Here is a 111455-nt window from a genome sequence, read left to right as displayed (position 1 = left end):
CGGTGCGGTAGTCGTGGTCCTCCTCATCGGGCAACACCGATTGCCCGATCAGGTCGCGCAGCTCGTCCGAGGGCAGGCTGGCGTCGACGAGCAGGCTGCCATCGGCTCGCTGAACGACAGGATGACCGGAATCCGGAGCATCGTCGGCGCCGGGCAGCCGTCCGAGCACGGCGCCGAGCACGTCGTTCAGGGTGACCATGCCCTGGATGTCGCCGTACTCGTCGACCACCAGGGCCAGTGAGCAGCCTTCCTCGCGGAACAGGTCCATCAGGTTCAGCGCCCGGGTGCCCTCGGCGACGAACAGGGCCGGGCGCAGGTCGCGGAACAGGTCGAGGCGGCGCCCGGCGATGCGCCCGGCCAGGGACTTCACCTCGAGGATGCCGAGCACCTCCTGGTCGGAGCCGCGCATCACCGGGTAGCGCGAATACGGCGTCTCCCGCATCACCCGCAGGTTGACCTCCTCGCCGGCCGCGGCGTCCAGCCAGGCGATGCGCCGGCGCGGGGTCATCAGGCTGGCGGCGTCGCGATCGCCCAGGCGCAGCACCCGGTTCATCATGTTCCGCTCGTCGAGATCGATCACGCCCTGCTCGTGGCTTTCGGCCACCAGCAGGCGGATCTCCTCTTCGCTGACCTTCTGCGCCGACTCGATCTCGACGCGCAGAAGGCGCAGTACGCCGCGGGTGGCGATCGAGAGCAGGGATACCGCCGGCGCGGCCACGGCGGCCAGCGCGCGCATGGGGATCGCGACGGCCACCGCGATGCGTTCCGGCCGGGTCAGGGCAAAACGCTTGGGTACCAGTTCGCCGAGCACCAGGCTGAGTCCGGTGATCAGCGCCACGGCAAGGCCGAGGCCAATGGCCGGCGCCCAGGGCGCCAGCATGGGCAGGCCGGAGGCGACCCATGCGGCGAGCATGCCGCCGATGGCCTCGCCGCCGAACACGCCGGTCAGGATGCCGATCAGGGTGATGCCCACCTGCACCGTGGACAGGAAGCGCTCCGGATGCTCGGCCAGTTCGCTGGCCACGCGCGCACGGCGGCTGACCACCGCCAGCTCCTTCAGGCGGCTCTTGCGCGCAGTGACCACCGCCATTTCCGACATGGCGAAGAAGCCGTTGCACAGCACCAGGACGAGGACGACGATAAGTTCGGTCATGGGCGGGGAAACCGGGGCTGCCGAGTGTAGCAGTGGAGGGTCCGGGCGCCCCGGCCCCGACCCGGGTGGAGGTGGGGCTTCGTCGGGCCGCCCTTTACCCTGGGAACAGGGGCCTGGCGGCCGCCGTTGGCGAAATCCGCCCCACTGCAATGTCTCTGTAACATTGCCGTAATACTTTGGCGCAGCTGTTCCCCTACCCCGGGTCGACCGCGGCGAATCTCGCGCGGGCGGCCGGTCACATTCGAGGATGCCGATGAACGCTTTCCGCCCGCTGCTTGCCCTTTCGATCACCCTTGCCCTGGCCGCCTGTGGCCAGAAGCCCGCCGAGGGCGAGGCCGCCGCGCCGGCAGCCGCCAAGCCGGCCGAGGTGCCGATCATCGAGATCGACGGCTCCAGCACGGTGTACCCGATCACCGAGGCGGTCGCCGAGGAGTACCAGATCGCCGAGCAGGGCAAGGTCCGCGTGACCGTCGGCGTATCCGGCACAGGTGGCGGCTTCAAGAAGTTCTGCCGTGGCGAGACCACCATTTCCAATGCCTCGCGTCCGATCCTCGACGCCGAGATCGAGGCCTGTCGCACTGCCGGCGTGCAGTTCATCGAGCTTCCGGTCGCCTTTGACGCGGTGACCGTGGCGGTCAACCCGCAGAACACCTGGCTCGAGGCGGTCACCGTCGAGGAGCTGAAGAAGATGTGGGAGCCCGAGGCCCAGGGCGTGGTGCTGAAGTGGAACCAGGTCAACCCGGCCTGGCCGGATGCCGAAATGAAGCTGTTCGGCGCCGGCGCCGACTCCGGCACCTTCGACTACTTCACCGAAGCCGTGGTCGGCAAGGCCAAGGCCTCGCGCGGTGACTTCACCGCCAGCGAGGACGACAACGTTCTGGTCACCGGCGTGGCCAGCGACCCCAACGCGCTGGGCTTCTTCGGCTTTGCCTACTACCGCGAGAACCAGGACAAGCTGCGTGCCGTGCCGGTCAAGGCGACCGCCGATGGCGCTGGCGTGCTGCCCTCGATGGAGACCGTGCTCGACGGCACCTACACGCCGATGTCGCGCCCGATCTTCATCTACGTCAATGCCAAGGATGCCGCCGAGCGCCCGGAAGTGCGCGCCTTCGTAGAGTTCTACCTGAAGGAGTCGCAGGCGCTGATCACCGAGGTCGGCTACATCCCGCTGCCGGATCGCGCCTATGAGCTGGCTTCGGAGCGCGTGGCCAACAACGTCACCGGCACCGTATTCGAGGGCCACGCCGAGGTCGGTGTGAGCGTCGAATCGCTGCTGCAGCGCGAAACCCGCCAGTAATTCCGGAAGGGGAAGTCCCGTGACCGACGCTGCCCTGATGCCCGCCGCGGCACCGCGCCGCGACCTCAAGCGGCGTCGGTTCCGGCATTTTTCCGAATCGATGGTCGAGGGGGTGCTGCTGCTGGCCGCCCTGTCCGCGGTGGCGATCACGATCGCCATCGTGGTGATCCTGGTCTACGAGTCGAGCGCCTTCTTCGCCAAGGTGCCGATCCTGACCTTTCTCACCGACACGCAGTGGACGCCGCTGTTCGCCAACGCCCGCTACGGCATCCTGCCGCTGCTCGGTGGCACCCTGATGACCTCGCTGATCGCGCTGCTGTTCGCGGTGCCGCTCGGCACCATCACCGCGATCTATCTGTCCGAGTTCGCCTCGACCCGGGTCCGTGAGGTGGTCAAGCCGATCCTCGAGCTGATCGCCGGCGTGCCGACCGTGGTGTTCGGCTACTTCGCCCTGTTGTTCATCACGCCCCTGCTGCAGAAGATCATTCCCGGCCTGCCAGGCTTCAACATGCTGGGCCCGGGTATCGTCATCGGCATCATGATCGTTCCCTACATCAGCTCGCTGTCCGAGGACGCCATGCGCGCGGTGCCGATGCACTTCCGCGAGGCATCCTTCGCGATGGGCGCCAGCCGCTTCCAGACCGCAATCAAGGTTGTGATGCCGGCGGCGCTCTCGGGCGTGGTCGCTTCGTACATCCTCGGCGTGTCGCGCGCGGTGGGCGAGACCATGGTGGTGGCGATCGCAGCCGGCCAGCAGCCCAACCTGACCTTCGACCCGACCGAGGCTGCGGCGACCATCACCGCCTTCATCGTCCAGGTCTCCAAGGGCGACGTGCCGCACGAATCGATCGCCTACCAGAGCATCTTCGCGGCGGGCCTCACCCTGTTCGTGCTGACCCTGCTCTTCAACGTGCTCGGCTACTTCGTGCGCAAGCGCTTCCGCGAGGCCTACTGAGATGGCGCTCGAGACTTCCGAAATCCGCCGGCTGATCGCTGGCCACAAGCTGCGCGACATGCTGTTCGACGTGCTTGGCCTGATCATCATGCTGCTGCTGTTGTTCATCCTCGGCGCGCTGTTCATCAAGCTGGCCATCGACGGCTGGGACAAGCTGGGCCTCGACTTCTTCCAGAACTATCCCTCTCGTCGTGCGGCACGGGCGGGCATCCTGCCGGCCTGGGTCGGCTCGCTGCTGGTCATGCTGGTCACCGCGCTGGCCGCGGTGCCGGTGGGCGTGGCCGCCGGCGTCTGGCTCGAGGAGTACGCGCCGAAGAACTGGTTCACCGAGGTCGTCGAGATCAACGTGACCAATCTCGCCGGCGTGCCGTCGATCATCTACGGCCTGCTTGGCCTCGGTCTGCTGGTGCACGGACTGGGGCTCGGCCCATCGGTGGTGGCCGCGGGGCTGACCCTCGCCATGATGATCCTGCCGGTGGTGGTGGTGGCCACTCGCGAGGCGATCCGCTCGGTGCCCCAGACCATCCGCGAGGCCGCCTACGGACTGGGCTCGACGCGCTGGCAGGTGACCCGCGATCACGTCCTGCCGTACTCGGTGGCCGGCATCCTCACCGGCGTCATCATCGGCCTGTCGCGCGCCATCGGTGAGACCGCCCCGCTGATCACCATCGGTGCGGTGGCCTTCATCGCCTTCCTGCCGCCGGCGCCGATCGACGCCAGTTTCCCCTTCGTCAATTTCGACTGGCTGAGCACGCCGTTCACTGTTATGCCGATCCAGATGTTCAACTGGGTCTCGCGGCCGGACCCGGCCTTCCAGCAGACCGCGGCGGCTGCCGGCGTGGTGCTGGTCGCCCTGACCCTGCTGATGAATGGCACCGCCATCTATCTTCGTTACCGTGCGCGCAAGCGCATCAAGTGGTGAACCCGATGTCTTCGAATGGAAACTCCACGGCCAAGGCCGAGGTGCGCGACCTGAGCTTCTACTACGGCGACTTCGCTGCGCTGAAGAATGTCAGCCTGGCGGTTGCCGAACATGAGGTGACCGCACTGATCGGCCCCTCGGGCTGTGGCAAGTCGACCCTGCTGCGCTGCTTCAACCGGATGCATGACCTCTATCCGGGCAGCCGCTACGATGGCGAGATCCGCCTGTTCCCCGACGACGTCAATCTGCTGCACAAGGACATCGATCCGGTGGAGACGCGGATCCGCATCGGCATGGTGTTCCAGAAGCCGAACCCGTTTCCCAAGTCGATCTTCGACAATGTCGCCTACGGTCTGCGCATCCTCGGCGAGAAGCGCCGCGGCGTGATCGCCGACAAGGTCGAGAAGGCGCTGCGCGACGCCGCGCTCTGGGACGAGGTCAAGGATCGCCTCGACAGCCTGGCCACCAGCCTGTCGGGCGGTCAGCAGCAGCGCCTGTGCATCGCCCGCACCCTGGCCACCGAGCCGGAGATCGTGCTGTTCGACGAGCCGACCTCGGCGCTGGACCCGATCGCCACCGCCAGCATCGAAGAGCTGATCATCGAGCTGAAGAAACGCGTAACGATCCTTATCGTGACCCACAACATGCAGCAGGCCGGTCGAATCTCCAAGTACACTGCTTTCATGTACCTCGGAGAGCTGGTGGAGTTCGGCGAGACCGAACAGATCTTCACCCGCCCGAAGAAGGAACAGACCGAGAACTACATCACCGGCCGCTTCGGCTGACCGGGAGGGAGCACAGCATGAACGTGACCCACACCGGGCACACCATCAAGAAGTTCGACGAGGAGCTGGGCACCCTGCGCGACCTCGTTCTGCGCATGGGCGGCCTGGTCGAGGACCAGCTCCGCCGGGCCGTCGAGGCGCTGGAGAAGCGTGATGTCCAGCTGGCCCGCGAGGTGATCGTGGGCGACCGCGAGATCGACCGCATCGAGCTGAAGGCCGACGAGGAGATCGAGCACCTGCTCGCCCTGCGTACCCCGCTGGGCGTCGACCTGCGCACCGTGCTGACGCTGTCGAAGACGGTCAACGACCTTGAGCGCATCGGCGACGAGGCCAAGAAGGTGGCGCGCAGCGCGCGCGACCTGGAGGAGAAGCTCGATGCTTCCGGTCGCGGCGCGTTCATTCCCGCGGTATCGGGGCTGGCGCGCACTGCCATCGACATGCTGCACGGTGCGCTCGACGCGCTTGTGCGGCTCGATCTCGAACAGGCCGAGCTGATCCGCAAGGGAGACGACAAAGTCGATGCCGCCTTCGTCGGCTGCATCCGGCAGATGGTCGCCCACATGACCGAGCACCCCGACAGCGTCGAAACGGGAGTCCAGCTGCTGTTCGCGGCCAAGGGCCTCGAGCGCATCGGCGACCATGCGAAGAACATTGCCCTCTACGTGTTCTACCTGGTCGAAGGCCGCGACCGCCGCCACCCCAAGGTGCAGCGCGAGGGCTGAGCGCCCGATAGCCTCGCGCCGCTGCGCGCCGCGCACCCAGCGGCTGCTTCGGGCGCGAAGCAGACCTTCCGCAGAACCCGAATGTAGGAGCCAGCTTGCTGGCGATCGTCCCATCCGTGGCGCCTATCGCCAGCAAGCTGGCTCCTACAGCGTGACCGTGGCGAATGCGAACTTCGCGCCCAAAGCAGACCTTGCCGCAGTCAAATCGTGGGAGCGGCCTGGGGCGCGGCCGCAGCGCTAGGGATTCACCACAGACCGCGGCCTGAGCGAACCTCCGCAGTCGCGCCCATGGGCGCCCCCACAGTCGGGCTTCGTTGGGCGTCGGCGAAGCCCCATAGGGTGTGCCTCGGCGCACCGATACGGGCGTTCGGACGCTACGCCCGGTGCGGCCAGCCGCACCCTATAAACGTCCGGTTTGCGTCCCATTCCGCCATTGCCGTTCCTCTCGCGGCGGGCTAGGCGCCTTCGATGATGCGCAGGGAGAAATCGACTGCGCGGATGTGCTTGGTGATGCCGCCGACCGAGACGAAATCGACGCCGCTGCGGGCGATGTCGGCGAGGGACTCGAGGCTGACGCCGCCGGAGACCTCCAGCGCCTGGCGACCGCGGCAGCGGCGGACTGCTTCCTCGCGCTGGGCGGCGTCGAAGTCGTCGATCAGAACCCGGGTGCAGCCGCCGGCGGACAGCACCTGGTCGAGTTCGTCCAGGGTCTCGACCTCGACGATCAGCGGCAGGCCGGGATGACGGGCGCGGGCGGCCTGCATCGCCGCGCTGATCGAGCCGGCCGCCGCGATGTGGTTTTCCTTCAGCATCACCGCATCAAACAGACCGATCCGGTGATTGATCCCGCCGCCGCAGCGCACCGCGTACTTCTGGGCGTGGCGCAGGCCGGGCAGGGTCTTGCGGGTGTCCAGCAGGCGCGTGCCGGTGCCCGACAGCGCCGCCGCATAACGTGCCGTTTCGCTGGCCGTGGCGGAGAGCATCTGCAGGAAATTCAGCGCCGTGCGCTCGGCCGAGAGCAGGGCGCGGGAGCGGGCAGCGATCTCGCAGACCGTGGCGCCGGGGCCGACCCGGCCGCCGTCGCGGTAGTGCCAGCTGATCACCGCCGCCGGATCCAGGGCGCGGAAGGCCGCCTCGACCCAGGCGCCGCCACAGAGCACGGCGTCCTCGCGACAGACGATCCGGGCCTGCGCCGGGCGGTCGGCGACCAGGTCGGTCGAGACGTCGCCCTGGCCCAGGTCCTCGGCCAGGGCGCGGGCGACCTCCTCGGCCACGCGTTCGAGGTCGGGCGGGGCGAAGTCGTGCACGGGACTCAGCGCAGGCCGTCGAGGCCGCGCACGTCGATCGCCTGATCGACCAGCATCACCGGGATGCCGTCCTCGATGCGGTAGACACGCTGGGCATCAGCGGTGATCAGGGCGGCCTTCAGCGGTCCGCTGGCCGGACTGCCGTCGACCAGCTTCAACGAGCCGGCGGCCAGTCCCTGGTTGAGCGTGTCCAGCTGTCGCCCGGCCAGCAGGCTGACCGGTTGCTTGCTCTCCGGGCAGCAAAGGATGTCGAGCAGGCGCTTGTCCAGGCTCATGGCGGCTCCTTGGGCAGGACAGGATGTGTCCGCGGCGAATTCTGTCAGCCGCGGTTTGTCCCTACAATGCCGGTTTCAAAGCTGGGCGGAATGATGAGCGAACACACCGCGGCCAGAGTGGCCATCGTCATGGGCTCGCGCTCTGACTGGGAAACCATGCGCCATGCGGCCGAACGGCTGGAAGCGCTGGGCATCGCCCACCATGTTCAGGTGGTTTCGGCGCACCGCACGCCGGACCTGCTGTTCGACTTTGCCGCCGGCGCCCAGGCGCGCGGCTTCCGGGCGATCATCGCCGGCGCCGGTGGTGCCGCCCACCTGCCCGGGATGATCGCCAGCAAGACCCGCGTGCCGGTGCTCGGCGTGCCGGTGCAGTCGAAGGCGCTGAACGGGCTGGATTCACTGCTCTCGATCGTGCAGATGCCGGCCGGTATCCCGGTCGCGACCTTTGCCATCGGTGCCGCCGGGGCGGCCAATGCGGCGCTGTTCGCCGCTGCCCTGCTGGCCGCCGAGGACGCCGAGGCGGCCCGCGCGCTGGATGCCTTCCGCAGCAAGCAGACCGCCGACGTGCTGGCGGCCAGCGATCCCCGGGTGCCGGCGTGACCACGGTCGGCATTCTCGGTGGTGGCCAGCTGGCCCGCATGCTTGCCCTGGCCGGCGCTCCGCTTGGCCTGCGCTTCCTGGTGATGGACCAGGCCGCGGACGCCTGCGCCGCGCAGTTCGTCCCGATGCTCAAGGCCGACTACACCGACGAGGCGGCGCTGGCCGAGTTCGCCTCTCGGGTCGACGTGGTGACCTTCGACTTCGAGAACGTGCCGGCGCAGAGCGCCCAGTGGCTGGCCGGCAAGGTGCCGGTCTTCCCCAGTCCGCGCGCCCTCGCCGTGGCCCAGGACCGGCTGGCGGAGAAGAGCCTGTTCAATGATCTCGGCATCGCCACGCCGCGCTTCTCGGCGGTGGCCTCGCGCCCCGATCTGGACCGTGCGCTCAGCGAGATCGGCGCGCCCTGCATCCTCAAGACCCGCCGCCTCGGCTACGACGGCAAGGGCCAGTTCCGCCTGGCCAGCTCGGACGATGCAGACGCCGCCTGGGAGGCGCTGGGCGGACAGGCCGAGACCGTCGGCCTGATCCTGGAAGGATTCGTCGCTTTCCAGCGCGAGCTGTCGGTGGTGGCGGTGCGCGCCCGCGACGGCAGCTTCCGCGCCTGGCCGCTGACCCAGAACTGGCATGCCAAGGGCATCCTCTCGGCCAGTCTGGCTCCGGCCGATGCCAGTCCGGCGCTGATCGACCAGGCCCTGTCCCACGCCCGCGCCGTGGCCGACGAGCTCGACTATGTCGGGGTCTTCGCCCTGGAGCTGTTCGAGCGCGATGGCGAACTGCTGGCCAACGAGATGGCGCCGCGGGTTCACAATTCCGGCCACTGGACTATCGAAGGCGCCGAGTGCAGCCAGTTCGAGAACCATCTGCGCGCGGTGCTCGGCCTGCCGCTGGGCAGCTGTGATGCGCGCGGCCGGGCCTGCATGCTGAACTGGGTCGGCGAACTGCCCGACGCCCGCGCCGCGCTGGCGGTGGCGGGCGTCCACTGGCACGACTACGGCAAGTCGCCGCGCGAGGGTCGCAAGGTCGGCCATGCTACCGCGGTGGCCGAGAACGCCCGCGGCCTGGAGTCCCAGCTTATTGCGTTGGGCCAGGCGCTTGGCCGCGAGAAGCAGGTATCGGGGGTGGTTGCGGCGTTGGGCTGAGCGGGGCCGGGAGGCGGAGCTCGAAAAGGCGTCGCTTTCCGAATGCAGGAGCCAGCTTGCTGGCGATGGGCCTTTTCCGAGGGGGAATCGCCAGCAAGCTGGCTCCTACGTCCCTCGATGCAACGCTTCTACCAATCACGAGTCACGAATCACCAATCACGGCTCCAACGCCTCGAACCGGTTCGCCTCGACGTTCTTGCGCACCTTGCTCGGGTCCCAGATGCGACCGTTCATGGCGATGTAGACGCCGTGCGGCAGGCACTGCACGGCCCCGACCGCGGTGCCGATGTTGAACTCGGCGTCCGAGCCGCGGAAGCGCGCCGGGCTCAGGGCGCCGGTCAGGACGATGGTCTTGCCCTCGATGCTGGCCAGCACCCGTGCCGTGGCGATCATGCTGTCGGTGCCGTGGGTGACCAGGACATGGGCCGCCGACTGGGCGGCAATCGCGCTGCGGATCAGCTCGCGGTCGGCGTCGTCCAGATGCAGGCTGTCCTTGCGCAGGATGGGGATCACCGAGAAGCGGAAGGCCACGCCCAGCTCGGCCAGCATGCGACCGATCTGGGGTTCGCCGATCTGGTAGTCGGACTTGTCGTCGAAATAGATCTTGTCGATGGTGCCGCCGGTGGTGACGACGCACAGCTCGTTCATGGCCGGATCCTGGGGACGGAAAGCGGGCGCGATTATAGGCGGCGCTAGCTGCGCGGCGGCGGCGCGCCGGCGGCGGCACGTGCAGCGCGGCGGCGATGCAGGCCGTCGGCCCCGACCGCGCAGACCAGGGCGAAGGCGATGCTCGCTTCGAAGAGGCCCAGTCCGCGCGTCGCGGGCACGGTCCAGCCCTCCATCACCCCGTGGCAGAAATAGAGCAGGCTGACCACGCCGGCCCAGAACAGGGCGCTTGGCCGGCCGAGCGCGAGCAGGACCATCACCGGCGCCAGCGGAATCAGGGCGAGGCTCAGCGCGAGCCAGGCCGGCAGGCTGGCCGGCGGCGCCAGCCACAGGTACCAGACCGGCTGCAGCAGGCAGAGCAGGAAGAACAGGGCAATCGCCGCGCTGCGGGCCATATCACTGCTCTCCCAGCCGCTGGGCGATCTCGGCGACGCGACGCCCCTGGGCACGGGCCAGGACGGCCTCCTCGTCGCTCAGCGTCGGGTCGTCCTTGCCGCCGGCGTGGTGGCTGGCTCCGTAGGGAGTGCCGCCGGAGCGCGTGGTGTTGAGCGCCGACTCGCTGTAGGGCAGGCCGACGATCAGCATGCCGTGGTGGAGCAGGGGCAGCATCATCGACAGCAGGGTGCTTTCCTGGCCGCCATGCAGCGATGCGGTCGAGGTGAACACGCCGGCCGGCTTGCCGATCAGCGTGCCCGAGGCCCATTCGGCGCCGGTTGTGTCGAGGAAGTGCTTCATCGGCGCCGCCATGTTGCCGAAGCGCGTCGGGCTGCCCAGCAGCAGGCCGGCACATTCGGCGAGATCGCGCTTCTCGACGTAGGGCGCGCCGTGCTCGGGCACATCCGGCCCCTTGCCGTCGAGGTGGGTCGAGACCGGGGGCACGCAGCGGATCCGCGCCTGCATTCCCTCGACCGATTCGACGCCGCGCGCCACCTGCCGGGCCAGGTTGGCGAGGCTGCCGCCGCGGCTGTAGTAGAGAACCAGGACTTCGGGCATCGCGGGACCTATCGGGGTCGGAGCAGGTGCCACAGTCTAGACCGCTACGGCGTGCAGCCAGCGTCGCCGGGCGGGTTCGCGCTACGCTTGGTGCATGGCACTCCTGCAGCAGTTGCGCGAACGCATTCCCGACCTCTGGTACGAGCGCGCGCACGCGTTCGGTCGCTTCCTGTGGCAGCGCTTTCTCGAGGATCGCTGCTTCGAGACCGCCGCGGTGCTCAGCTACGGCACCCTGTTCGCCGCCGTGCCGCTGACCGCAGCCGTACTGGGGATCGTCTCCGCCTTCCCGCTCTTCGATCGTTGGAACGAGACGCTGACCAGCTTCCTGTTCACCAATTTCGTGCCCGAGGCGGCGCGGGCGGTGGAGGACTACCTGCGCCAGTTCGCCGAGAGCGCGACCAAGCTCACGGCCGTTGGCGTGCTGGTGCTGCTGTTCTCGGCGCTGCTGATCATGAAGAGCGTCGAGGACGTGTTCAACCGCATCTGGCGCGTGCAGACGCCACGGCCGGGCGGGGCGCGCTTCATGGTCTACTGGACCACGCTGACCCTAGGGCCGATCCTCGCGGTCTCCAGCATCGCCCTGTCCAGCCTGGTGCTGGAGTCCGAATGGGTGCTCGACTCCGGCCTGTACCTGATCATCGACTCGTTGGCCCGGCTGCTGCCGCTGGTCATCGAAGTCGCCGCCTTCACCCTGGCCTATGCGCTGGTCCCGAACCGCCCGGTGGCCTGGCGGCACGCCTTTGCCGGTGGCGTGCTGGCCAGCGTGCTGTTCGAGTTCGCCAAGGGCAGCATGGGCTGGTATCTCAAGCAGGTGCCCAGCTACGAACAGGTCTACGGCGCGGTCGCCCTGCTGCCGATCTTCCTGATCTGGATTTTCCTGTGCTGGGTGGTGGTCCTGCTCGGCGCCTCGATGACCGCCTCGCTCTCTGCCTTTCGCTTCCAGCCGGCCTCGCAGCGCCTGCCGGACCGCGCGCGCTGGCTGGCGGTGCTGCGCCTTCTGCTGCGCTTCGACGCCGCCCAGCGCGCAGGTGGCCGGTTCAGCCTGCAGCAGCTGCGCGAGCTGGAGCCGGCGATCGAGGACGACACCCTGATGGACCTGCTCGATCGGTTGACCGATGCCGGGCTGCTGCATCGTGACGAGGGCGGCGGCTGGCTGCTCGCGCGAAGCGCCGACCACATCCAGCTGGCCGAGGCCTATCGGGCGCTGGATTACCCGTTGCCGCTCGACAAGCTGCCATCCGTCGGGCTCGACGACGCCATCGGCCGCCGGGTGCGTGAGCAGGCCGAGGGAGATCGCGAGCTGCTCTCACCACGCCTGCAGGTCAGCCTCAGTACACTGCGACCGCCGCAACGTGACGACGATGATTCCTGAGGATGCCGATGCGCCTGCCTGCCCTGATCCTGTTCCTGCTGATTTCCCTGCCGCTGCGCGCCGAGCCGTCGCCGCCGCTGTCCGTCGATACCCTCGAGCACGGCCGTTTCGAGCTGTCCGCGCAGCGTGGCAAGTGGGTGCTGGTGAACTTCTGGGCGACCTGGTGCGCGCCCTGTCTTAAGGAGATGCCCGAGCTCGACGAGTTCGATCGCGAGCGTGAGGACGCGGTGGTTATCGGCCTCGCCTTCGAGGAAACCAGCGCCGAGGATCTGCGCGCCTTCCTCAAGGTGCGCCCGGTCAGCTACCCGATCGCCCTGGTCGACGTGTACGCGCCGCCAGAGGGCTGGGTGGTGCCGCGTGGCCTGCCGCTCAGCGTGCTGATTGCGCCCGACGGCAGCGAGGTCAAACGCTTCATGGGCCCGGTCACCGCCAAGGAGATCGAACAGGCGATGGTGCCGGCCGGTGGTTGAGGCGCGCCGCTTCCTGGTCTCGGGCCGCGTGCAGGGCGTCGGCTTTCGCGCCGCCACCCGCGACGAGGCGCAGGCCCTCGGGCTGCAGGGCGAAGCCGTGAACCTCGCCGACGGCCGGGTAGAAGTGCTGGCCGAGGGCGCCGCCGCGGCGCTCGATGCGCTGCAGGCGTGGCTTCATCGCGGGCCGGTTCCGGCCTCGGTGGAGCGGGTTGAGGTGGCGCCGGCGGCGGTGTCCGGGCGGCGCGGCTTCCGCATCGGATGATGCGGCGGGGCGAGGGTGCCGGGGGGCAGGCCGACAAGCCCTCGGCGCCCCTGCGATCAGCAGACCCGGCCACACGCTCAAGCGACACCGGGGCCGTGCCCCGACTGCGTAGCATTTCCCTCGACCCTCCGCGGCTTCCGGGCTGGATGAAGTTCGATATCGCCACCGCCGACACCAACCGCCTGTTCTGGCAGCTTCAGCTGCTCGGCTGGGGCGGCGTGGCCATCTTCAGCTACCTGTCTGCGCTGGTGAACGGGCGACCCTGGGATGCCTGGCAGGTGACCCTGCCGATCTACCTGGTCGGCTTCGTCGGCACCCTGGGCCTGCGCCACCTGATGCGGCTGTGGCGTGGCTTGGCGCCCCTGCCGCTGGCGGTCGCGATGCTGCTTCCATCGGCCGTGGTCGGCGCGGCGATGAGTGTCACCCTGGGCTTCACCTGGATGCTCAAAGAGCCCGAGATGGAGACCATCAAGATCAGCAGCTGGCTTGGCGCCATGGTCGGCTACACCTACCTGATTCTTGCCTGGACCTTCCTCTACATCACGCTGCGTTTCTACCGCGAGCTGCAGATCCAGGTCCGCCAGACCCTGCAGGCCACAGCCATGGCCCATCAGGCGCAGCTGAAGATGCTGCGCTACCAGCTCAACCCGCACTTCCTGTTCAACACGCTCAACGCGATCTCGACCCTGATCCTCGACCGCGACACCCCCACCGCGAACCGCATGGTGCAGGGCCTGTCGGCCTTCCTTCGCCATTCTCTGGACAACGATCCGATGCAGCGGGTCAGCCTGCGCCAGGAGTTGGAGGCCATCCAGCTCTATCTCGACATCGAGAAGCTCCGCTTCGACGACCGCCTGAAGCTGCGCGTCGACGTCGCCGAGGACTGCCGCGAGGCGCTGCTGCCCTCGCTGCTGCTGCAGCCGCTGATCGAGAACGCGGTGAAGTACGCCGTGGCCAAGCGCGAGGAAGGCGGGCATCTGGAGATCCACGCCCGCCGGCAGGGCAGCCAGCTGGAGCTGGCGGTGCTCGACGACGGACCCGGCTGCGGCGACAAGGGGCCCGAGCCGGCCGGCGAGGGCCACGGGGTGGGTCTTGCCAACACCCGCGACCGCCTGCAGGTGCTCTACGGCGAGCGCCAGCAGTTTTCCGCCGGCAACCGGCCGGGAGGTGGCTTCGAGGTGCGCATGCGGCTGCCCTTCGAGCTCTCGGGGCGCCGCGGCAGCTGAACCGCGTCCCGGCACCGTGACCTTGGGCACATGCCGGGGGGGGAGGCCCGGCGCAGCCTGTGCGGACCCCCTCTCTCCGTCTGAGACATGTCCGAGCCGATCCGTGCGCTGATCGTCGATGATGAACCGCTGGCCCGTCGCGGACTCGAGCTGCGTCTGCGCGAGCACTCGGACATCCAGGTCGCCGGTCACTGCGCGAACGGACGCGAGCTGCTGCAGAAGCTGGAGGAGACGCGGCCCGAGCTGATCTTCCTCGACGTGCAGATGCCCGGCATGGACGGCTTCCAGACCCTGGCCGCCATCCCCGAGTCGAAGCGGCCGCTGGTTGTCTTCGTCACCGCCTTCGACCAGCATGCGGTACAGGCCTTCGAGGCCTGCGCGCTGGACTACCTGCTCAAGCCGGTCGACGAGGCCCGGCTGGCCCAGTCGCTGGGCCGGGTGCGCGATGCCCTGGCCGAGCGCGGCGCCGAGAGCCAGCGCGAGCAGCTGCTCGATCTGCTGCGGCGGATGTCCGGGCGCCCGGATCTCGAGCTGGAGGAGGCACTCAGCGAGCCGCTCGATCCGTCCGCGGCGCGCGACCCGGACATGCTGGCGATCAAGGATGGCGGCAAGATCTCCCGCGTGCCGCTGGACAGCATCCGCTGGATCGAGGCGGCCGGCGACTACATGTGCGTCAACACCGATGGCGAAACCCATGTGCTGCGGGCGACCCTGCGCGAAATGGAGAACCAGCTCGACCCGCGGCGTTTCCAGCGCGTGCACCGCTCGACCATCGTCAATATCCGCCGGGTCACCACCCTGCGCCCGCACATCAACGGCGAGTACTTCCTATGCCTCGACTCGGGGCATGAGGTGAAGCTCAGCCGCAGCTACCGCGACAAGCTCGAGCTCTTGAAGTAGCCTTCGCTTCGATCTCCCGGCGGCGGGGGAACCGCCGGAGACGCCTGCGTGTCGGACAGCCCGATTTTCAGCGTGCTGCTGCCGCTCTCGCTCGGCATCGTGATGATAGGGCTCGGCCTGCATCTCACGCTCGAGGACTTCCGCCGCGTCCTGCGGGCGCCGCGCGCCGTGATTCTTGCCCTGGTGGTCCAGGGTCTGCTGCTGCCGCCGGTGGCCTTCGCGCTGGCCATCGGTCTGTCCCTGCCGCCCGAGCTCGGCCTCGGTCTGGTCCTGCTCGCCGCCTCACCGGGCGGGGTGACCGCCAACCTGTTCTCGCATCTGGCGCGCGGTGACGTCGCGCTCAACATCAGCCTGACCGCGATCAACTCGGCCCTGGCCCTGATCACCCTGCCGCTGTGGACCGCCGCCGGCCTTGCCGTGCTCCTCGGTTCTGAACAGGTCGTTCCGCCACCGCTGCGCAAGCTGGTCGAGGTCGGGCTGCTGGTGCTGCTGCCGGTCGCCATCGGCATGCTGCTGCGGGCGCGACGCCCGGCACTGGCCGCGCAGGTGGAGCGGCCGGTGAAGATCGCCTCGACCCTGATCCTTGCTGCCCTGATCGCGGTGGCCGTGGTGATGGAGTGGGACACCCTGGTGCGCTATGTCGCGGTGGTCGGCGCCGCCGTCGTCGGGTTCAACCTGATCAGCCTGCTCAGTGGCTACGGCGCCGCCCGGGCGCTGCGGCTTGGCGTGCCGCAGGCCACCGCGATCGCCTTCGAGATCGGGATCCACAACGGCACGTTGGCTATTTTCGTCGCCCTGCACGTGCTCTCGATGGCCGCGGCCTCGGTCGCGCCGGCGCTGTACTCGCTGTCGATGTACGTTACCGGCGCGCTGTTCGCCTGGTGGCTGCTGCGTCGGGCGAGGGACTGAGCGCGCCCGCTCCGCAGGATTCGCGGACGATCAGCTGCGGGGGAATCAGCACGCTGTCGCTGCGCCCTCCGCCGATCTGCGCCACCAGGGTGGCGACCAGGCGTTCGCCCGCCAGCATCGGGTCCTGTCTGACCGTTGTCAGGGACGGGGAGCTGAGTGCGCCCAGGGGCAGGTCGTCGAAACCCACCACCGCGACATCCTCGGGCACCCGGATCCCGGCCCGCTGCAGGCTGCCCATGGCCGAGATCGCGATCTGGTCGCTGGCGGCGACCACGGCGTCGAAAGGCACCGCCGTGGCCAGCAGCCTCGCGACCGCGCCGGCACCGGCATGCAGTTCATTGAGCCTGGCGTTGATGCAGAGCCGAGGATCGACACGCAAACCGGCCGCGCGAACGGCGTCGCCATAGCCGAGATAGCGATCACGAAACTCGGGGCTGCGGCTGGAGTGCTCGCCAAGGAAGGCGATGCGCCGCCTGCCGAGCGCCAGCAGGTGGGCAGTCGCCCGCCGGCAGCCCTCGCGGTTGTCGCAGCCCACCGAGAGACCCGGCTGGTCGGCCTGGACCACTCCCCAGCGTACGAAGCGGGTGTCGTGGCTGGCCAACTCACGCAGTGTCCGCTGCAGACGCTGGTAATCGCCGTAGCCGAGCAGGATCAGGCCATCCGATTTGCGGCTGCGCAGATAGTCGCCGTGCCAGTCATCCGAGAGCTGCTGCAGTGAGACGATCAGGTCGTAGCCGCGCTTGTTGGCGGCCTCGGTGATGCCGGCAATCATCGCCAGGAAGAAGGGATTCAGCCCGCCTCCGCCGAGCGCCGGGTCGGCGAACATCAGCAGGGTGAGAGCCCCGGTCTGCTGGGTCCGCAGGTGCCGGGCGCGCAGGTCGACGTGGTAGTCCAGTTCGCGGGCGATGGTCTCGATCCGCTGGCGCGTGGCGGTTCCCACCGAGCGGCTGCCATTCAGCGCGCGCGAGACGGTGGACTGCGAGACGCCCGCCAGCAGTGCGATGTCGAGCGAGGTGTAGTGGCCGCTTCCCGCGGCCCGCCGTGGCCGCGGCAGCTCGGCATCGCGGCCGACGCTCATGGCGCGGGGCCGGTCGAGCGCCGCACGATCAGGGTGTGCGGGACGCAGCGGATGCCGGTGCAGGTCTGGTCGCGCATGTAGCCGAGCAGGGCCAGGGTGGCCATGCGGCCCATTTCGTCGGTGGGCTGGTGGATGGTGGTAAGCGCCGGAAACAGCTGCCGCGACATCGGTGTGTCGTCGAAGCCGCAGACCGAGAGGTCCTGGGGAACCCTCAGTCCGCGCTCGTAGGCCACGTGGATCACGCCCGCTGCCATGTCGTCGTTCGCCGCAAATATGGCCGTGGGCCGATCCTCCCGGTCGAGCAGCACCTTGGCCGCGGCCACGCCGGACTCGAACGAGAATTCTCCGGGGACTTCCAGTGCCGGGTCCTGCGCGAGTCCCGCGCGGGCCATGCCGCGGCGGTAGCCTGCAAGGCGCCAGCCGCTGGCTCCGTGGGCGGGGTGGCCGAGGATATGCGCGATCCGCTTGTGGCCAAGCCCCGCCAGGTGCTCGACCATCTGCTCTGCGGCCAGCGGCTCGTCCATCGCCACGCCCACGTGCTGGTCGCGCAGCTTGGGAGAGATCATGGCGAACGGGACCTCCAGCTCGTCCAGCCGGTTCAGCAGGACCGGAGAGTCGGTCAGCGGCGGAGTCAGCAGCAGGCCGTCGGGGCGTGAGCGCGCCATCAGCTCATCGACACACTCCAGCACCTCGTCCTCCTGGAGCGGCGCAGGGCAGAGGATCATGTGGTAATGCTCGTGCGCGCAGGCGGACAGCACCCCGGAGATGACCCCCATCATGTAGTTGTCGGAGGGGTTGTTGTAGAGCAGGGCGATGTTGAAGGACCGGTTCCCGGCGAGGCTTCGCGCGGAAACGTGGGGCGTGTAGCGCAGCGCCTGGGCTGCCTGCATGACCCGCTCGCGGGTCTGCGGCCGCACGTTGGGTTCACGGTTGAGTACGCGGGACACGGTCTTGATCGACACGCCCGCTGCGGTCGCCACGTCTTCGATGCGCGCACGCGCTGCCATGGGGCCCTCGTGAGCTGGGTCGGATTTCCGCGAGCACTATAGACCAATGTGAACGCGCTGACAGCGTTGTCATACTCGCAGCCGGTGCAGCACAATGCGGCATCGCGCCCGATCCGGGCGGACCCTGGAGGAGGCGCAGCCATGAATCTCGGTCATCCGCAGGCGGCCGCAGCCGTCGTCCCGGCTCCGGCGCCGGCGCACGGGCGGGCGCTGGTCATCGTCACCATCCTGTTCTTCATGTGGGGGCTGCTGACCTCGCTGAACGATGTGCTGATTCCCCACCTGAAGTCGATCTACACCCTCACCTACGTGCAGGCGATGCTGGTGCAGTTCTGCTTCTTCGGAGCCTACTTCGTGGTCTCGATCCCGGCCGGCGGGCTGGTGCGCCGGATCGGCTACCAGAATGGCGCGGTGGCCGGCCTGATCATCGCGGCCACCGGCTGTGCACTGTTCTATCCGGCCGCCAGCAGCGGCTACGCGCTGTTCCTGTTCGCATTGTTCGTGCTGGCCTCGGGCATCACCATCCTGCAGGTCGCGGCCAATCCCTTCGTGACCCTGCTCGGTGACCCGAAGACCGCGTCCAGCCGGCTGACCCTGACCCAGGCCTTCAACTCGCTCGGCACCACCGTGGGCCCGCTGTTCGGCGGCCTGCTGATCCTCGGCGGCGCGGCGGTCATCGCCGAGTCCGAACTCGCGGCCATGGACGAGGCACAGCGCGCGGCGCACCGGGCAGCGGAGGCCGCGACGGTGCAGGGCCCCTACCTGCTGCTCGCAGGCCTGCTGCTGGTGCTGGCCGTGTTCTTCGCGCTCTCCCGGCTGCCCAAGGTCGAGCATGCTCAGGAGTCGAGCGAGGCGACGCCGGGCTTCGGCGTGCTGCGCCATCGCAACCTCCTGCTCGGCGCGATCGCAATCTTCCTGTACGTCGGTGCCGAGGTCAGCATCGGCAGCTTCCTGGTCAACTTCTTCTCCGAGCCGTATATCGCCGGCCTCGACCACGCCAGTGCGGCGACCTTCGTTGCCTACTACTGGGGCGGGGCGATGGTCGGCCGGTTCATCGGTTTCGCCGTGATGCGCCGGATCAGCCCCGGGCTGGTGCTTGGCTTCAATGCCGCCGCGGCCATTGCGCTGATCCTGGTCGCGGTACTCGGCGACGGGCGCCTTGCGATGTGGGCGATCCTGGCCGTCGGGCTGTTCAATTCGATCATGTTCCCGACCATCTTCAGCATTGCCCTGCACGGGCTGGGCGCCCGCACCGGCCAGGGCTCGGGCGTGCTTTGCATGGCGATCGTGGGCGGCGCCATCGTGCCCTTCATCCAGGGCTTTGTGGCCGACGGGGTCGGCATCCAGCCCTCCTTCCTGGTGCCGATGGTCTGCTACGCCTTCATCCTCTGGTTCGGTCTGCGCTATGCCCGGGTCTTCCACGGCGGCGATCTCTCCCGGTGATGCCCGCCGCCCGCCTTGCCGGGCTGCTCCTGCTGCTGGTCTCGACGTGCCTTCGCGCTGAAGGTGAGCCGCGGCCCGAGGCGGGCAGGGTCGCCGAGGTGAGGGTGGTGCCGCAGGGTGCGGATTGGCAGCTGCAGGTAGGTGGCCGGCCGCTGTTCCTGCGCGGTGCCGGTCTCGAGACCGGCGATGTCGAGGCGCTTGCGGCCGCCGGCGGCAATGTAATCCGGACCTGGCGCGTCGACAGGCCGGGGGAGTCCGGCCAGGCATTGCTCGACCGGGCCCTGGCCTCGGGCCTGTTCGTCGCACTCGGGCTCGACGTGGGGCGCGAGCGTCACGGTTTCGACTACGGCGACCCCGAGGCCGTCGCCCGACAGCTTGAGCGACTGCGCGACGAGGTGCGCAGGCACCGCGAGCATCCGGCCCTGCTTCTCTGGGTGGTGGGCAACGAGCTCAATCTCGAGTCGCGCGATCCGCGGGTCTGGGACGCCGTCGAGGACATCGTCAGGATGATCGGCAAAGAGGACCCAAGGCACCCGGCCCTGACCCCGATCGCCGGCTTCAGCGCCGAACTCATCGCCGAGATCCGCAGCCGGGCTCCCTCGCTGAAACTGTTGGGGGTTCAGCTCTATGGCGATATCGACCGCCTGCCGCAGCTCCACGAGGCGGGCTGGGACGGTCCCTACCTGGTGACCGAGTGGGGACCCACCGGGCACTGGGAAGTGCCGCGCACGCCCTGGGGGGCGCCGATCGAGGACAGCAGCGCGGTCAAGGCACGGCGTCTGCAGGAACGCTACCGGCAGTCGATCCTCGCCGACCCCGGCCGCTGTCTGGGCAGCTTCGTATTCCTCTGGGGCCAGAAGCAGGAGCGCACGCCGACCTGGTACGGCATGTTCCTGTCCAGCGGCGAGTCCACCGCCGCGGTGGATGCCATGCAGCTGCTGTGGACCGGGCGATCACCCGGGCACGCCGCGCCCGAGGTCGACGGGTTGACTCTCGAAGGCCTCAGCGCGGTCGAAGGCGTCACGGCGGCTCCGGGACAGGCGCTGCGGGCGAAGCTCGCCACGTACCCGATGCATGGGTCGGCGGTGTTCGACTGGACGCTGCGTGAGGAGAGCCGGGCGACCAGTGTCGGTGGTGATCCCGAAACGCTGCCCCCTTCCATCGAGGCGGGCATGCGCCCGGGCGAGCCCGGCCAAGTGTCCTTCACCGCGCCCGCTCGACCCGGCGCCTATCGGCTGTTCGTGACCGTCCGCGACGGCCGCGGCAAGGCCGGCCACGCCAACCTTCCGTTCCTCGTGGCGGACAGCCACGAATTTGCCGAAGTCCGGCAGCCGCACTGACCGGCCTCGCCGGAGACAGTGACCACCGCCGGCAGGCGGGTGTGCGGCAGAAACCGACCACGGGCGGACATTTGGTAAGGGGCGGTATGGGCGCGAAGTTCGCATTCGCCCCGGTCCCGCTGTAGGAGCCAGCTTGCTGGCGATAGGCGCCCCGGATGGGACGATCGCCAGCAAGCTGGCTCCTACATTCGGGTTCTGCGGAAGGTCTGCTTCGCGCCCGAGCCAGCCGCCTTATCCCGGCACTACTTTCAGCGGCAGCAGGGGACGGCGGCGGAACCAGCCTGCGATGCTCATCCGCGGGCGCTGGGTGGTCAGGACTTCGTGTTCGATACTGGCGCTGAGGAACAGGGCGCACGTGCCGAGCCGGGGCACGATGTCGACCTCGCCGCCCGGCAGGTAGAGCCGCAGCGCGCCGCCGTCATCCTCCGACCAGTCCGGGTTCAGATAGGCAGCAAAGCTCACCGTGCGCGCATCGTCGTCGCGGAAGCGATCGACGTGGCGGACGTAACCGGCGCCGGGCGGGTAGATCGCGTAGTGCGCCTCGAAATGGTCGAGGCCGAGCATCAGCTGTCGGTTCAGCTCGATGCGCAGCGCATCCAGCCGGGCAAGGAACTCGCCGCGCACCGGTACTTCGGGGTGCGGGTCGATCCAGCGGATGGCATCGCCGCGCAGTGAGGCGTCGCGGGTGCGCCCTTCGCCGCGCCCCACCGCCGCCGGGCGCAGCGCATCGTCGGCGTCCAGCGCCTGGCAGTCGGCGACCAGGGCCGTCAGCAGGTAATCGGGAAGCAGCCCCTCTACGACCACGAACCCGCGGGTCACGAGCAGGTCGAGATCGTCGGAAGAAAGCATCGGGACACGGGATGTTGATGCGCGGCCGCTATGATAGCGGCCCGCGCGCAGCCGGCGTGCGGCGTCGAGGATCGAAGGCGGACGTCACGGGCGTCCGGCCTGCAGCCAGTACCGACGACGCGGCGCGAACCGGCCGCCTTGCCGACCACGGAGAATGCATGTTCGACCAGCTACCGCCGATCACCAAGGCCCTGATGTGGAGCAACGTGCTGGTGTTCGGCGCCGACCTGCTCACCGGCGGCGGCCTGTTCATCCCCTTCATGCTCTGGCCCTGGGGCGAGTTCCCGGTCGGACAGATGCACGGCGAGCTGATCAGCGTGGGCTTTCTGCCCTGGCAGCTGGTCAGCTACGGCTTCCTGCACGCCAATTTCGCCCACCTGTTCTTCAACATGTTCGCCCTGCTGATGTTCGGCTCAGCCATCGAGCAGGTTTGGGGACAGCGCCGCTACGCCCTGTACTACTTCGTTTGCCTGGTCGGCGCCGGTCTGATCCAGCTGGTGGTGGCGACCATGGCGGTGGAGGCGGGACAGCGCCCCTATCCCACCGTCGGCGCCTCGGGCGCGGTGTTCGGCCTGCTGCTGGCGTTCGGCATGATGTTCCCCAACCGCCAGGTGATGCTGCTGATCCCCCCGATCCCGATGAAAGCGCGCACCCTGGTGATCGCCTACGGCGCGCTGGAACTGTTCCTTGGCGTGACCAGCACGCAGAGCGGCGTCGCCCACTTCGCCCACCTTGGCGGCATGGCCTTCGGCTTTGGCCTGATCCAGTACTGGCGCGGACGGTGGCCGTTCAACCGGCACTGATCAGCCGCCCTGCGCGGGCGGAAGCCGGTAGAGAAACCGCACCACCTCCGGGAACAGCGTCCGCCACTGCGCCTCGTTGTGCTCGGCGGCCTCGACGATCCGCAGCCTGACGCCGTCGGCATCGGGCCACCTGCGCAGCAGGCGTTCCATGGCCTCGACATGCGCGACCGCCTCATGCCCCTCGGCGCCGCCCATGGAAAGGAAGACGCGCGCCTGCGCCGGGCGCGGCCGGTTCTGCGGGTAGTGGAAGGCCGCCTCGTGGTACCAGTACGAGGGCGACAGCACCCCGGCGAGGCCAAACACCTCGGGGCGCGCATGCAGCGCATAGTGCGCCATCAGCCCACCCATCGAACTGCCGACGATGGCGGTGCTCTCCGGGCCGTTGAGGGTGCGGTAGTTGGCATCGACGAAGGGCTTGACGGTCTCGACAAGGTAATCGAGGTAGGCCGCGCCCAGCGGCTCGCCGAAGCGCGGGTTGTGCCAGGGCGAGAGCTCCTGCATGCGCCGCTCGCCGCCGTGGTCGATGCCCACCGCGATGGCCTCGAAGCCCTCTGCCGCCAGCGCGTCCAGGGCCTCGTCCACACCCCACTCGCCGACATAGCTGGTCGCATCGTTGAACAGGTTCTGGCCATCGGGCAGGTAGATCACCGGGTAATCCCGGTCGGAGGCGGCATAGCCCGGGGGCAGGTAGATGCGCAGGCTGCGGGCGAAGGGCAGCGCCGGATGCAGCAGCGGCGGGCTCAGCACTTCCACCCGGTCGGAGGCGGTCGAGGGGCGCGGAGCCTCGGCTGCGGCCAGTGCCGCGGCAAGGAGCAGGGTCAGTCCTGGCAGGCAGGGGCGGCGCATCGAGGGGGCCTGTGAGGGGCGATGGCGCAGTGTGCAGGCAATGCCGGGAACGCTCACAGCGCCGGAAGTCCTGCCCGGCTCAGCCCCACAGCGCGCGGTCCAGGTCGGCGCGGGGATCCTCGCCCGCGGGCCTCTCCGGCAGCCTGACCCGGCCGCCGGCATCGACTTGCAGCCCTTCGGCGCGCAGGCGCCGGCGCTGCTCGGCAAATCCACGCGATCCGGAAGGAAAGGCGATCCGCCGGTCGGCGCGCAGCACGCGGTGCCAGGGCAGGCCGGGATCTGCCACCTCGCCCAGCGCGCGGGCCACCAGGCGCGCGCCGCGCGGGTAGCCGGCGGCGCGGGCCACCTCGCCATAAGCCATCACCTGGCCGGCCGGAATGGCCCGGACCACGGCCAGGATCCGCTGGCTGCGTTCATCGGCGGCAGACAACTCGGACATCGGCCGCTAGCATAGCCGGTCGACTCTCCGTGAACCCGACCATGCAGAACTTCGAACAGATCCGCGCCCACGTCGCCAGCCACTACGCCCTGACCACCAACGAGCCCTACCTTGTCGGCATCGAGCTGAGCATCGCCCAGGGCAAGCGTCGCCAGGGCATCTTCCTGGCCGAGCTGGAGGGCGAGGACGAGCGCAAGTACCTGCGCGTCAGCACCGCCATCGCCCCGATGACCGGCATCGACGCCCGTCGCGCCCTGGTCTTCAACTGGGAGCAGCGGGTCGGCTACCTCGCCGTGTCCGAGCTGGACGGCGTGCCCTACCTGCAGCTGTGCGAGAACCGCCCCTACACCGGCCTGACCGCGGCCGAGATCGATCGTCTTGCGCTGGAAATCGGCGGCCTGGGCGACAACCTGGAACAGGCCTTCTCGGCCGGCGGCGATATTTTCTAGCGCTGCGGGCACAGCGCGGCGCCCTGGCGCCACCGGCCCAGCAGGGTCCGAGCCGGGTCGTCGTGCCCTGCCGCCGCGACTGGGGCTGCGCAGCAAGGAGTCCCCATGCACGAGTACCTGCAGTCCATCGACTGGGACCTGATCAAGACCCAGGCCCTTCTCTGGAGCGGCAAGCTCGCCCTCGCCCTGCTGGTGTTCTGGGTCGGCAAGTGGCTGGCCCGGCGTTTCGCCAATCTGCTCGAGCGGCTGGTCGGACGCTCCGGCGCCGATCCGCTGATTGCCGGCTTCGCCCGCAATCTCGGCTTCGGCATCGGCCTTGCCATCGTGCTCATCGCCACCCTCGAGCTTGTCGGCATCCCCAATGCCTCCCTGCTCACCGCGCTGGGCGCGGCAGGCCTTGCGATCGGCCTTGCCCTGCAGGGCTCGTTGTCGAACATCGCCTCGGGTGTGCTGCTGATCATCTTCCGCCCCTTCAGCGTCGGCAACTTCGTCGAAGTGGCGGGCCAGAGCGGCAATGTCGAATCGGTCACCTTGCTGTTCACCAAGCTGCGCATGCCCGACAACCGTCAGGTCACCATCCCGAATGCCGAGGTGATGGACAGCCCGATCGTCAACTTCAGCGCACAGACCACGCGGCGCATCGACCTGACCATCGGCGTCGGCTACCAGCACGACCCGAAGGACGCGCTGGCGGTGATCAGCAAGGTGCTGAACGAGGAGCCGCGCCTGCTCTCCGAGCCGGCGCCGCAGCTGTGGGTGATGAACCTCGGCGAGAGCAGCGTCGACCTTGCCGTGCGCCCATGGGTGCGCGCCGAGGAGTACTGGGCGGTGCGATCGGATCTGCTGCGCGACATCAAGATGGCGCTGGACGGCGCGGGCATCGAGATCCCCTTCCCGCAGAGGACCATGCACATGGCGCGTCCTGCGCCGGCCGACGGGCAGGGCTGAAGACCAGCCAAGGCCACGCGAACGAGGGGCCACGTCGGGCGCGAAGTTCGCATTCGCCCCGGTCCCGCTGTAGGAGCCAGCTTGCTGGCGATAGGCGCCCCGGATGGGACGATCGCCAGCAAGCTGGCTCCTACATTCGGGTGTTGTGGAATGTCTGCTTCGCGCCCCTTGCACACGTTGCCGAACTCACACTCCGGGTCGAAATCAGCCGGTCAGCGTTTCGCTGCCGGCGGGCAGTCGGCCTGCCGGCCGTGGTCATGCTTGCGGCCGAGGCCGGTCATTCAGCGCCGCGGCAACCGGTCAACCTTGCGGTCCGGCGCAACTCGTCGCGGCGATGCGACAGCGTCCTGCAGGGTGACTCAGGCTGCGGCGTTCTCGGCGGGGGTGGGCCGCTCAGGCTGGCCGGCCTCGAACGCCCGGGCCGCGGCGCCGAGCAGGCCGGGCTGCGGGTGGAGCACGGCATGCACCGGCACCCGGGCCACGGCACTGCTGAAGCGGCCCTTGTTCTGGAAGGCCTCGCGGAAGTCCCTGCCGCGCAACGAATCGATCAGCAGAGGCACGAGTCCGCCCGACAGGTATACGCCGTCCCAGCTGCCGAAGGTGAGGACGAGATCGCCAGCAAAGGCGCCCAGCACCTCGCAGAAGACCTCGATGGCCTCGGTGCACAGCGGGTCGCCGGCCACCGCGCCCTGGGTCACCTGCTCGGGGCGCAGATCCGCGTCGTTCGTTGCCCCGGCCATCCGGGACAGCGCCCAGTGCAGGTTGCTCAGCCCCGCGCCGCTCAGCAGCCGCTCATAGGAGACCCGGGTGTAACGGCTCGACAGGTGTTCTAGAAGGGCGCGCTGGCGGGCTGTCTTGGGAGCGAAGGCGGCATGTCCGCCTTCCGACTCGAGCGCGATGCGCTGACCCGCCCGGCACAGCAATCCGCTGACCCCGAGTCCCGTGCCCGGGCCGAGCACCGCATAGGTTGCGGAATCGCGTCGCGTCGTGACCGGGGGCGTGTTCAGGGCTAGGCGGTCCGCCGGCCTCAGATGCGGCACGGCAAGCGCCTGCGCAGTGAAATCGTTGATCAGCTTGGTATCGTGCAGTGCCAGCTGGGCACTGCATTCCCGGGCGTTGATCTGCCAGGGATGGTTGGTCAGCGCGGCCTCGTCGCCATCAACCTTGCCCGCCACCGCCAGCACCGCCCGGTCCGGACGCGGCAGCTCGGCCGGCAGCGCATCGAGGAAATGCCGGGCAGCCGCCACCAGACTGTCATGATCGGCGACCGCGACCTGCGCCAGGTGGCCAAGCACCGGGCTGTTGTCGCCGCGCCATTGGGCGACCGCAAAGCGCGCCCAGGTTCCACCGATATCGGCCACCAGTGCGAGGTTTTCGGAGCTCATCCCGGCCAGCTCCGACCAGCGCCCAGCCCTGCCGTGATCGGCAATTCCTCGAAAGCCTGCATGACGTTCCCTCCCAACATGGCCCCCTCCGGGCCCGCTCCTTCCCGCAGCGCTGCCGCTTTGCGGACAGCGGCCGATGCGGCCCGGCTGCAGCGACCACCCCGTCCCGACGTCAGTAGGCACGACAATTGACAACGCTGTCAATCGTGGTGCCATAATCCGGACTCGCGGGGCCGCCAAGCGCTGGACGGGCCCCACAGGGAGCGAAGGGAGGGAGCGATGCGCAGCGATTCCATGGACCCGAAGGGTCGGCCGGAGGGGTCCGTCCGGGCCGGGCGAGACCTTACCCTGGGCTTGGCCCTGCTGGCCTGCGTCGGTGGTTTCGCCACCCCCGTACCCGTCACGGCCATGCCCGGCGATGTCGCCGTTACCCCCGAGCTGTGGCCGCGCCTCGAGTCACCCATGGCCCGCGACCCCGTTATCGAGCAGCGGGTGGACAGCCTGCTGGCGAAGATGAGTCTTGAGGACAAGGTCGGCCAGGTGGTGCAGGGCGACCTCGACTCGCTGACGCCCGAGGACCTGCGCAAGTACCGGCTTGGTTCTGTGCTGGCCGGCGGCAACTCCGATCCGGGCAAGCGCTACAACGCCCCCGCGGCCGACTGGCTGAAGCTGGCCGATGCCCTGCACGAAGCCTCGGTCGATACCTCCGCCGGCGGCCCCGGCATCCCGGTACTGCTGGGAATCGACGCCGTGCATGGGCACAACAACGTGGTCGGCGCGACCCTGTTCCCGCACAACATCGGACTGGGCGCCGCCAACGACGCCGAACTGGTGCGGCGCATCGCCGAGGCGACTGCCGTCGAACTGCGCGCCACCGGCTTCGAGTGGACCTTCGCACCGACCGTGACCACGCCCCGCGATGACCGCTGGGGGCGTACCTACGAGGGCTATTCCGAAGACCCCGCCCTGGTCGCCCGCTACGCTACGGCGGTGGTCGAGGGGCTGCAGGGGCCGGTCGGCTCGAAGGGCTTTCTCGGTGCCGACAGGGTGGTCTCGACCGCCAAGCACTACATCGGCGACGGCGGCACATTCGAGGGACGCGACAAGGGCGACACCCGGGTCACCGAGGTCGAACTGCGCGACGTCCACGGCGCAGGGCACATCGCGGCGCTGAAGGCCGGCGTGCAGTCGATCATGGCCTCCTTCTCGAGCTGGAACGGACTGAAGATGCACGGCCACCATGGCCTGCTGACCGTCATCCTCAAGGAGCGGCTGGGTTTCGACGGCTTCGTGGTCGGCGACTGGAACGGGCACGGCGAAGTCGAGGGTTGCACTGACAAGAGCTGTCCGCAGGCCTTCAATGCCGGCGTCGACATGTATATGGCCCCCGACACCTGGCGCGAGGTCTACACCAATACGCTGGCCCAGGTGCGCGACGGCACGATTCCAATGGCGCGGCTGGATGACGCGGTGCGCCGGATCCTGCGGGTCAAGCTGCGTTTCGGCCTGTTCGAGGCACCGCTGCCATCGGCACGCAAGCACGGCGGCGATTTCGAGGTGCTCGGCAGCCCGGGCCACCGGGCGCTGGCCCGTGAGGCGGTGCGCCGTTCGCTGGTCCTGCTCAAGAACGAGGGGGTGCTGCCGCTCGACCCACGCAAGCGCCTGCTGGTCGCCGGTGATGGCGCCGATGACATCGCGAGGCAGAGCGGAGGCTGGACCCTGACCTGGCAGGGCACCGGGACCACGCGTGCCGACTTCCCTCGCGCGCAGACCATCTGGGAGGGGCTTCGGGAAGCTGTGGAAGCCTCGGGTGGACAGGCCGAGCTGGCCGCTGATGGTCGCTACGCCACCCGGCCGGACGCTGCCGTTGTGGTCTTCGGCGAGGCCCCCTACGCCGAGTTCATCGGCGACGTTCCGCATCTGGGCTATCAGGTCTCCCGGCCGACCGATCTTGCCCTGATCCGCCGGCTCAAGGCCGAGGGTATTCCGGTGGTCGGCGTCTTCCTCAGCGGCCGGCCGATGTGGGTGAACCGCGAGATCAATGCCGCCGACGCCTTTGTCGCAGCCTGGCTGCCGGGGTCGGAGGGGGGGGGCGTCGCCGATGTCCTGCTCGCCGATGCGAAGGGCGAGGTGCGCCATGATTTCGCAGGGCGGCTGCCGTTCTCCTGGCCCCGTCATGCCATGCAGACCCCGTTGAATGCCGGGCAGGTGGACTACCATCCGCAGTTCCCGCTCGGCTTCGGCCTGAGCTACGCGAGTCCTGCCGCGACCCCGCCACTGTCGGAGGAGGCCGGACTTGAACGCCTCGAGCAGGGCGCGGTCGACGTCTTCTTCGCCCGCGGCAATACCGCCGACGGCTGGCAATGGTGGGTTGGCGACGGTGAGCAGCGTGGCGCCGCCCCGGCCACGCTGCCCAGCCGGGATCTGGCAAAGGCGCTGGAACTCAGTGCGGTGGATCATCTCGCCCAGGAAGACGCCCGACGGATCCGCTGGAAGGGTGGGGCGCGCGGCAGGGCCTGGCTGGAATCTGAGCAGTCGGTCGACCTCGCCAGCCTGCCTGAGGAGCGCAATACCCTGGTCGCCACCCTGCGCCTCGCCGCGCCGCCCCAGGGGCCGGTGACACTCAGCGTGGGCGGCACACCGCTGCGGATCGATGCCCTGCTGGCGACGCTGCCGGCCAGGGAATGGGTCGAGGTGGGCTTCCCGCTGTCCTGCTTCGCCGAGGCCGGCGCGCCGCTCGGCGCCGTGCGCCAGCTGTTTGGAATCGACACCGAGGGCCAGATGGAACTGTCCGTTTCGAAGGTCGCGCTCGGAGCGCCGCCGGCCCGCGTCCTGGAGTGCATAACAGAGTGATTCGCCCGGCGGGACATGCTGCATTGCAGCATTCCGCCCTTTGTTGACAACGCTGTCATTTCGGCGTGCAATGCCCCCGCGCCGTACGAGAAACCCGGGGTAGAAGCCAGTCACCTATTCGTGTCCTGCACGAGTTCGAGGGGAGGGAAAACCATGAGTTCAATGAATCCTGTGCCGCAGCGGCGGCTGTTGTCGGTCGCACTGCTGCTGGCGCTGGCACAACCGGGCCTCGCCGGCGCCCAGGAGGCCGACGACGAGTCCGCGGAGAAGTCCGAGGACACTGAGTCCACCCTCGGCGAGGTCGTGGTCACCGGCATCCGCGGAAGCCTGGCCTCCTCGATGAACGTCAAGCGCGACGCCCAGGGCGTGGTCGACGGCATCATCGCCGAGGACATCGGCAAGTTCCCGGACACCAACCTCGCCGAGTCGCTGCAGCGAATCAGCGGCGTCTCGATCGATCGCGTCAACGGCGAGGGCTCTCGGGTCACCGTGCGCGGCGTAGGACCCGACTTCAATCTCGTCCTGCTCAATGGCCGGCAAATGCCCGGTTCGAGCATCGCCGAAACCGGCGCGTCGAACTCGCGCTCCTTCGACTTCGCCAACCTCGCCTCCGAGGCGGTGGCCGAAGTCGAGGTCTACAAGACCAGCCGCGCCTCGACCCCGACCGGCGGCATCGGCGCGACCATCAACATCAAGACCACGCGCCCGCTGGACGCGCCGGGCTTCAAGGCCAACCTGGGCCTGAAGGCGGTGCATGACACCTCGGTCGACAATCTGCCCGATTCGCTGCAGGGCGACTCGGTTACGCCGGAGGTGTCCGGCATCTACAGCAACACCTTCGCCGACGACACCTTCGGCATCGCGCTGAGCGGCAGCTACCAGGAGCGCGACTTCGGCTTCAGCCAGGTCTCCGTGCCCAATGGCTGGCGCACCTTCCGCGGCGACGAGAACAACTGGGGCACCATCCCGCAGCCCGGCACGCCCGGCTCGGAAAACATCATCAACCGCCCCGGTGCCAACGACATCTACTCGGTGCCGCAGAACATCCTGTACAGCGTCAATGGACTCAGCCGCGAGCGCACCAACGGTCAGCTGACCCTGCAGTACGCGCCGGCCGACAACATGACGGCGACGCTGGACTACACCTACTCCGAGAACAAGATCCAGCACCGCCGCAACGAGCTGTCGGCCTGGTTCAATTTCGGCCCCTCGTCCAGCGCCTGGACCGACGGTCCGGTGGCGGCGCCCCTGCTGTACTCGGAGTTCATTCCGGCGGCCAACAGCGATCTCGCCATGGGCGGCGCGATGTTCGGCACGGTCAACGAGAACAAGTCGCTGGGCTTCAACTTCGCCTGGCAGGTCAATGATTCGCTGAGCCTCGAGCTCGACTACCACGACTCGCAGGCCACCTCGGGCGCCGACAGCCCGTTCGGCTCCAACGCGGTCCTCGGCACCGCGGGCTTCTTCCGCGGCACCACCACGGTCGACTTCTCGCGTCCGTTCCCGGTGCTCAACGTGGCGCTGCCCAGCGGCCTGTCGCAGATCGATCCCAGCGGCATGCTGGTCACCGGCTCGAGCTTCCGCAACAGCTACATGAAGGCGGAAGTGGAGCAGCTTCAGACCCGTGGCCAGTTCGAGTTCGAGGACTACTCGAAGCTCGACTTCGGCGTCACCGCCACCGACGTCAACAACCGCTCGGCGTTCTCCAACGTGCAGCTGGACAACTGGGGCGGCGCCACCAGCCCGGATGATTATCCGGACGGCGTATGGACCCTGGACAACATGGGTCGCTATTTCGACCAGTTCGGTGGCCACAACGACCCGGCCTTCTCCAGCGCCTTCTTCACCTGGAATTTCGCCACCGTGCGTCAGCTCGCGGCGGATGCCTGGGCCCGCGCCGGCAACGATCCCAACCAGTACCTGGCCTCCAACGAGTTCACCACCGACCGTCGGGTGAACGAGGAATCCAAGAGCGCCTACCTGCAGTGGAGCAAGACCTGGGACCTGTCCATGCCGCTGACCGTGGCGGTGGGCGTGCGCTACGAGGAAACCGACGTGACCTCCTCGGCCCTGGTGCCGACGGCGACGGCGATCTCCTGGGGCTCGGCCAACGAGCTCAGCATCATCCGCGGCGAGCAGGGCTTCACCACCCTGACCGGCAGCTACGACTACTTCCTTCCCAACCTCGACATGGCCCTTGAGGTCACCGACGAGATCATCCTGCGCGGCAGCTACGGCGAGTCCATCGGCCGTCCTGGCTGGGGCGACATCCAGGGAGGTCAGACGCTGAGTGACCTGGTCCGCGTCGACGGCGGCACCGGCAGCCAGGGCAACCCGGGTCTGGAGCCGCTGCACTCGCAGAACTTCGACCTGTCGCTGGAGTGGTACTACAGCGAGGCCAGCTACGTCTCGGCCGGCTTCTTCCGCAAGAACATCGACAACTACATCGGCGTCACCCAGATCGTCGACACGCCGTTCAACCTGCACACCCCGATCGGTGGCGACTACTGGAACGCGGCGCTGGCCAACGGCTGCACCGTGGCCGACGTGGTCTGCATCCGCAATTACATCTTCGACAACTTCAACGGGCAGCCGGGCGTGACCCGAACCGGTGTGGACTCCACCGGCAACCGCACCGGCACCATTGTCGGCCAGCCCGGTGATCCCATCGCCAACTTCCGCATCACCGTGCCGGCCAACCAGCGCTCGGCCTCGTTGGACGGCTGGGAGTTCAACATCCAGCACATGTTCGGTGACAGCGGCTTCGGCGTATCGGCCAACTACACGATCGTCGACTCGGGTCTGACCTATGACAACTTCGTCATCGGCGAGCAGTTTGCCCTCGAGGGCCTGAGTGACTCGGCCAACGTGGTCGGCTTCTACGAGAAGGGTCCGTGGCAGGTGCGTCTGGCCTACAACTGGCGCGACAAGTTCCTTTCCGGCCGCTTCGACGGGGCCGGGCCGAACCCTGCCTATACCGAGGACTACGGCCAGTTCGACATGAACATCGGCTACCAGTTCAGCGAGAACCTGACCCTGGCGTTCGAGGCCATCAACCTCACCGACGAGACCCAGCGCATCCACGGTCGCAACGTGAATCAGCTGCTCTTCGGCACCCAGACCGGGGCGCGTTATATGCTGGGACTTCGCTACAAGTTCCAGTGAGGGCATGATCCCGGCGCTCCTTTCTCGTCATGAGGCTGCATCATCCCCAGGGACGGGGATGATGACGGTGGAGAAGAGGCCAGTCCTGGCCAACGCAATGGAAGCCCGGTCGTGAGGCCGGGCTTTCGTCGTGTGCTGGTGGTCGGCGGCGGCTCGGCCGGCTGGCTGACGGCAGGCGTCCTCGCCAGTCAGTTGGGCGGCGAGGGTGGGATCGAGGTCAGCCTGGTCGAGTCACCCGACCAGCCTGCGATCGGTGTGGGCGAGGGCACCTGGCCCAGCATGCGCGACACCCTGCGCCGGATCGGCGTCTCGGAAGCCGATCTCGTCCGCGAGTGTGATGCCGCATTCAAGCAGGGCTCGAAGTTCATCGGCTGGACCGAGGCTTCGGACACCCTCGGCTACTACCATCCATTCTCGCTGCCCCACGGCCACGGCGAAGTCGACCTCGTCAACGGCTGGCTGCGGCAGGAGGGCGCCGCGTTCGCCCACCTGGTGAGCGCCCAGCCGGCGGTCTGCGAGGCGGGCCTCGGCCCGAAGCAGCTGGCCACGCCCGAGTTCGCCGCCGTCGCCAACTACGGCTACCACCTGGACGCGGTCAAACTCGGCATCTTCCTGCGCCGCCACTGCGTGGAGCGCTTGGGCGTCAGGCACATCGTCGATCACGTACTGGCTGTCGATTCGGCCGAGGACGGCCGCATCGCCGCGCTGCAGACCCGCGCGAGCGGCGCGCTTGCGGCCGATCTGTTCGTCGACTGCACCGGGCTGCGCAGCCTGCTGATCGGCCAGCATTTCAACGTGCCCCGGATCGACTGCACGCCCTGGCTGTTCAATGACCGTGCGCTGGCCCTGCAGGTGCCCTATGCGCGGCCCGACAGCCCGGTCGCCTGCCAGACCACGGCAACCGCCCAGTCCGAAGGCTGGATCTGGGACATCGGGTTGCCGACCCGGCGCGGCCTCGGTCACGTCTACAGCAGCCAGGACTGTTCGGAGGATGCCGCAGCGGCGCGGCTGGTTGATTATGCCCGGCGCACTGGTGCGCCGGCGGATTCGCTGCAGTCGCCCCCGCGTCTGATCCGGCTGGAGCCGGGCTATCGTCGCGAGGCTTTCGTCCACAACTGCGTGGCGGTGGGGCTGGCGGGCGGCTTCGTAGAACCGCTGGAGGCTTCGTCCCTGGTCATGGTCGAGATGGCCGCCGCCATGCTGGCTGAGCAGTTCCCCTCGGACCGCGATGATCTGGCGCTGCTCGCGCGGCGATTCAACGAATCGTTCCGCTATCGCTGGCAGCGGGTCATCGATTTCCTCAAGCTGCACTACGCGATGTCCCGGCGGGAGGACAGCGACTACTGGCGCCGTCATCGGGACCGGCAGACGTGGACCGATGCCCTGCGTGAGCAGGTGCCGCACTGGCGCCGTCAGCCTCCTTCACGCTATGACTTCCCGCGCATCGATGAGATGTTCCCCTCGGCCAGCTACCAGTACGTGCTGTACGGAATGGGCCTGCGTCCCGATGCGCGGCCCGGACGCCCCGGGGTGGCGCAGGCCGAGCACTGCTTTACGGAAACCGCCGCCCTGCGCCGGCGATGGCTCGGCGGCCTGCCTGCCCATCGTGCCCTGCTCAACGACATTGCCGAGCGCGGCCTGCCCCGTCACTGAAGGACCCGAGATGGCCCAGCACCTGCCCCTGAACCCGACCGCCCACCGCGACCTGCGCGTGATCACTACCCGGGGCGCTGCCTACGGAGACGCGATGATGTCGGCGCTGACCTTCCCGGCCGAGTTCCGCAGCGTGCAGGCGCACTATCCGATCGTTTTCCAGAAGCTTCCGGATCAGGGCTTCCAGCCCATCGCCCTGTTCGGACTGAAGGATGGAGAGAACCTTTTCCTGCAGGGGACGCACTGGGATGCCCACTACGTGCCGATGGCCGTGGAGCGTCAGCCGTTCCTGATCGGACGCGGCGAGAGCGGGCCGGCGATGCATATAGACCTGGACAGCCCCCGCGTATCGCGCAGCGCCGGAGAGCCGCTTTTCAACGAGCACGGCGGCACCACGCCCTTCCTGGAACGCATGAATGAACTGCTTGGCCAACTGCACGAAGGCATGAGCTCCGTGGTGCCGTTCGTCGCTGCCCTGGACAGGCACGGCTTGCTTGAGTCCTTTGTCCTCGATGTGGCGCAGCCCGACGGTGGCCAGGCGCGCCTGGCCGGGTTCTACACGATTAACGAGGAGAAGCTGGCGGCGCTGGATGCCGAGGCCCTGCACGGCCTGCATCAGGCCGGCCATCTGGCGGCCATCTACATGGCCATCGCCTCGCTCTCCCAGTTCCGGGCGCTGGTGGAAAGGGCCCAGCGCACGATTCGCCATGACTGGTGAAGTGGCCGAGCTCGCGGGCCCGCCACCGGCCAGGCTGGGCGATGCCCTGGCCGATCTGGGCGAGCCGCGCGTGCTGCGCGGACTGGTGGCCGATTGGCCGATGGTCCAGCACGCCCAGGCTTCCGGCGACGCGGCGATGGACTACCTCGCCGGGTTCGATGCCGGCCTGCCGCTGCAGGCCTGGGTGGCGCCGCCGGAGCAAGGCGGCCGGTTCTTCTACAACCAGGATCTCAGCGGATTCAACTTCCGCCCGGAGCGCGTGGCCTTCGCCGCTGTGCTCGACACCCTGCGGCGCACGGCCGCGGCGCCGGCGGCGCCGGGCATCTATGTCGGATCGACCACGCTGCAGACCTACTTCCCTGGCCTGCTCGAGGACAATCCGCTGGACGGGTTGCCGCCCGATACGCTGGGCAGCATCTGGCTGGGCAACCGCAGCCGCATCGCCGCCCACCACGATGCGCCGGACAACCTCGCCTGCGTGGCCGCGGGACGGCGCCGCTTCACCCTGTTTCCGCCGGATCAGATCGGCAACCTGTATATCGGCCCGCTTGATTTCACGCCGGCAGGGCAGGCGATCAGCCTGGTTGATTTCGCGGCGCCCGACTTCGAGCGCTTTCCGCGCTTCGCCGACGCCCTCGAGGCTGCCCGGGTAGTCGAACTCGACCCGGGCGATGCGCTGTTCATACCCAGCCTCTGGTGGCATCACGTCGAAGGACTGGACACGTTCAACGTGCTGGTCAATTTCTGGTGGCGCGCCGAGCCGGCCTGGCGCGAGCCGCCGATGAACGCCCTGATGCACGCTCTGATCAGCCTTCGTGGCCTGCCAGCCCGGCAGCGCCAGGCCTGGGAAGCGCTTTTTCAGCACTACGTCTTCGCCGACGATGGGGCGGCCGCCGCGCATATTCCGGCGCATGCAAGGCGGCTGCTGGGCGAGCTCGATGCCGGCCGCGTCGGGGAGATCCGCGAGAAGCTCCGCCAGAGGCTGGGACGATGAGCGCCTGCTGCCGCGCACAGGAAAGGATGTACGCAGATGGATGAGAAGAAGGAGGCGCGGCCGATCCGCAGGGTGGTCATCGCTGGCGGCGGCACCGCCGGCTGGATGGCCGCCGCGGCCCTGTCGAAGACCCTTGGCCGGGTTCTCCAGATCACCCTGGTCGAGTCCGAGGAGATCGGAACGGTCGGGGTGGGGGAGGCCACGATCCCGACCCTGGTCACCTTTCACCGACTGCTCGAGATCAACGAGCAGGCCTTCATGGCCGCGACCCAGGCGACGATCAAGCTGGGCATCGCCTTCGAGAACTGGCGCGACCGGGACCAGCACTACATCCACTCCTTCGGCACCACCGGCAAGGACCACTGGACCGCCGGCTTCCAGCACTTCTGGTTGGAAGGACGCAGGCGCGGCCTGGCCCGCGACTATGGCGACTACTGCTTCGAGCTGCGCGCCGCCCAGGAGAACCGTTTTGCCCACCTGCCCAACGGCGGGATCAACTATGCCTTCCACCTCGACGCCGGCCGCTACGCCCGCTTCCTGCGGCAGATGAGCGAGCAGCATGGCGCGGTACGCATCGAGGGAAAGATCCGCCAGGTATGCACCCGCGAGGACGACGGGTTCATCGAGGCGCTGGAGCTCGAGGATGGCCGCCGCATCGAGGGGGACCTGTTCATCGACTGCACCGGCTTTCGCGCACTACTGATCGGACAGGCGCTCGGGGTCGGATTCGAGGACTGGTCGCACTGGCTGTTCTGCGACAGCGCGTTCGCCGTGCAGACCGCGTCGGTCAAGCCGCCCATCCCGTACACCCGGTCGATCGCCGGCGAGGCGGGCTGGCAGTGGCGTATTCCACTGCAGCGGCGGGCCGGGAACGGCATCGTCTTCTCCAGTCGTTTCATCGACAATGACAGTGCTCGCGCCACCCTGATGGGAAGCATCGAGGGCGAGCCGCTGATCGAGCCACGCCTGCTGCGCTTCCGGCCCGGACAGCGGCACAAGGTATGGGAGAAGAACTGTGTTGCGCTGGGCCTGGCAAGCGGCTTCCTCGAACCGCTAGAGTCGACGAACATCCACCTGATCCAGCGCGGCATCATCCGCCTGCTGCAGTGTTTTCCTGCGGTGCTCGAGCAGGCCGAGATCGACGAGTACAACCGGCAGGCGGAGGCCGAGATCACCCACATCCGCGACTTCATCATCCTCCACTACCACGTCACCCACCGCCGGGACACGGCGTTCTGGCGGGCGGCCGCGGAGATGTCCATCCCCGACTCGCTGCAGCACCGGATCGACCTGTTCAGGGAGACCGCCAAGGTGTTCCGGGTGCCGAATGAGCTGTTCGCCGAGAACTCCTGGATCCAGGTGATGCTGGGGCAGGGGCTGGAACCGAAGAGCTGGCATCCGGTGACCGGACTGATGCCCGACCCCGAGCTGCGCGGTTTCCTCGAATCGATCCGCGGAGGGGTCGAGCGCGGCCTGCGCCAGCTGCCCGTGCATCAGCGCTACCTCGAGACCTACTGCCCGGCGGCGGACTGAGCGCGCAACCGGTTCGGGCCGTACCTGGCGGCACACCCGGGCGCGGGATGCGCTCGGCCGGTCGCCGCCGCCGCTCGCTTGGCCGCCGGGCATGACTTGTTTCCCGGGTAGCGCGAGAGGGGCGGGCGCAGGCTGTGCTCGCCTTCATGCCCGGTGTCATGGCCATGCGCCTGATCGAAGCCTCGCTCAAGAATCCGGCCGCGGTCGCCGCGGTGGTTGCCCTGGTCACCCTGTTCGGATTTCTTGCCGCCGCGCGCATGCCGCTGCAGCTGTTCCCGGACATCGACCGGCCGCAGATGAACGTGCAGGCCAACTGGCGCAGCGCCTCGCCGGCCGAGATCGAATCGGAGCTGCTCGACCCCATGGAGGAGGTGTTGCAGGGCCTGCCGGGCCTGGCGCAGATGGACGGCAATGCCTTCCCCGGCAACGCCAACATCACCCTGACCTTCGGCGTCGGCACCGACATGCAGTCGATGATGGTCGAGGTGATCGGCCGCCTCAACCGGCTGCCGCCGCTGCCCGCGGACGCCGACCCGCCGATCGTGCAGCTGTCCTCGGACGAGGCCAATCAGGCGCTGTCCTGGTTCTTCGTCCAGAAGCTGCCGGGCACCGAGGGCGAGATGCTCGACTTCCGCCGCTTCGTCGAGCAGCGTGTGGTGCCGCGGATCGAGGCCGTGCCGGGCGTCGCCGGGGTGCAGGTCAACGCCGGGCCACCTGACGAGCTGGCCATCGATGTCGACCTCGAGCGCGCCGCGGCGCTGGGCATCACCCTGCCGCAGATCGCCCAGCAGGCCAACCGGGCGAACGACGTGTCGGGAGGCTTCATCGCAGCTGGTCGGCGCCAGTACACGCTGCGCTTCGAAGGGCGTTTCGACCCCGACGAAATGGCCCGGATGATCCTTGCCTGGCGCGATGGACAGCCGATCTACCTCGGGGACGTGGCGCGCATCGAGCGCCGTCATCCCGAGCGCTTCTTCTTCGCCTACCAAAATGGCAACCCGGCCATCGCCCTGCGCGTCGACCGCGAATCCGGCGCCAACGTGCTGGCGACGCTCAATGAGGTCAAACAGGTGGTGGCCGAGCTGCGCGAGGGCGAGCTGAAGCAGCATGGCCTCGGCATCGCGCAGAGCTTTGATTCCTCGCTGTTCATCAATCGTGCGATCGGCCTCTTGTCCGGCAACCTGCTTGCCGGCGTGCTGCTGGCAGTCGGCTGCCTGTGGTGGTTCCTGCGCGATCTGCGCGCCACCTTGCTGATCGCCACAGCCATCCCGATCTCCCTGCTGGCGACCTTCATCGTTCTAGAGCTGACCGGGCGCTCGCTCAATGTAATCTCGCTGGCCGGTCTCGCCTTTGCCGTCGGCATGGTGATGGACGCCGCTGTCGTGGTGGCCGAGAACATCGTCCGCCTGCGCGAGGAGGGCAAGCTGCCCGAGGAAGCGGCGGCCAGCGGCACGCGGCAGGTGTCCTCCGCGCTGTGGGCCTCGACCCTGACGACGGTGGCCGTGTTCCTCCCGGTGATCATGATGGGTGACATCGAGGGCCAGCTGTTCGGCGACCTCGCGCTGACCGTGTCGATCGCGGTGGCGGTGTCGCTGGTGGTGGCGCTGTCGGTGCTGCCGGCCGGCGCCCGGCGCTGGCTGCGGGCGCGCAGGCTGGCCGGGCGCGACAGCGGCGGCTATCCGCGCCTTACCGCCTGGCTGATGCGCAGCACCTCGACCCGCCCGCGCCAGATCGGCTGGCTGGCCGGCCTGGTGGTGCTGCCGATCGCGCTCTCGGTGTGGTGGATGCCGCCACTCGACTACCTGCCGCCGGTCAAGCGCGCCGCGATCGACGCCTTCTTCGACTTCCCGCCGGGAATGAGCCCGACCTCGGTCGACCGCGAGATTGTTCCGGCCCTGCTCGAGCGGATGAAGCCCTACATGGACGGCGAGAAGGCGCCGCAGCTGCTCAACTGGTACGTGCTGCTCTGGCCGGGCGGCGGCACCCTCGGCGCGCGGGTGGTGGACGAATCGCAGATCGGCGAGCTCGAACGGATCGTCCGCGACGAAGTGGTGCAGGGCTTCCCCGACACCCGGGCGTTCGCCTTCGAGGGCAACCTGTTCGGCGGCTTCGGCGGCTCGGCGCGGGCCATCCAGGTGCACCTCGGTCACGGTGATCCGGAGCTGCTCAAGAATGTCTCGCTGGCGGGCCGCGAGCTGCTCAACCAGCAGTTTCCCGGCGCCAACGTGCAGAGCTTTCCGAACCCGGATGCCCACTCGCCCGAGCTGCGCGTGCATCCGGACGACCGCCGCCTGGCCGAAAGCGGCTGGACCCGCAGCGAGCTGGGAACGGCGATCCGCGCACTGGGCGACGGCGTCTGGTTAGGCGAGCACTTCGACGGCGACGAGCGCCTGCCGATCATCCTCCGCGGGGTCGGCTTCGACAGCCCGGAGCGACTGGCCCAGGCTCCGCTGGTGACCCCGCAGGGCGGCGTGCTGCCGCTGTCCGAGCTGGCCAGCATCGACACCACGATGAGCCCTTCGACCCTGCGCCGGGTGGACCGCCGGCGCACCGTGACCCTGACCGTCGACCCGCCTGCCGAGCTGTCGCTGGAGGAGGCGCTGGCCCGGGTGAATGAACAGGTGGTTCCCGCGATTCGCGAGCAGCTGCCCGGCGGCACGGTTCGCGTATCGGGCAGCGCCGATCGTCTCAATGGCATCGTCGCCACCATGGGCGGCAACTTTGCCCTCGCCCTGCTCGTGCTGTTCCTGCTGATGGCGGCCATGTTCCGCTCGCTGCGCGACAGCGCGACGGTGATGATGGCGCTGCCGATGGCCCTGCTGGGCGGGGTAATCGGCATGCGTGTGCTTGGCGCCGTCGCATTCCAGCCGCTGGACCTGCTGTCGATGATCGGCTTCATCATGCTGCTCGGCATGGTGATCAACAACGCCATCCTGCTGGTCGCCCAGACCCGCGCCGGTCAGGACGAGGGGCTTGGGATCGATGCCGCGGTGGAGCAGGCGCTGAACCAGCGCATTCGTCCGATCCTGATCGCTGCCCTGACCGGCGTTTTCGGCGCCCTGCCGATGGCCATCAACCCCGGCCCCGGCGCGGTGATCTACCGCGGGCTGGCTGCCGTGGTGGTGGGCGGCGTGGCGCTGAGCCTGGTCTTCACCCTGGTCCTGATGCCGGCCCTGTTGCGTCTGCGCGCAACGCGCTCCGAATCCACCTCCTCCGAAGCCGGCACACCGCTGCCGCGAGCCGCCTGAACCCTGCGTTTCCCCGAGGAACCTGCCATGTACCGTCCACTGCTGTCCGGCCTTGCCCTGCTCGCCATCGCCAGCCTTCCCCTGCAGGCCCAGAGCCCGCCGCCGCCCGCGGTGGTCAGCGTGGCCAGTGCCGAGTTGCGGGCGGTCGCCCCCCTGCTCTGGACACCGGCCAGCGCAGTCAGTCGGCAGGATGCGCGGATTGCTGCCGAAGCCAGCGGCCGGCTGGTCTCGCTCGCCGAGATCGGTGATGCGGTAGAGGCCGGCGCGGTGCTGGCCCGCGTCGACGACACCGCGCTGAAGCTGGCGGTGGCCGAGGCGGTCGCCGCCCGCGACCGGCTGGTGGCGCGCCTCGAGTACGTGCGCAGCCAGCGCGAGCGGCTGAGCCAGCTGGCCGCACAGGGGACGGTCTCACGGGCCCAGGCCGAGGAGCAGGCGGCCGAGCAGCACATGCTCGAGCGCGAGCGCGAAGGCGCCGAGGTGGCGGTGCGCCAGGCCCGACATCGTCTGTCGCTGGCTACCGTGCGGGCGCCCTTCGCCGGCACCGTGGTCGAGCGCCTTGCGGCCGAGGGCGAGTTCCTCAGCCCCGGCCTGCCCCTACTGCGTCTGGTCGATACCGCCGGCGTCGAACTGCAGGCCCGCGCTCCGGTCTCGCTTTCCGCCCTGCTGGGCCAGGGTGATGCGGTCGACGTGAGGCAGGGCGAGACCCGCCTTCGCGGCACGGTGCGTGCCGTGGTGCCGGTGGGCGACGCCGCCTCGCGCCAGTTCGAGCTGCGCGTTGCCCTCGACGGGCCCGCGCCGCTGATCGGAAGTGCCATGGAGGTCGGCCTGCCGCGGGCGGCGGCGTCGGATCAGCTGGCGGTGCCCCAGGACGCGGTGGTCCTCCGTCCGGGGGAACGCTATGTGGTGCGGGTCAGTGCCGAGAACACCGCTGAACGCGTCCCGGTCGAGCTCGGCGCGACGGTTGACCAGTGGGTCTCGGTCAGCGGCGAACTGAAGGCCGGTGACCGCCTGGTCGTCAGAGGCGCCGAGCGTGTGCGCCCCGGACAGGCGCTGCAGATCCAGAACGAAGCAGCACTGGCCGGCCTCGGCGGCGACGGGGCGGTCGGTGGCAGCCGCTAACACCGGTATGGTGGCGCAAAATGGGCGCGAAGTAGACCTTCCGCAAAACCCGAATGTAGGAGCCAGCTTGCTGGCGATCCTCCCGTCCGGGGGCGCCTATCGCCAGCAAGCTGGCTCCTACATTCAACGGCGATGCAAGGTCCGGTCTGCGCCGCCAAGTAGACCTTGCCGCAGTCAAATTGTGGGAGCGCCCTCGGGCGCGACCGCTGCGCTACGGATTCACCACAGACCGAGGCCACAGCGAATTTCCGCAGTCGCGCCCAAGGGCGCTCCCATAGTCGGGCTTCGTTGGGCGTCAGCGAAGTTACTTGGCGCAAAGATACGGGCGTTCGGACGGTATGCCCGGTGCGGCAAGCCGCACCCTATGAATGTCTTCTTTGCGCCCATAGCCGCCCCCGGGATGCGTCCACCGAGCCGCGTTCACTCTGCGGTGTCGATCCGGATCTGCTGTTCGCTGCGGTTGCCGAGCATGTCGAGACTGACCAGCCGCGCGCCGGCCTGCAGGGCGGCGAGGTCGAGCACGGTGCCGGGCTGAATCGTTTGGCTGCGCCCCTCGTGGTGCAGCTCGATGCGCTGCAGGCCGCTCTGCTCGTCGTGGCCTTCGACCCGCAGCCTTGCGCCCGGGCCTAGCCGGGTGGCGCCATCCACGCCCTGCACGAAGCCCGACACCGGCACCAGGGCGAGCATGGGGCCGGCAAGGTCAGGTCGGCCGTCGGTGACCTCAAGCGCGGCCGTCGGGCTGGTGTAGCCATCGAGACCGCTTGCGCTGATCGCCAGAACGCGCCAGACATGGCTGCCGACAGGAAGCGGATCGACCTGATGCTGGCTAGCGCCGGTATCCACCCGGGCGGTCTGCAGCAAGGTGCGGCAGGCGGCATCGGCGCAGACCTCGAGGCGGTAGGCGGCGGCGCCCTCGACCGGCTGCCAGCGGAGCAGGCCATTGCTGTAGTTCCAGCGCAGGGCCGGCTCGCTGATCCCGGGCGCGGCGAGGAGCTTCTCGGGCCGTGCCGGTGGGCCGGATTCGGGCACCGCGGTACCCATGCCTTCGGCCACCGCCACCTCGGTCCCGGCGGCGCTCACCGCGCTCTGTCCCCGGTAGACCATGACCCTCGCGCCGCCGTCCTCGGCCGCGCCGGCCCGGATCTCGGCCTTCTTGCCAGCCTCCAGGCTGGGTCGCGCGCTGGCCGGGCCGGCGACCAGTTCGATCTCGGTACGCGGCCGCTTGAGCGGCTCGAAGACCAGATCCACCGCGCCGCGCTGAACGGTCACCTGCCCACGGTCCACGCCGCGCAGGCTGGTGCTCTTGCGGGCCAGGAACACCTGCGAATACTCGCCCAGCCTGAGGCTGCTCTCGGCGTTGAAACGCAGCTCGGCTGTCGAACTCTGGCGGGTACGCAGGCCATGGCCCGAACCGAGTTCGTCGCCAACCGCGGCACGCTCCCATTCGCTGGCACGGAGCAACTTCTCGGTCCGGTTGACCGCCTCGACCACCCGCGCCGACTCGGCGATGACCTTGCGTTCGGTGATGATCTGAAGCACCTGGCCGATGCGCAACTTGTCCGGATCGCGGACCTGCGGATTGAGCTTCCAGTTGTCTTCCCAGAAGGTCGAGTCGCCGAGCATGCGTTGGGTGATCTGGCTGATCGTGTCGCCGGGTTTCACCACATAAGGTTCCACCTTGTCGCGATAGGTCGGCTGGGCGGCCAATGGCGCGCAGGCCAGCAGCAGCGCCGCGACAAGCGGCCTCACGGCAGCACCTCGATGTAGTAGCGCTCGCGGGCACGGTGGCCAAGGCGATCCGTGGCGCGGAACACCACCCGATACCGGCCGGGGTCGATGCCGACCAGGGTGATCGGAAGCGGGCGGCAGTCGCGGTACCAGATCGACAGCTTGACGCAGGCGCGATCAACGCCGGCGAGCGCGTCCTCGGCAACCAGTTCGAGCCGCTCGGAGCGAGGCAGGCGTGCCTTGTTGGTGACCGCTTGGGCGTGACCATCGCTGACCAGGACCAGTCGTGGTCCTTCGCTGTCGAGGCGGAGCGGCAGGCTGCCGCGGGACTCGTTGCCGAGCCGGTCGCGAAGCCGATAGCGGTCGTCGGCGCCGGGCTCGAGGGTCAGGCTGGCCGTCGGTGCGCCCTCAAGCGCGAGCGTCGTGCCGCCAAGCTCCAGGCTGTCGAGGCCGACGCCCGTGTCCTCCAGTTGCAGGCGTACCCGCTCGCCCGGGGCGACGATGTCGGCGGCCACGCCTTCCACCGGCTCGGCGCGGGCCGCGGCCAACCGCGGCGAACTGCGGTCGAGCTGCAGATGGAGGGGCTCGGATTCGGCCAGGTTGCCCAGCGCATCGCTTCCGCGGGCCAGCAAGGTGATCTGGCGATCGCCATCCGGCCACGACGGCTGCGCGGGATCGGCGAGGGGCGCGCCGTCCAGAAGCAGGGCGAGGTCGCCGCCGAGCCCGCTGGGATCGGCGCCTTCGACGCGAAGGCGGGTGCCTCCTCCCGCATAGCGCCGCCCCTCACGCTCGACGTCTCCCTCGACATGAACCTCGAGCGTCGGGCCGGCGCTGTCGACCGAGAGCGCCAGAGTGGGCACCGCCTCCGGTTGGCCGATGACCTCGAAGCGCAGCCAGCGGGCGGGCAGCCCGTCCTCGCCGTAGACGACCAGATGATGCGGCCCGGGGGCGGAAGGCGCTGCGGGGATGCGGCCCGCGGGTCCCGGCGGCGCGCCGTCGAGTCCATAACGCAGGGCCGGGTCCGTGGAAAGTTCCAGTGTGCCCTCCAGCGACTCGCCCGGCGGGACCTGGGCTGCTGTGAACAGCAGCGACATCGAAAGCGCGGCAGCGGAAAGCGGGAGGCTCATCGCGAGGGCGGCGGTCGGGTCTGGTCGGGATCGTACACCGGAGGCGGCCGGGTCGCCTCCGGATCGGGCGGCGGGCGCGTGGTGCCGGCGCCGTCGCCGGGCGCGGGACGGGTGGTCCCGGCGCTAGTCTGGCGCGGACCGCGGGTGCTGGCCTCGGGATCGATGCCGCCGTAGTCGACCCGGTCCTGGATTTCAACCTCGCCCGCGAGGTCCAGGGGTTCTGCCAGCTCCTCGGCACGCTCGGCAAGGCGCTCGGGGCCGTCGCCGAGTTCAAGGGACTCCCAGGCCACAAGCGCGGCTTCGGCGCTGGCCGGTCGCTGCTCCGGCCGTTCGCTGCAGAGCAGACGGATCTGCTCACACAGTGCCGGCTGCTCGGTCAGCAGCCGCTCGGTGAACTCGACCGGCTTGCCTGCCTCGCGTCGCAGGTCGTTGGTATGCGCCCCCGGAAGGTGCTGCGGGATACCGGTCAGGCACTCCAGCAGCAGCCGGCCCAGCGCGTAGAGATCAGAACGCTCGCTCGGTGGCTGACCGGCGACATACTCCGGGGCGATGAAACCGGGCGTGCCTGAGAGGCCCCCGCGGTGGACCAGATCGGGAACCTCCGAGCGCCAGGCGGCGACGCCGAAGTCGGCCAGCTTCAGTTCGCCGCGCGGCGGCACCAGGACGTTGCCCGGTTTGATGTCGAGGTGCAGCAGTCCAGCCCGGTGCGCGGCATCCAGGGCGCGCAGCATCGACTGGCCGATGTGCACCACCTCGCCAGGCTCGAGCGCGCCATTGCGGCTGACCACCGCACGCAGGTTGCCGCCTTCGATGTACTCCATGACGACGAAGGCAAACTGGCCGGCGGCGATCAGGTCGTAGACGCCGACGATGTTCGGATGCTGCAGGTTGGCCACTGCCACCGCCTCATTCTCGAGGGTCCTGGCCAGCGCCTCCTGCAGCGCTGCATCGAGGGCGTCGAGGTGGATGGTCTTGATCGCGACATGGCGCTTGAGCCGGGGGTCCCAGGCGAGGAAGACCGAGCCCATTGCGCCCTGGCCGAGGGTGCTGAGTAGCTTGTAGCGGCCCAGGAAGACCTCGCTGATGGCCTCGCGGTTGCGCTGCATGCGCTGGATCTGCGCGAACGCGGTCTGCAGCTGGGCCAGGTCGCCGCCCTCGGCGCGTTCACCAGGCACCTGGCTGTGCTGCCATTCGAGCAGGGCCCGCACCGGTTTGACCACTCGACGCCAGGCGAGCAGGGCGAGTGCGGCGACCATCAGCAGGACGACGCCGGCTGCGAAGATCGCGCCGCGGCGCATCGAAGCTGCGGCCACCTCGGCTTCGTCGGCCGGTTGCCGCGAGACCACGGCCCACCGGCTTCCGGGGACGCGGGCAAAGGCGTTGATCTCCCGGCCGTTGGCGCCTTCCTGGGTGAAGGCGTCGGCGACCACCTCGGGTCGGGCCAGCGCCGCCTGCAGTCGGGGCGGCAGCTCGCCGCTGCCGGAGAGGGGATGCGGCCGGTCACCATCGACGAGGAGCAACTCGGCGGAGGTGCCCAGCTCCTGAGCGTCGAGGAGGGCCTCGAGCCCGGAGGCCGAGCTGAACATGGCCACCCGCAGACCGGGCCGCTCGGTCGCTTCGGCGCGGCCCAGCAGTCGCATGCCGGCCAGTTCGACGAAGAGTACCTCGCCGGTCAGCGCCTGCAGTTGGGCGGGCTCGATCGCCTCGGCCTCGGGCCGCCGGGCCAACTGCACCAGCACGTCCTCGCCGTCCTCGTTGCGATAGATGGTCGCCGCGGCAAGGATCTGGGTGTCCCCGACCAGCATGCCGCTGAGCACCTCTCCGGCCTCGGCCGACTGTGGGGATTCGAATAGAAACGGATTCTGCGCCGCGGCGCGCACCGCGCCAGAGAGTCGGCCTCGCACGGTGGCAAAGCGGTCGGCCGAGGCCCGGGCGGCGATCAGGTGGGTCAGCTGGGTCTGGTCGACCAGACTGTCCCGGGCAAGCAGGATCTGGTAGGTGGCCAGGGCAAAGGGCAGGGCGGCCACGGCCAGGAGGCCGGACACCAGCGCGGTGATCAGGCTGCTGCGCCTTGCCCGCGGCGGGCGCCGGCCGCGGCCTGCGACGGTGTTGCTCAGCGGAAGGGTGGGGTCGCTGTTCAATCGGCCTCGGCAGACGGCGGGCAGTTCGCCGGGAGGGGCTATGACGCGTGCCCCCAGTGTACGCTGCTGTTCATGCCTCTACAGCCCGCCGTCGGTCTCCAGCCGCGACCCGCTCCCGCATCGCCCACCTCCATCCATTCCCTCGGCCTTCTGGCCTGCTGCGCGCTGGGCCTCGCCCTGCATCTGCTCTTCTTCTGGCCGGGCTATGTCAGCTTCGATGTGCGCAGCCAGCTGGACCAGGGTCTGCACGGACCGATCACCGATGTCTCGCCGCCCGCCAATGCGCTCCTGCTGGCGGTTTCCCACGCCCTGGGCGGGCACGGCGGCGCATTGTTTGCCTTGAATGCGGTGGTCTTGTGGGCCTCGAGCGGTTGGATCCTCCTGCGGCTGCGGGCGCGCGCGCGGCACTGGTTGCTGCTGCCGCTGGCCCTGCCGCTGCTGCCCCTGCTGCCGCACCTGTGGACCGATCTGCACCTGCTCGCGGTGCTCGCGATGGCCAGCGCCCTGCTGCTGGGCGGCGCCACCGCGGAGCGGCCGAGGGCCCGCCTGCTCGCCTTCCTCGGCGCCCTGCTGCTGGTGCTCTGGTCGACCTGGATCCGCCAGAACGCCCTGCTCGCGGCCCTGCCGCTGGCGCTGCTCATCGTTATCTGGCTCAGTCGGGGTCGGTCGCTGCGCTGGCGGCTGCTGATGGTGGCCCTGCTGCTTGCCGCCATTGCCACCGCGCGCGCCGGCGCCGGATGGGTCGTGCAGCAGCCGGTGAGCGTCTGGGCGGTGACTCCGCTCTGGGACCTGCAGGCCCTGTCCCTGCGCGCCGACAGGGTGCTACTGCCCGAGGGCTTCCATGGCCCGGGCCTGGACGTCGAGGAGCTGCGAGCTGCCTACAGTCCGAATACCGCGGTGCCCCTGTTCGGCGACACCCCGAGCGGGGTGCGCAACCCGACCATGGAGCGCTTCGACGCGGCCTCGCGCCATGCCCTGCTGGAGGCCTGGGTCGGCGCCGTCGCCGGCGATCCGGCAGGCTGGCTCGCCCACCGCTGGACCGTCTTCCGTCGCCTGTTCGGCGCCCACCGGCAGGGCGACCTGCGCTACATGGTCGACTCGCCGGAGTTCTTCGAGGCCAGCGCTCCGCAGGGCTGGCGGGCATCGCTGCACCAGTCCGCCCGCGGCCTGATCGAACGCGGCAAGCAGCTTGGCGTGTTCGCCCCAGGTCCAGCCTGGCTGCTCGGCCTGCTGATGCTTGTGCTGGCGAAGCTGCGTGGACCCGGTCTATTGCCGGCCCTGCAGTGGGCCCTTCTGGTGTCGGCGCTGGCCTATGTGCTGGCCCTGTTCGCGTTGACGCCGTCGGCCGAACAGCGTTACCTCGCCTGGCCCCTTTGGGCCACCCTCTGCGCCGCCGCCCTGGCCCTGGTCAGGCGTTGATCGGACGCACCCCGCCGCGAAACTGCTCGCGTCCCGGCTTGCCCTTGAGCGGCGGCAGCTCGAACGCTGGTTCCGGAACGCTGACGTCGGGCAGACGTTCCAGCAGGTGGCGGATCATCGCCAGGCGGCCGCGCTTCTGGTCATTGAAGTCGACCACCGTCCACGGCGCGTAGTCGCTGTGTGTGGCCCGGAACATGGCATCGCGGGCTTCGCCGTACTCGCGGTACTTCTCGCGGGCTTTCAGGTCCACCGGCGAGAGCTTCCAGCGCTTCAGCGGGTCAGCCGCGCGTTCGGCAAATCGCTCCTCCTGCCTGTCCTGGTCCACCGACAGCCAGTACTTGAACAGCAGGATCCCGTCCTCGACCAGCAGGCGCTCGAAAACCGGCACCTGGCGCAGGAAGGCCTCGTACTCGGCCTCGCTGCAGTAGCCCATCACCTTCTCGACCCCAGCACGGTTGTACCAGCTGCGGTCGAACAGGGTGATCTCGCCGGCGGCCGGCAGGTGGGGCACGTAGCGCTGGAAGTACCACTGGCCGCGCTCGCGCTCGGTGGGCTTGGGCAGGGCCACCACGTGGCAGCTGCGCGGATTGAGGCAGTCGGAGATGGCGCTGATCACCCCGCCCTTGCCGGCGGTGTCGCGCCCCTCGACCAGCACCAGCAGGCGCTTGCCGGCGTGCTGCAGCCAGCGATGCAGGCGGTTGAGTTCGACCTGCATCGGCTCCAGCTGGGCCTCGTATTCCTTCTTCTTCAGCTTTCCGCCGGCCTTCGCGGCGCTCTTGCCGGCCTTGTCCTTGCGTTTGTCCCTGGCGGCCTTGGCCGGTTTGTCCTGTTTCCTCGCCATATCGGGTCCTCCTAGGATTCGCGCAGCCGCGGCGACAGCGCGGCGAGATTGCAAGGGCGGGTCCGGGCGTCGAGCTGATCCGCGATAAGCCGTGTCCAGGCCGTGCGGCAGGCCGAGGTGGAGCCGGGCAGGGCGAACACGAAGGTGGCATTGGCCAGGCCTGCGAACGCCCGGGATTGCAGGCTGGAGGTGCCGATCTCCTCGAAGCTCACCGCGCGGAACAGCTCACCGAAGCCCGGCATCTCCTTGTCGAGAAGGGGGGCGATCGCCTCCGGCGTGCTGTCGCGGCCGGTGAAACCGGTGCCGCCGGTGATCAATACGACGTCGATGCGCGGGTCGGCGATCCAGGCCGAGACAGTGGCGCGCAGGCGGTAGCGGTCATCCCGGCACAGCGTGCGCTCGACCAGCGTGTGTCCGGCCGCCTGCAGCCGCTCGGCAAGGTAGTCGCCGGAGCTGTCGTTCTCGCTGCTGCGGGTGTCCGAAACGGTCAGGACCGCCGCTCCCAGTGACACGGATTGGTCGAGTGCGCTCATCGATGGTTTTCCAGAGGGTAGTGGAAGCTGCAGAACTCCTCGTCCATCTCCCAGCCCTGCTCGACGTAGAGCGCCTGTGCAACGTTGTTGGTGCGCTGGGTTTCCAGCTGCAGGCCGACCGCTCCGGTCTGCTCCCCATGCGCCACGCAGGCCGAGAGCAGGGCGCGCCCCACGCCGCGCTGGCGGCAGTCGCCGGCCACGTAGAGGTCATTGAGGATCCACAGCAGGCCGGTGCGGACCGAGGAAAACGAGGGGAAGAGCTGGGCAAAGCCGGCCGGGCGGCCGTCGATCAGGGCCAGCAGGATCACCGAGTCGGCGGCCTCCAGTCGTGCCGCGATGAAGCCACGCGCCCGGGCCGCGTCTGCCCGCTGTTCGTAGAACTGCCGGTAGGCATCGAACATCGGCGCCAAGGCGTCGAGGTCGGGCGGGCTGGCTCGGCGGATCTCGATGCTCATGGGGCTCCCTGGGAAGCACATCCGTCTCGCCGGGCGCTCGGCGGCAGGATGGGCCGTGGTGTCGCCCGATTATGGCCGAACCGCGTCGGCTGCGTCGGTCGGAAAGAGGAACGCTCAGCGCGATTCGAATCCATCGCAATGCGCGGCATCCTCGCCGCTCTGGCAGCGAGCGAGCGCCAGATGTCCCATGTCCTTGCACGGATGGCCGGCAGGGGGGCGATATCCGGCGTCCAGCGCCACCCCGCTGCGCAGCGAGCCGGCATCGAAGCCCTCGGCCTGCCAGTCGGCCAAGCGGTAGGTGCCTCCGGCCGCGCCCCAACTGCCGCCGGCGCCGAAGTAGCTGATGAAGGCGTCATCGGCATTGCGCAGGTAGCAGTTGTCGGTGCTCTGCAGTCCGACCCCGGCCTGGTGCTGGCTATCGGGGCCGTAGTGCCAGATGCGCAGGTCGGACGCCACCAGCAGGTTGCGTTCGAGGCGCGCGTCGAACACGCCGAGCTGGCTACCCGGCAGGTAGCTGGCGCTGCCTTCGTTAAGGCTGATCCGGCTGTCGACCAGGGTGTTGTAGGCGATGCGCGGAGCGAGCGTGAAGGGACTGCGCGTGCCGTCCTCGAAGTGCAGGCCGATGTCGGCGCCCTCGAGCAGATTGCCGATGACTTCGCTGCGGTTCTGGTTGAGCGAGATACCGCGCCCACTGCTGAGATCGTGGAAGTGGTTGCCGATGATGCGTGTACGGCCGCCGGCGCCGGGACTGTCTTCGCCATGCTTGTAGTAGATGCCGCCACCCTCGCCATGGAAGCGGTTGCCACGGATGGTCACATCGCGGGCCCGGAACAGCTTGAGGAAGTAGCTCACCCCGTTGGGATTGAGGGTTTCGTAGTCGTGGAAATCGACCCCCTCGACCAGCACGTCGGCGTAGCCGGCGATGGTCAGGAAGCCGGCGTTGTCGACGTAGCGGACGCCACTGATCTCGAGGTTCCGGAAGACGATGTCGCTGCCGGGGATGTCAAGCCCCAGCAGGATGCCGTTGTTCAGGCAGTCGCGGACGGCGAAGTCCTCGAAGCGGTAGTGCGAGCGGCGATCGATGGCGACGCAGGGGGCGCTGAAGTCACCCTGAAGGACTACCTGATGGCTGGGGTAGCCCTTGATAATCAGCGGCGCCTCGGCGGTCGGTAGCGGCAGGGCGCGCGGCACGTGCTTCTCGAGGTTGAGTACGGCGCGCACGCCGCCGCTCTCGACCATCTCGGTGTAGGTGCCCTGCAGCAGATAGACCACGTCGCCCGCTCGGGCCTGCGCCAGCGCATCGGCCAGGCTCGCCGGTGCCGAGATCGAACCATCGCCGTCGCCATCCGGCGCGGCATAGCGACAGACGCCGGGCGGTTCGGCTTCACATATCGTTTGCGCGAGGCACTCGCCGCCGATCAGGCTGCCCAGCAGGCCGAGTGCCCGGGTCCATCGTTGGAATGGTCGAGTCATCGCATGCAACGGGAATGTGGCCTTCAAGCCTAGCCGACCAGGTCCGCGCGGGCCACACCCAACGTTTGCGCACGATGCTCAGCCCATGCCCAGGGCGGCCAGCTGGTCGGCCTGGTACTCGCGGGTGAGGCGATCGACCAGCTCGTCAAGGTCGCCCTCGAGGATCTCCGGCAGTCGATACAGGGTGAGGCCCTCGACGCGATGGTCGGTGATCCGGCCCTGCGGAAAATTGTAGGTGCGGATGCGCTGGCTGCGGTCGCCGCTGCCGACCTGGAGTCGGCGCGATTCCGCCTGCGCCGCGGTCTGCTTGCTGCGCTGCTCATCAAGCAGCTTGGCCTTGAGCAGAGACAGGGCGCGCGCCCGATTCTTGTGCTGGCTGCGCTCGTCCTGGCACTCGACCACGATGCCGCTCGGCAGGTGGGTCATGCGGATCGCCGAGTCGGTCTTGTTGACGTGCTGACCACCTGCGCCCGAGGCGCGGAAGGTGTCCACCTTGAGGTCGGCGTCGCGGATCTCGATATCCTCGATTTCCTCCATCTCCGGCAGGATGGCCACCGTCGCCGCCGAGGTGTGGATGCGTCCCTGCGATTCAGTGGCCGGCACTCGCTGTACCCGGTGCGTGCCCGATTCGAACTTCAGTCTCGAGTAGGCGCCGCTTCCCTCGACCCGGGCCACGATCTCCTTGAAGCCGCCGTGCTCGCCTTCATTGGCCGAGACGACCTCGACCCGCCAGCGCTGGCGTTCGGCATAGCGGGAGTACATGCGGAACAGGTCGCCGGCGAAGATCGCCGCCTCGTCCCCGCCGGTACCGGCACGGATCTCCAGATAGAGGTTCGCGGCGTCGCGCGGGTCCTGCGGGATCAGCAGTAGATGCAGCGCGTGCTCAAGGGCGTCGCGGCGCTCGCTCTGCGCCTCGACCTCGGCGTCGGCGAGCTCGGCCATTTCCGGGTCGGCTCGCATGGCCTCGGCCGCGGCCAGCTCCCGCAGCGCCTCGTCGTAGTCGCGCAGTCCGGACACGACCGGCTCCAGCCGCGAATACTCCTGCGAGAGCGTACGGAAGCGACCGGCATCGGCGGCGGCATCCGGGTCGGCGAGCAGGCGGCCGACCTCTTCGTGGCGCTCGGCCAGCGCTTCCAGCTTACGGCGAATGCCCGGTGTCATCGGCGTCCCTGCCCAGAGGAGATTCAAGGTCGAACAAGCGCTGCGCACTGCGTACGAGGTCGAGATCCCCGCGCAGGGCAGCGTGGCGAAGCGCGCTGCTGGGCGCATGCAGCAGCTTGTTGGTCAGTGCGTTGGCGAGCTGCTCGACCACCTGCTGCGCCGGACGCCCCGCGGCCAGCGCCGCCATTGCCCTTTCCAGCAGCGTGTCGCGTTGCGCTTCGGCCTGCTGGCGGAGGGTCTTCAGCACCTCGTGCTGATCGCTGGCCCGCCACCAGGCCATGAAGTGTTCGACTTGCAGCTCGATGATCGCCTCGGCTTCCTCGGCGGCCTCGCGCCGCGAGCGGCGTCCCTCCTCTACCACGTGGTCGAGGTCGTCCACGGTATACAGGTAGACGTCATCCAGACGCCCGACCTCCGGCTCCACGTCGCGGGGCACGGCCAGATCCATGAACAGCATGGGCCGGTGACGTCGCTCGCGCAGCGCGTCGCGGACCGCCTGGATCCCGATCACCGGTTCGCGTGAGGCGGTGGCGCTGAACACGATATCCGCTTCCGGCAGGTGCCGGGTCAGCTCCGCCAGCGGCAGGGCGAAGCCGCCGAAGCGGCTGGCCAGCGCCTGGGCATGGGCCAGGGTGCGGTTGGCGAACAGCAGGCGCTGGGTGTCGTGCTCGGCCAGGTGGCGCGCGGCCAGTTCGATGGTGTCGCCGGCGCCGACCAGCAGCACGGTGGCGGTGTCCAGTTCAGCGAAGACCTGCTGGGTGAGCCGCACCGCGGCGAAGGCCACCGACACCGGGTGGGCGCCGATCCGGGTGTCCGTGCGAACCCGCTTGGCCACAGCGAAGGCATGCTGGAACAGGCGATCAAGTCCGCTGTCCAGGCTGCCGCTACCGCGCGCGGCCTGCCAGGCCTGCTTGACCTGACCCAGGATCTGCGGCTCGCCGAGCACCAGCGAGTCGAGTCCCGTGGCGACGCGGAAGAGGTGGCGCACCGCGGCCTCGTCCTGATGCCGGTACAGATAGGCCTGCAGGGCCTGCTCGCCGAGCCCGTGGTGCGCCGCCAGCCAGGCCGCAATCCCCGCCTCATGACCCGCTTCGACATTGCAGTAAAGCTCGGTGCGATTGCAGGTCGACAGCACCGCGGCCTCGCGCACGCCCGGCTGGGCGGCCAGGGCGCGCGTCGCGGCGCTGCCGCCCTCGGCATCGAAGGCGACCAGCTCGCGCAGCCCGACGGGCGCGGTCGAGTGGTTGAGACCAAGAGCGATGAGGGGCATGCAGTAAGCTAGCGCGCTGTGAATCGAAGGGTGAAGAGGAGCCAGATGTCGCACCAGCAAACGCGCTGCGGACAGGGCCGCCGGCGGCTGGCCGGGCCGGGGCGCTGGGCTGCCCTCGGCCTAGTTTACCTGTCCCTCGCCGGAACCGCCGCCGGCCAGGCCCCCACCGACCCTCTGGAGGCCCTGCTGCGCGGCGAGTTCGCCCTGCAGGAAGGGCGAACGGACGAGGCCGCCTCCCGCTATGCCGAGGCCGCCCTGGACAGCAGCGACCCGGCGCTACTCGAGCGTGCCACCCGGCTCGCCCTGATGAGCAAGGACGTTGAGGCGGCCAGCCGCCTGCTGGCACGCTGGCTGGAGCTCGCCCCGGACGAAGAGGCGGCCCAGCAGATCGCCCTGGTGATTGCCCTGCGCGAGGCGGACGCCAAGGCCGGCGAACGCGCCCTGCGACGCATCCTCGCGCGGCCCGAGGGCTGGAAACGGGCTCTGCAGGCGATGGCCTCGGACAGCACCAGCCTGCTGGTGCCTGCCTTGCTGCAGAGCCTGCTGAAGGACCCGGCCGTGCGCGACAACCTGGACGCCCTGTTGGCGGCTGGCGGTCTGGCCGACCGCCTCTCCCTTGAAGGCCTGCGCGCGAAGGTCGGCGGCCTGGCCGTCGAGCACCACGCGCAGCAGCCGCGTGCCTGGCTGTGGCAGGCGGACCTGCTGCGCAAGCAGGACAAGCCGGCGGAGGCGAGGGCGGCGATCGAGAAGGCGATTGCGCTGCCGGGCCTCGACCAGCCGATGCGGCTTGCCGCGGCCGGCATGCTCGGCGCACTGGGGGAGCACGAGGCCGCCGCCGAGGCGCTTGCCGGCGGTGAGCAGGACGCAGCCAGCTGGGCCGCGCGCGCCGCCTTCCTTGCGCGCACCGATGACCGCGAGCGCCTGGCTGCGCTCTATGCCGAGGTCCAGACGGCGGCGGAGCGCGGGGAGCCCGATGCCGAACATCGCTTCCTGCTTGGTCAGCTGGCCGAACTGCTCGAGCTGAAGGAGGCGGCGCTCGGCTGGTACCGGTCGCTGCCGGATGGCCCGCGCGCCGGCGAGGCGCAGCTGCGTATCGCCCTGCTCTCCGACGATCTTGGCCAGCACGAGACCGCGCTGGGGGTCCTGCGTGAGCTGCAGCAGCGCGACTCCGACGACGGGCGTCTGCTGATCGACGCCTACCTCCTCGAAGCGCAGCTGCTGCAGCGGCACGGGCGCCACGCCCAGGCGGTCGACGCCTATGCCCGTGGCCTGGCCGTGTTCGAGGACGAGCCGGCCCTGCTCTACGGTCGCGCCTTGGCCTATGAACGGCTGGACAAGATCGACCTCGCCGAGGCCGACCTGCGCCTGATGCTGGTCATGGACCCGGAGAACCCGGATGCGCTGAATGCGCTGGGCTACACCCTGGCCGACCGGACCGAGCGACTGGCCGAGGCCCATGAACTGATCCGCCAGGCCCTGGCTCTGCGGCCGGACAATCCGGCGATCATCGACTCGATGGGCTGGGTGCTGTTCCGCATGGGCCGGGTCGAGGAAGCCCTGCCGCACCTGCGCCGGGCCTTCGAATTGCAGCGCGATGCCGAGGTGGCGGCCCACCTCGGCGAGGCGCTATGGGCCTCGGGCAAGAAGGAAGAGGCCCGTTCGATCTGGCGCCTCGGTCGCGAGATCGATCCCGACAACCCGGCCCTGAAGCGCAGCCTCGAGCAGCACGGGATCCAGCCATGAGCGGGTCCCGGTTGGGGCTGCGGGCGATGGCCCTTGGCATCGCCGCCGTACTGCTGGTCGCCTGTGGCCGTCCGGCACCCAGGCCCGTGGTGCCCGAGGATGCCCTGCTGTCCGCCCAGCAGCGCCGGGAGGCGCGCCTCGACGCTGCAGCGCACTGGTCGCTGGAAGGCCGGGTCGCGGTGCGCAATGGCGAGGACGGCGGCTCCGGCCAGCTGGTCTGGCGTCGCCGCGACGATGCCCAGGAGCTGACCCTGAGGGCGCCGGTCAGCGGCCAGGGCTGGCGGCTGGAAACCGATCCCGGTGGCGCCCTGATCGAGGGTCTGGAGGGCGGACCGCTGCGCGGCCCGGACGCCGATCGCCTGCTCCGCGACGCGGTTGGCTGGGATGTGCCTCTGGCCCTCTTGGCGCGCTGGGTCCGCGGCCAGCGCGGCAGCCCGTCGGCCGAGGTCGAGTTCGACGCCGAGGGCCGGCCCGCGGTCCTGCGCGACGGCGGTTGGCGAATCGAATACCGCGGCTGGGACACCAGCGTCGATCCCGTCCTCCCGCGGCGGATCGAGGCCGAATCCGGCGATCGCCGCGTGCGTCTGCTGGTGCGCAGCTGGCAGCTCGACGATGCACCCTGAGTCGGCCTCGACCTGGCCGGCGCCGGCCAAGCTGAACCTGTTCCTGCAGATCACCGGGCGCCGCGACGATGGCTATCACCTGTTGCAGACGGTCTTCCAGTTGCTCGACTGGGGCGATGCGATCAGCCTCGCCCCGCGCTCCGATGGGCGGATCCAGCGCCTCGGCGGGCCGCCCGGCGTGGCCGAGGAGGATGACCTCAGCGTCCGTTCGGCGCGCCTGCTGCAGCGCGCCACCGGCTGCGCGGTGGGCGTCGATATCACGCTCGACAAGCGGATTCCCCAGGGCGGCGGCTTCGGCGGCGGCAGTTCGGACGCCGCCACCGTGCTCTGCGCCCTGAACGCGCTCTGGGGCTGTGAGCTTGGCGAGGACGCGCTGGCAGAGCTTGCCGTGCAGCTGGGCGCCGATGTGCCGGTCTTCGTGCGCGGCCGCACTGCCTGGGCCGAGGGCGTGGGTGAGTCGCTGCGGCCGCTGGATCTGCCCGGGCGCTGGTTCGTGCTGGTTGACGCCGGGGTCCACCTGTCGACGGCTGAACTCTTCCAAGCGCCTGAATTGACAAGGAATGCGCCGCCCCTGACAATGGCGGACTTTGCATCCGATCTGGTGGGCCGTAACGCGTTCGACGCGCCGGCCCGCGCGCGTAGCCCGCTGCTCGCCGAACTGCTCCACGCGCTGAGGGCGCGGGCGGCCGGCGGACTCACCGGAACCGGTGGTGGCTGCTTCGCGATGGTCGATACTAAGGAACAGGCCGAGGCGCTGGCGGGCGACTTGGCGAGGTTTGGACGCTGCATCGTGGCGAAGGGCGTGAACCGCTCGCCGCTGCACGATCGGCTCGAGGCATGGCGCGCGGAGCGGTCCGCCGCGCCGGCCGGCGCATGAGGCGCCACGAATGACGGGATTGGTGGGGCGTCGCCAAGTGGTAAGGCACCGGATTTTGATTCCGGCATTCGCAGGTTCGAATCCTGCCGCCCCAGCCATCCGGCACCCACATCGTTTTGGCAACAGGGCGGAATGACAATGACGGTCAACACCGATGGTCTGCTGGTCTTCTCCGGCAATGCCAACCGCCCGCTGGCGCATGCGGTGTGCCGGGAGTTGGGCATCCGTCCCGGCAAGGCGCTGGTCGGTCGCTTTTCCGACGGCGAGGTTCAGGTCGAGATCGAGGAGAACGTGCGCCGGCAGGAGGTCTTCGTGATCCAGCCGACCTGCGCGCCGACCGCCGAGAACTTCATGGAGCTGCTGGTGCTGATCGACGCGCTGAAGCGCGCCTCGGCCTCCAGTGTCACGGCAGTGGTGCCGTATTTCGGCTACGCCCGGCAGGATCGCCGGCCGCGCTCTGCCCGCGTGCCGATCACCGCCAAGGTCGCGGCCAAGATGTTCTCGTCCGTGGGCACCGACCGGGTGCTGACGGTCGACGTGCACGCCGACCAGATCCAGGGTTTCTTCGATATCCCGGTCGACAACGTCTACGCCTCGCCGCTGCTGCTCGCCGACATCTGGCGCAGCATCGGCACCGACAAGCTGATCGTCGTCAGTCCCGACGTCGGCGGCGTGGTGCGCGCCCGGGCCGTCGCCAAGCGCCTCGATGACGCGGATCTGGCGATCATCGACAAGCGCCGGCCGAAGGCCAATGTGGCTACCGTCATGAACATCATTGGCGACGTCGAGGGCAAGGACTGCGTCCTGGTCGACGACATCGTCGATACCGCCGGCACCCTGTGTGCGGCTGCCGCGGCGCTGAAGGAGCACGGCGCCCGCAAGGTCGTCGCCTACTGCACCCATCCGGTGCTTTCCGGCCCGGCGATCAGCAATCTGTCCAACTCGGCCCTGGATGAGCTGGTGGTCACCGACACCATCCCGCTCGGCAGCGAAGCGCGCGACTGCGGCAAGATCCGCCAGCTCAGCGTCGCCGAACTGCTGGCCGAGACCGTTCGCCGCATCGCCTTCGGCGAGTCGGTGAGCTCGCTTTACGTCGACTGAGGCCGGCGATTCGGGGTTCGGGATTCGGGATTCGGCCCAGCGCCTGGGCACCGCCGCCGGCAGCGGCCGCGAATCCCGAGTCCCGAATGTCGAATCCGGCATTCACCCCCTCGCCTGGTCGCGGGCGAGGACTTTCCGCCGCGAGGCGGGTCATTCCAAGCAAAGGCAACAATCATGTCTACCGAACACAAGCTTTCCGCCACCAGCCGCAAGGACGAAGGGAAGGGTGCGAGCCGCCGCCTGCGTCGCGCCGGCACGGTGCCGGCCATCGTCTACGGTGCCCACAAGGACCCGCAGAGCATCCAGCTCGAGCACAACTCGGTCTATCTGGCCTCGGCCCACGAGTGGTTCTACTCGGCCATCATCGACCTGAGCATCGACGGATCGGTGCAGAAGGTCCTGCTGCGTGACCTGCAGCGCCACCCGTTCAAGCCGCAGATCCTGCACCTCGACTTCCAGCGCGTCTCCGAGAACGAGGCCATCCACACCCGCATCCCGCTGCACTTCCTGAACCAGGAGAAGTCGCCGGCCGGGAAGACCTCGGGCGTGGTCATCACCCACGAGCTGAACGAGCTCGAGGTCAGCTGCCTGCCCAAGGACCTGCCGGAGTTCATCGAGGTCGACCTGTCCTCGCTGAAGGAAGGCGACGTGGTGCATCTCTCCCAGATCAAGCTGCCCGCCGGCGTCACCCTGCCCGACATGAAGGAAGGCAAGGAGCACGACATCGCCGTGGTCATCGCCCGCCAGCAGCGCGGCGGTTCCGACGGTGAAGAGGGCGCCGCGGCTGACGCCGAGGGCGAGGGCGAGGAAGCCAAGTAAGCCGCATCCGCGCGCAGCGGCCCGCCTCGCGGCGGGTCGCTGCCGTGATGCGCTCGATGTCGTCTGTCGCGGGGATCCGCCGTGCTTCGTCTGATCGTTGGCCTCGGCAACCCGGGTCCGGAACATGCGCCGCAGCGGCACAACGTCGGGTTCTGGCTGGTCGATGAGCTGGCCCGTCGTCACCAGGAACGTTTCGGCGCCGAGTCCAAGCTGTTCGGCGAGTCCGCGCGGGTCCGCGAGTCGGGCCACGACCTGCGCCTGCTGAAACCGGCGACGTTCATGAACCGCAGCGGCAAGTCGGTCCAGGCGGCGCTCAACTACTGGAAGATCGAGCCGGCCGAGATGCTCGTCGTCCATGACGACCTCGACCTGCCTGCCGGCGTCGCGCGACTCAAATTCGACGGTGGGCACGGCGGCCAGAACGGCCTGCGCGACATCATGGCCCTGCTCGGCCACGGACGCTTCCACCGGCTGCGCCTGGGCATCGGCCACCCCGGGCACAAGGACCGGGTCACCGGCTGGGTGCTCGGCCGTCCCGGCCGCGACGACGAGGCAGCCATGCTGCGCGCCATCGACGAGTCGCTGGCGGTGCTGCCATTGGTCCTTGGCGACCGTCTCAACGAGGCCATGAAGCGCCTGCATACCGCGGTCGACCGCAGCTGAGTCTGCTCCCGCCCCCTCTTGCTAGAAGCAACAACCGGAGTCATCCCATGGGCATCAAGTGCGGCATCGTCGGTCTTCCCAACGTCGGCAAGTCCACCCTGTTCAACGCACTGACCAAGGCCGGCATCGCCGCGGCGAACTTCCCGTTCTGCACCATCGAGCCGAACGTCGGCGTGGTGCCGGTGCCGGATGAGCGCCTGCAGCAGCTGGCCGACATCGTCAAGCCGCAGAAGGTCATCCCGACCTCGGTCGAGTTCGTCGATATCGCCGGCCTGGTGGCCGGCGCCTCCAAGGGCGAGGGCCTGGGCAACAAGTTCCTCGCCCATATCCGCGAGGTCGACGCCATCACCCACGTCGTGCGCTGTTTCGAGCACGGCGACATCGTCCACGTGGCCGGCAAGGTCGACCCGATCGCCGACATCGAGACCATCGACACCGAGCTGTGCCTGGCCGATCTCGAGTCGGTCGAGAAGGCACTGGCCCGGGCCGAGAAGGCGGCCAAGGCGGGTGACAAGGACGCCATCGCCCGCCGAGAAGTGCTCTCCAGGCTGCGCGCTGGGCTCGACGAGGGTCGGCCGGCCCGCGCCCTGGGCCTGTCCCCGGAGGATCGGGTTCTGGTCCGCGAGCTGTTCCTGCTCACCCTGAAGCCGCTGATGTACGTGGCCAACGTCCGCGAGGACGGCTTCGAGAACAACCCCCACCTCGATCGGGTCAAGGCCCGGGCGGAAGGCGAGGGCGCCGAGGTGGTCGCGGTCTGTGCCGCGATCGAGGAGGAGCTGGCCCAGCTGGAGCCCGAGGACCAAGGGGCCTTCCTGGCCGACCTGGGTCTCGAGGAGCCGGGCCTGAACCGGGTGATCCGCGCCGCCTATAAGCTGCTCGGCCTGCAGACCTACTTCACCGCCGGCGAGAAGGAGGTCCGTGCCTGGACCGTGCGCCGCGGCTCGACCGCGCCGCAGGCCGCCGGGGTCATCCATACCGACTTCGAGCGTGGCTTCATCCGTGCCGAAACCATGGGTTTCGACGATTTCCTCAAGTACCGCGGCGAGTCGGGCTGCAAGGAGGCCGGAAAGCTGCGCCTGGAGGGCAAGGAGTACCTGGTTCGCGAGGGCGACGTCCTGCACTTCCGCTTCAACGTCTGAGGCCCCGGCAGGCCGGGGCGAAAAAAAGCCGCAAATCGCGTTGACAAGCTTTTCTCAACGTATGAGAATAAGCGGCTCTGTTGCGGAGGGATACCCAAGCGGCCAACGGGGGCAGACTGTAAATCTGCTGGCTCACGCCTTCGGTGGTTCGAATCCACCTCCCTCCACCAGATCGCCCGCCGGGCGGGAGTAGTTCAATGGTAGAACCTCAGCCTTCCAAGCTGATGGTGCGGGTTCGATTCCCGTCTCCCGCTCCATTGACTCCCCGGGCTGCGGTCTGAAGGCACGACACAATTCGCTCATGTAGCTCAGTCGGTAGAGCACTTCCTTGGTAAGGAAGAGGTCGCTGGTTCGATTCCAGTCATGAGCACCACCTATTCACTTCACTGTTCAGTTAAAGGGTTCAGGCAATGGCCAAGGCAAAGTTCGAGCGCACCAAGCCGCACGTGAACGTGGGCACGATCGGTCACGTCGACCACGGCAAGACGACGCTGACGGCGGCGCTGACGAAGATCGGCGCGGAGCGTTTCGGCGGTGAGTTCAAGGCCTATGACGCGATCGACGCGGCGCCGGAAGAGAAGGCGCGCGGCATCACGATCTCGACCGCGCACGTCGAGTACGAGTCGCCGACCCGTCACTACGCGCACGTCGACTGCCCTGGGCACGCCGACTACGTGAAGAACATGATCACCGGTGCGGCGCAGATGGACGGCGCGATCCTGGTCTGCTCGGCCGCTGACGGCCCGATGCCGCAGACCCGCGAGCACATCCTGCTGTCGCGCCAGGTGGGCGTGCCGTACATCGTCGTGTTCCTGAACAAGGCCGACATGGTGGACGACGCCGAGCTGCTGGAGCTGGTGGAGATGGAAGTCCGCGAGCTGCTGACGAAGTACGAGTTCCCGGGCGACGACACCCCGATCATTGCCGGTTCGGCGCGTCTGGCGCTGGAAGGCGACCAGTCGGACATCGGCGTGCCCGCGATCATCAAGCTGGTGGAAGCGCTGGACAGCTGGATCCCTGAGCCGCAGCGCGACGTGGACAAGACCTTCCTGATGCCGGTCGAGGACGTGTTCTCGATCTCGGGCCGCGGCACCGTGGTGACCGGCCGTATCGAGCGTGGCGTGATCAAGGTGGGCGACGAAATCGAAATCGTCGGTATCCGTCCGACGACCAAGACCACGGTCACCGGCATCGAGATGTTCCGCAAGCTGCTGGATCAGGGTCAGGCGGGCGACAACGCCGGTCTGCTGCTGCGCGGCACCAAGCGTGACGAAGTCGAGCGTGGCCAGGTGCTGGCCAAGCCGGGTTCGATCACCCCGCACACCGACTTCGAGGCCGAGGTGTACGTGCTGTCGAAGGAAGAGGGCGGCCGCCACACCCCGTTCTTCAAGGGTTACCGTCCGCAGTTCTACTTCCGCACCACCGACGTGACCGGCGCTGTGCAGCTGCCGGAAGGCGTCGAGATGGTGATGCCGGGCGACAACATCAAGATGGCGGTGTCGCTGATCGCGCCGATCGCGATGGACGAGGGTCTGCGCTTCGCGATTCGCGAAGGCGGCCGTACCGTCGGCGCCGGCGTCGTGGCGAAGATCATCAAGTAATGCAAGCTCGCCGCGGTCTCTCTGGGGCCGCGGTGTTCAACGGGTAATGCCCGTGAAGGCAGCGACGCTGCCGGCAACTGGGCGGCAGACCGGCGAGGGTGGCGAAAGCCACCGTCGCCGTTTTGCACATCGCACAACACGCCAGTAGCTCAATTGGCAGAGCAGCGGTCTCCAAAACCGCAGGTTGGGGGTTCGAGTCCCTCCTGGCGTGCCACCGGCGCGCATCGCAGCGTCGACGGATAATCGGGCACGGATGAACGTCAAGGTCGAACAATCAGCGGAATCGTCGCCGGTCGACGTGGTGAAGTACGTCCTCGCAGCGGCCCTGGTGGTGGCTGGTGTGGTCGCCTTCTACTGGTTCAGTGAATGGCCCGGCCCGCTGCGTGGCCTGATGGTCGCCGGCGGCCTGGTGCTGGGTGGGGCGGTTTTCGCCTTCACCAGCAAGGGTCGCGCCGCAGCGGAGTACCTCTCCGAGTCGCGCTTCGAATTGCGCAAGGTGGTCTGGCCGACCCGCCAGGAAACCTTGCGTTCCACCGGCGTGATCGCCGTGGTGGTGGTCATCATCAGCCTGCTGCTCGGGCTGATCGACTTGATCGTCTCCAACGTCGTGCGCTGGCTGCTGGGCGGCTAAGGAGGGTCGAGATGTCCAAGCGTTGGTACGTGGTTCACGCCTATTCGGGCTTCGAGCAGCAGGTCAAGCGCGCGCTCATCGACCGCATCGCCCGGGCGGAGATGCAGGATCGCTTCGGCGATGTCCTGGTCCCCACCGAGGAAGTGATCGAGATGCGCGGCGGCCAGAAGCGCAAGTCCGAGCGCAAGTTCTTCCCCGGCTACGTGCTGGTGCAGATCGAGACCGAGCAGGACGGCCCGGCCCCGCGCATCGACGACGAGAGCTGGCATCTGGTCAAGGAAACCCCGAAGGTCATGGGCTTCATCGGCGGCACCGCGGATCGCCCGCTGCCGATCAAGGACAGCGAGGCCGACGCGATCCTGGCCCGCGTGCAGGAAGGCGCCGAGAAGCCGCGCCCGAAGATCCTGTTCGAACCGGGCGAGCTGGTCCGGGTCACCGATGGTCCTTTCAACGACTTCAACGGCACCGTCGAGGAAGTCAACTACGAGAAGAGCCGCCTGCGCGTGGCGGTGATGATTTTTGGTCGTTCCACCCCGGTCGAGCTCGAATTCGGCCAGGTGGAGAAGGCCTAAGGCAGGGCCTAAAGCCCAGGGCCTTGGGACTTGGAGAAGCGTGCGCTTCCTGAGCCCTGGCCCCTGAGCCCTGAGCCCTATTTCAACCCAGTGGAGGAGTCGAGTCGCCCCGTGCGCCCCGACGCTTGAACTCCAGGAGTCAAAGCAATGGCAAAGAAAGTCGTCGGTTACATCAAGCTGCAGGTCAAGGCCGGCCAGGCCAACCCCAGCCCGCCGGTTGGTCCGGCACTCGGTCAGCGCGGCCTGAACATCATGGAGTTCTGCAAGGCCTTCAATGCGGCCACGCAGAAGCTCGAGCCCGGCCTGCCGATCCCGGTGGTCATCACCGCCTACTCGGACCGCACCTTCACCTTCATCACCAAGTCGCCGCCCGCGTCGATCCTGCTGAAGAAGGCTGCCGGCATCACCTCGGGCTCGAAGAAGCCCAATACCGACAAGGTCGGCAAGGTGACCCGCAAGCAGCTGGAAGAGATCGTCAAGGCCAAGCAGGCCGATCTGACGGCGGCGGATCTGGACGCTGGAGTGCGCACCATTGCAGGTAGCGCGCGCAGCATGGGCCTGGTGGTGGAGGGCTAAGTCATGGCAAAGATTTCCAAGCGTTTCAAGGCAATGCAGTCCCTGGTCGAGCCGGGCAAGACCTACGCGATCGACGACGCGCTGAAGATCCTCAAGGATCACAGCAAGACCAAGTTCGTCGAGTCGATCGACGTCGCCGTCCGCCTGGGCGTCGATGCGCGCAAGTCGGACCAGCAGGTCCGTGGTTCGACCGTGCTGCCTGCCGGCACCGGCAAGAGCGTGCGCGTGGCCGTGTTCTGCCCGCCGGGTGCGAAGGCCGATGAGGCCCTGGCCGCTGGCGCCGAGGCCGTTGGCATGGATGACCTGGCCGAGAAGATGCAGGCCGGTGACCTCAACTACGGCGTGGTCATCGCCACCCCGGACGCGATGCGCGTCGTCGGCAAGCTGGGCCAGCTGCTCGGTCCGCGTGGCCTGATGCCGAACCCCAAGGTCGGCACCGTCTCGCCGAACCCGGCCGAGGCCGTTCGCAACGCCAAGGCGGGCCAGGTGCGTTACCGCACCGACAAGGCCGGCATCATCCACTGCACCATTGGCAAGGCCAATTTCGAAGTGGACGCGCTGAAGAACAATCTCAACGCGCTGCTCGCCGACCTGGTCAAGGCCAAGCCGTCAACCTCGAAGGGCGTCTACCTGCAGAAGGTCTCGGTGTCCTCGACCATGGGTCTGGGTATCGCCGTCGACCAGTCGACGCTGTCGCTGTAAGAAAGCCGTGATTCGTGATTCGGGATTGGTGATTCGTTAAGCGGTGTGCTCGCTGCCAGCTGCAGCGGCTCCCTTCAAGTCACCGGTCACCAATCACCCATCACATGATTTTGGGGGCACCCGGCGCGAGCCGGGAGCCGTCAAAGACCGCAGGTCCCAATCCACCGGCGCAAGGAAAGCGCGACAGCCCGACGGAGTCACCGGTTCGGGTGGAGTGGGGTAATCGGGAAACCGGCCTGCGTAGATGGTGCCGCCCTCTGGAAAGTGTTCTGGAGAGGCCACCACCGGGATGCATCCGCATCCCCGGCGTCATGGATAGACGCTGCCAAGGACCGCGCGTGGCAGGAGCCGCAAGCGGAGTAGTCGAAGTCGAGGTTCAGCGACGGAGACGCGGTAGGCGGAGTAACGCTCCGGCGAGCTGCGAATCCCGATCCCGAGCCCCGGCTTTTGGAGGAGTGCAATGGCTCTCAATCTGTCACAGAAGCAGGAAGTTGTCGCCGAGCTGGCAGACGTCGCCGGGAAGGCTCACTCCCTGGTCGCAGCCGAGTACGCGGGCATCACCGTCAGTCAGATGACGGAGATGCGCAAGAAGGCGCGCGAAACCGGTGTGTACTTGCGTGTTGTCAAGAACACCCTGGCCGCGCGTGCGGTGGCGGGAACCGAGTTCGAGTGCGTCAAGGACGTCCTCGTCGGTCCGCTGCTCTATGCGTTCTCGACCGAGGAACCCGGCGCTGCCGGGCGCCTGATCAAGGAGTTCGCCAAGGGCAACGACAAGCTGCAGGCCAAGGTCGTTTCGATGGGTGGCAAGCTGATGCCGGGTTCCGACCTGGAGAAGCTGGCCTCGCTGCCGACCCGCGAGCAGGCCCTTGGCATGCTGGCACGCGTCCTCGCCGAGCCGGCGAGCATGCTGGCCCGCGCGATCAAGGCTGTCGCCGACAAGCAGGGCGGCGGCGAAGTCGCGGCCGAAGCGGAAGCCCCGGCTGCCTGATCCCGTCGACCTTTCGGTCACTCGACAAATCCACACACATTTTCAGAGGTAACAACAATGTCCCTTTCCAATGAGCAGATCGTCGACGCCATCGCCGGCAAGACCCTGATGGAAGTCATGGAGCTGGTCAAGGCGATCGAAGACAAGTTCGGCGTCACCGCCGCCGCTCCGGTCATGATGGCCGCTGGTCCGGCCGCCGCCGGCCCCGCCGTTGAGGAGCAGACCGAGTTCACCGTCGTCCTGAAGGCCGCCGGCGAGAAGAAGGTCGAGGTCATCAAGGCCGTCCGTGCCATCACCGGCCTGGGCCTGAAGGAGGCGAAGGACCTGGTGGAAGCCACCGGTACCGTCAAGGAAGGCGTGAGCAAGGACGACGCCGCCAAGATGAAGAAGGACCTGGAAGCGGCTGGCGCGACCGTCGAGGTCAAGTAAGCCGAGCCATTGCGTCATAGCGGTACAGGATGACGCATGACGAAGCCTGGGGGCGAAAGCCCCCGGGCTTTGCCTGTTGCAGGAGAACGTGCTTGGTGATTCCGGATTGAGCTCTGCCCAGAGGCCCGCCGGGCCGCGGCAATCAGGAATCACGAATCACGTTTTAAGACTCGAGGGGTTCATTCCCCTCCCAACCAAGGGTGGTACGCCGACCATGACCTACTCCTTCACCGAAAAGAAGCGCATCCGCAAGGATTTCTCCAAGCGCCCTTCGATTCTTGAGGTTCCCTTCCTGCTGGCCATTCAGGTCGACTCCTACAAGGAGTTCCTGCAGGAGCACGTCGCGCCGCAGCAGCGGTCCGACCATGGTCTGCACGGTGCGCTGAAGTCGGTTTTCCCGATCAGCAGCTATTCCGGCAATGCCGCCCTTGAGTACGTCAGCTACAAGCTTGGCGAGCCGCCGTTCGACGAGCGCGAGTGCCGCAATCGCGGCCTCACCTTCGGCGCTCCGCTGCGGGTGACCGTGCGTCTTGTCATTTATGACAAGGAAAGCCCGGCTTCGAACAAGGCGATCAAGTACGTCAAGGAGCAGGAGGTCTACATGGGCGAACTGCCCCTGATGACCGACAACGGCACCTTCATTGTCAACGGCACCGAGCGCGTCATCGTCTCCCAGCTGCACCGCTCGCCGGGCGTGTTCTTCGACCACGACCGTGGCAAGACGCACAGCTCGGGCAAGCTGCTGTACAGCGCCCGCATCATTCCCTATCGCGGCTCCTGGCTGGACTTCGAGTTCGACCCGAAGGACGCGCTGTTCACCCGTATCGACCGCCGCCGCAAGCTGCCGGTGTCGATCCTGCTGCGTGCGCTGGGCTTCTCCAACGAGGAGATGCTGCGCGAGTTCTACGAGATCAACACCTTCCACATCCTCCCCGAGGGCGTGGAACTGGAACTCGTCGCCGAGCGCCTGAAGGGCGAGACCCTGAACTTCGACCTCGCCATCGGCGGCAAGGTCATCGTCGAGGCCGGAAAGCGCATCACCGCTCGCCACGTCAAGCAGCTCGAGCAGGCGGAAATCTCCGCGCTCGAAGTGCCGGACGAGTACCTCGTCAGCCGCATCCTCGCCCACGACGTGGTCGACGCCAACACCGGCGAACTGCTGGCCTCGGCCAATGACGAGCTGGACGAAGAGGCGCTGGTCAAGTTCCGCAAGGCCGGCGTCGAGACCGTCGGTACGCTGTGGGTCAACGACCTCGACCGCGGTCCGTACATCCCGAACACGCTGCGCATCGACCCGACCAAGACCCAGCTCGAGGCCCTGGTCGAGATCTATCGGATGATGCGTCCGGGCGAGCCGCCGACCAAGGAGGCCGCGCAGAACCTGTTCCAGAACCTGTTCTTCAGCGCCGATCGCTACGACCTGTCGGGCGTCGGCCGGATGAAGTTCAACCGCCGCGTGGGCCGTCAGGAGGTCGAGGGCTCGGGCGTGCTCGACAACTCGGACATCCTCGACGTGCTGCGCGTGCTGATCGAGATCCGCAACGGCAAGGGCGTCGTCGACGACATCGACCACCTCGGCAACCGCCGCGTGCGCTCGGTCGGCGAGATGGCCGAGAACACCTTCCGCGTCGGTCTCGTCCGCGTCGAGCGCGCGGTCAAGGAGCGCCTGTCGCTGGCAGAGAGCGAGGGTCTGACCCCGCAGGAGCTGATCAACGCCAAGCCGGTGGCGGCTGCGATCAAGGAGTTCTTCGGCTCCTCGCAGCTCTCGCAGTTCATGGACCAGAACAACCCGCTGTCCGAGGTTACCCACAAGCGCCGCGTTTCCGCGCTGGGCCCGGGTGGTCTGACCCGCGAGCGCGCCGGCTTCGAGGTCCGCGACGTCCACGCCACCCACTACGGCCGCGTCTGCACCATCGAGACCCCGGAAGGCCCGAATATCGGCCTGATCAACTCGCTGGCGGTTTACGCGCGCACCAACCGCTACGGCTTCCTCGAGACCCCGTACCGCCGCGTGGTCGAGGGCAAGGTGACCGACCAGATCGACTTCCTGTCGGCGATCGAGGAGGGCAACTTCGCCGTCGCCCAGGCCAATGCGCCGCTGCACGACGACGGGTCGTTCTCCGAGCCCTTCGTCCCCTGTCGTTTCCAGGGCGAAACCCTGCTGATGGCGCCGAGCGAGATCCAGTACATGGACGTCTCGCCGATGCAGACCGTCTCGGTCGCCGCGGCCCTGGTTCCGTTCATCGAGCACGACGACGCCAACCGCGCGCTGATGGGCGCGAACATGCAGCGCCAGGCGGTGCCGACCCTGCGCGCGCAGACCCCGCTGGTGGGCACCGGCATCGAGCGCGACGTGGCGCGTGACTCGGGCGTCAACGCCGTCGCCAAGCGCGCCGGTGTGATCGACCAGGTCGACGCGGGCCGCATCGTGGTCCGGGTCAAGGAAGAGGAGATCGGCGACAACGATGCCGGCGTCGACATCTACAACCTGGTCAAGTACACCCGCTCGAACCAGAACACCTGCATCAACCAGCGCCCGCTGGTGAAGGTGGGTGACCGTGTCGAGCGCGGCGACGTGCTGGCCGATGGCCCTTCGACCGACCTCGGCGAGCTGGCCCTGGGCCAGAACATGCTGGTCGCCTTCATGCCCTGGAACGGCTACAACTTCGAGGATTCGATCCTGATCTCGGAGCGCGTGGTCCAGGAGGATCGCTACACCACCATCCACATCGAGGAACTGACCTGCGTCGCCCGTGACACCAAGCTCGGTCCGGAGGAAATCTCCGCCGACATCCCGAATGTCTCCGAGCAGGCGCTCGGCCGCCTCGACGAGTCCGGCGTGGTCTACATCGGCGCCGAGGTGCAGGCTGGCGACATCCTGGTCGGCAAGGTGACGCCCAAGGGCGAGAGCCAGTTGACCCCGGAAGAGAAGCTGCTGCGCGCGATCTTCGGCGAGAAGGCGTCGGACGTGAAGGACAGCTCGCTGCGCGTGCCGCCGGGCATGGACGGTACCGTCATCGACGTCCAGGTCTTCACCCGCGACGGCATCGAGAAGGACAAGCGCGCCCGCCAGATCGAGGAAATGGAGATCAAGCGGGTCAAGAAGGACTTCGACGACCAGTTCCGCATCCTCGAGGGCGCCATCTACTCGCGCCTGCGTACCCAGATCGGCGGTCGTATCGCCAACGGTGGTCCGAACGGCCTGAAGAAGGGCAGCGAGATCAACGACGAATACCTGAACAGCCTGAAGAAGGACGACTGGTTCGCCATCCGCATGAAGGATGACGATGCCGCCGAGTTCATCGAGAAGGCGCAGAAGCAGGTCGAGGCGCACAAGAAGGAGTTCGAGAAGAAGTTCGCAGACAAGCGCGCCAAGATCACCGCCGGCGACGACCTCGCCCCGGGCGTGCTGAAGATGGTCAAGGTGTACCTGGCCGTGAAGCGCCGCATCCAGCCGGGCGACAAGATGGCCGGCCGCCACGGCAACAAGGGCGTCATCTCGATGATCCAGCCGGTCGAGGACATGCCCTTTGCCGCCGACGGCCGTCCCGTCGACATCGTGCTGAACCCGCTTGGCGTGCCCTCGCGTATGAACATCGGCCAGGTGCTCGAGACGCACCTTGGCTGGGCCGCCAAGGGCCTTGGCGAGCGCATCCAGGAAATGCTCGACGAGCAGCGCAAGGTCAAGGAACTGCGCGACTTCCTCGGCAAGATCTACAACCATGATCTGGCCGAGACCAAGAAGAGCCGCGCCGACCTCGACTCGCTCAGCGACGAGGAGATCCTCGAACTCGCCAAGAACCTGTCGAGCGGCGTGCCGATGGCCACCCCGGTCTTCGATGGCGCGCACGAAGGAGAGATCAAGGCGATGCTGAAGCTGGCAGGCCTGCCGACCAGTGGCCAGACCACGCTGTTCGACGGCCGCACCGGTGAGGCCTTCGACCGCAAGGTGACCGTCGGCTACATGTACATGCTGAAGCTGAACCACTTGGTCGACGACAAGATGCACGCCCGTTCGACCGGTCCGTACTCCCTGGTCACCCAGCAGCCGCTGGGCGGCAAGGCGCAGTTCGGCGGCCAGCGCTTCGGCGAGATGGAAGTCTGGGCGCTGGAAGCCTACGGCGCGGCCTACACCCTGCAGGAAATGCTGACGGTGAAGTCCGACGACGTGCAGGGCCGCAACCAGATGTACAAGAACATCGTCGACGGCAACCACGAGATGGCCGCGGGCATGCCCGAGTCCTTCAACGTGCTGGTCAAGGAAATCCGTTCGCTGGCGATCAACATCGAGCTGGACGAGAGGTAAGGGCAGGGACGGCGCTGCCGGCGCAGCCGCGCAGCGCTTCTGACGAATCCCGATTCCGAATCCTCAAATCCCGGAGAAAGACATGAAAGACCTTCTGAATCTCTTCAACCAGCAGCGCGCCCCGCTCGATTTCGACGCGATCAAGATCGCGCTGGCCTCGCCCGACCTGATCCGTTCCTGGTCGTTCGGCGAAGTGAAGAAGCCGGAAACCATCAACTACCGCACCTTCAAGCCGGAGCGTGACGGTCTGTTCTGCGCCGCGATCTTCGGTCCGATCAAGGACTACGAGTGCCTGTGCGGCAAATACAAGCGTATGAAGCACCGCGGCGTGGTCTGCGAAAAGTGCGGCACCGAGGTGACCCTGGCCAAGGTGCGCCGTGAGCGCATGGGCCACATCGAGCTCGCCAGCCCGACCGCGCACATCTGGTTCCTCAAGTCGCTGCCCTCGCGCATCGGCCTGATGCTGGACATGACCCTGCGCGACATCGAGCGCATCCTCTACTTCGAGGCCTACGTGGTCATCGATCCGGGCCTGACCCCGCTTGAGCGTGGCCAACTGTTGAACGAGGAGGGTTACCTGCAGGCGGTGACCGAGCATGGCGACGAGTTCGACGCCCGGATGGGCGCTGAGGCCGTCTACGAGCTGCTCAAGAGCATCGACCTCAATGGCGAGCTGGTTCAGCTGCGCGAGGAGATCGCCAGCACCAACAGCGAGACCAAGCTCAAGCGCCTGACCAAGCGGATCAAGCTGGTCGAGGCCTTCATCGACTCCGGCAACCGCCCGGAGTACATGGTGATGACCGTGCTGCCGGTGCTGCCGCCGGACCTGCGTCCGCTGGTGCCGCTGGACGGCGGCCGCTTCGCGACCTCCGACCTTAATGACCTGTACCGCCGCGTCATCAACCGCAATAACCGCCTGAAGCGCCTGCTCGAGCTCTCTGCGCCGGACATCATCGTCCGCAATGAGAAGCGCATGCTGCAGGAGTCGGTGGACGCGCTGCTCGACAACGGTCGCCGCGGCCGCGCCATCACCGGCACCAACAAGCGCCCGCTGAAGTCGCTGGCCGACATGATCAAGGGCAAGCAGGGCCGCTTCCGCCAGAATCTGCTCGGCAAGCGCGTCGACTACTCCGGCCGTTCGGTCATCGTGGTCGGTCCGACGCTGCGCCTGCACGAGTGCGGCCTGCCGAAGAAGATGGCGCTGGAGCTGTTCAAGCCGTTCATCTTCTCCAAGTTGCAGCGTCGGGGCCTCGCCACCACCATCAAGGCGGCCAAGAAGCTGGTCGAGCGGGAAAGCGCTGAAGTCTGGGACATCCTCGAAGAGGTGATCCGCGAGCATCCGGTGCTGCTTAACCGCGCGCCGACCCTGCATCGCCTCGGCATCCAGGCTTTCGAGCCGGTGCTGGTCGAAGGCAAGGCCATCCAGCTGCATCCGCTGGTGTGTACCGCCTTCAACGCCGACTTCGACGGCGACCAGATGGCCGTCCACGTGCCGCTTTCGCTGGAAGCCCAGCTTGAAGCCCGCGCGCTGATGATGTCGTCGAACAACATCCTGTCGCCCGCCAACGGCGAGCCGATCATCGTGCCGACCCAGGACGTCGTCCTTGGCCTGTACTACATGACCCGCGCGCTGGAAGGCCGCAAGGGCGAGGGCATGGTCTTCGCCAACCTGTCCGAGGTGCATCGCGCCTACGACAACCGCGTCGTCGAGCTGCACGCCAAGGTCAAGGTGCGCATCAGCGAGGTGGTGATCGCCGAGGACCGGACGCGCACGCCGAAGACCGGCATCGTCGAAACCACCGTTGGTCGCGCCCTGCTGGCCGAGATCCTGCCGGAGGGCCTGCCCTTCGCGCTGGTCAACACCGAGCTCAACAAGAAGGCCATCTCGCGTCTGATCAACGCCTCCTACCGTGGCCTTGGCCTGAAGGAGACGGTGATCTTCGCCGACCAGCTGATGTACACCGGCTTCCGCTATGCGACGCGCGCCGGCGTCTCGATCGGCATCGACGACATGGTCATCCCGGACGAGAAGAAGGGCATCCTCTCCGAGGCCGAGACCGAGGTAAACGAGATCCAGGAGCAGTACCAGAGCGGCCTGGTCACCGCCGGCGAGCGCTACAACAAGGTCGTCGACATCTGGTCGCGCACCAATGAGCGCGTGGCCAAGGCGATGATGGAAGTCATCGGCACCGAGAAGGCCGAGAACGCCAAGGGCGAGACCATCGACCAGAAGTCGATGAACTCGATCTACATCATGGCCGACTCCGGCGCCCGTGGTAGCGCCGCGCAGATCCGCCAGCTGGCCGGTATGCGTGGCCTGATGGCCAAGCCGGACGGCTCGATCATCGAGACGCCGATCAAGGCCAACTTCCGCGAGGGTCTGGACGTCCTGCAGTACTTCATCTCGACCCATGGCGCGCGCAAGGGCCTGGCCGATACCGCGCTGAAGACGGCGAACTCGGGCTACCTGACCCGTCGTCTGGTCGACGTCGCCCAGGACGTGGTGATCACCGAGGTCGACTGCGGCACGGTGAACGGCCTGACCATGACCCCGATCGTCGAAGGCGGCGACGTGGTCGAACCGCTGCGCGAGCGCGTGCTGGGCCGCATCGTGGCCGAGGACGTCTTCCTGCCGGGCGACGACGAGGATCCGATCGTCACCCGCAACACCCTGCTCGACGAGAAGTGGGTGCAGAAGCTGGAAGACGCCGGCGTGCAGACGATCAAGGTCCGCTCGACGATCACCTGCGAATCCAGCTTCGGCGTCTGCAGCAACTGCTACGGCCGCGATCTGGCCCGCGGGCACCTGGTCAACATCGGCGAAGCAGTGGGTGTCATTGCCGCGCAGTCGATCGGCGAGCCGGGTACCCAGCTGACCATGCGTACCTTCCACATCGGTGGTGCCGCTTCGCGTGCCGCGGCGGTGGACAACGTGTCGGTGCGCACCTCGGGCAGCATCAAATACAACAACCTGAAGACCGTCGAGCACGCCTCCGGCTCGCGCGTGGCGGTGTCCCGTTCCGGCGAAATCTCGGTCATGGACAGCCATGGCCGCGAGCGCGAGCGCTACAAGCTGCCCTACGGCGCCAGCATCAGCGTGCCGGACGGCGGTGAGATCAAGGCCGGCCAGGTGGTCGCCAACTGGGATCCGCATAACCATCCGATTGTCTCGGAGGTGGCCGGTTTCGTCCGCTTCGTCGACTTCGTCGAGGGCATTACGGCGATTGAGAAGGTCGACGACCTGACCGGCCTGGCCAGCGTCGAGATCACCGATCCCAAGCGCCGCGGCTCGGCCGGCAAGGACCTGCGCCCGATCGTCCGCATCGTCGATGGCGACGGCAACGACCTCAGCATCCCGGGTACCGACCTGCCGGCCCAGTATCTGCTGCCGCCGAAGTCGGTGGTGACCCTGCAGGACGGCGCCCCGGTGGGCGTCGGCGACGTGGTCGCCAAGATCCCGCAGGAAGCCTCCAAGACCCGCGACATCACCGGTGGTCTGCCGCGCGTCGCCGACCTGTTCGAGGCGCGCAAGCCGAAGGATCCGGCGATCCTCGCCGAGCGTTCGGGCATCGTCAGCTTCGGCAAGGACACCAAGGGCAAGCAGCGCCTGATCATCAAGGACACCGACGGCAACGAGCACGAGGAGCTGATCCCGAAGTACCGCCAGATCATCGTGTTCGAAGGCGAGCACGTGGAGAAGGGCGAGACCGTGGTCGACGGCGAGCCGAATCCGCAGGACATCCTGCGCCTGCTGGGCGTCGAGCCGCTGGCCGCCTACCTGGTCAAGGAGATCCAGGACGTCTACCGGCTGCAGGGCGTCAAGATCAACGACAAGCACATCGAGGTGATCATTCGCCAGATGCTGCGCAAGGTCGAGGTCACCGAGCCGGGCGACAGCCGTTTCCTGCGCGGCGAGCAGGTGGAGCGTATCCGCCTGATCGAGGAGAATGCGCGGACCGAGACCCGCGACGAGATGCCGGCCAAGGCCGACCCCGTCCTGCTCGGCATCACCAAGGCCTCGCTCGCTACGGAATCGTTCATCTCCGCGGCCTCCTTCCAGGAGACCACCCGCGTCCTCACCGAGGCAGCGGTCCGCGGCACCCGCGACACCCTGCGCGGGCTGAAGGAGAACGTGATCGTCGGCCGCCTGATCCCGGCCGGTACCGGCCTTGCGTACCACAGCGGCCGCAAGCGTTCGGGAGACGGTCTCAGCGACGCCGATCTCGAAGTGCTGTCCGCGCCGCTGATCGACAGCGAAGCGGAGTAAGGCCCCGGGGCTGCCGGCGGACGCCGGCAGCCCTTGCTCACCGTGTTGACGGTGTGTGTTAACCCAATTTATACTTGTCTGTCTCAGCAGGCCCGAAGTCGGCCTGCTTTCGTTTCTGTGAAGGCATAACGCAATGGCGACGATCAACCAGCTGGTCCGCAAGCCCCGCCGACCGCATACCTACAAGAGCACCTCCCCGGCGCTGGCGAACTGCCCGCAGAAGCGTGGCGTGTGCACCCGCGTCTACACCACCACCCCGAAGAAGCCGAACTCGGCCCTCCGCAAGGTGGCCAAGGTGCGTCTGACCAACGGTTTCGAGGTCATCTCGTACATCGGTGGCGAAGGCCACAACCTGCAGGAGCACTCGGTGGTGCTGATCCGCGGCGGTCGCGTCAAGGACCTGCCGGGCGTTCGCTACCACACGGTTCGTGGCTCGCTGGACGCCGCAGGCGTCGCCAAGCGTCGCCAGGGCCGTTCGAAGTACGGCGCCAAGCGTCCGAAGTCCTGAGCCAGTCGGCCGCATGAGGCGGCCGTTCTGCACCGTCCGATCTTTTCAAATTAGGTCCGCATCATGTCCCGCAAAGGTTCTCCTGGTACCCGTTCTGTCCTTCCCGATCCCAAGCACAGCAGCGAGATGCTCGCCCGCCTGATCAACATGGTCATGATGGACGGCAAGAAGTCGGTCGCCGAGAGCATCGTCTACGGCGCGATGGACGTGATCGGCCAGAAGAACAACGACGCCCTCTCGCTGGTCCAGAAGGCGCTCGAGAACGTGGCCCCGAACGTGGAGGTGAAGTCCCGCCGCGTCGGTGGCGCCACCTACCAGGTTCCGGTGGAAGTGCGCAGCTCGCGCAAGATGGCCCTGGCCATGCGCTGGCTGATCGAGTCGGCCCGCAAGCGTTCCGAGAACTCGATGCCGCGCAAGCTGGCCGGGGAGCTGCTGGATGCGTCCGAGAGTCGCGGCGGCGCGGTCAAGAAGCGCGAAGAAACCCACCGCATGGCGGAGGCCAACAAGGCGTTCGCGCACTACCGCTGGTAATAAGAGAAGGATTGTCCTGTGGCCCGTACCACCCCGATCGATCGCTATCGCAACTTCGGCATCATGGCTCACATCGATGCCGGCAAGACCACTACGACCGAGCGCATCCTTTTCTACACCGGCGTCAACCACAAGATCGGTGAGGTCCACGACGGCGCCGCCACGATGGACTGGATGGAGCAGGAGCAGGAGCGTGGCATCACGATCACCTCCGCCGCGACCACGTGCTTCTGGAAGGGCATGGATCAGTCGCTGCCCGAGCACCGCTTCAACATCATCGACACCCCTGGCCACGTCGACTTCACCATCGAAGTCGAGCGCTCGCTGCGCGTGCTTGACGGCGCCGTGTTCGTGCTGTGCGCGGTCGGTGGCGTGCAGCCGCAGTCCGAGACCGTCTGGCGCCAGGCCAGCAAGTACAGCGTTCCGCGCCTCGCGTTCGTCAACAAGATGGACCGCACCGGTGCCAACTTCAACAAGGTCATGGGGCAGCTGAAGTCCCGCCTTGGCGCCTATCCGGTGCCGATGCAGGTGCCGATCGGCGCCGAGGACAACTTCGAGGGCGTGGTCGACCTGCTGAAGATGAAGGCGATTGTCTGGGACATGGCTTCCCATGGCACCACCTTCACCTACGCAGACATCCCGGCCAACCTGAAGGATGAGTGCGAAGCCGCCCGTTCCTTCATGGTCGAGGCCGCCGCCGAGGCCAGCGAGGAGCTGATGAACAAGTACCTCGAAGAGGGTGACCTCTCCGAGGCCGAGATCATCAGCGGCATTCGCGAGCGCACCCTGCGCTGCGAGATCATCCCGTCGTTCTGCGGCACCGCCTTCAAGAACAAGGGCGTGCAGGCCATGCTCGACGCGGTGATCAGCTTCCTGCCGTCGCCCTCCGATCGTCCGCCGGTCAAGGGTGTCGACGAGTCGGAGAACGAGGCCAGCCGGAAGGCCGGCGACAAGGAGCCGTTCTCGGCCCTGGCGTTCAAGATCATGACCGACCCCTTCGTCGGCTCGCTGACCTTCTTCCGCGTCTACTCGGGCACCCTGAACGCTGGCGACCAGGTCTACAACCCGGTCAAGAGCAAGAAGGAGCGCATTGGCCGCATCCTGCAGATGCACGCCAACAATCGCGAAGAGATCAAGGAAGTGCTGGCCGGTGACATCGCCGCCGCGGTCGGTCTCAAGGACGTCACCACCGGCGACACCCTGTGCGCGCTGGACAACGTGATCACCCTCGAGCGCATGGTCTTCCCGGAGCCGGTCATCTCGATGGCCGTCGAACCGAAGACCAAGTCGGACCAGGAGAAGATGGGCCTCGCCCTCGGCCGTCTGGCCCAGGAAGACCCGTCCTTCCGCGTGCGCACCGACGAGGAATCCGGTCAGACCATCATCTCCGGCATGGGCGAGCTGCACCTCGAGATCCTCGTTGACCGCATGAAGCGCGAATTCAACGTCGAGGCCAATGTCGGCAAGCCGCAGGTCGCCTACCGCGAGACCATCCGCAAGGCCGTGCGCCAGGACGGCAAGTTCGTCCGCCAGTCCGGTGGTCGTGGTCAGTACGGCCACATCGTCATCGAGATGGAGCCGCAGGAGCGCGGGCTGGGCTACACCTTCGAGAACGCCATCGTCGGTGGCGTCGTGCCGAAGGAATACGTCCAGGCCTCCGACAAGGGCATCCAGGAGGCGATGAGCACCGGTATCGTCGCCGGCTTCCCGGTGGTCGACATCAAGATCAAGGCGGTGGACGGCTCGTTCCATGACGTCGACTCGAACGAAATGGCGTTCAAGATCGCCGGTTCGATGGCGTTCAAGGAAGCCATGGCCAAGGCCAGCCCGGTCCTGCTCGAGCCGATCATGAAGGTCGAGGTGGTGACCCCCGAGGATTACCTCGGCGACGTGATGGGCGACGTGAGCCGCCGTCGCGGCATCCTCCAGGGTTCGGACGACAGCCCGTCCGGCAAGATCATCAACGCGATGGTCCCGCTGGGCGAGATGTTCGGGTACGCGACCACGCTGCGCTCGATGAGCCAGGGCCGCGCGACCTACACCATGGAATTCGACCACTACGCGGAAGCTCCGGCGAACATTGCCGAGCAGGTCACCAAGAAGTCCTGACGAGAACGGCCGGGCGAACGCCCGGCCGCTACCCTTTCCAGACAGTTTCGAGAGGTCCAAGCAATGGCCAAGGCAAAGTTCGAGCGCACCAAGCCGCACGTGAACGTGGGCACGATCGGTCACGTCGACCACGGCAAGACGACGCTGACGGCGGCGCTGACGAAGATCGGCGCGGAGCGTTTCGGCGGTGAGTTCAAGGCCTATGACGCGATCGACGCGGCGCCGGAAGAGAAGGCGCGCGGCATCACGATCTCGACCGCGCACGTCGAGTACGAGTCGCCGACCCGTCACTACGCGCACGTCGACTGCCCTGGGCACGCCGACTACGTGAAGAACATGATCACCGGTGCGGCGCAGATGGACGGCGCGATCCTGGTCTGCTCGGCCGCTGACGGCCCGATGCCGCAGACCCGCGAGCACATCCTGCTGTCGCGCCAGGTGGGCGTGCCGTACATCGTCGTGTTCCTGAACAAGGCCGACATGGTGGACGACGCCGAGCTGCTGGAGCTGGTGGAGATGGAAGTCCGCGAGCTGCTGACGAAGTACGAGTTCCCGGGCGACGACACCCCGATCATTGCCGGTTCGGCGCGTCTGGCGCTGGAAGGCGACCAGTCGGACATCGGCGTGCCTGCGATCATCAAGCTGGTGGAAGCGCTGGACAGCTGGATCCCTGAGCCGCAGCGCGATGTGGACAAGACCTTCCTGATGCCGGTCGAGGACGTGTTCTCGATCTCGGGCCGCGGCACCGTGGTGACCGGCCGTATCGAGCGTGGCGTGATCAAGGTGGGCGACGAAATCGAAATCGTCGGTATCCGTCCGACGACCAAGACCACGGTCACCGGCATCGAGATGTTCCGCAAGCTGCTGGATCAGGGTCAGGCGGGCGACAACGCCGGTCTGCTGCTGCGCGGCACCAAGCGTGACGAAGTCGAGCGTGGCCAGGTGCTGGCCAAGCCGGGTTCGATCACCCCGCACACCGACTTCGAGGCCGAGGTGTACGTGCTTTCGAAGGAAGAGGGCGGCCGCCACACCCCGTTCTTCAAGGGTTACCGTCCGCAGTTCTACTTCCGCACCACCGACGTGACCGGCGCTGTGCAGCTGCCGGAAGGCGTCGAGATGGTGATGCCGGGCGACAACATCAAGATGGCGGTGTCGCTGATCGCGCCGATCGCGATGGACGAGGGTCTGCGCTTCGCGATCCGCGAAGGCGGCCGCACCGTCGGTGCCGGCGTTGTGGCGAAGATCATCAAGTAACACCTGTTGTACCGGCCGCGCGTCAGTGCGGCCTCAACGCGAAAGTACCTGCAGGAAGCGGGTTGTGTTCGCAGGCCAGGATGGCCGGACGGGGTTTGCCACAACACCGTGTTGACGGTGTTGTAAGAAACCCGTTATACTTGACCGTCTAAGCAGGCCGGATTACTGGCCTGCTTAACTTTTCTGGGGGCCGGCACCCTGAATGCCGGTTCCGACGCTCTTTAACGATTCAAGGACAGGCCCATGGCGGACCAAAAGATTCGGATTCGGCTCAAGGCGTTCGATCACCGTCTGATCGATCGCTCGGCGAGTGAGATCGTCGAAACGGCCAAGCGGACTGGCGCGCAGGTGCGCGGCCCGATCCCGCTTCCGACCAAGATCGAGCGCTACACCATCCTGGTCTCGCCGCACGTCGACAAGGACGCGCGCGACCAGTACGAGACCCGCACCCACAAGCGCGTGCTCGATATCGTGGACCCGAACGACAAGACCGTTGACGCGCTGATGAAGCTGGAGCTCGCGGCCGGCGTCGACGTTCAGATCAAGTTGTACTGAGGTAGCAGCCATGACTATCGGACTGATTGGCCGCAAGTGCGGCATGAGCCGGATCTTCACCGAAGCGGGTGAATCCGTGCCTGTTACCTTGATCGAGGCGGCACCGAACCGCGTGGTTCAGGTCAAGACCGTCGACAACGACGGTTACACCGCCATCCAGGTCACCACCGGCGCCAAGCGCGCGGCCCTGGTCAACAAGCCGACCGCCGGCCACTACGCCAAGGCGAAGGTCGAAGCCGGTCGTGGTCTGTGGGAGTTCCGCGTCGCCGAGGGCGACATCGGCAACTACTCCGTGGGCGCCGAGATCAAGGCTGACCTGTTCAGCGTTGGCCAGGTTGTCGACGTGGCCGGCGTGACCAAGGGCAAGGGTTTTGCCGGAACCATCAAGCGGCACGGCTTCACCATGGGTGACGCAACCCACGGTAACTCGCTGTCGCACCGCTCGCCGGGTTCTATCGGTCAGCGGCAGACCCCGGGTCGCGTGTTCCCGGGCAAGAAGATGTCCGGCCACATGGGTGATGTGCGGCGTACCGCGCAGAACCTGGAAGTGGTCAAGGTCGACGTCGAGCGTGGCCTGATCGCCGTGCGCGGCGCTGTCCCGGGTGCCCCGGGTGGCGACGTGGTTGTGCGTCCGGCGAGCAAGGCTTAAGGAGTCATAACGATGGAACTCGCCGTGATCGGCTCGGGCAAGGCGCTGCAGGTGAACGACAGCGTTTTCGCCCGTGAATTCAACGAAGACCTGGTCCACCAGGTCGTGGTGGCCTTCCGCAATGCGGGCCGCGCTGGTACCAAGGCGCAGCTGTCGCGCTCGGACATGTCCGGCACCACCAAGAAGTTCAAGAAGCAGAAGGGTGGCGGTGCGCGTCACGGTGACTACCGCGCCCCGATCTTCGTCGGCGGTGGCCGCGCGTTCGCCGCGCGTCCGCGCAGCTTCGCGCAGAAGGTCAATCGCAAGATGTACCGCGCCGCGGTCGCCGCGATCCTGTCGGAGCTGAATCGCCAGGGCCGCCTCAAGGTGGTCGACGCGTTCGAGATCGAGCAGCCGAAGACCCGCGAGCTGGTTGCCAAGCTGAAGTCGCTGGAAGTGTCGCGTCCGCTGATCGTCACCGAGAGCGGCACCGAGGCGCTCTACCTCGCTGCCCGCAACCTGCCCTTCGTCCAGGTTCGTGACGTGCAGGGTCTGGATCCGGTAGCCCTGGTCGGTGCGACCGAGGTGGTGATGACCGCCGAAGCGGTCAAGAAGGTCGAGGAGTGGCTGGCATGAGCAGCGAGAAGATCCTGTCGGTGCTGCGTGCGCCGCATATCTCCGAGAAGGCCGCGCGTGCCCAGGAGATCAACCAGTACGTGTTCGAGGTGGCGCAGGACGCCACCAAGGCCGACGTCAAGGCGGCTGTCGAGCAGCTGTTCAGCGTGAAGGTGACGGCGGTCAACGTCGTCAACGTCAAGGGCAAGAACAAGACCTTCCGTTTCCGCAGCGGTAGCCGCGGGGACTGGCGCAAGGCTTACGTGAAGCTGGCCGATGGCCAGTCGATCGACCTGGCGGCCAAGGCCTGAGGACCAGAACGATGGCATTGATCAAGTACAAGCCGACTTCGCCTGGCCGCCGCGCCAAGGTGGGTGTCGTCAACAACGAGCTGCACAAGGGTGCGCCGCATGCGGCGCTGGTCGAGCCGCAGGGCCGCACCGGCGGCCGCAACAACGCCGGCCGCATCACCACCCGCCACCGTGGCGGTGGCCACAAGCAGCACTACCGTGTGATCGACTTCAAGCGCGACAAGGAGGGCATCCCGGCCCGCGTCGAGCGCATCGAGTACGACCCCAACCGCACTGCGCACATCGCCTTGCTGTGCTACGCCGACGGCGAGCGCCGCTACATCATCGCCCCGAAGGGTGTCGAGGTGGGTGAGCAGCTCCTGGCCGGTCGCGATGCACCGATCAAGGTCGGTAACACGCTGCCGCTGCGCAACATCCCGATCGGCACCACGGTGCACTGCATTGAGATGAAGCCCGGCAAGAAGGCTCAGATCGCACGCTCGGCGGGTGCTTCCGCCCAGCTGGTTGCCCGCGAGCAGGGCTATGCGACCCTGCGTCTGCGCTCCGGCGAGATGCGCAAGGTGCCCGCCGACTGCCGCGCCACCATTGGCGAGGTCGGCAACAGCGAACACAGCCTTCGCAAGATCGGCAAGGCCGGCGCCAAGCGCTGGCTGGGCGTACGCCCGACCGTCCGCGGCGTGGCGATGAACCCGGTCGACCATCCGCACGGCGGTGGTGAAGGCCGTACCTCGGGTGGCCGTCATCCGGTGTCGCCGTGGGGCGTCCCGACCAAGGGCTACAAGACCCGCAACAACAAGCGCACGGAGCAATTCATCGTGCGCCGTCGTAAGTAATCGGAGCGGCCATGGCACGTTCACTCAAAAAGGGCCCGTTCATCGACCTGCACCTTCAGAAGAAGGTCGAGGCAGCGATGGCGAGCAACAGCAAGAAGCCGATCAAGACCTGGTCGCGTCGTTCGATGATCGTCCCGGACATGGTGGGCTACACCATCGCTGTCCACAACGGCAAGCAGCATGTGCCGGTGTTGGTCAACGAGAACATGGTCGGTCACAAGCTCGGCGAGTTCGCCCTGACCCGTACGTTCAAGGGTCACAGCGGCGACAAGAAGTCGAAGTAGGGAGAGAACCATGGAAGCCAAAGCACTCCTGCGCGGTGCGCGCATCTCTCCGCAGAAGGCCCGTCTGGTCGCCGACCAGGTGCGTGGCCTCCCGGTTGGCCGTGCGCTGAACCTCCTCAAGTTCAGCGACAAGAAGGCCGCCCAGATCATCTACAAGGTGCTCTGGTCTGCCACTGCCAACGCCGAGAACAACGACGGCGCCGATGTCGACGAGTTGAAGGTCAGCCGGATCTTCGTCGACGAAGGCACCACCATGAAGCGTTTCCATGCCCGCGCCAAGGGTCGTGGAGCTCGCATCCTCAAGCGCACCAGCCACATCACTGTGGTGGTGGGCTCGGCCAAGTAACGGGAAGGCACGATGGGTCACAAAGTTCATCCGACCGGTATCCGCCTTGGCATCGCCAAGGATTGGAACTCCAAGTGGTATGCCAACAAGGGCGAATACGCCCAGTATCTTGCCGCCGACCTCAAGGTCCGCGAGATGCTGCGCAAGAAGCTTGCCCAAGCTGGCATTTCCAAGATCCAGATCGAGCGCCCTGCGAAGACCGCCCGCGTCACGATCCACACCGCCCGCCCGGGCGTGGTGATCGGCAAGAAGGGTGAGGACATCGAGAAGCTGCGCAAGCAGGTGAGCGACATGATGGGCGTCCCGGCGCATATCAACGTTGCCGAGGTCCGCAAGCCCGAGCTGGACGCCCAGCTGGTGGCTGAGTCGATCGCCCAGCAGCTCGAGCGCCGCATCATGTTCCGTCGCGCGATGAAACGCGCCGTCGGCAACGCGATGCGCCTGGGTGCCCTGGGCATCAAGGTCAACGTCGCTGGCCGCCTGAACGGTGCCGAGATCGCACGTTCGGAGTGGTATCGCGAAGGTCGCGTCCCGCTGCACACGCTGCGTGCGGATATCGACTACGGTTTTGCCGAAGCGCGTACCACCTACGGCGTCATCGGCATCAAGACCTGGATCTACAAGGGCGAAGTCTTCGACCTGGCCGCGGCAAGTGCCGAAGCCAAGGACGAGCGACGCGAGGGCGAAGGCCGTCGCGAGCGCGGCGCGAAGTAAGGAAGCACGACCATGTTGCAACCCAAGCGAACCAAGTACCGCAAGGTACACAAGGGCCGGAACGAGGGCCTGTCCTGGAACGGCGCTGCCGTCAGCTTCGGCGAGTACGGCCTCAAGGCCGTCAGCCGTGGTCAGCTGACCGCCCGCCAGATCGAGGCTGCTCGCCGGACCATTTCCCGCTACGTCAAGCGTGGCGGCAAGCTCTGGATCCGGATCTTCCCGGACAAGCCGATCACCCAGAAGCCGATCGAAGTGCGTATGGGTAACGGTAAGGGCAACGTCGAGTACTGGGTCGCCCCGATCCAGCCCGGCCGCATGCTTTATGAGATCGAGGGCATCCCGGAGGAGACCGCGCGCGAAGCGTTCCGTCTCGCCGCGGCCAAGCTCTCGGTTAGGACCACCTTTGTGACCCGGACGGTGCGCTGATGGAACTCAAGGATCTCCGCCAGAAGTCGGCTGACGAATTGAAGGCCCACCTGCTTGACCTGCGCAAGGAGCAGTTCAGCCTGCGCATGCAGAAGGCGACCGGCCAGTTGAACCAGACCCACCAGGTCAGCAAGGTCCGGCGCGAAATCGCGCAGGTCAAGACCTTGCTGGGCGGCGGCAAGTAAAGGCGATCGACATGAGCGAGAACACCAACCAGCTGCGCACGGTCGAAGGCCGCGTCGTCAGCAACAAGATGCAGAAGACGGTCACCGTCCTCGTCGAGCGTCAGGTCAAGCACGCGCTGTACGGCAAGTACATCAAGCGCTCGACCAAGCTTCACGCCCACGACGAGCAGGGGTGCCAGGAAGGCGACGTGGTTCGCGTCACCGAGTGCCGTCCGCTGTCCAAGACCAAGAACTGGCGCGTGGTCGAAATCGTCACGCGCGCCGCGCAGTAAGGGGACGTAAGCCATGATCCAGATGCAGTCCACGCTTTCCGCAGCGGACAACAGCGGCGCCAAGGAACTGATGTGCATCAAGGTGCTCGGTGGTTCCAAGCGGCGATACGCCCACATCGGCGACATCATCAAGGTGTCGGTGAAGGACGCCATCCCGCGCGGCAAGGTCAAGAAGGGTGAGGTCTACGATGCGGTGGTCGTGCGTACCCGCAAGGGCGTTCGTCGCCCCGACGGTTCGCTGATCCGCTTCGACGGCAACGCCGCCGTGCTGCTCAACAACAAGCAGGAGCCGATCGGCACCCGCATCTTCGGACCGGTCACCCGCGAACTGCGTGGTGAGAAGTTCATGAAGATCGTGTCTCTGGCTCCCGAAGTTCTCTGAGGTAACCGCCATGAATCGCATCCGCAAGGGTGATCAGGTTGTCGTGATCACCGGCAAGAACAAGGGCCAGAAGGGCGAAGTTGTCCGCGTGGCCGGCGACAAGGTGGTCGTCTCGAACGTGAACCTGGTTAAGCGCCACACCAAGCCGAATCCGCAGGCCAACCAGGCCGGCGGGATCGTCGAAAAAGAGGCGCCGATTCACGTTTCCAACGTGATGATCTTCAATCCCGCCGCCGGCAAGGGCGACCGGGTCGGAATTAAGGTGCTCGAGGATGGACGCAAACTGCGTGTGTTCCGCTCGAGCGGTGAGGCGATTGACGCCTGAGGAATGTGGCCATGACCCGGCTTGAAACGATCTACAAGAATGACGTCGTGCCGAAGCTGATGGAGCGCTTCGGATACAAGAACGTGATGGAAGTCCCGCGCGTCACCAAGATCACCCTGAACATGGGTGTCGGTGAGGCCGTGGGCAACAAGAAGATCCTTGAAAACGCTGTTGCCGACATGACTAAGATCGCTGGCCAGAAGCCGGTGACCACCAAGGCTCGTGTCTCGGTTGCGTCGTTCAAGATTCGCGACGGCTGGCCGATCGGCTGCAAGGTGACCCTGCGCCGCGCGAAGATGTTCGAGTTCCTTGACCGCCTGATCAACATCTCGCTGCCGCGCGTGCGTGACTTCCGCGGCGTGTCGGGACGTTCCTTCGACGGTCGTGGCAACTTCAACATGGGCGTGAAGGAGCAGATCATCTTCCCCGAGATCGACTTCGACCAGGTCGATGCGATCCGCGGCATGGATATCGCCATCACCACCACGGCGAAGACCAACGAAGAAGCAAAGGCGCTGCTTGAGGCCTTCCGCTTCCCGTTCCGCAACTGAGCGACGAGAGACCTATGTCCAAGACCTGCATGATCAATCGCGAGATCAAGCGCGAGAAGCTGGCCAAGAAGTACGCTGCGAAGCGTGAGGCGCTGAAGAAGGTTGTCAGCAGCCAGACCGCCTCGTACGAGGAGAAGATGGAGGCGCAGATCGCGCTGCAGAAGCTCCCGCGTGATTCCTCGCCTGTGCGTCAGCGCAATCGTTGCGAACTCTCCGGTCGTCCGCGCGGTGTCTACCGCAAGTTCGGCCTGTGCCGCAACAAGCTTCGCGAAGCGACCATGCGCGGCGACGTCCCCGGCCTTCGCAAGGCCAGCTGGTAACCCTTTCAAGCTGAATCCGTTTCGGATATCGGTGCTTACTCAAGGAATGCATCATGAGCATGACTGATCCCATCGCCGACATGCTGGTCCGCATCAAGAATGCGGCCGCTGTGGGCAAGCCCACCGTGCGTATGCCCTCATCGAAGATGAAGGTCGCGCTCGCCAACGTGCTCAAGGACGAGGGTTACATCCTCGACGCGCGCGTGCAGTCGCAGGGTGCCAAGAGCGAACTCGAGATCGTTCTCAAGTACTACCTCGGCAAGCCGGTGATCGAGCGTCTGGAGCGTGTTTCGCGCTCGGGCCTGCGCCAGTACCGCGGCAAGGACGCGCTGCCCAAGGTCCTTGGTGGCCTCGGCGTCGCGATCATCTCCACCTCCAAGGGCATCATGACTGATAGCCGCGCTCGCGCCGAAGGCGTGGGTGGCGAAGTCATCTGCCTGGTTGCCTAAGCGGAGCCGAACGATGTCCCGAGTTGCCAAGAAGCCGATCCCGATGCCCAAGGGCGTCGAGCTCTCCGTCTCCGCCGACGCGATTGCCGTGAAGGGCCCGAAGGGAACCCTTTCCATGGTCAAGCCGGCCAACGTCAATGTTTCGATCGACGACGGCGTGGCGAACATCTCGCCGGCCGACGATGCGTCGATCGCCATGGCCGGTACCGTCCGCGCCATCCTCGCCAACATGGTTACCGGCGTGTCCACCGGCTTCGAGCGCAAGCTTGAGCTGGTCGGCGTCGGCTACCGCGCCTCGGTGCAGGGCAAGGACCTGAACCTCTCGCTGGGCTTCTCGCATCCGGTGGTGTTCACCGCACCGGAAGGCGTGACCATCGAGACCCCGACGCAGACCGAGATCCTGATCAAGGGTGCGGACAAGCAGCGCGTCGGCCAGGCCGCGGCGAAGATCCGTGCGTTCCGCCCGCCTGAGCCCTACAAGGGCAAGGGTGTGCGGTATGCCGGCGAGAAGATCATCATGAAGGAAGCCAAGAAGGCGTAATGCCGGGGCGGTGATCCCGCCACGACCCAGCGCTTTCAGCTTTCGAGGACTGGAACCATGGATAAGAAATCTGCCCGTCTGCGTCGCGCCAAGTCGGCCCGTTCGCACATCCGTACCCTTGGCGTGCCGCGCCTGTCCGTGCTGCGCACCGGCCAGCACCTGTATGCCCAGGTCTTCAGCGCCGACGGCTCCAAGGTCATCGCTGCCGCGTCGACCGTTCAGGCCGACGTCCGCGACGGCCTCAAGGGCTGCAAGAATATTGAGGCCGCGGCCAAGGTCGGCAAGCTGGTCGCCGAGCGTGCCAAGGCTGCCGGCGTGGAGTCGGTCGCTTTCGATCGCTCCGGCTATCGCTTCCACGGCCGCGTCAAGGCGCTGGCCGATGCAGCCCGGGAAGCCGGTCTGCAGTTCTAAGGGCCACGGCCCTTCCCACAACGATAAGCGGCCCAGGCCGTAAGCAAGCAGGAAATCTCAATGAGCACGAACGATCGCGAAAACAGCGACGGCATGCTGGAAAAGCTGATTGCCGTCAATCGCGTCTCCAAGACGGTGAAGGGTGGTCGCCAGTTCACCTTCACCGCGCTGACGGTGGTGGGCGACGGCGCTGGCAAGGTTGGCTTCGGCTATGGCAAGGCACGCGAAGTGCCGGTGGCCATCCAGAAGTCGATGGAGCATGCCCGCCGGGCCATGATCTCGGTCGAGCTGAACAACGGCACCCTGTGGTACCCGATCAAGGCCAACCACGGCGCGGCCCGGGTGTTCATGCAGCCGGCCTCGGAAGGTACCGGTGTCATCGCCGGCGGCGCCATGCGTGCGGTGCTCGAAGCGGTTGGCGTGAAGAACATCCTGGCCAAGGCCGTGGGTTCGCGTAACCCGATCAATCTGGTCCGCGCCACGCTGAAGGGTCTGAAGGCGATGAACTCGCCGTCCCAGGTCGCCGCCAAGCGCGGCAAGTCCGTCGAGGAGCTGAGCCATGGCTAAGGCCGAGAAGACCATCAAGGTCCGTCTGGTCAAGGGTCTGCGCGGCACCCAGGCGCGTCACCGTCTGTCGGTGAAGGCGCTGGGCCTGCGCAAGACCAACGATGTGCGTGAACTGCCGGACACCCCGAGCGTTCGTGGTCTGATCAACCAGGTCTATTACCTGGTCCAGGTCGAGCAGTAAGTTCGGCCTCTAGGAGAAGTTCTCATGCGTCTGAATGAACTCAAGCCGGCCCCGGGTGCGCGCAAGGAGCGCGTTCGCGTTGGTCGCGGTATTGGCTCCGGCCTTGGCAAGACCTGCGGCCGCGGCCACAAGGGCCAGTACGCACGTACCGGCAAGGGCAAGGTGAAGCCGGGCTTCGAAGGCGGCCAGATGCCGCTGCAGCGTCGCCTGCCGAAGGTGGGTTTCCGCTCGCGTATCGCCAAGGACACCGCCGAGGTGTTGCTTTACAAGCTCGAACTGCTGGATGCCGCCGAGATCGACTTTGCCGCGCTTCGCGCTGCCAAGCTGGTCCCGAGCACCGCCAAGCAGGCCAAGGTCGTCAAGAAGGGCGAGATCGGCCGCGCGATCGTGCTCAAGGGCGTGCTGGCAACGGCGGGTGCCAAGGCGGCGATTGAAGCCGCCGGCGGGCGCGTGGAGTAATCCGTGGCCCAGTCGCCAAAGGCGGGAAATGCACTGGCGGGGCTCGGCAAGCTGACCGAGCTTCGTCAGCGTTTGCTGTTCGTGCTGGGCGCCCTGATCGTCTATCGCATCGGCACCTTCATTCCGGTGCCGGGCGTCGACCCTCAGGCAATGGTCCGCTTCATGGACACCCAGCAGGGCACCATTGTCGACCTGTTCAACATGTTCTCGGGCGGCGCTCTGGAGCGCTTCAGCCTGTTCGCGTTGAACGTGATGCCCTACATCTCTGCGTCGATCATCGTGCAGCTGTCCTCGCACATCTTCCCGAGCCTCGCCGCACTGCGTAAGGAGGGTGAGTCGGGCCGCCGGAAGATCACCCAGTACACCCGTTACGGCACCGTCCTTCTGGCTGCATTCCAGGCCATGGGCGTAGCCATCGCCCTGCAGCAATCGGGCGCCGGGTCAGGCATTCCGATCGTCTACAACCCGGGCCCCGGGTTCATCATGACGGCGATCATCTCGCTGACCGCGGGCACAATGTTCCTGATGTGGCTGGGCGAGCAGATCACCGAGCGCGGCGTCGGAAACGGCATCTCGCTGATCATCTTTGCCGGCATCGTGGCCGGACTGCCGGGCGCCGTTGTCGGCACGCTGGAACTGGCTCGCAATGGGGATCTGAGCCCGCTGGCGGTGATCCTGGTTCTGGTTCTGGTCCTGCTGGTTACTGCATTCGTGGTCTTCGTGGAACGTGGCCAGCGCCGCATCACGGTGAACTATGCGCGGCGCCAGGGTGGCCGTTCCGCCTACATGAACCAGAGCAGCTATCTGCCGCTCAAGGTCAACATGGCCGGCGTGATTCCGCCGATCTTTGCTTCGTCGCTGATCATGTTCCCGGCCACCGCGTCCAGTTGGTTCGGCACCGGAAGCGATCAGCGCTGGCTGCAGAATCTTTCGGCGGCCCTTGCTCCCAGCGAGCCGCTGCACATGTTCCTGTACGGTGCGATGATCATGGGCTTCGCCTTCTTCTATACGGCGCTCGTGTTCAACTCGCAGGAGAACGCCGAGAACCTGAAGAAGTCGGGCGCACTGATTCCGGGTATCCGCCCGGGCAAGGCGACCGCGGACTATATCGATGGCGTGATGACCCGGTTGACCGGGGCGGGCGCCGTCTACCTGGTGCTGGTTTGCCTCCTGCCGGAGCTGTTGCGGCTGGGCTGGCCGGTGCCGTTCTACTTCGGGGGCACCTCGTTGCTCATCGTCGTGGTCGTGGTGATGGATTTCACCGCGCAGATCCAGGCGCATCTGATGTCTCATCAGTATGACAGCCTGATGAAGAAGGCCAATTTGAAGGGCGGTTCGCGCGGCAGCTTCGCGCGCGGATAGCGGCAGTCGAACGGGTTCGGCCCTTCGGGGGCGGGCCCGCTAGACCGGCCGCAACGTCGGAGCACGGGCACCACACACCCGTGCCGTCCCCGCTCGCCCGCGAGAGGGGTTCCAAAAAACACGAAGCCGTTGTATCCTTTCCAGTTCACTGCGCAAAAAATTCATTCGGAGAACACCCATGGCGCGCATTGCCGGTGTCAATCTGCCTGTCCAGAAGCATGTCTGGGTAGGCCTTCAGAGTATCTACGGAATCGGTCGCACCCGTTCCAAGAAGGTGTGCGAAGCCGCCGGCGTCGCTTCCAACACCAAAATCCGCGACCTGTCGGAGCCGGAAATCGAGCGCCTGCGTGCCGAGGTCGGCAAGTACGTGGTCGAGGGTGACCTCCGCCGCGAGATCGGTATCAGCATCAAGCGTCTGATGGACCTTGGCTGCTATCGGGGTCTCCGTCACCGTCGCGGCCTGCCGCTTCGTGGCCAGCGCACCCGCACCAATGCGCGTACCCGCAAGGGCCCGCGTAAGCAGATCAAGAAGTAAGGACCGACGCCATGAGCAAGCCTGCTGCCTCCAAGGGCAAGAAGAAGATCAAGCGCGTCGTCACCGACGGCATCGCGCACGTCCACGCCTCGTTCAACAATACGATCGTGACCATCACCGACCGCCAGGGCAATGCCCTGTCCTGGGCCACCTCGGGTGGTGCGGGGTTCCGCGGTTCGCGCAAGTCGACCCCGTTCGCCGCCCAGGTTGCCGCCGAGAAGGCCGGCAAGGTCGCGCTGGACTACGGGCTGAAGACTCTCGAAGTGCGCATCAAGGGCCCGGGCCCGGGCCGCGAGTCGGCAGTGCGTTCGCTGAACGCCTGCGGCTACAAGGTCACCAACATCATCGACGTCACGCCGATTCCGCACAACGGCTGCCGTCCGCCCAAGAAGCGCCGAGTCTGAGGAGCTAGAAGTCATGGCACGTTATATCGGCCCCACCTGCAAGCTGGCTCGTCGCGAAGGCGCCGACCTCAGCCTGAAGTCCCCGGCTCGCGCGATCGATTCCAAGTGCAAGCTCGAGCAGAAGCCCGGCCAGCACGGCGGCGCCCGCAAGGGCAAGCTGTCGGACTATGCCGTCCAGCTGCGCGAAAAGCAGAAGGTCAAGCGTATTTACGGTCTGCTCGAGCGGCAGTTCCGCAACTACTACAAGAAGGCGTCCTCGAAGAAGGGCAACACCGGCGAGTCGCTGTTGCAGCTCCTCGAGTCGCGCCTGGACAACGTCGTGTACCGCATGGGTTTCGCGGTTACGCGTCCGCAGGCCCGCCAGCTGGTTTCTCACCGCGGCGTTCAGGTCAACGGCAAGTCCGTCAATCTGCCTTCCTATCAGGTCAAGGCCGGTGATGTGGTCAGCCTGGCCGAGAAGGCCCAGCGCCAGCTGCGCGTCCAGGAGTCGCTGACCCTGGCCCAGGAGATGGACCTGACCCCGGCCTGGATGGAAGTCGACGCCAAGAAGTTCACCGGCGTCTTCAAGGCCGTCCCCGAGCGCTCCGACCTGCCTTCAGACATCAACGAAGCGCTGATCGTCGAACTCTATTCGAAGTAATCCACGGAGACGTATCGAATGTCCGTTTCTGCCAATCAGGTGTTGCGTCCGCGCGGCATCGGCATCGAGAAAGTTTCTCCCAATCGTGCCAAGGTGATCCTGGAGCCGCTCGAGCGCGGCTACGGCCACACCCTGGGCAATGCGCTGCGGCGCATCCTGCTGTCCTCGATTCCGGGCTTCGCCATCACCGAGGTGGAGATCGATGGCGTTCTCCACGAGTACACCACGGTTGAGGGCCTGCAGGAGGACGTGCTGGAAGTCCTGCTGAACCTCAAGGACGTCGCCATCCGCATGCACAATGCGGAGAGCACCACCCTGGCGCTGGTCAAGCAGGGCCCGGGTGATGTGGTCGCCGGCGATATCAAGACCGACCACAACGTCGAGATCATCAATCCCGAGCACGTGATCTGCCACCTGACCAAGGACACCGCGCTGAACATGCGGATCAAGGTCGAGCGTGGTTTCGGTTACCAGCCGGCGGCGGCGCGTCGTCGCCCGGACGAGGAGACCCGCGCTATTGGCCGCCTGATGCTGGACGCGTCGTTCTGTCCGGTTCGCCGGGTGGCCTACGAAGTCGAAAGCGCCCGCGTCGAGCAGCGCACCGACCTCGACAAGCTGGTCCTGGACATCGAGACCAACGGCACGATCGACGCCGAGGAAGCCGTCCGCACCGCGGCCGACATCCTCACCGACCAGCTGTCGGTGTTTGGCGACTTCACCAAGCGCGATGGCGCCGCGGCGAAGCCGTCGCAGACCGGAATCGACCCGGTGCTGCTGCGTCCGATCGACGACCTTGAGCTGACCGTCCGCTCGGCCAACTGCCTCAAGGCCGAGAACATCTACTACATCGGTGACCTGATCCAGCGCACCGAGGTGGAGCTGCTCAAGACGCCGAACCTGGGCAAGAAGTCGCTGACCGAGATCAAGGAAGTGCTGGCCCAGCGCGGCCTGTCGCTCGGCATGCGTCTGGAGAACTGGCCGCCGGCCGGCCTCCAGCAGGGCATGATGGGCTAAGAAGGCCGATCAAGGACCGCGGCCTGCGCGCCGCGGTCCGCCTGTACCGGCCAGGAGGGCCGGACGAGGTACTACAAGACCAACAATGTTGTGTCACGGACGACTTCAGCAAAGACAACGTAATCTCCGAGGATTCCTTCCATGCGTCACTTGAAGTCCGGTCGCAAGTTCAACCGCACCAGCTCCCACCGCGAGGCGATGTTCCGCAACATGGCGGCGTCGCTGATCAAGCATGAGCTGATCCGCACCACCCTGCCCAAGGCCAAGGAGCTGCGTCGCGTCGCCGAGCCGCTGATCACCCTGGCCAAGGTCGACAGCGTCGCCAACCGCCGTCTGGCCTTCTCGCGCCTGCGCGACAAGCAGGCGGTCGGCAAGCTCTTCGTCGAGCTCGGACCGCGTTTCCAGTCGCGTCCGGGTGGCTACCTGCGCCTGCTGAAGTGTGGCTTCCGCGAGGGCGACAACGCCCCGATGGCCTACGTCGAGCTGATGGATAGGCCGCAGGCCGAGCCGGCTGCCGAGTAAGCAGGCCGCGCAGCGTCATCGAAAAGCCCCGGCTCGTCCGGGGCTTTTTCGTTTTCCGGAACTCGACGCCGTCGTTCCGGTCCCAGCGGAATCGATCCAAGAATCTGGAGCCTTCATGAACCCTCTGCGCTGGTCGTTCCGCCAGGCCTGTCTCGCCGGACTGCTGTGCTGCCTGGCCCTGCTCGGCTACGCGCTGTACGCGCAGCACCAGATGTTCCTTGACCCCTGCCCGCTATGCATCCTGCAGCGCGTGGCCTTCATGGTCATGGCGGCCGGCTTCCTCGCTGGGCTCGTCTTCGGCAAGGGCAGGGTCGGGCGCTGGCTGGGCTCGGCCGTGGTGGTCATCGGTTCGGGCGCCGGGGTGGCGATCGCCGGTCGTCACGTGTGGCTGCAGGGGCTTCCGCCGGACCAGGTGCCGGCCTGCGGCCCGGGTTTGGAGTACATGCTTGAAGCCTTCCCGCTTCGTGATGTCCTGAGCAAGGTTTTCCACGGTTCGGGCGAGTGCGCCAAGATCGACTGGAGCTTCCTCGGAATCTCGATGCCCGGTTGGACGCTGATCTGGTACCTGCTGCTGGCCGCCCTTGTGCTGTTTGCCCTGTTCCGAGCGCGCGACGCCGACTGATGGTGGCGCATCTACATATTCCCCCGCGCCCGGCAAAGCTTGCCGAGGCAACGGTTGCGGGTGCGCGGGCCTGTGGCATCATGCGGTGATGCACCGCACCAATCGAATCGCCATGAATGCCAAGGATGTAGGACCCCAGCCCGTCATGCTGCCGGAAAACTGGGCCCCTTCGAGCTGGCACCGGTGTACGGCGCTGCAGCAGCCCACCTATCCAGATGCCGATGCGCTGGCCCAGGCGCGTGCAGAGCTGTCCCAGCTGCCGCCGCTGGTCACTTCCTGGGAAATCCTCTCGCTGAAACGCCAGCTGGCGGAAGCCCAGGAGGGGCGCCGCTTCCTTCTTCAGGGGGGCGACTGCGCCGAGAGCTTTGCCGATTGCGAGTCGGGACTGATTTCGAACCGGCTGAAGGTGCTGCTGCAGATGAGCGTGGTCCTGGTGCACGGGATGCGCTTGCCGGTGGTCAGGGTCGGGCGCTTTGCCGGCCAGTACGCCAAGCCGCGCTCGGCCGATACGGAGACCCGCGACGGGATCACCCTGTCCAGCTATCGCGGCGACCTGATCAATGCGCCGGCCTTTACCGAGGCCGCCCGCCTGCCGGATCCACGTCGGATGATCGAGGGTCACTCGCGCTCGGCGATGACCATGAACTTCGTTCGCTCGCTGATGGATGGTGGGTTCGCCGACCTGCACCACCCCGAGTACTGGGACCTGGCCTGGGTGGCGCATTCGCCGCTGGCCCAGGAGTACCAGCGGCGGGTCGATGCCATCGGTGACGCCGTGCGCTTCATGGAGACGCTGTCGGGCGAGTCGATCCACAACCTCAACCGGGTCGAGTTCTTCACCTCGCACGAGGCCCTGCTGCTCCACTACGAGGAGTGCCTGACCCGGCAGGTGCCGCGCCAGTGGGGCTGGTTCAATCTTTCCACCCACTTCCCGTGGATCGGCATGCGCACCGCGGATGTCGATGGCGCCCACGTCGAGTACCTGCGCGGCGTGCGCAATCCGATCGCGGTCAAGATCGGTCCCTCGGTGACGCCCGAGCAGCTGATCCGTCTGGTCGACGCGCTCAACCCGCAGGATGAGCCCGGTCGCCTCACCCTGATCCATCGCATGGGCAGGGATAAGGTCGAGGCGCACCTGCCGAAGCTGCTGGAATGCGTGCGTCGCGAGGGCCGTCGCGTCCTCTGGGTGGCCGATCCGATGCATGGCAACACCGAGAGCACCGGAAACGGCTACAAGACGCGGCGCTTCGAGAACATCCGTGGCGAGCTGGATGCGGCCTTCGACATCCATGCCGCGGCCGGCACACGCCTGGGCGGTGTGCACCTGGAGCTGACCGGTGAGGACGTGACCGAGTGCCTCGGCGGCGCGCGCGAGCTGACCGAGGTGGATCTGGCGCGGGCCTACCGCTCCACCGTGGATCCGCGGCTCAACTATGAGCAGTCGATGGAGCTTGCCATGCTGATCGTGCGCAAGCGGGCCGGCTGAGGGGCGCTCAGAAGCGCAGCCGAAGCAGGGCCTGCGGGCCCTTGAATCCGACCTCGAGCTTGCCGGCGAGGTCGAGTTCGTCCTGTTCGACGTCGACCTCGGTGTAGCCGTACTGACCGACCAGGCTCAGGTGGCGGCCGAGCAGCCATTCCAGCCCGATATGGCCGGACAGCGCCTCGCCCTCGATGCCGCGATAGCTGCGCCGCAGGTAGCGCGCCTCGGCCTCCAGTCGCCAGTGGGGCCCGAGCTGGCGGCGCCAGGCGATGCCGGCCAGCGGCACGAAGAAGCGATCGCTGACAGCGGCCCGGCCTTCGGCCTCACCCTGGCCATCCACCGCGACCCGGCCGCGGATGGAAAGCGACGCACCGAAGCGGATGACGCCGAGCTGCAGGCCCACGGCCTGGTCCCTGTCGTGCCAGGCCCACCAGGTGTAGTCGAACTCCAGGCTGCGAAAGCTCACCCGGCCGACGGCCTCGGCGTCGACCAGGAATTCCTGATCATCGAAGCGAAGCGTCTCACTCAGGATCGAACGGCGCTCGCGGGCGTCGCGGAAGGCCTTGATCCCGAACTCATGGCGGTCGAAGGCGCGGAAGCGCAGTTCGGCGAGATCAAGCCTGCGCCGGTTGTCGAAGGCGAACTCGTCGTTGAAGTCGATCTCGGTGCCTTCGACGACGGCGTCGTCGACGCGTCCCTGCAGGGTCAGGGTGTTCTGGAAGCCGCCGAAAGCGAGCGAGAATCGCTCGCCCAGCACGCCCTCACCACGCGCGGGCAGGGCGGCGGCCAGCAGCAACAGCGGGAGCCAGCGCATCGGGAACTGGGGCATGCCGCAGTGTAGCGACAGCCGCGGTGAACCGCGGCTGTCGGCCAGGTGCCGGATCAGGCGGCGCGCGAGGCGCGCTTGCGGTCGACCTCGGTACGCAGCTTCTTGCGCAGGCGGATCGCCTTGGGGGTGATCTCGACCAGCTCGTCGTCGTCGATGAACTCCAGCGCCTGCTCAAGGCTCATCCGCACCGGCGGCGTGAGGGCCAGGGCGTCGTCCTTGCCGGATGCGCGGAAGTTGGTGAGCTGCTTGGCGCGCAGGGCATTGACGGTGAGGTCGTTGTCCTTGGAGTGGATACCGACGATCTGGCCCTCGTAGATCTCCTCGAGCGGCTCGATCATTAGGCGGCCGCGCTCCTGCATGGCGAACTGCGCGTAGGCGGGCGACGGCCCCGTACCATTGGAGATGAGCACGCCGTTGGGCCGCTTGGCGATGGCGCCTTCCGCCTTCGGCCCGTAATGGTCGAAGACGTGGAACAGCAGGCCGGTGCCGGCGGTCAGGGTGCGGAACTCGGTCTGGAAGCCGATCAGGCCGCGCGCCGGAATGATGAACTCGAGGCGCACGCGCCCCTTGCCGTCCGGCTCCATGTTCTGCAGCAGGGCCTTGCGGGTGCCGAGCTTTTCCATCACGCCACCCTGGTACTGCTCTTCAAGGTCGACCACGAGCTGCTCGTAGGGCTCCTGCGGCTGTCCGTCGATTTCGCGGATGATGACCTCGGGGCGCGATACGGCCAGCTCGTAACCCTCGCGGCGCATGGTCTCGATCAGGATCGACAGGTGCAGCTCGCCGCGACCGGAGACCTTGAACTTGTCGGCGTCGTCCGTGTCCTCGACCTTCAGTGCAACGTTGTGCTGTGTCTCGCGAGTCAGGCGGTCACGCAGCTGGCGTGAGGTGAGGAACTTGCCGCCGCTGTGCTCCTTCTGGCCTGCGAACGGCGAGTCGTTCACCTGGAAGGTCATGCTGATGGTCGGCTCGTCGACCGTCAGCACGGGCAACTGCTCGGGAGCGGACGGGTCGCACAGTGTCTCGGAAATGCCGAGCTTCTCGATGCCCGACACGGCCACGATGTCCCCGGCCTGGGCTTCGGCGACTTCGTGGCGCTCGAGCCCGTGGAAGCCAAGCACCTGGAGCAGCTTGCCCTGGCGCTTGCCACCGTCGCGGTCGATCACGGTGATCTGGGTGTTCGGCTTGATCCGCCCGCGCTGGATGCGGCCGACGCCGATGATGCCGACGTAGTTGTTGTAGTCCAGCGAGGTGACGCGCATCTGGAACGGGCCTTCCGACTCGACCGGCGGCGGGCTGACCTTGTCGACGATGGTCTGGAACAGGGCCGTCATGTCGCCCGAGCGCACATCGGGCTCCATGCCGGCATAGCCGTTGAGCGCCGAGGCATAGACCACGGTGAAGTCCAGCTGCTCGTCGGTGGCGCCCAGACGGTCGAACAGGTCGAAGGTCTGATTGACCACCCAATCCGGCCGTGCGCCCGGACGGTCCACCTTGTTCACCACCACGATCGGCTTGAAGCCCATCGCGAACGCCTTCTGGGTCACGAAGCGGGTCTGCGGCATCGGGCCGTCCATGGCGTCGACCAGGATCAGCACGGAATCGACCATCGACAGCACTCGCTCGACCTCGCCGCCGAAGTCGGCATGGCCCGGGGTGTCGACGATGTTGATCCGGTACTCCTCGCCGTTCGGCGACTTCCAGCGGATCGCCGTGTTCTTGGAGAGGATGGTGATGCCACGCTCCTTCTCCAGATCGTTGCTGTCCATCACTCGATCCGCCACCTGGGCGCGCTCGCTGAAGGTGCCCGACTGCCGCAGCAGCTGGTCGACGAGGGTGGTCTTGCCGTGGTCGACGTGGGCGACGATGGCGATGTTGCGGAGGTTCTGGATGGACATGGCAAGGGACGCGTCAGAGCGCGGGCAGCGGGCGGGATAGCCGCCCATTATAGCCCCAGACCGTGTCGAGCCCGGGCTCCATTCCCCGGTGCCGTTCAGGCGGCCTCATCGGGCTATTTGCCGGGGCCACGTTGTGAGGCTCATTCGCGCCAGAACATCGGGGTCAGCAGGACCAGGATGGAGAACACCTCCAGTCGCCCCAGCAGCATGGACACGGTGCCGACCCAAAGCGCGGGCTCGCCGACCGTGGCGAAGGTAAAGGTCACCTCGCCCAGGCCCGGCCCGACGTTGGCGATGGTGGCCACGGTGGCGCCGAAGGCGGACAACGGGTCGAGGCCACAGGCGACGAAGGCCAGCAGCACCAGCATGAAACAGGCCATCCACAGGGTGATGAAGCCGCCGACCGAGAGCACGACGCTCTCCGAGACCCGCTGACCGCCCATGGTCACGAGGAACTGTCCGCGCGGATGGATGAGTTGCCGTACCTCGCGCCACCCCTGGCGAAAGGCCATTTGCACCCGGGCCACCTTCAGTCCGCCGACGGTCGATCCGGAGCAGCCGCCGATGACTCCGACGATCATCACCAGCATGGCCGCCAGCGGGGGCCACTGATGGAAATCGGAAGGGGTGAAGCCAGTGGTCGTCATCACCGAGACGACCATGAACAGCCCGAAGCGGAACGCATCGAAAGCCTGCGGAATGTGTCCGCTCAGCAGCAGAACCAGCCCGACCAGGGCCCCGACTGCGAGCAGGATGCGCAGGTAGGCGCGCAGCTCCGAATCCTCGGCGTAGGGCTGCAGGCTGGCGGATCGCCAGGCAGAGAAATGCAGGGCGAAATTGACCCCTCCCAGGGTCATGAACAGCACGGCGACGCCCTCGATCAGGGGGCTGTCCCACTCGCCGAAGGCCGCATCGTGGGTGGAGAAGCCGCCCGTGGAAGTAGTCGCCAGGGCGTGGCCGACGGCGTCGAACAGGTCCATGCCGGCGATCCAGTAGGCCAGCGCGCACAGCGTGGTCAGTCCGGCATAGACCAGCCAGAGCGCCTTGGCCGTGCCGGCGATGCGCGGGGTCAGCTTGGTGTCACGGCTGGGGCCTGTGCTCTCGGCCCTGAACAGCTGGGTACCGCCCACCTTCAGCATCGGCAGGATGGCGACCGCGAGGATCACGATGCCCATCCCGCCGACGAACTGCAGTACCTGCCTGTACAGGAGAATCGAGCGTGGGAGGTCGTCCAGCCCGCTGATCACGGTGGAACCCGTCGTCGTAAGCCCGGACATCACCTCGAAGACGGCGCCGCTGAAGCCGAGCGCCAGGGGCGCCTGCATTAGCGGCCAGGCCGAAGCGAGGGTTGCCGCGCTCCAGCTCAGGGTGACGACCAGGAAGCCGTCGCGCAGGCGCAGGTCGTAAGCGACGTGCCGGTTCGGCCACCACAGCAGGCAGCCGGCCGCCGTGCTCGCCATCAGGCTGTTGGCGAAGATCCAGGCGGTGCCTGATTCGTAGAGCAGGGCGTAACCGAGCGAGGGCAGCTTCGACAGGGCGCTCAGGGCGACGATCATGCCCAGGATGCGCGCCAGCGTGCGCCAGCGTTGCAAGGACTGGCGGGCTGCGCGCGCGGTGGGGGTGACCAGGCTCGGCTCGAGTGAAAGGGACATGGCGGCGATCGACGCAGTGCAACGCGGGGCTGGCCGGTCCAGTGTCGGGGTGGGGGCGCAACGCGCAGGGCCTGCCTCCGACCGGTCGCGTAAAGCGACCGTAAAATCTTCTCGGAGGATCGTGCTCCTGCGCCGGCAGGGGGGCGACAGGCCGCACAATGGGGCGCATGCACTCCTTCGCAGCAGACCGATCCCCATCCAGCCGCCTGCTTCTCGTGCCGCTCGGGATCACGCTGCTGGGCATCGCCGCGGCTCTGCTCGGCGAGCGCTGGCTTGGGCTGTCCGAGCCCTCCTTGGTGATCCTGCTCGGCGTGCTCCTCGGCGCTTCACGCAGCTCCACCGTGCCGGCGGTTGCTGCTGCCCTGGTCGGATTCATCGCCTACAACGTGCTCTTCATCGAGCCTCGCTACTCGCTGCACATCGGCAGCCAGGCGGGCTGGGTGACCGGCCTGGCCTTCCTGCTGTCGGCCCTGTTTGCCGGGCGTCTCGCCTCGCGCCTTGCGCAACAGGTGGCGGCGCTCGATGAGGCGCGGCAGCGGGCCGTGGCCCGCCAGGCGCTGGGACGCATCCTGCTCGGGGCAGACGATGAAGCGGCGGTAATGGAGGCGGCGCACCGCGTGTTCGCCGACCAGCTTGGCGTCGAGGCGCGCACCGTCGATGCACACGGGTCACCGGTCGCGGAGGGCACGGAGACTCTCCCGCTGCCGGGGCCAGACGGGCCGATAGGTTTCCTGGCCCTGCGCGACCATGACGGCGGCCTGCCGCGGCTAGGCCGCGGTCAGCGCGCCCTGGCCGAGGCCCTGGCCATGGACGTCGCCCAAGCCCTGCTGCGCCTGCAACTGGCCCGGGCGCTCAATGACCAGCGCGTCGCCAACGAAACCGAGCGGTTGCGCAGCGCCCTGCTGGCCTCGGTTTCCCACGATCTTCGCAGCCCCCTGTCCGGCATTATCGGGGCCGCCGGCACGCTCGAGAGCTATTCGGAAGAGCTGGGCGCCGAGGACCGGCGCAGCCTTCTCGAGACCATCCGCGAAGAAGGAGAGCGGCTCGATCGCTACATCCAGAATCTGCTCGACATGACCCGCCTGGGCCACCAGACCCTGCCGCTGAAACGCGACTGGATCGGGGTCGACGAACTGGTTGGCGCGGTAGTGGCCCGCGCCCATCGCCAGCGCCCAGGGGCACAGGTTGAGATCGAACTGGAGGGCGGAATGCCACCGATCTGGGTACATGCGGCACTGATCGAGCAGGCTCTGTTCAACATCCTGGAGAACGCGCAGTCGTTCTCGCCGCCCGACGAGCCGGTGCTGGTCCGCGCGGGCCTGCGGCGGCCTGACCTGCTGGTCATCGAGGTGCTCGACCGCGGGCCTGGCGTACCCGAATCCGAGCGTGAACGCATCTTCGACTTCTTCCATTCGGTGGAACGTGGAGATAGAGGGCGGCAGGGTACCGGGCTTGGCCTGACCATCTGCCGCGGCATGGTCGGCGCGCACGGCGGTGAGGTCACCGTGCACGGACGCGAGGATGGCCAGGGGAGCTGCTTCCGGGTCAGCCTGCCCTTGCTTGAAGAGGTGCCGGGATGAGTCCGCCGGAGCAGCGCGCCGCGCGCATTCTGGTTGTTGACGACGAGCCGCAGATCCGCCGTTTCCTCGAGATCGGCCTTCGCGCCCAGGGCTACTGCGTGCAGCTGGCGCGCAGTGGCCAGGAGGGCCTGGAGGCTCTGGCGCTCAACGGCGCCGACCTGGTTGTTCTCGATATGGGCCTGCCGGACCGGGACGGCCTGGAGGTGCTGGCAGCCCTTCGGGAGTGGTCGACGGTGCCGGTGATCATGCTGACCGTCCGTGCCGACGAGTCGGACAAGGTCGCTGCGCTGGACGCCGGGGCCAACGACTACGTCACCAAGCCCTTCGGCGTACAGGAGTTGATGGCCCGGGTGCGGGCCCTGCTGCGTAGCCGGCCGGCCGGGGAGGAAGGACCGGCGGCGTACGAATACCGGGGGCTGCGGATCGACCCGGCACGGCGCGAGGTCAGCGTCGACGGCGTGGCGGTCAGCCTTACCCGCAAGGAGTTCGCCTTGCTGGCCGTGCTGGCACGGCACGCAGGCCGCGTGGTGACCCAGCCGCAGCTGCTGCGCGAGGTCTGGGGCGACAGTCACAGCCACGACACCCACTATCTGCGCATCGTGGTCGGCCGGCTGCGACAGAAGCTCGGCGACAGCGCCACTGCGCCGCGCTGGCTGGTGACCGAGCCCGGCGTCGGCCTGAAGCTGCTGGCCTAGAGCGCTACCTCCAGCGCGGATCGAAGGCCGGGTCGGACAGCGGGGCGAGCTGCGCCGCGCTGCGCTGCCACGGATCGTTGCCGCCGATATCGGTATGCAGCAGGAATTCGCGTCCGCCATCGAAGCGCCAGTCCAGCGAGCCGAGCGCGCTGCTGGTCACCGGGCCGGCCGGGCAGGCCGGGCAGAAGCCTCGGAAGCCGAGCAGGGCGACCTGTTCCGCGTCGACCCGGTTGTCGCCCAATCCCAGCGCCCAGCGCGGCTCGCCGTTGCTGGCGTAGTAGTAGAGCAACGCGCCGCGGACATCGCCTTCGGTGGTGATGCTGAGGCCCCAGCCGGGCTCGGATGGATCGAAGTAGATCCCGGTGCGGTCCGGCGCCGGCGCCGTCTCGCCGCGCAGCAGGGGCTGCATGGGCTCGCTGCCGCTGCGCTCGCCGAGTCGCCAGTCGAACTGCAGCCGGCTTGCCGACTCATAGCGCAGCACCAATTCGCCGACCTCGGTGCCGCTGGCCGTGCCATCGCTGCCGCGACGGTAGCGGAACAGCGGGATGCGCGTTGGATTGCCGCGCTCGCCAACGCCCTGGTACCAGACCGGGGTGCCGTCCTCCTCATACGTGTACCAGGTCACCGCGCTGAGCGAACCGATGTGTTCAAGGTCGAACCCGTGGCCCTCGCGGTCCGGGTTGAACCACAGGCCGGCCACGCCACGGAGGGCGCGGCTTTCGGCGTCGGCGGGGTTGGAGCCCTGGGCCAGTTCGGCGGCATCGGCGATGCCGTCGCCGTCGCGGTCGATGCCAAGCCGCTCGGCCAGGCCGGTCGGCAGGGCGGTGAGCCGCAGCGGCTGGGCCGCGCTGGCGCCGGTCGTCAGCTGCTCGGTATCCAGCGTCTCCCCGCCGTTGTCCGGGCGCCAGCGACCGCTCGCGGAGTCGTAGGCGAAGTGCAGCCCGGCGCGCAGGGCAACCAGGCCGATCCGGCCCAGACGTGTCTCGTTGAGCAGCGTCGCCACATCACCCTCGGGCGGCCCACCGGACCATTCGACCTGACGCCCGACCGCCGCATGACTGTCCTTGGATAGCGGCGCCGGTGCACCCAGCGCCGGGTTGGGCAGGCTGAATTCGCTGCCCGAGAAAGCGAGGGTCAGGGCGACGAGGTCGGCGATGTCCTGCTCGCCGCGGGTGGTGAACACGCTGGCCGAGAAGAAGCGCGAGAGGGAGTCGATCGAGCCGTCATGCAGGAATCCGAAGCCCGCGCGGCTCTCTGCCTGGGTCAGCTCGAAGCCGACCTTCTCGTACTGGTTGCGAAGCTGCGGCACCTTGATCGACACGTTGGTGGAGCCGTCGGTGGAGACGATGCCCAGGTGGTTCTCACCATGCGGTCCGGTGGCCATCACGCTGCCCCCGGCGAGGATGCCGCCGAGGGCGAACATGGGTCCGTTTGCCGCCATGCCGGTGGGAAGCGTGTGGCAGTTCGCGCACTGGAACGGCGGGTCGAGGAAGCCCATGGTGAAGAGCTGCAGGCCGCGCTCGGCGTTGCCGGGCGGCAGGGGCTGTCCGGCGGTGGTGAAGCGGCCGGAGCTGAAGTGTCCTGGCAGGGGCAGGGAGGTGGGTAGCTGATTGCGCAGCCCGCGGAACGGGTTGGGCGGGTAGGTGATGGTGGCAAGGAAGTCCTCGAAGCGCTGCATGTCCGCGGCGCTCAGCAGCCCGTCGTCGCCGAGCAGGCCTTCGAAGGCCGGGTTGAAGGCCTCGATGCCAGCGCGGTCGCCGCGCCAGTGGTGGGGCTCGTGGCCGATGATGTCCTGCAGGGTCTGCGTGGTCATCGGCCCCTTCATGGCGTGGAAATCCTCGCAGGCCGTGCCGCGGTCGGTGACGCAGTTCTGATCGAAAGCCGCCGGCGGCTGTGACGGATCGCCGAGGTCCCAGGCCAGCCGGTCCATGCGCGCGTCGATATGGCAGGAGGCGCAGGAAACCTGGCCCTGGCCCGAGGTGCGCCGGGTGTCGTAGAGGAACGGTCGTCCCTCGCGGATCGCGGCGGGCAGGGGATTGAAGACGTCGATGCGCTGCAGTTCGGCTCCGGCGCCGGGGTCGATGACCGAAAGGCTGGCCTCGAAGTGGTTCCAGACATAGACCCGGTCGTGCACCGCGTCGTGGATGATGCCGGTGGGTCCCTCACCGACCTCGATCGGCGGTCCCGAGCGGCTGCCGTCCGCACGGATCGGGACCACGTTGTTCGAGCCCATGCCGCTGATCCAGCCGCGCTGGCCATCAGCGCTCCAGGCGATTCCCCGCGGGTCGCCAAGGGACAGGCCTCGCTGGTCCGCGGGCAGACGGGGCCGGGCGTAGTCGACGTGCGGGTTGAGGTCGGTGATCGAACGCGGGCCGGCATCGGCATTCACCCGGGCCAGTTTGACCTCGAGGAAGCGGCCATTGAGTTTGGGTTCGAAGCGGATCTGGTTGCGGGCGTCGGTGCCGACCAGAGTGAACTCGCCGCTCTGCGGTTGCGTGGCCAGCGCCATGCCTGCGTTCATCAGGCCGCTGACGTAGGAGATGGTCAGCTGATCGACATCGATCAGGGCGAGGTCTCGGTCCGGAAGGGACCAGCCGGCTCGGCGCCCGGAGGCGTCGGCAAGCTCGCCGTCGACCAGGGGCGACCAGTCGGCTCCGTTGTCGTCGCGCCATTTGCCCTGTCCGTCCTGGCGGACGATCAGACCGACCCGGGGCGGCGTGGCGCTGGGATCGAGAGGCGGATCGAAGACGGCGCCGTCGTTGGGCGGCGGATTGATGCCGCCGTAGGGGCCACGGGCGTCGCTGACCACGTTGGGCACGGCGAGGATCATGTCGCCGTCGAGGCCGCCGCCGAGGGCGGTGCTGCCGTTGCCGGACTCGAAGATGGCCACGGCGACCGTGCCGCCATCGCGGCTGACGCTGAGCGCCCGAGGATCTTCGGCGTCGATCGGCAGCACACGCGGCGGCGCGTCGGGGTCGTCGGCCGTGAACACCCAGACCTCGTTGACCTGAGAGCAGCTGACAAAGGCACGCCCTCCGGCAAACGCGATATCGAAGGGCTCATCGCCGGTCTGCAGGGTGCGCAGCAGCCTGCGGCTGGAGGGCTCGATGATGCTGATCGAATCCGAGATGTGGTTGGCGACCCATAGCTCGTCGTTGCCGCGAAAGCGTACTGCGACCGGGTCGAGACCGACTTTGACGTGGCCGGCAGCCACCGGGCCGTGACGGGTGAGCCGGAATAGCTGGACCCGGGCGTCGGCGGTATGGGCGACCGCCAACCAGCGGCCATCCGGGCTGATGTCGAGCGCGCGCTGCGGATGGTTCTCGTAGTTGATGTGCGGCAGCTCGGCCTGGGCGATTGCCTGCAGGGGGGTGGCAAGCAGCAGGCCGGTCAGGGCCAAGCCCAGCGGTCTCGACATGGGGCAGTTCCAAAAGCGCGCGATGCCGCGCTGGCTGGCTCAGCTTAGTGGCTGGGCCGACGCTTGTCGCGCGCCCGCGCGGTGGCTCCGCTCCCGATCACCGGGGAAGCATTGCGCTTCGCCGATCGGACGGGTTGCTCGGGTCCTGCCGGGGCCGGGGTCGACCGGCGTAATCCGGCGAGCCTGGTCAATCGCATCGTCGAGACTTCCGGCCTCGATCCGCTAGAGGTTGGCCGAGGCCTTTTACTGACCGCGGAGCAAGCCAGGCACCGCGGCCGCGGCGTTTACACGGGGCGCCGCTGGCTCAGCGCGACGCTGCCGACGATCAGCAGGCCGGCGACCAGCATGGTCAGGGTGATCGGCTCGCCAAGCAGGCTCCAGGCCCAGAGCACGCCGAACAGCGGGATCAGGTAGGTCACCACCACCGCGCGCGAGGCGCCGACCCGTTTGATCAGCCGGTAGAAGACGACGAAGGCAAGGCCGGTGCAGACCACGCCGAGCAGGAGGGCGGCGCCCCAGGCCTGCAGCGAGGGATTGACCTGCGGCCAGTTGGCGGCGGCGAAGGGCAGGGTGGCCAGCGAAGCGCAGGACAGGGTGGCGGCGGCGACGGCCGCCGGCGGCATGCCGGTCAGGTGCTTACGGACCAGATTGGCGCCGATCCCGTAGAGGAAGGAGGCGAAGGTGCCGGCGGCGACGGCAAGACCCACCGCTGCGCCCTCGATCCGGGCGCTGGCCAGGATGGCGACGCCGGCGAACCCGGTGCCGAGCGCGATCGCCCGACGCCAGCCGATCCGCTCGCCGAAGAACAGGGCCGCGATCAGCGCGGTGAACAGCACGGTCATGGCGTTGCAGATCGCACCGATGCCGGCCGGCGCCAGCTTGGCGGCGAAGGCGAACAGCACGAACGGGCCAGCAGAGTTGATGCAGCCGATCAGGGCCAGGGTCGGCCACAGTCGGGCCGGGAAGCGCCGTCGCTCGGCGATCAGGAAAGGCAGCAGGATCAGCGCCCCGGAGGCCAGGCGCAGCTCGACCAGCGGCACCGCGCCGAATTCGGGCGCGGCCACGCGCATCAGCATGAAGGAGGCGCCCCAGATCGCGCCGAGCAGGCAGAGCTCGAAGGGGGTCCGCCAATCACGGCTGGCGAGTTCTTCGACGGGGGGCAGGGTGGCTTGAGCCTGACTCATGGTGAACACGCAGGGATGCGGTGGGAATGTGTGCATTCTGCGCTTGCTCCGTCCTGATACAAGCGCGTAGCGTGAGCGACAGACACAAGCCAGATTTGAGGCTGATCATGTCCCTGCGCGGTGACTGGCTGGTCCCCCTGACCGCCTTCGAGGCGGCTGCACGCCACCAGAACTTCGCCCGGGCCGCGGAGGAGCTGCACCTGACCGCCAGCGCGGTCAGCCACCACGTCCGGCGCCTTGAACAACGGCTGGGACTGAGCCTGTTCCAGCGCCACGCCCGCGGCGTCACCCTCACCGCCGAGGGTCGACGTCTCGCCGACGCCGCGGGCAGCGCCTTCGCCGACGTCGCCGCCGCCCTGCGCGGCCTGCGCGGCGAACGCAAGGCGCGGCCTCCGCTGCGCATCACGACCCTGCATTCCTTCGCCCAGGGATGGCTGGTTCCGCGCCTTGCCGGCTTCCGCGAGCGGCACCCCGGCATTCGTCTGCGGATCGAGACCGAGGCGGCGCTGACCCGCTTCGACGACTCCGGGCCGGACCTTGGTATCCGCCACGGAGGCGGCCAGTGGCCCGGTTTGCAGGCCCAGCTGCTGCTGGACGAGACCCTGTTCGCGGTGGCTTCGCCCGCTTTGATCGAGGGCCAGCGCATTGCAACGGTGGAGCAGGTGGCGGCGATGCCGCTGATCGCCGACCTGTCCCGACAGGGCTGGCCGGACTGGATGCGCGCGGCCGGCCTCGGCCACCTCGACGCGATCGAGGCCCTGGTCTTCAGCGACAGCACCGACGCCTTTCGCGCGGCTGCCTGCGGGCTGGGCGCGGCGCTGGCCCGCGAGCGCATCGTCCAGCCCTGGTTGCAGCGCGGCGATCTCGCGCGCCTGCCCGGGCCGGTGCTGCCCGGGCGCTTCAGCTACTACCTCGTCTACCCCGAGGCGGTGCGGCTCGGCGACGACGCCCAGCAGTTCATCGCCTGGTTGCTGGAGACAGTGCGCGAGGCGGCAGTTACCTAGGCATGGCGTCCACGGGTTCACCCGCATGGCGGCGGACGTTTGACATCTCTTGCCGCCGGCAGGCCTGCCGTTCACCCCGAGGTATCGAAGGGCGAACCCTGCGGTGGCGTAGGCCGTTCGTGCTTCGATACCTCAGCACGAACGGCTCCCAGACGCTTCGAGTGGAGATGATCCGACACCGGTCTGCGCACTGGAGATCGGCGCGTTGGTGAGCGCCTCCCTCATGCCTCCAGCGGCTCGCACGACCAGGGTTGCCTACTCCGCACTCGTTCAGCCTGCGGCTGCCTCCGGCTGGATCAGATAGAACCAGGCCCCCGACGGGTCGGAAAGCTGGGCGATCTGGCCGACCCCCGGCGCCGGGAAGATCGGCACATTGAGCTTGGCGCCCTGGGCGGTGGCAGTGGCCACGCTGGACTGGATATCGGGCGTCTGCAGGTAGATCGACCAATGCGGGGGAATGTCGCCCCACTCCTCGGTCATCTGCATCAGGCCGCCGACCCGGCCGTCCGCGGTTTCGACGATGCGGTAGGCCACCGGCGCGCCGGGGTGCTCGGTGAGCGTCCAGCCCAACAGCTCACCGTAGAAGCTGCGGGCGGCGTCGAGATCGCTGGTGGCGAGCTCCACCCAGGTCACGCTGTGCGGCTGGCGCAGCTTGCCGACGCCGGTGTGCTGGCGCGGCTGCATCAGGCAGAACAGCGCGCCCTGTGGGTCACTGAGCACCGCCATGCGCAGGTGCTCCATGACTTCTGCGGGCTCGACCACTACCTGGCCGCCCAGCGCCCGGGCCTTCTCGACGCTGGCATCGACGTCGGCGACCTGGAAGTAGATGTCCCAGTGCGGCGGCATGCCGCTCTCGGCCTGCTCGGGCATCATCGTGTAGGCGGCTGCGACCTCGGCGCCGTCGCCCTCGAAGATGGTGTAGTGCTGGTCGTCGCTGATCGGGTGGTCCTGGTGGCTCCAGCCCATCAGCGCCTGGTAGAAGGCCTTGGCGCCGGTCTGGTCGGTGGTGGCCAGCTCGAACCACGCCGGCGAGCCGTTGGCGTGACTGCCCATCGTGCCCATGTCGATCGCTCCCTTTCCGCCCCGAGCCGAGAGCATAGCGCGGCCATCCCGGGGCGGCGTCCTCGCGGACCGATGAAGCTGGCCCGCGGTACACTGCGATCAGTCATCGCAATGGAGCTGCCATGGGCTACCCGTCGACCCGGCCGCGGAGGATGCGCCGCGACGACTTCTCCCGTCGCCTGATGCGCGAGACGCGCCTCGCCGCCGACGATTTGATCTACCCGGTCTTCGTCCACGAGCACGCGCAGAGCGTCGACGTGGGTTCGATGCCGGGGATCCGCCGGCTGGGCATGGATGATCTGCTGCGTACCGCTGAGCAGGCGGTGGCGCTGAAGGTGCCGGCGTTGGCCCTGTTTCCGGTGTTATCCGGAGACAAGAGCCTTGATGGACGCGAGGCGTGGAATCCGGATGGACTGGCGCAGAGCGCGGTCCGCGCGCTCAAGCAGCGTTTCCCCGAGCTCGGCGTGATCACCGATGTGGCGCTCGATCCCTACACCTCGCACGGCCAGGACGGCCTGGTCGACGCGTCCGGCTACGTGCTCAACGACGAGACGGTCGAAGCCCTCGTCCGCCAGGCGCTCTCGCATGCCGAGGCCGGTGCCGATGTGGTCGCGCCCTCGGACATGATGGACGGACGCATCGGCGCGATTCGCGAGGCGCTAGAGCAGGCAGGGCACATCCACACGCGGATCCTCGCCTACTCGGCCAAGTACGCCTCGAGCTTCTACGGCCCGTTCCGCGATGCGGTCGGCTCGGCGGCCAATCTCGGCAAGGGCAACAAATACACCTACCAGATGGACCCGGCGAACAGCGACGAAGCGCTGCGCGAGGTCGAACTGGACCTGCAGGAAGGCGCCGACATGGTCATGGTCAAGCCGGGCCTGCCCTATCTCGACATCGTGCGCAGGGTGAAGGAGCGCTTTGGCGCTCCCACCTTCGTCTATCAGGTCAGCGGCGAGTACGCGATGCTCAAGGCGGCCGGCGAGCGCGGCTGGATCGACGGCTGCGCCTGCGCGCTGGAGGCGCTGCGCTGCATCAAGCGCGCAGGCGCTGATGGCATCCTCACCTATTTCGCGCTGGACGCGGCCACGTGGCTAAAGGAGGAAGCGGCATGAGCAAGCAGTTCGCGCTGTTCGGGCATCCGGTCACCCACACCCTGTCGCCGCGCATCCACCGCGCCTTCGCCCGCGACCTGGGCATCGACATGGAATACCGGGCGGTCGACACCGCGCCGGACGACTTCAAGGCGGCCCTCGACCGCTTCGCCGAGGCGGGCGGGGTCGGCGGCAATGTCACCCTGCCGCTGAAGGAGGCCGCCTTCGGGCTTTGCGCCGACCTCAGCCCGGCCGCGCGCCGCGCGCAGTCGGTCAACACCCTGATCCGCACCGACCATGGCTGGCACGGTGAAAATACCGATGGCGCCGGGCTGGTCCGCGACCTCACCGATCGCCATCGGCTCGACCTGCGCGGCCGACGCACCCTGCTGCTCGGGGCGGGCGGTGCGGCGCGCGGCGTGGCGCCGGCGCTGCTGGAGGCCGGCATCGACAAGATGGTGGTGGTGAACCGCAGCGCCGAGCGCGCCGACCGGCTGGTCGACCTGCTCGACGCGCCGGGTCGCGTGGCCTCGCGCTACTGGGAAGACCTGGAAGCGCTGGGCGACTTCGAACTGGTGATCAACGCCACCTCGGCGACCCGCCATGGCGGCGCGCTGAAGCTGCCGTTCGGGCTCGCGTCGCCGCGCTTCGTCGTTGTGGACTTGAACTACGGCGAGGCCGCGGCGCCCTTCCTGTCCTGGGGCCGCGCGGCCAAGGCCGAGGCCGCCATCGACGGACTCGGCATGCTGGTCGAGCAGGCCGCCGAGGCCTTCCAGCGCTGGCACGGCCGGCGACCGGACACGGACGATCTTTACGCCAGCCTGCGCGCCGAGCACGCTAGGCTGCAGACCGCGGACTGAGCCGCATGTCCGGATCCGACTCCTCGCCGGGCGACGGCGCCCCGCCGGCCACCGAAGCGGCTGCGGCGGCGGTGCTGCCCGGGGTGGAGGCCTCCAGCCGCAGCGGCCCGCTGTTCCACTTCGCCCACCCGGATGACTGGGCGCGGGCCCAGCGCAGCGGCGAATACGTGCCCGCCGACTACGCCCGCGAAGGGTTCATCCATTGCGCCACCGCCGAGCAGGTGCCCGGCGTGGTCGAGCGCCATCTGCGCGGAGGCGGCCCGAGGATCCGGCTGCGCCTCGATCCCGAAGCCCTGCGCACCCATCTCCAGTTCGAGTGGAGCGCGGCCAGCCAGGATCTCTACCCGCACCTGTTCGCACCGATCCCGCTCGCCGCGGTGCTCGAGGCGCAGCCCTTCGATCCCGACGCCTGATGCGCTGCCGCGACGCCTGCGCCGCCTGCTGCATCGCGCCCTCGATCAGTTCGCCGATCCCCGGCATGCCGCACGGCAAGCCGGCAGGCATGCCGTGCGTGCAGCTCGACGACGCGCTGCGCTGCCGCCTGTTCGGGCGGCCCGAGCGCCCCGCCGTGTGCGGCAGCCTAGCGCCGAGCAGGGAGATGTGCGGCGGCAACCGGCAGGAGGCGCTTGCCTACCTCGCCGAACTCGAATCGCTGACCGCATGAGCCCCGGGCGGGGCGGGGCGGAAGGGAAGATCAGGGCGCGAAGAAGACCTTCCGCAAAACCCGAATGTAGACACTCTGTTCCCTGTCAAGCGATTTCTTGGCTCGGGAACAGCCTGCTCCCGTCGTACTTTTCTGGGCTTTTGACGAGGGTCCAGGCAGCGGTGAGCAGCTTTC

The 111455-nt window shown here is 67.6% G+C and carries 109 protein-coding genes, 5 tRNA genes and 1 pseudogene (1 of these 115 running past the window's edge); 88 read left to right on the top strand and 27 right to left on the bottom strand.

Features of this window, described 5'->3' with window-relative positions:
• On the bottom strand, positions 1–1153 hold the 5' portion of the coding sequence (locus M0G41_RS11735) for a hemolysin family protein (protein ID WP_248209398.1). It extends 158 nt beyond the left edge of the window; 1153 of the gene's 1311 nt are visible here — the first part of the coding sequence; its start codon is at positions 1151–1153; its stop codon lies off the left edge, out of view.
• Positions 1154–1406: 253 nt separating this feature from the next.
• On the opposite strand from M0G41_RS11735, the gene M0G41_RS11730 reads away from it, so the two are divergent.
• From M0G41_RS11730 to phoU, 5 genes are read left to right on the top strand one after another with little or no spacing between them, the layout of a single operon-like run.
• Complete coding sequence (locus tag M0G41_RS11730) at positions 1407–2450, top strand: PstS family phosphate ABC transporter substrate-binding protein (protein WP_248209396.1); 1044 nt, start codon at positions 1407–1409, stop codon at positions 2448–2450.
• Positions 2451–2469: 19 nt separating this feature from the next.
• Positions 2470–3405: a phosphate ABC transporter permease subunit PstC gene (gene pstC / locus M0G41_RS11725; protein ID WP_248209394.1), complete on the top strand. Its 936-nt coding sequence runs from the start codon at positions 2470–2472 to the stop codon at positions 3403–3405.
• 1 nt (position 3406) lies between these two features.
• A complete protein-coding gene (pstA, locus tag M0G41_RS11720) occupies positions 3407–4327 on the top strand; it encodes a phosphate ABC transporter permease PstA (RefSeq protein WP_248209391.1) in 921 nt (306 codons plus the stop codon).
• A 5-nt stretch (positions 4328–4332) separates the two neighbouring features.
• The gene (gene pstB / locus M0G41_RS11715; protein ID WP_248209389.1) at positions 4333–5112 is read left to right on the top strand and encodes a phosphate ABC transporter ATP-binding protein PstB; all 780 of its coding nucleotides are present in this window, start codon (positions 4333–4335) and stop codon (positions 5110–5112) included.
• A gap of 17 nt (positions 5113–5129) precedes the next feature.
• Positions 5130–5834 carry a phosphate signaling complex protein PhoU gene (phoU, locus tag M0G41_RS11710; RefSeq protein ID WP_248209387.1) on the top strand — a complete coding sequence of 235 codons (705 nt, stop codon included), beginning with the start codon at positions 5130–5132 and terminating at the stop codon, positions 5832–5834.
• A gap of 455 nt (positions 5835–6289) precedes the next feature.
• On the opposite strand, the gene nadC is transcribed toward phoU, so the two are convergent.
• Both nadC and M0G41_RS11700 read right to left on the bottom strand, forming a co-directional pair.
• Positions 6290–7150 (bottom strand): carboxylating nicotinate-nucleotide diphosphorylase, encoded by an 861-nt coding sequence (gene nadC / locus M0G41_RS11705; RefSeq protein ID WP_425511251.1) that lies wholly within the window; start codon positions 7148–7150, stop codon positions 6290–6292.
• Positions 7147–7416 carry a Trm112 family protein gene (locus tag M0G41_RS11700; protein ID WP_343226483.1) on the bottom strand — a complete coding sequence of 90 codons (270 nt, stop codon included), beginning with the start codon at positions 7414–7416 and terminating at the stop codon, positions 7147–7149. The genes nadC and M0G41_RS11700 overlap by 4 nt, the downstream gene beginning before the upstream one ends.
• Positions 7417–7506: 90 nt before the next feature.
• Here M0G41_RS11700 and purE point away from each other — a divergent pair, with 90 nt between their 5' ends.
• Positions 7507–8016, top strand: a complete 510-nt coding sequence (gene purE / locus M0G41_RS11695) for a 5-(carboxyamino)imidazole ribonucleotide mutase (protein WP_248209383.1) — start codon at positions 7507–7509, stop codon at positions 8014–8016.
• Positions 8013–9152, top strand: coding sequence for a 5-(carboxyamino)imidazole ribonucleotide synthase (locus tag M0G41_RS11690; RefSeq protein ID WP_248209381.1), 1140 nt, complete (start codon positions 8013–8015; stop codon positions 9150–9152). Before purE ends, M0G41_RS11690 begins: the two co-directional genes overlap by 4 nt.
• Before the next feature lie 156 nt (positions 9153–9308).
• Here the strand turns inward: M0G41_RS11690 and M0G41_RS11685 are convergent, their stop codons facing one another.
• Genes M0G41_RS11685 through wrbA form a run of 3 tightly spaced genes read right to left on the bottom strand, consistent with a single transcriptional unit; the run spans position 9309 to position 10811 of the window.
• Entirely contained in the window at positions 9309–9800 is a 492-nt protein-coding gene (locus M0G41_RS11685; RefSeq protein WP_248209380.1) for an asparaginase domain-containing protein, read from the bottom strand.
• A gap of 44 nt (positions 9801–9844) precedes the next feature.
• Positions 9845–10213 carry a DUF2069 domain-containing protein gene (locus M0G41_RS11680; RefSeq protein ID WP_248209378.1) on the bottom strand — a complete coding sequence of 123 codons (369 nt, stop codon included), beginning with the start codon at positions 10211–10213 and terminating at the stop codon, positions 9845–9847.
• A 1-nt stretch (position 10214) separates the two neighbouring features.
• Positions 10215–10811, bottom strand: coding sequence for an NAD(P)H:quinone oxidoreductase (wrbA, locus tag M0G41_RS11675; protein ID WP_248209376.1), 597 nt, complete (start codon positions 10809–10811; stop codon positions 10215–10217).
• A 94-nt stretch (positions 10812–10905) separates the two neighbouring features.
• Here wrbA and M0G41_RS11670 point away from each other — a divergent pair, with 94 nt between their 5' ends.
• The 6 genes from M0G41_RS11670 to M0G41_RS11645 all read left to right on the top strand — a co-directional run bounded on the left by M0G41_RS11670 (position 10906) and on the right by M0G41_RS11645 (position 15950).
• The gene (locus tag M0G41_RS11670; RefSeq protein WP_248209374.1) at positions 10906–12183 is read left to right on the top strand and encodes a YihY family inner membrane protein; all 1278 of its coding nucleotides are present in this window, start codon (positions 10906–10908) and stop codon (positions 12181–12183) included.
• Positions 12184–12191: 8 nt separating this feature from the next.
• On the top strand, positions 12192–12653 hold the full coding sequence (locus tag M0G41_RS11665) for a TlpA family protein disulfide reductase (protein WP_248209373.1): 462 nt from the start codon (positions 12192–12194) through the stop codon (positions 12651–12653).
• Positions 12646–12915 carry an acylphosphatase gene (locus M0G41_RS11660; protein WP_248209370.1) on the top strand — a complete coding sequence of 90 codons (270 nt, stop codon included), beginning with the start codon at positions 12646–12648 and terminating at the stop codon, positions 12913–12915. The genes M0G41_RS11665 and M0G41_RS11660 overlap by 8 nt, the downstream gene beginning before the upstream one ends.
• A gap of 95 nt (positions 12916–13010) precedes the next feature.
• Positions 13011–14141, top strand: coding sequence for a sensor histidine kinase (locus M0G41_RS11655; RefSeq protein ID WP_248209369.1), 1131 nt, complete (start codon positions 13011–13013; stop codon positions 14139–14141).
• An 87-nt stretch (positions 14142–14228) separates the two neighbouring features.
• On the top strand, positions 14229–15041 hold the full coding sequence (locus M0G41_RS11650; protein WP_248209368.1) for a LytR/AlgR family response regulator transcription factor: 813 nt from the start codon (positions 14229–14231) through the stop codon (positions 15039–15041).
• 48 nt (positions 15042–15089) lie between these two features.
• The gene (locus tag M0G41_RS11645) at positions 15090–15950 is read left to right on the top strand and encodes a bile acid:sodium symporter family protein (protein ID WP_248209367.1); all 861 of its coding nucleotides are present in this window, start codon (positions 15090–15092) and stop codon (positions 15948–15950) included.
• On the opposite strand, the gene M0G41_RS11640 is transcribed toward M0G41_RS11645, so the two are convergent.
• Both M0G41_RS11640 and M0G41_RS11635 read right to left on the bottom strand, forming a co-directional pair.
• Complete coding sequence (locus M0G41_RS11640; protein WP_248209366.1) at positions 15901–17028, bottom strand: LacI family DNA-binding transcriptional regulator; 1128 nt, start codon at positions 17026–17028, stop codon at positions 15901–15903. The genes M0G41_RS11645 and M0G41_RS11640 overlap by 50 nt on opposite strands.
• Positions 17025–18035, bottom strand: a complete 1011-nt coding sequence (locus M0G41_RS11635; protein WP_248209365.1) for a LacI family DNA-binding transcriptional regulator — start codon at positions 18033–18035, stop codon at positions 17025–17027. The genes M0G41_RS11640 and M0G41_RS11635 overlap by 4 nt, the downstream gene beginning before the upstream one ends.
• Positions 18036–18176: 141 nt before the next feature.
• On the opposite strand from M0G41_RS11635, the gene M0G41_RS11630 reads away from it, so the two are divergent.
• Positions 18177–19478, top strand: coding sequence for a sugar MFS transporter (locus M0G41_RS11630; RefSeq protein ID WP_248209364.1), 1302 nt, complete (start codon positions 18177–18179; stop codon positions 19476–19478).
• Complete coding sequence (locus tag M0G41_RS11625; RefSeq protein WP_248209363.1) at positions 19478–20818, top strand: hypothetical protein; 1341 nt, start codon at positions 19478–19480, stop codon at positions 20816–20818. The genes M0G41_RS11630 and M0G41_RS11625 overlap by 1 nt, the downstream gene beginning before the upstream one ends.
• 231 nt (positions 20819–21049) lie before the next feature.
• On the opposite strand, the gene M0G41_RS11620 is transcribed toward M0G41_RS11625, so the two are convergent.
• Positions 21050–21667 carry a 2OG-Fe(II) oxygenase gene (locus M0G41_RS11620; protein WP_248209362.1) on the bottom strand — a complete coding sequence of 206 codons (618 nt, stop codon included), beginning with the start codon at positions 21665–21667 and terminating at the stop codon, positions 21050–21052.
• A 158-nt stretch (positions 21668–21825) separates the two neighbouring features.
• On the opposite strand from M0G41_RS11620, the gene M0G41_RS11615 reads away from it, so the two are divergent.
• Positions 21826–22470 (top strand): rhomboid family intramembrane serine protease, encoded by a 645-nt coding sequence (locus M0G41_RS11615; RefSeq protein ID WP_248209361.1) that lies wholly within the window; start codon positions 21826–21828, stop codon positions 22468–22470.
• Here M0G41_RS11615 and M0G41_RS11610 read toward each other — a convergent pair whose 3' ends face one another.
• Together M0G41_RS11610 and M0G41_RS11605 are read right to left on the bottom strand one after the other, a co-directional pair.
• Positions 22471–23316, bottom strand: a complete 846-nt coding sequence (locus M0G41_RS11610) for an alpha/beta hydrolase (protein WP_248209360.1) — start codon at positions 23314–23316, stop codon at positions 22471–22473.
• A gap of 79 nt (positions 23317–23395) precedes the next feature.
• Positions 23396–23755 carry an MGMT family protein gene (locus tag M0G41_RS11605; protein WP_248209359.1) on the bottom strand — a complete coding sequence of 120 codons (360 nt, stop codon included), beginning with the start codon at positions 23753–23755 and terminating at the stop codon, positions 23396–23398.
• Between the two features lie 41 nt (positions 23756–23796).
• On the opposite strand from M0G41_RS11605, the gene M0G41_RS11600 reads away from it, so the two are divergent.
• Positions 23797–24204: a hypothetical protein gene (locus M0G41_RS11600; RefSeq protein WP_248209358.1), complete on the top strand. Its 408-nt coding sequence runs from the start codon at positions 23797–23799 to the stop codon at positions 24202–24204.
• 105 nt (positions 24205–24309) lie between these two features.
• Positions 24310–25152: a mechanosensitive ion channel family protein gene (locus tag M0G41_RS11595; RefSeq protein WP_248209357.1), complete on the top strand. Its 843-nt coding sequence runs from the start codon at positions 24310–24312 to the stop codon at positions 25150–25152.
• 359 nt (positions 25153–25511) lie between these two features.
• Here M0G41_RS11595 and glk read toward each other — a convergent pair whose 3' ends face one another.
• Positions 25512–26537 carry a glucokinase gene (gene glk, locus M0G41_RS11590; protein ID WP_248209356.1) on the bottom strand — a complete coding sequence of 342 codons (1026 nt, stop codon included), beginning with the start codon at positions 26535–26537 and terminating at the stop codon, positions 25512–25514.
• A gap of 294 nt (positions 26538–26831) precedes the next feature.
• Here glk and M0G41_RS11585 point away from each other — a divergent pair, with 294 nt between their 5' ends.
• The 8 genes from M0G41_RS11585 to M0G41_RS11550 all read left to right on the top strand — a co-directional run bounded on the left by M0G41_RS11585 (position 26832) and on the right by M0G41_RS11550 (position 41820).
• Complete coding sequence (locus tag M0G41_RS11585; RefSeq protein ID WP_425511250.1) at positions 26832–29390, top strand: glycoside hydrolase family 3 protein; 2559 nt, start codon at positions 26832–26834, stop codon at positions 29388–29390.
• A 153-nt stretch (positions 29391–29543) separates the two neighbouring features.
• Positions 29544–32555, top strand: coding sequence for a TonB-dependent receptor (locus M0G41_RS11580; protein ID WP_248209354.1), 3012 nt, complete (start codon positions 29544–29546; stop codon positions 32553–32555).
• Positions 32556–32666: 111 nt separating this feature from the next.
• Positions 32667–34208: a tryptophan halogenase family protein gene (locus tag M0G41_RS11575; protein ID WP_248209353.1), complete on the top strand. Its 1542-nt coding sequence runs from the start codon at positions 32667–32669 to the stop codon at positions 34206–34208.
• A gap of 10 nt (positions 34209–34218) precedes the next feature.
• Entirely contained in the window at positions 34219–34926 is a 708-nt protein-coding gene (locus M0G41_RS11570) for a SapC family protein (RefSeq protein ID WP_248209352.1), read from the top strand.
• A complete protein-coding gene (locus M0G41_RS11565; RefSeq protein ID WP_343226482.1) occupies positions 34916–35920 on the top strand; it encodes a cupin-like domain-containing protein in 1005 nt (334 codons plus the stop codon). The genes M0G41_RS11570 and M0G41_RS11565 overlap by 11 nt, the downstream gene beginning before the upstream one ends.
• 36 nt (positions 35921–35956) lie before the next feature.
• Positions 35957–37453, top strand: coding sequence for a tryptophan halogenase family protein (locus M0G41_RS11560; protein WP_248209351.1), 1497 nt, complete (start codon positions 35957–35959; stop codon positions 37451–37453).
• A 164-nt stretch (positions 37454–37617) separates the two neighbouring features.
• On the top strand, positions 37618–40701 hold the full coding sequence (locus M0G41_RS11555) for an efflux RND transporter permease subunit (protein ID WP_248209350.1): 3084 nt from the start codon (positions 37618–37620) through the stop codon (positions 40699–40701).
• A 27-nt stretch (positions 40702–40728) separates the two neighbouring features.
• Entirely contained in the window at positions 40729–41820 is a 1092-nt protein-coding gene (locus M0G41_RS11550) for an efflux RND transporter periplasmic adaptor subunit (protein WP_248209349.1), read from the top strand.
• A gap of 420 nt (positions 41821–42240) precedes the next feature.
• Here M0G41_RS11550 and M0G41_RS11545 read toward each other — a convergent pair whose 3' ends face one another.
• From M0G41_RS11545 to M0G41_RS11535, 3 genes are read right to left on the bottom strand one after another with little or no spacing between them, the layout of a single operon-like run.
• Entirely contained in the window at positions 42241–43569 is a 1329-nt protein-coding gene (locus M0G41_RS11545; RefSeq protein ID WP_248209348.1) for a LysM peptidoglycan-binding domain-containing protein, read from the bottom strand.
• Entirely contained in the window at positions 43566–44675 is a 1110-nt protein-coding gene (locus tag M0G41_RS11540; protein WP_248209347.1) for a hypothetical protein, read from the bottom strand. Before M0G41_RS11540 ends, M0G41_RS11545 begins: the two co-directional genes overlap by 4 nt.
• Positions 44672–46816 (bottom strand): serine/threonine-protein kinase, encoded by a 2145-nt coding sequence (locus M0G41_RS11535; RefSeq protein WP_248209346.1) that lies wholly within the window; start codon positions 46814–46816, stop codon positions 44672–44674. The genes M0G41_RS11540 and M0G41_RS11535 overlap by 4 nt, the downstream gene beginning before the upstream one ends.
• 72 nt (positions 46817–46888) lie before the next feature.
• Between M0G41_RS11535 and M0G41_RS11530 the strand changes: the two genes are divergently transcribed.
• The gene (locus M0G41_RS11530) at positions 46889–48235 is read left to right on the top strand and encodes a hypothetical protein (protein WP_248209345.1); all 1347 of its coding nucleotides are present in this window, start codon (positions 46889–46891) and stop codon (positions 48233–48235) included.
• Here the strand turns inward: M0G41_RS11530 and ppk2 are convergent.
• From ppk2 to hemA, 6 genes are all read right to left on the bottom strand, one after another.
• A complete protein-coding gene (gene ppk2 / locus M0G41_RS11525; RefSeq protein ID WP_282452880.1) occupies positions 48225–49076 on the bottom strand; it encodes a polyphosphate kinase 2 in 852 nt (283 codons plus the stop codon). The genes M0G41_RS11530 and ppk2 overlap by 11 nt on opposite strands.
• 11 nt (positions 49077–49087) lie before the next feature.
• A complete protein-coding gene (gene moaB, locus M0G41_RS11520) occupies positions 49088–49609 on the bottom strand; it encodes a molybdenum cofactor biosynthesis protein B (RefSeq protein WP_248209344.1) in 522 nt (173 codons plus the stop codon).
• A complete protein-coding gene (locus tag M0G41_RS11515) occupies positions 49606–50064 on the bottom strand; it encodes a GNAT family N-acetyltransferase (RefSeq protein WP_248209343.1) in 459 nt (152 codons plus the stop codon). Before M0G41_RS11515 ends, moaB begins: the two co-directional genes overlap by 4 nt.
• A 114-nt stretch (positions 50065–50178) precedes the next feature.
• Positions 50179–51537: a right-handed parallel beta-helix repeat-containing protein gene (locus tag M0G41_RS11510; RefSeq protein ID WP_248209342.1), complete on the bottom strand. Its 1359-nt coding sequence runs from the start codon at positions 51535–51537 to the stop codon at positions 50179–50181.
• Between the two features lie 78 nt (positions 51538–51615).
• Complete coding sequence (gene prfA, locus M0G41_RS11505; protein WP_248209341.1) at positions 51616–52698, bottom strand: peptide chain release factor 1; 1083 nt, start codon at positions 52696–52698, stop codon at positions 51616–51618.
• Entirely contained in the window at positions 52676–53968 is a 1293-nt protein-coding gene (hemA, locus tag M0G41_RS11500) for a glutamyl-tRNA reductase (protein WP_248209340.1), read from the bottom strand. The genes prfA and hemA overlap by 23 nt, the downstream gene beginning before the upstream one ends.
• A 45-nt stretch (positions 53969–54013) precedes the next feature.
• Between hemA and M0G41_RS11495 the strand changes: the two genes are divergently transcribed.
• The 54 genes and pseudogenes from M0G41_RS11495 (at position 54014) to M0G41_RS11230 (ending at position 95347) form a co-directional block, all read left to right on the top strand.
• A complete protein-coding gene (locus M0G41_RS11495) occupies positions 54014–55711 on the top strand; it encodes a tetratricopeptide repeat protein (RefSeq protein ID WP_248209339.1) in 1698 nt (565 codons plus the stop codon).
• Positions 55708–56334, top strand: coding sequence for a lipoprotein insertase outer membrane protein LolB (gene lolB, locus M0G41_RS11490; RefSeq protein ID WP_248209338.1), 627 nt, complete (start codon positions 55708–55710; stop codon positions 56332–56334). Before M0G41_RS11495 ends, lolB begins: the two co-directional genes overlap by 4 nt.
• Positions 56324–57211 (top strand): 4-(cytidine 5'-diphospho)-2-C-methyl-D-erythritol kinase, encoded by an 888-nt coding sequence (gene ispE / locus M0G41_RS11485; protein WP_248209337.1) that lies wholly within the window; start codon positions 56324–56326, stop codon positions 57209–57211. Before lolB ends, ispE begins: the two co-directional genes overlap by 11 nt.
• A 23-nt stretch (positions 57212–57234) precedes the next feature.
• Positions 57235–57309 (top strand) — tRNA-Gln (locus M0G41_RS11480).
• A 40-nt stretch (positions 57310–57349) separates the two neighbouring features.
• Positions 57350–58312, top strand: a complete 963-nt coding sequence (locus M0G41_RS11475) for a ribose-phosphate diphosphokinase (protein WP_248209336.1) — start codon at positions 57350–57352, stop codon at positions 58310–58312.
• Between the two features lie 174 nt (positions 58313–58486).
• Positions 58487–59131: a 50S ribosomal protein L25/general stress protein Ctc gene (locus M0G41_RS11470; RefSeq protein WP_248209335.1), complete on the top strand. Its 645-nt coding sequence runs from the start codon at positions 58487–58489 to the stop codon at positions 59129–59131.
• 63 nt (positions 59132–59194) lie between these two features.
• Positions 59195–59794 (top strand): aminoacyl-tRNA hydrolase, encoded by a 600-nt coding sequence (pth, locus tag M0G41_RS11465; protein ID WP_248209652.1) that lies wholly within the window; start codon positions 59195–59197, stop codon positions 59792–59794.
• A 47-nt stretch (positions 59795–59841) separates the two neighbouring features.
• Entirely contained in the window at positions 59842–60933 is a 1092-nt protein-coding gene (gene ychF / locus M0G41_RS11460) for a redox-regulated ATPase YchF (RefSeq protein WP_248209334.1), read from the top strand.
• A gap of 84 nt (positions 60934–61017) precedes the next feature.
• A tRNA-Tyr gene (locus M0G41_RS11455) sits at positions 61018–61103 on the top strand.
• Between the two features lie 13 nt (positions 61104–61116).
• Positions 61117–61190, top strand: a tRNA-Gly gene (locus tag M0G41_RS11450).
• A gap of 40 nt (positions 61191–61230) precedes the next feature.
• Positions 61231–61306, top strand: a tRNA-Thr gene (locus tag M0G41_RS11445).
• 37 nt (positions 61307–61343) lie between these two features.
• The gene (gene tuf, locus M0G41_RS11440) at positions 61344–62534 is read left to right on the top strand and encodes an elongation factor Tu (protein ID WP_248209322.1); all 1191 of its coding nucleotides are present in this window, start codon (positions 61344–61346) and stop codon (positions 62532–62534) included.
• Positions 62535–62672: 138 nt separating this feature from the next.
• A tRNA-Trp gene (locus M0G41_RS11435) sits at positions 62673–62748 on the top strand.
• 39 nt (positions 62749–62787) lie between these two features.
• The gene (gene secE / locus M0G41_RS11430; RefSeq protein WP_248209333.1) at positions 62788–63165 is read left to right on the top strand and encodes a preprotein translocase subunit SecE; all 378 of its coding nucleotides are present in this window, start codon (positions 62788–62790) and stop codon (positions 63163–63165) included.
• Positions 63166–63176: 11 nt separating this feature from the next.
• Entirely contained in the window at positions 63177–63737 is a 561-nt protein-coding gene (gene nusG / locus M0G41_RS11425; protein WP_248209332.1) for a transcription termination/antitermination protein NusG, read from the top strand.
• Positions 63738–63884: 147 nt separating this feature from the next.
• Entirely contained in the window at positions 63885–64313 is a 429-nt protein-coding gene (rplK, locus tag M0G41_RS11420) for a 50S ribosomal protein L11 (RefSeq protein ID WP_248209331.1), read from the top strand.
• Positions 64314–64316: 3 nt separating this feature from the next.
• Entirely contained in the window at positions 64317–65015 is a 699-nt protein-coding gene (rplA, locus tag M0G41_RS11415; protein ID WP_248209330.1) for a 50S ribosomal protein L1, read from the top strand.
• 460 nt (positions 65016–65475) lie between these two features.
• The gene (gene rplJ, locus M0G41_RS11410) at positions 65476–66003 is read left to right on the top strand and encodes a 50S ribosomal protein L10 (protein WP_248209329.1); all 528 of its coding nucleotides are present in this window, start codon (positions 65476–65478) and stop codon (positions 66001–66003) included.
• Positions 66004–66060: 57 nt separating this feature from the next.
• Positions 66061–66432 (top strand): 50S ribosomal protein L7/L12, encoded by a 372-nt coding sequence (gene rplL / locus M0G41_RS11405; RefSeq protein WP_248209328.1) that lies wholly within the window; start codon positions 66061–66063, stop codon positions 66430–66432.
• A gap of 214 nt (positions 66433–66646) precedes the next feature.
• Positions 66647–70738, top strand: coding sequence for a DNA-directed RNA polymerase subunit beta (rpoB, locus tag M0G41_RS11400; RefSeq protein WP_248209327.1), 4092 nt, complete (start codon positions 66647–66649; stop codon positions 70736–70738).
• Positions 70739–70820: 82 nt separating this feature from the next.
• On the top strand, positions 70821–75005 hold the full coding sequence (gene rpoC, locus M0G41_RS11395) for a DNA-directed RNA polymerase subunit beta' (RefSeq protein WP_248209326.1): 4185 nt from the start codon (positions 70821–70823) through the stop codon (positions 75003–75005).
• 133 nt (positions 75006–75138) lie between these two features.
• Positions 75139–75513 (top strand): 30S ribosomal protein S12, encoded by a 375-nt coding sequence (rpsL, locus tag M0G41_RS11390; protein ID WP_248209325.1) that lies wholly within the window; start codon positions 75139–75141, stop codon positions 75511–75513.
• A gap of 63 nt (positions 75514–75576) precedes the next feature.
• Positions 75577–76044 carry a 30S ribosomal protein S7 gene (gene rpsG, locus M0G41_RS11385; RefSeq protein WP_248209324.1) on the top strand — a complete coding sequence of 156 codons (468 nt, stop codon included), beginning with the start codon at positions 75577–75579 and terminating at the stop codon, positions 76042–76044.
• 18 nt (positions 76045–76062) lie between these two features.
• Positions 76063–78153: an elongation factor G gene (gene fusA / locus M0G41_RS11380; RefSeq protein WP_248209323.1), complete on the top strand. Its 2091-nt coding sequence runs from the start codon at positions 76063–76065 to the stop codon at positions 78151–78153.
• Positions 78154–78216: 63 nt separating this feature from the next.
• Positions 78217–79407: an elongation factor Tu gene (tuf, locus tag M0G41_RS11375; RefSeq protein WP_248209322.1), complete on the top strand. Its 1191-nt coding sequence runs from the start codon at positions 78217–78219 to the stop codon at positions 79405–79407.
• A gap of 243 nt (positions 79408–79650) precedes the next feature.
• The gene (gene rpsJ, locus M0G41_RS11370) at positions 79651–79962 is read left to right on the top strand and encodes a 30S ribosomal protein S10 (protein ID WP_183962309.1); all 312 of its coding nucleotides are present in this window, start codon (positions 79651–79653) and stop codon (positions 79960–79962) included.
• A gap of 10 nt (positions 79963–79972) precedes the next feature.
• On the top strand, positions 79973–80611 hold the full coding sequence (rplC, locus tag M0G41_RS11365) for a 50S ribosomal protein L3 (protein WP_248209321.1): 639 nt from the start codon (positions 79973–79975) through the stop codon (positions 80609–80611).
• A 12-nt stretch (positions 80612–80623) separates the two neighbouring features.
• A complete protein-coding gene (gene rplD / locus M0G41_RS11360; RefSeq protein ID WP_248209320.1) occupies positions 80624–81226 on the top strand; it encodes a 50S ribosomal protein L4 in 603 nt (200 codons plus the stop codon).
• The gene (rplW, locus tag M0G41_RS11355; RefSeq protein ID WP_248209319.1) at positions 81223–81516 is read left to right on the top strand and encodes a 50S ribosomal protein L23; all 294 of its coding nucleotides are present in this window, start codon (positions 81223–81225) and stop codon (positions 81514–81516) included. The genes rplD and rplW overlap by 4 nt, the downstream gene beginning before the upstream one ends.
• An 11-nt stretch (positions 81517–81527) precedes the next feature.
• Positions 81528–82349, top strand: a complete 822-nt coding sequence (gene rplB / locus M0G41_RS11350; protein WP_248209318.1) for a 50S ribosomal protein L2 — start codon at positions 81528–81530, stop codon at positions 82347–82349.
• Between the two features lie 11 nt (positions 82350–82360).
• Entirely contained in the window at positions 82361–82633 is a 273-nt protein-coding gene (gene rpsS, locus M0G41_RS11345; RefSeq protein WP_248209317.1) for a 30S ribosomal protein S19, read from the top strand.
• A 10-nt stretch (positions 82634–82643) separates the two neighbouring features.
• Complete coding sequence (gene rplV, locus M0G41_RS11340) at positions 82644–82979, top strand: 50S ribosomal protein L22 (protein ID WP_248209316.1); 336 nt, start codon at positions 82644–82646, stop codon at positions 82977–82979.
• A gap of 12 nt (positions 82980–82991) precedes the next feature.
• Positions 82992–83693, top strand: a complete 702-nt coding sequence (gene rpsC, locus M0G41_RS11335) for a 30S ribosomal protein S3 (protein ID WP_248209315.1) — start codon at positions 82992–82994, stop codon at positions 83691–83693.
• A 12-nt stretch (positions 83694–83705) separates the two neighbouring features.
• Complete coding sequence (gene rplP / locus M0G41_RS11330) at positions 83706–84119, top strand: 50S ribosomal protein L16 (protein WP_248209314.1); 414 nt, start codon at positions 83706–83708, stop codon at positions 84117–84119.
• A complete protein-coding gene (rpmC, locus tag M0G41_RS11325; RefSeq protein WP_248209313.1) occupies positions 84119–84304 on the top strand; it encodes a 50S ribosomal protein L29 in 186 nt (61 codons plus the stop codon). Before rplP ends, rpmC begins: the two co-directional genes overlap by 1 nt.
• Before the next feature lie 11 nt (positions 84305–84315).
• Positions 84316–84576 (top strand): 30S ribosomal protein S17, encoded by a 261-nt coding sequence (rpsQ, locus tag M0G41_RS11320; RefSeq protein ID WP_248209312.1) that lies wholly within the window; start codon positions 84316–84318, stop codon positions 84574–84576.
• A 13-nt stretch (positions 84577–84589) separates the two neighbouring features.
• Positions 84590–84958, top strand: coding sequence for a 50S ribosomal protein L14 (rplN, locus tag M0G41_RS11315; protein ID WP_248209311.1), 369 nt, complete (start codon positions 84590–84592; stop codon positions 84956–84958).
• A gap of 10 nt (positions 84959–84968) precedes the next feature.
• Positions 84969–85283, top strand: coding sequence for a 50S ribosomal protein L24 (gene rplX, locus M0G41_RS11310; protein WP_248209310.1), 315 nt, complete (start codon positions 84969–84971; stop codon positions 85281–85283).
• Positions 85284–85294: 11 nt separating this feature from the next.
• Positions 85295–85834, top strand: coding sequence for a 50S ribosomal protein L5 (gene rplE, locus M0G41_RS11305; RefSeq protein WP_248209309.1), 540 nt, complete (start codon positions 85295–85297; stop codon positions 85832–85834).
• Positions 85835–85848: 14 nt separating this feature from the next.
• The gene (gene rpsN, locus M0G41_RS11300) at positions 85849–86154 is read left to right on the top strand and encodes a 30S ribosomal protein S14 (RefSeq protein WP_248209308.1); all 306 of its coding nucleotides are present in this window, start codon (positions 85849–85851) and stop codon (positions 86152–86154) included.
• 53 nt (positions 86155–86207) lie between these two features.
• On the top strand, positions 86208–86603 hold the full coding sequence (rpsH, locus tag M0G41_RS11295; RefSeq protein WP_248209307.1) for a 30S ribosomal protein S8: 396 nt from the start codon (positions 86208–86210) through the stop codon (positions 86601–86603).
• A gap of 13 nt (positions 86604–86616) precedes the next feature.
• Positions 86617–87144 (top strand): 50S ribosomal protein L6, encoded by a 528-nt coding sequence (rplF, locus tag M0G41_RS11290; protein ID WP_248209306.1) that lies wholly within the window; start codon positions 86617–86619, stop codon positions 87142–87144.
• Positions 87145–87201: 57 nt separating this feature from the next.
• Positions 87202–87555, top strand: coding sequence for a 50S ribosomal protein L18 (rplR, locus tag M0G41_RS11285; RefSeq protein ID WP_248209305.1), 354 nt, complete (start codon positions 87202–87204; stop codon positions 87553–87555).
• Between the two features lie 23 nt (positions 87556–87578).
• Positions 87579–88122, top strand: a pseudogene (gene rpsE / locus M0G41_RS11280) (30S ribosomal protein S5).
• Positions 88115–88303 (top strand): 50S ribosomal protein L30, encoded by a 189-nt coding sequence (gene rpmD, locus M0G41_RS11275; protein WP_248209303.1) that lies wholly within the window; start codon positions 88115–88117, stop codon positions 88301–88303. The pseudogene rpsE and the gene rpmD overlap by 8 nt, the downstream one beginning before the upstream one ends.
• 24 nt (positions 88304–88327) lie before the next feature.
• A complete protein-coding gene (gene rplO, locus M0G41_RS11270; RefSeq protein WP_248209302.1) occupies positions 88328–88762 on the top strand; it encodes a 50S ribosomal protein L15 in 435 nt (144 codons plus the stop codon).
• A gap of 3 nt (positions 88763–88765) precedes the next feature.
• Positions 88766–90124, top strand: coding sequence for a preprotein translocase subunit SecY (gene secY, locus M0G41_RS11265; RefSeq protein WP_248209301.1), 1359 nt, complete (start codon positions 88766–88768; stop codon positions 90122–90124).
• A gap of 178 nt (positions 90125–90302) precedes the next feature.
• Complete coding sequence (gene rpsM, locus M0G41_RS11260) at positions 90303–90659, top strand: 30S ribosomal protein S13 (RefSeq protein ID WP_248209300.1); 357 nt, start codon at positions 90303–90305, stop codon at positions 90657–90659.
• Between the two features lie 11 nt (positions 90660–90670).
• Positions 90671–91063, top strand: a complete 393-nt coding sequence (gene rpsK / locus M0G41_RS11255; protein WP_248209299.1) for a 30S ribosomal protein S11 — start codon at positions 90671–90673, stop codon at positions 91061–91063.
• 13 nt (positions 91064–91076) lie between these two features.
• Positions 91077–91703: a 30S ribosomal protein S4 gene (gene rpsD, locus M0G41_RS11250; RefSeq protein ID WP_248209298.1), complete on the top strand. Its 627-nt coding sequence runs from the start codon at positions 91077–91079 to the stop codon at positions 91701–91703.
• An 18-nt stretch (positions 91704–91721) separates the two neighbouring features.
• Positions 91722–92717 (top strand): DNA-directed RNA polymerase subunit alpha, encoded by a 996-nt coding sequence (locus tag M0G41_RS11245; protein ID WP_248209297.1) that lies wholly within the window; start codon positions 91722–91724, stop codon positions 92715–92717.
• Between the two features lie 141 nt (positions 92718–92858).
• The gene (gene rplQ, locus M0G41_RS11240) at positions 92859–93239 is read left to right on the top strand and encodes a 50S ribosomal protein L17 (RefSeq protein ID WP_248209296.1); all 381 of its coding nucleotides are present in this window, start codon (positions 92859–92861) and stop codon (positions 93237–93239) included.
• 115 nt (positions 93240–93354) lie between these two features.
• Positions 93355–93861 (top strand): disulfide bond formation protein B, encoded by a 507-nt coding sequence (locus M0G41_RS11235; protein ID WP_248209295.1) that lies wholly within the window; start codon positions 93355–93357, stop codon positions 93859–93861.
• Positions 93862–93973: 112 nt separating this feature from the next.
• A complete protein-coding gene (locus M0G41_RS11230) occupies positions 93974–95347 on the top strand; it encodes a class II 3-deoxy-7-phosphoheptulonate synthase (protein WP_248209294.1) in 1374 nt (457 codons plus the stop codon).
• A gap of 7 nt (positions 95348–95354) precedes the next feature.
• Here M0G41_RS11230 and M0G41_RS11225 read toward each other — a convergent pair whose 3' ends face one another.
• From M0G41_RS11225 to M0G41_RS11215, 3 genes are all read right to left on the bottom strand, one after another.
• Positions 95355–96155, bottom strand: coding sequence for a hypothetical protein (locus M0G41_RS11225; protein WP_248209293.1), 801 nt, complete (start codon positions 96153–96155; stop codon positions 95355–95357).
• 68 nt (positions 96156–96223) lie between these two features.
• Positions 96224–98068, bottom strand: coding sequence for a translational GTPase TypA (typA, locus tag M0G41_RS11220; protein ID WP_248209292.1), 1845 nt, complete (start codon positions 98066–98068; stop codon positions 96224–96226).
• A gap of 140 nt (positions 98069–98208) precedes the next feature.
• The gene (locus tag M0G41_RS11215; RefSeq protein WP_248209291.1) at positions 98209–99720 is read right to left on the bottom strand and encodes a TrkH family potassium uptake protein; all 1512 of its coding nucleotides are present in this window, start codon (positions 99718–99720) and stop codon (positions 98209–98211) included.
• Between the two features lie 167 nt (positions 99721–99887).
• Between M0G41_RS11215 and M0G41_RS11210 the strand changes: the two genes are divergently transcribed.
• Both M0G41_RS11210 and M0G41_RS11205 read left to right on the top strand, forming a co-directional pair.
• Positions 99888–101300 carry a sensor histidine kinase gene (locus tag M0G41_RS11210; protein ID WP_248209290.1) on the top strand — a complete coding sequence of 471 codons (1413 nt, stop codon included), beginning with the start codon at positions 99888–99890 and terminating at the stop codon, positions 101298–101300.
• The gene (locus M0G41_RS11205; protein WP_248209289.1) at positions 101297–101995 is read left to right on the top strand and encodes a response regulator transcription factor; all 699 of its coding nucleotides are present in this window, start codon (positions 101297–101299) and stop codon (positions 101993–101995) included. Before M0G41_RS11210 ends, M0G41_RS11205 begins: the two co-directional genes overlap by 4 nt.
• A 4-nt stretch (positions 101996–101999) precedes the next feature.
• Here the strand turns inward: M0G41_RS11205 and M0G41_RS11200 are convergent, their stop codons facing one another.
• Together M0G41_RS11200 and M0G41_RS11195 are read right to left on the bottom strand one after the other, a co-directional pair.
• Entirely contained in the window at positions 102000–105413 is a 3414-nt protein-coding gene (locus M0G41_RS11200) for a YncE family protein (protein WP_248209288.1), read from the bottom strand.
• A 284-nt stretch (positions 105414–105697) separates the two neighbouring features.
• Positions 105698–106597 carry a DMT family transporter gene (locus tag M0G41_RS11195; RefSeq protein WP_248209287.1) on the bottom strand — a complete coding sequence of 300 codons (900 nt, stop codon included), beginning with the start codon at positions 106595–106597 and terminating at the stop codon, positions 105698–105700.
• 107 nt (positions 106598–106704) lie between these two features.
• Between M0G41_RS11195 and M0G41_RS11190 the strand changes: the two genes are divergently transcribed.
• Entirely contained in the window at positions 106705–107601 is an 897-nt protein-coding gene (locus tag M0G41_RS11190; protein WP_248209286.1) for a LysR substrate-binding domain-containing protein, read from the top strand.
• Positions 107602–107871: 270 nt separating this feature from the next.
• On the opposite strand, the gene M0G41_RS11185 is transcribed toward M0G41_RS11190, so the two are convergent.
• Positions 107872–108663, bottom strand: coding sequence for a VOC family protein (locus M0G41_RS11185; RefSeq protein ID WP_248209285.1), 792 nt, complete (start codon positions 108661–108663; stop codon positions 107872–107874).
• A gap of 122 nt (positions 108664–108785) precedes the next feature.
• Between M0G41_RS11185 and hemB the strand changes: the two genes are divergently transcribed.
• The 4 genes from hemB to M0G41_RS11165 are packed head-to-tail and all read left to right on the top strand — an operon-like array spanning position 108786 to position 111281.
• Positions 108786–109778, top strand: a complete 993-nt coding sequence (gene hemB, locus M0G41_RS11180) for a porphobilinogen synthase (protein ID WP_248209284.1) — start codon at positions 108786–108788, stop codon at positions 109776–109778.
• Positions 109775–110617: a shikimate dehydrogenase gene (gene aroE, locus M0G41_RS11175; protein WP_248209283.1), complete on the top strand. Its 843-nt coding sequence runs from the start codon at positions 109775–109777 to the stop codon at positions 110615–110617. Before hemB ends, aroE begins: the two co-directional genes overlap by 4 nt.
• 5 nt (positions 110618–110622) lie before the next feature.
• Positions 110623–111030 (top strand): DUF952 domain-containing protein, encoded by a 408-nt coding sequence (locus tag M0G41_RS11170; RefSeq protein ID WP_248209282.1) that lies wholly within the window; start codon positions 110623–110625, stop codon positions 111028–111030.
• Complete coding sequence (locus tag M0G41_RS11165; protein WP_248209281.1) at positions 111030–111281, top strand: YkgJ family cysteine cluster protein; 252 nt, start codon at positions 111030–111032, stop codon at positions 111279–111281. The genes M0G41_RS11170 and M0G41_RS11165 overlap by 1 nt, the downstream gene beginning before the upstream one ends.
• Positions 111282–111455 lie beyond the last annotated feature (174 nt).

It is taken from the genome of Pseudomarimonas salicorniae, from assembly GCF_023156535.1.
Taxonomy (GTDB): domain Bacteria; phylum Pseudomonadota; class Gammaproteobacteria; order Xanthomonadales; family Xanthomonadaceae; genus Pseudomarimonas; species Pseudomarimonas salicorniae.
Note: the sequence above shows the minus strand (reverse complement) of the source record. Positions and strands in the feature narration are given on the sequence as shown.

What these genes read in the sequence shown, in the direction of transcription:
- M0G41_RS11730 (WP_248209396.1), top strand. Translation starts at nt 1,407, where the DNA reads ATGAACGCTTTCCGCCCGCTGCTTGCCCTTTCGATCACCCTTGCCCTG.
- pstA (WP_248209391.1), top strand. Translation starts at nt 3,407, where the DNA reads ATGGCGCTCGAGACTTCCGAAATCCGCCGGCTGATCGCTGGCCACAAG.
- pstB (WP_248209389.1), top strand. Translation starts at nt 4,333, where the DNA reads ATGTCTTCGAATGGAAACTCCACGGCCAAGGCCGAGGTGCGCGACCTG.
- phoU (WP_248209387.1), top strand. Translation starts at nt 5,130, where the DNA reads ATGAACGTGACCCACACCGGGCACACCATCAAGAAGTTCGACGAGGAG.
- M0G41_RS11700 (WP_343226483.1), bottom strand. Translation starts at nt 7,416, where the DNA reads ATGAGCCTGGACAAGCGCCTGCTCGACATCCTTTGCTGCCCGGAGAGC.
- purE (WP_248209383.1), top strand. Translation starts at nt 7,507, where the DNA reads ATGATGAGCGAACACACCGCGGCCAGAGTGGCCATCGTCATGGGCTCG.
- M0G41_RS11685 (WP_248209380.1), bottom strand. Translation starts at nt 9,800, where the DNA reads ATGAACGAGCTGTGCGTCGTCACCACCGGCGGCACCATCGACAAGATC.
- M0G41_RS11680 (WP_248209378.1), bottom strand. Translation starts at nt 10,213, where the DNA reads ATGGCCCGCAGCGCGGCGATTGCCCTGTTCTTCCTGCTCTGCCTGCTG.
- wrbA (WP_248209376.1), bottom strand. Translation starts at nt 10,811, where the DNA reads ATGCCCGAAGTCCTGGTTCTCTACTACAGCCGCGGCGGCAGCCTCGCC.
- M0G41_RS11670 (WP_248209374.1), top strand. Translation starts at nt 10,906, where the DNA reads ATGGCACTCCTGCAGCAGTTGCGCGAACGCATTCCCGACCTCTGGTAC.
- M0G41_RS11665 (WP_248209373.1), top strand. Translation starts at nt 12,192, where the DNA reads ATGCGCCTGCCTGCCCTGATCCTGTTCCTGCTGATTTCCCTGCCGCTG.
- M0G41_RS11650 (WP_248209368.1), top strand. Translation starts at nt 14,229, where the DNA reads ATGTCCGAGCCGATCCGTGCGCTGATCGTCGATGATGAACCGCTGGCC.
- M0G41_RS11640 (WP_248209366.1), bottom strand. Translation starts at nt 17,028, where the DNA reads ATGAGCGTCGGCCGCGATGCCGAGCTGCCGCGGCCACGGCGGGCCGCG.
- M0G41_RS11635 (WP_248209365.1), bottom strand. Translation starts at nt 18,035, where the DNA reads ATGGCAGCGCGTGCGCGCATCGAAGACGTGGCGACCGCAGCGGGCGTG.
- M0G41_RS11630 (WP_248209364.1), top strand. Translation starts at nt 18,177, where the DNA reads ATGAATCTCGGTCATCCGCAGGCGGCCGCAGCCGTCGTCCCGGCTCCG.
- M0G41_RS11625 (WP_248209363.1), top strand. Translation starts at nt 19,478, where the DNA reads ATGCCCGCCGCCCGCCTTGCCGGGCTGCTCCTGCTGCTGGTCTCGACG.
- M0G41_RS11620 (WP_248209362.1), bottom strand. Translation starts at nt 21,667, where the DNA reads ATGCTTTCTTCCGACGATCTCGACCTGCTCGTGACCCGCGGGTTCGTG.
- M0G41_RS11615 (WP_248209361.1), top strand. Translation starts at nt 21,826, where the DNA reads ATGTTCGACCAGCTACCGCCGATCACCAAGGCCCTGATGTGGAGCAAC.
- M0G41_RS11610 (WP_248209360.1), bottom strand. Translation starts at nt 23,316, where the DNA reads ATGCGCCGCCCCTGCCTGCCAGGACTGACCCTGCTCCTTGCCGCGGCA.
- M0G41_RS11605 (WP_248209359.1), bottom strand. Translation starts at nt 23,755, where the DNA reads ATGTCCGAGTTGTCTGCCGCCGATGAACGCAGCCAGCGGATCCTGGCC.
- M0G41_RS11600 (WP_248209358.1), top strand. Translation starts at nt 23,797, where the DNA reads ATGCAGAACTTCGAACAGATCCGCGCCCACGTCGCCAGCCACTACGCC.
- M0G41_RS11595 (WP_248209357.1), top strand. Translation starts at nt 24,310, where the DNA reads ATGCACGAGTACCTGCAGTCCATCGACTGGGACCTGATCAAGACCCAG.
- glk (WP_248209356.1), bottom strand. Translation starts at nt 26,537, where the DNA reads ATGAGCTCCGAAAACCTCGCACTGGTGGCCGATATCGGTGGAACCTGG.
- M0G41_RS11585 (WP_425511250.1), top strand. Translation starts at nt 26,832, where the DNA reads ATGGACCCGAAGGGTCGGCCGGAGGGGTCCGTCCGGGCCGGGCGAGAC.
- M0G41_RS11580 (WP_248209354.1), top strand. Translation starts at nt 29,544, where the DNA reads ATGAGTTCAATGAATCCTGTGCCGCAGCGGCGGCTGTTGTCGGTCGCA.
- M0G41_RS11570 (WP_248209352.1), top strand. Translation starts at nt 34,219, where the DNA reads ATGGCCCAGCACCTGCCCCTGAACCCGACCGCCCACCGCGACCTGCGC.
- M0G41_RS11565 (WP_343226482.1), top strand. Translation starts at nt 34,916, where the DNA reads ATGACTGGTGAAGTGGCCGAGCTCGCGGGCCCGCCACCGGCCAGGCTG.
- M0G41_RS11560 (WP_248209351.1), top strand. Translation starts at nt 35,957, where the DNA reads ATGGATGAGAAGAAGGAGGCGCGGCCGATCCGCAGGGTGGTCATCGCT.
- M0G41_RS11555 (WP_248209350.1), top strand. Translation starts at nt 37,618, where the DNA reads ATGCGCCTGATCGAAGCCTCGCTCAAGAATCCGGCCGCGGTCGCCGCG.
- M0G41_RS11550 (WP_248209349.1), top strand. Translation starts at nt 40,729, where the DNA reads ATGTACCGTCCACTGCTGTCCGGCCTTGCCCTGCTCGCCATCGCCAGC.
- M0G41_RS11540 (WP_248209347.1), bottom strand. Translation starts at nt 44,675, where the DNA reads ATGAGCCTCCCGCTTTCCGCTGCCGCGCTTTCGATGTCGCTGCTGTTC.
- M0G41_RS11530 (WP_248209345.1), top strand. Translation starts at nt 46,889, where the DNA reads ATGCCTCTACAGCCCGCCGTCGGTCTCCAGCCGCGACCCGCTCCCGCA.
- ppk2 (WP_282452880.1), bottom strand. Translation starts at nt 49,076, where the DNA reads ATGGCGAGGAAACAGGACAAACCGGCCAAGGCCGCCAGGGACAAACGC.
- moaB (WP_248209344.1), bottom strand. Translation starts at nt 49,609, where the DNA reads ATGAGCGCACTCGACCAATCCGTGTCACTGGGAGCGGCGGTCCTGACC.
- M0G41_RS11515 (WP_248209343.1), bottom strand. Translation starts at nt 50,064, where the DNA reads ATGAGCATCGAGATCCGCCGAGCCAGCCCGCCCGACCTCGACGCCTTG.
- M0G41_RS11510 (WP_248209342.1), bottom strand. Translation starts at nt 51,537, where the DNA reads ATGACTCGACCATTCCAACGATGGACCCGGGCACTCGGCCTGCTGGGC.
- prfA (WP_248209341.1), bottom strand. Translation starts at nt 52,698, where the DNA reads ATGACACCGGGCATTCGCCGTAAGCTGGAAGCGCTGGCCGAGCGCCAC.
- hemA (WP_248209340.1), bottom strand. Translation starts at nt 53,968, where the DNA reads ATGCCCCTCATCGCTCTTGGTCTCAACCACTCGACCGCGCCCGTCGGG.
- M0G41_RS11495 (WP_248209339.1), top strand. Translation starts at nt 54,014, where the DNA reads ATGTCGCACCAGCAAACGCGCTGCGGACAGGGCCGCCGGCGGCTGGCC.
- lolB (WP_248209338.1), top strand. Translation starts at nt 55,708, where the DNA reads ATGAGCGGGTCCCGGTTGGGGCTGCGGGCGATGGCCCTTGGCATCGCC.
- ispE (WP_248209337.1), top strand. Translation starts at nt 56,324, where the DNA reads ATGCACCCTGAGTCGGCCTCGACCTGGCCGGCGCCGGCCAAGCTGAAC.
- M0G41_RS11475 (WP_248209336.1), top strand. Translation starts at nt 57,350, where the DNA reads ATGACGGTCAACACCGATGGTCTGCTGGTCTTCTCCGGCAATGCCAAC.
- M0G41_RS11470 (WP_248209335.1), top strand. Translation starts at nt 58,487, where the DNA reads ATGTCTACCGAACACAAGCTTTCCGCCACCAGCCGCAAGGACGAAGGG.
- ychF (WP_248209334.1), top strand. Translation starts at nt 59,842, where the DNA reads ATGGGCATCAAGTGCGGCATCGTCGGTCTTCCCAACGTCGGCAAGTCC.
- tuf (WP_248209322.1), top strand. Translation starts at nt 61,344, where the DNA reads ATGGCCAAGGCAAAGTTCGAGCGCACCAAGCCGCACGTGAACGTGGGC.
- secE (WP_248209333.1), top strand. Translation starts at nt 62,788, where the DNA reads ATGAACGTCAAGGTCGAACAATCAGCGGAATCGTCGCCGGTCGACGTG.
- nusG (WP_248209332.1), top strand. Translation starts at nt 63,177, where the DNA reads ATGTCCAAGCGTTGGTACGTGGTTCACGCCTATTCGGGCTTCGAGCAG.
- rplK (WP_248209331.1), top strand. Translation starts at nt 63,885, where the DNA reads ATGGCAAAGAAAGTCGTCGGTTACATCAAGCTGCAGGTCAAGGCCGGC.
- rplA (WP_248209330.1), top strand. Translation starts at nt 64,317, where the DNA reads ATGGCAAAGATTTCCAAGCGTTTCAAGGCAATGCAGTCCCTGGTCGAG.
- rplJ (WP_248209329.1), top strand. Translation starts at nt 65,476, where the DNA reads ATGGCTCTCAATCTGTCACAGAAGCAGGAAGTTGTCGCCGAGCTGGCA.
- rplL (WP_248209328.1), top strand. Translation starts at nt 66,061, where the DNA reads ATGTCCCTTTCCAATGAGCAGATCGTCGACGCCATCGCCGGCAAGACC.
- rpoB (WP_248209327.1), top strand. Translation starts at nt 66,647, where the DNA reads ATGACCTACTCCTTCACCGAAAAGAAGCGCATCCGCAAGGATTTCTCC.
- rpoC (WP_248209326.1), top strand. Translation starts at nt 70,821, where the DNA reads ATGAAAGACCTTCTGAATCTCTTCAACCAGCAGCGCGCCCCGCTCGAT.
- rpsL (WP_248209325.1), top strand. Translation starts at nt 75,139, where the DNA reads ATGGCGACGATCAACCAGCTGGTCCGCAAGCCCCGCCGACCGCATACC.
- rpsG (WP_248209324.1), top strand. Translation starts at nt 75,577, where the DNA reads ATGTCCCGCAAAGGTTCTCCTGGTACCCGTTCTGTCCTTCCCGATCCC.
- tuf (WP_248209322.1), top strand. Translation starts at nt 78,217, where the DNA reads ATGGCCAAGGCAAAGTTCGAGCGCACCAAGCCGCACGTGAACGTGGGC.
- rpsJ (WP_183962309.1), top strand. Translation starts at nt 79,651, where the DNA reads ATGGCGGACCAAAAGATTCGGATTCGGCTCAAGGCGTTCGATCACCGT.
- rplC (WP_248209321.1), top strand. Translation starts at nt 79,973, where the DNA reads ATGACTATCGGACTGATTGGCCGCAAGTGCGGCATGAGCCGGATCTTC.
- rplD (WP_248209320.1), top strand. Translation starts at nt 80,624, where the DNA reads ATGGAACTCGCCGTGATCGGCTCGGGCAAGGCGCTGCAGGTGAACGAC.
- rplW (WP_248209319.1), top strand. Translation starts at nt 81,223, where the DNA reads ATGAGCAGCGAGAAGATCCTGTCGGTGCTGCGTGCGCCGCATATCTCC.
- rplB (WP_248209318.1), top strand. Translation starts at nt 81,528, where the DNA reads ATGGCATTGATCAAGTACAAGCCGACTTCGCCTGGCCGCCGCGCCAAG.
- rpsS (WP_248209317.1), top strand. Translation starts at nt 82,361, where the DNA reads ATGGCACGTTCACTCAAAAAGGGCCCGTTCATCGACCTGCACCTTCAG.
- rplV (WP_248209316.1), top strand. Translation starts at nt 82,644, where the DNA reads ATGGAAGCCAAAGCACTCCTGCGCGGTGCGCGCATCTCTCCGCAGAAG.
- rpsC (WP_248209315.1), top strand. Translation starts at nt 82,992, where the DNA reads ATGGGTCACAAAGTTCATCCGACCGGTATCCGCCTTGGCATCGCCAAG.
- rplP (WP_248209314.1), top strand. Translation starts at nt 83,706, where the DNA reads ATGTTGCAACCCAAGCGAACCAAGTACCGCAAGGTACACAAGGGCCGG.
- rpmC (WP_248209313.1), top strand. Translation starts at nt 84,119, where the DNA reads ATGGAACTCAAGGATCTCCGCCAGAAGTCGGCTGACGAATTGAAGGCC.
- rpsQ (WP_248209312.1), top strand. Translation starts at nt 84,316, where the DNA reads ATGAGCGAGAACACCAACCAGCTGCGCACGGTCGAAGGCCGCGTCGTC.
- rplN (WP_248209311.1), top strand. Translation starts at nt 84,590, where the DNA reads ATGATCCAGATGCAGTCCACGCTTTCCGCAGCGGACAACAGCGGCGCC.
- rplX (WP_248209310.1), top strand. Translation starts at nt 84,969, where the DNA reads ATGAATCGCATCCGCAAGGGTGATCAGGTTGTCGTGATCACCGGCAAG.
- rplE (WP_248209309.1), top strand. Translation starts at nt 85,295, where the DNA reads ATGACCCGGCTTGAAACGATCTACAAGAATGACGTCGTGCCGAAGCTG.
- rpsN (WP_248209308.1), top strand. Translation starts at nt 85,849, where the DNA reads ATGTCCAAGACCTGCATGATCAATCGCGAGATCAAGCGCGAGAAGCTG.
- rpsH (WP_248209307.1), top strand. Translation starts at nt 86,208, where the DNA reads ATGAGCATGACTGATCCCATCGCCGACATGCTGGTCCGCATCAAGAAT.
- rplF (WP_248209306.1), top strand. Translation starts at nt 86,617, where the DNA reads ATGTCCCGAGTTGCCAAGAAGCCGATCCCGATGCCCAAGGGCGTCGAG.
- rplR (WP_248209305.1), top strand. Translation starts at nt 87,202, where the DNA reads ATGGATAAGAAATCTGCCCGTCTGCGTCGCGCCAAGTCGGCCCGTTCG.
- rpmD (WP_248209303.1), top strand. Translation starts at nt 88,115, where the DNA reads ATGGCTAAGGCCGAGAAGACCATCAAGGTCCGTCTGGTCAAGGGTCTG.
- rplO (WP_248209302.1), top strand. Translation starts at nt 88,328, where the DNA reads ATGCGTCTGAATGAACTCAAGCCGGCCCCGGGTGCGCGCAAGGAGCGC.
- rpsM (WP_248209300.1), top strand. Translation starts at nt 90,303, where the DNA reads ATGGCGCGCATTGCCGGTGTCAATCTGCCTGTCCAGAAGCATGTCTGG.
- rpsK (WP_248209299.1), top strand. Translation starts at nt 90,671, where the DNA reads ATGAGCAAGCCTGCTGCCTCCAAGGGCAAGAAGAAGATCAAGCGCGTC.
- rpsD (WP_248209298.1), top strand. Translation starts at nt 91,077, where the DNA reads ATGGCACGTTATATCGGCCCCACCTGCAAGCTGGCTCGTCGCGAAGGC.
- M0G41_RS11245 (WP_248209297.1), top strand. Translation starts at nt 91,722, where the DNA reads ATGTCCGTTTCTGCCAATCAGGTGTTGCGTCCGCGCGGCATCGGCATC.
- rplQ (WP_248209296.1), top strand. Translation starts at nt 92,859, where the DNA reads ATGCGTCACTTGAAGTCCGGTCGCAAGTTCAACCGCACCAGCTCCCAC.
- M0G41_RS11235 (WP_248209295.1), top strand. Translation starts at nt 93,355, where the DNA reads ATGAACCCTCTGCGCTGGTCGTTCCGCCAGGCCTGTCTCGCCGGACTG.
- M0G41_RS11230 (WP_248209294.1), top strand. Translation starts at nt 93,974, where the DNA reads ATGAATGCCAAGGATGTAGGACCCCAGCCCGTCATGCTGCCGGAAAAC.
- M0G41_RS11225 (WP_248209293.1), bottom strand. Translation starts at nt 96,155, where the DNA reads ATGCGCTGGCTCCCGCTGTTGCTGCTGGCCGCCGCCCTGCCCGCGCGT.
- typA (WP_248209292.1), bottom strand. Translation starts at nt 98,068, where the DNA reads ATGTCCATCCAGAACCTCCGCAACATCGCCATCGTCGCCCACGTCGAC.
- M0G41_RS11215 (WP_248209291.1), bottom strand. Translation starts at nt 99,720, where the DNA reads ATGTCCCTTTCACTCGAGCCGAGCCTGGTCACCCCCACCGCGCGCGCA.
- M0G41_RS11210 (WP_248209290.1), top strand. Translation starts at nt 99,888, where the DNA reads ATGCACTCCTTCGCAGCAGACCGATCCCCATCCAGCCGCCTGCTTCTC.
- M0G41_RS11205 (WP_248209289.1), top strand. Translation starts at nt 101,297, where the DNA reads ATGAGTCCGCCGGAGCAGCGCGCCGCGCGCATTCTGGTTGTTGACGAC.
- M0G41_RS11200 (WP_248209288.1), bottom strand. Translation starts at nt 105,413, where the DNA reads ATGTCGAGACCGCTGGGCTTGGCCCTGACCGGCCTGCTGCTTGCCACC.
- M0G41_RS11195 (WP_248209287.1), bottom strand. Translation starts at nt 106,597, where the DNA reads ATGAGTCAGGCTCAAGCCACCCTGCCCCCCGTCGAAGAACTCGCCAGC.
- M0G41_RS11190 (WP_248209286.1), top strand. Translation starts at nt 106,705, where the DNA reads ATGTCCCTGCGCGGTGACTGGCTGGTCCCCCTGACCGCCTTCGAGGCG.
- M0G41_RS11185 (WP_248209285.1), bottom strand. Translation starts at nt 108,663, where the DNA reads ATGGGCACGATGGGCAGTCACGCCAACGGCTCGCCGGCGTGGTTCGAG.
- hemB (WP_248209284.1), top strand. Translation starts at nt 108,786, where the DNA reads ATGGGCTACCCGTCGACCCGGCCGCGGAGGATGCGCCGCGACGACTTC.
- aroE (WP_248209283.1), top strand. Translation starts at nt 109,775, where the DNA reads ATGAGCAAGCAGTTCGCGCTGTTCGGGCATCCGGTCACCCACACCCTG.
- M0G41_RS11170 (WP_248209282.1), top strand. Translation starts at nt 110,623, where the DNA reads ATGTCCGGATCCGACTCCTCGCCGGGCGACGGCGCCCCGCCGGCCACC.
- M0G41_RS11165 (WP_248209281.1), top strand. Translation starts at nt 111,030, where the DNA reads ATGCGCTGCCGCGACGCCTGCGCCGCCTGCTGCATCGCGCCCTCGATC.